This is a genomic window from Janthinobacterium psychrotolerans, from assembly GCF_001677885.1.
In the GTDB taxonomy this organism is placed as follows: Bacteria; Pseudomonadota; Gammaproteobacteria; order Burkholderiales; family Burkholderiaceae_D; genus Janthinobacterium; species Janthinobacterium psychrotolerans.
Genome location: NZ_LOCQ01000049.1, coordinates 57,672 through 168,691, shown reverse-complemented (window position 1 = coordinate 168,691; position 111,020 = coordinate 57,672). Strand labels below are relative to the sequence as shown.

Here is a 111,020-nt window from a genome sequence, read left to right as displayed (position 1 = left end):
CCACGTTGTACATGAAGAACACGCGCGCCGGCATGGAACCGAGCGCGGCCACGAACGGCGCCAGCGTGCGCACGATCGGCACGAAGCGGGCCAGGATGATGGTCTTGCCGCCATGGCGCTCGAAGAACTGTTGCGTCAGCGCGATGTGTTCGGCCTTGAGGAAGGGGATGCGCGAGGTATCGACCGCCTTGCGCCGCACGTAGGTGCCGATGGCAAAGTTGAGGGCGTCGCCGGTGATGGCGGCGGTGAGCAGCAGGAAGAACAGTATCCAGGGATCGAACAAGCCCTTGGCGGCCAGCGCGCCGGCGATGAACAGCAGCGAGTCGCCGGGCAGGAACGGCATGATGACCACGCCGGTTTCGATGAAGATCACGGCGAACAGCAGCAGGTAAATCCAGTAGCCGTATGCGGCCACCAGTTCGGACAGGTGCACGTCGAGGTGCAGGAACCAGGCGCTCAGCAGGGTCAGAAATTCATGCATTGCTTGTTTCTTTCAGGGCAAGATGTAGGTGTAGTCAACACGCCAATATGGCCCGGGTGCGGTGACGGTTTTGTTCACCGATCAATACCCCGCACCCGGGCCTGTCCTGCGTTTATTTTTGCTTGCGCCTGGCAGCGCGTTCTTCCCAGAACGTGGCGTTCCTGATGCCCAGCTTGACCGGATCGAAGGTGATCGGGCCGCCGGCCTTGAGCTGGGCTTCGTAATCGCGCAGGCAGGCGATGGTCGGGCGCGAGATGAAGAAGATGATCAGGATGCCGATGATGTTAATCCACGCCATCATGCCCACGCCGATATCGCCGAGATTCCAGATATAGCCGGCGCTGTTGATGGTGCCGAACACCACCATCGCCATGATCAGGAGCTTGACGACGACCAGCGGCACGCTGCGCTTGAAGTACTGGTTCAGGTAAGCGACGTTGGTTTCGGCGATATAGTAATAGGCGACGATGGTGGTAAAGGCGAAGAAGAACAGCGCCAGCGCCACGAAGAATGGGCCGAAACCGCCGAAGGTGCTTTGCAGCGCCATTTGCGTGAACGCGGCCGAACCGATTTCCGTGGTGGCCGGCAGGTGCTGGACGATGAACTGGCCGCCCGGCAAGGTGCCCTGCACGTTGTACTGGTTGGTGATCAAAATCATCAGCGCGGTGGCCGTGCACACCAGCAAGGTATCGACATAGATCGAGAACGCCTGCACCAGGCCCTGCTGCGACGGGTGCTCGGTTTCGGCCGCGGCCGCCGCGTGGGTGCCGGTGCCTTGCCCCGCTTCGTTCGAGTACACGCCGCGCTTGACGCCCCAGCCGATGGCTGCGCCCATGCCGGCCTGGGCCGAGAACGCATCCGAGAAGATCAGCGAGAACACGCCCGGCAGCTTGTCGATATTCATGGCGATGACGATCAGCGCCAGCACGATATAGCCGAAGGCCATGAATGGCACCACGTACTCGGCAAACTGGGCGATGCGCTTGATGCCGCCGAAAATGATGACGCCCAGTACCAGCAGGATCACCGCCAGGCCGGCCAGCTTGTGGGTGCCGACGCTGCCCATGAAGGTATCGACCATGGCGCCGTCGCCAAAGATCTGGGTGACCGCATTACCGACCGCGTTGGCTTGCACGCCGGGCAGGAAAATGCCGCAGGAAATCACCGCCGAGACGGCAAACAGCGCACCCAGCCAAGGCCAGCCGAGGCAGCGCGTGAAGAAGTAGGCGGAGCCGCCACGGTACTGGCCGTTCTCTTCGACCTTGTAGAGCTGGCCCAGCGTCGATTCGGCATAGGCCGTGCTGGCGCCGAGGAAGGCGACCATCCACATCCAGAACACCGCACCGGGGCCGCCGAAACCGATGGCGGCGGCCACGCCGGCGATATTGCCCACGCCAACCCGGCCGGACAAGGACACGGCCAGGGCCTGGAACGACGAGATGCCCGAATCGGTATCACGCTTCTTGAACAGCAGGCGCAGCATTTCCTTGAACAGGCGCACCTGGACGAAACGGGTCTGGATCGAATAGAACAGGCCGGCGCCAAGGCACAGGTAAATCAGCGCGGAACTCCAGATCACGCCATTCAAACTACTGATAAAAGCTTCCATCGATTTTTTTTCCTTGCATCGGTACGGGGTCTGGATAAGGGTTTGCTTCCTGGATCAGGATGCGGCACAAGCCGGGGCATTGTGCTGGAGCTTGTATCAGATTGCAACGTTGAAAGGACAATAAATCGACCGGAAAGACCGTCAAACAACACCCTTCACCAGCAGGGTGCGGCCCTGCGCGCAGGCGGTGCGCGCCGTGTGCGCTGCACCATTTTTGACATCGCCGGCGGCCTCGGCGCGGCAGGTCCGGGCAGCGCTCGAGAAGCGCGCTGCAAGGGAAGTCGGGGTCAGATACCGTCATTCGTACACGATCTCAGCCTTGACCGTCTCCAGGGCCGGTGTCAGATCCTCCATTTGCCTGTGATACATCAAGGCTTCCTCAGCAGTTCTCCCATCAAACCATCGAGTTCCTCGCGCTCCTTGTTGCCGATCTTGTAGGTAGACAGCAAATCCGACAGCCATAAGCCGTCTGCCGCCAAACGAACCAGCAAGGCATGCGCAGTGGGCGCCTGGTCGAGAGAGCGCTCGATTTCCGCCCGTTCGCTCCAGCGCGCCGCCAGAGCGCGATCAAAGACGGTCGCCACCACCATGGCGCGCCAGCCTTCGGTGTCCTCGTACGACGTGGCATTGAGCGACATGCGCGCATAGCGCAATGCTGGCGGCGCCGATGCATCTTCCAGCGCCAATGCCTGGTTGAATTGATCCATATAAAGGTCGAAAAGTGCCGCAAGCAGCTGTTCTTTCGTGCCGAAATGATGTTGTACAGCACCTTTGCTGACACCGGCCGCACTGGCAATGGCGCCGATGGAAACGGGCTGCCCCGTACTTAACAAGGTGGTGGCAGAGTGAAAAAGCCTCTTTCTGACTTGGTCAGGTTGCTTCGGAGGCCGCGAAGTGGGTGCTTTGGTCGTCATGACACGATTCTACAACGCAAAATGTCGTACAATACGAACGTATTGTAAAAATCAACCTTCAAGGCCACGATGGTGAGCAATGCCATTCACATTGACAAAATCGACGACATCAAACAAGAGAAGAACATGGTCCCAACACACTATATTTGGCTAGGCGCCGCAATCGTATCGGAGGTCGCCGGCAGCGCCTTCCTGGCCAGGTCCGAACAGTTTTCACGTTTGGTACCAACCGCGCTGGTGGTTGTTTTTTACGGATTCGCATTCTATGGACTCGGCCAGGCACTGAAAGGCTTGCCGCTGGCGGTCGCCTACGCCATCTGGGGCGGCCTGGGCATCGTCCTGACAGCGCTGCTTGGCGTGCTAGCTTTCAAGCAAAGGCTGGATTTTCCGGCAATTATCGGCATCGTTCTCATTGTCACCGGCGTGATCGTGATGAACCTGTTTTCAAAGACCGCCTCGCATTAAGCAGGCGACCTTCACCGTACATTCAAGGAGTCATCATGAACCACACACCGCGCACCACGTGCGCCCCATCCAACCGAGGCTATCCATGAAGATCGGCGAGATTGACCTCAAGCGCAGCTGGCCGGCCCTGGCCGGCATCGGCGCGATCGTCGCCGTGCTGGCCACGGCCTTCGCCTGGGCTGCCGGTTTGCTTGGACAGCGCGTGACCAATACGACTTTCCTGGAGGACATCCCGCATGATTTTCCTGCTGGCTACCGGCGCGCGCACGGCAAGGGCGTGTGTTACGAAGGCGTGTTTCGCGCCAGCGGCGCGGCCGCAAAGTACTCCGATGCCAGAGTTTTCGCGCAGCCGGAGACCAGGGCCATCGGACGCTTCTCGATCGGCAACATGAGCCCTTATGCCGCAGATAATTCCACCAGCACCGTCAGCATGGCCATGATGCTCACCGCCGACAATGGCCAGCAGTGGCGCATGAAAATGAACAACGAGCCGTATTTCGCCACCCGCGATGCCCCTGGCTTCCTGGCGATGGTCAAGGCAACCGCACCCGATCCGGCCACCGGCGAACCCGACCCCCAGCACGTGGAGGCTTTCCTCAAGGACTATCCGGAGGCGCGCAAATACCTGGCGGCCGATGCCGTGAAACCCTGGGCCAGCAGCTTTGCCGGCGCCACGTTCCACGCCATCCATGCCTACTTCCTGGTCGCCCAGGATGGGCAACGGCAAGCCATGCGCTGGTCGCTGCGGCCGCACGCGGCGTTCGCCGCCTGGAGTGCGGAGGAACGTGCTAGCGCCAGCCATGACGCCTTGTTCAAGGATGTGGCGCAGCGGCTGGCAAAGGCACCGTTACATTGGGATATGGTGATGCAACTGGCCGCGCCAGGCGATCCGGTCGATGATCCATCGCAGCCCTGGCCGGAAACGCGCCCACAGCTGGTCGCCGGAACGCTGGAAGTGCAGCGGGTCTTCGATCAGACTGACGGCGTGTGTCGCGACATCAATTTCGATCCCACCCTGATACCGGCGGGCATGGCGCTGTCGAACGATCCGGTACTGGCCACGCGGGCAGGCATTTACGCCCACTCGTATAATGCGCGGCTGCACGAAATCGGCTACGGCAAGGCCACCGATGCGGTCGGAAAGAAGGCAGCACCATGACGACCGACACCCTTACCGTGACAGACGCTGTACAAGGCAAGCAAGCTGGCCTGCCAGCACGCTTCAATCCGCTGGCGCAGCTGCTGCACTGGACGATGGCGGCGGCAATTCTGGCGATGCTGTTTATCGGTGTCGCCATGATGACGTCGCTGACCTGGCGGCCCTGGCTGCTCGACCTTCACCAGCCGCTGGGCATTGCCATCTTGCTGCTGGCGATCGTGCGCCTGCTCAACCGGCTGCGCCATGGCGCGCCCGCGTTGCCGGCCGACCTGCCGCGCTGGCAAGTACTGTCAGCCAAGGCGTCGCACTGGGTGCTGTATGCGCTGATGTTCTCGCTGCCGCTGCTCGGCTGGGGTGTGCGCTCGGCCGGTGGATGGCCGGTGACGATGTTGCCGGGGGTCGCGCTGCCGCCGATCGCGCCGGTCGATCCGGTCTGGTACGCGGTGCTGCGTGACGCCCATGGCCTGCTGGCCTGGCTGCTGTTCGCCGTCGTGCTGATGCATCTTTCCGCCGCGCTCATGCATGCCTGGGTGCGCCGTGACGGGGTCTTTTCCAGCATGACGCCGGCAGGATTTTATCGTCGTTACCGGCGCAACAGGACCTAGGTCAGCATCACATTCTGGCGTTTTCATAGCGCCTGAACCACGCGCTTTTCCTCCTGGGGAAGCGCATCATCGCCATTGATGGAGCCCATGAAATGAAACTCTACTACAAGCAGGGTGCCTGCTCGCTTTCTCCCCACATCGTTGCAAACGAACTCGGTCTTGATGTCGAGTTCATCAAGGTTGATCTCAAGGACCATACAACCGCACAGGGGCAGAATTTTTACAAGGTCAACCCGCATGGTTACATTCCGGCGCTGGAGCTCGATAACGGCGACATGCTGACGGAAGGCATTGTCATCGTTCAGTATCTGGCGGACCTGAAGCCCGAAAAGGACCTCGCGCCCGCCAACGGAACGTTTGCACGCTACAAGCTGCAGGAAATGCTCGCCTTCCTCTCGACGGAAATCCACAAGGGCTTCATTCCGCTCTTCTATGCACCTTCGGCAAGTGGCTATATCGAGATCGCACTGCCGAAGCTTGAGCAACGCTACGCCTGGATTAACGCGCATCTCGCCGACAAACCGTATCTGATGGGCGACAAATTCTCGGTCGCCGACACCTATCTGTTTGCGGTGACCGGTTGGGGCAAGGCGCCGTGGCTGAAGTCGTACGAGGATACGGCTATTCATTTTGACCATCTTCAGCACCTCCAGGCCTGGTATGCGCGCGTCAAGAGCCGTGAAGCCGTGCAGAAGTCCATTCTCGAGGAAGGCCTCGACCTGTACTAAGCAAGTGCCAAGAAATTAGTATCCTGAAGCCTCGTTGCCCATGCAACGAGGCTAGGGACGACCGCTGCTGGCCGATTCACGCCCCTGGGCAGGAGTTCCAGCATGGCATCGTTGCTCGGGTGATTTTTCGTGCCGGTCACCGCTGCCCCAAAGCACCGCGTTCAGCCCTGGATGCCGCCCAGGATCTCCCTGCGCACAATCTCCGCCCCCGCACTGAGCGCATGCAATTTGCCCCGCGCCACCTCGCGTGGCAACGGCGCCATGCCGCAGTTGGTGCACGGATACAGCTTGTCCGCATCGACAAACCGCAGCGCCTGGCGCAAGGTGTTGGCCACTTCCTCCGGCGTTTCAACCGCATGGTTTGCCACGTCGATCGCTCCCACCATCACTTTTTTTCCACGTATCAGTTCAATCAGGTCCATCGGCACCTGGGAGTTGTGGCATTCGAGCGAAATGATGTCGATGTTTGACTTCTGCAGTTTCGGGAAAGATTCCTCATATTGGCGCCACTCGGAGCCCAGCGTTTTTTTCCAGTCCGTATTGGCCTTGATGCCGTAGCCATAGCAAATATGGATGGCGGTTTCGCATTTGAGTCCTTCGATGGCCCGTTCCAGGGTGGCGATGCCCCAGTCGTTGACTTCATCAAAGAACACATTGAATGCGGGCTCGTCGAACTGGATGATGTCGACGCCGGCCGCTTCCAGTTCGCGCGCTTCCTGGTTGAGGATCTTGGCAAATTCCCAGGCCAGTTTTTCGCGGCTTTTATAGTGGCTGTCGTAGAGCGTGTCGATCATCGTCATCGGACCTGGCAGCGCCCATTTGATCGGCTGCTTCGTTTGCTGGCGTAAAAATTTGGCGTCATCGACAAACACCGGCTTCTGACGGCTCACGGCGCCGACCACGGTCGGCACGCTGGCGTCATAGCGGTCACGAATCCGGACGGTCTCGCGTTTTTCAAAGTCCACGCCGTTCAGATGCTCGATAAAGGTGGTGACGAAATGCTGGCGCGTCTGTTCGCCATCGCTGACGATATCGATGCCTGCCTGCTGCTGTTCCTGCAGCGACAAACGCAGGGCGTCGTGTTTGCCCTCGATCAGTTCCTCGTCCTGCAGTTTCCAGGGCGACCACAGTTTTTCAGGCTGGGCCAGCCACGAAGGTTTCGGCAAGCTGCCAGCGGTGGAAGTCGGTAATAATTTTTTCATGATCGATATTTTCTGTTCGGGTTAATCAGAGCGCGTAATTGGCGGCCCATTGTTCAAGAATATTTTTGTAGGGCTTGATGAAGTGCTCTTCCGTGTATTTGCCCTGCTTGACGGCCAGCGCGCTGCGTTCCTCGCGGTCATAGACGATTTGCGTCAATGAGTAATCCTGGTTTTTCAGGCTCGGTTGATAAAACCGTCCCGCCGCCGAATTGGCGTTGTAGATCTCGGGCCGGTAGATTTTCTGGAATGTCTCCATCGTGCTGATGGTGCCGATCAGTTCGAGATTGCTGTAGTCGCCAAGCAGGTCGCCGATAAAATAAAAGGCCAGCGGTGCCGAGCTGTCGGGCGGCATGAAGTAGCGCACCTGCATGCCCATTTTCTCGAAATACTGATCGGTCGAGGAAAACTCGTTCTGTTGATATTCAACGCCCAGGATGGGGTGGCGGTTTTCGGTGCGCTGATAGGTCTTGCTGCTCGAGGCGCTGATGCAGATCACCGGCGGCTTGCTGAAGTGCGCCTTGTAGGCGCTTGAATTGACAAAGTGCTTGAACAGCTTGCCATGGAAGTCGCCGAAATCATCGGGCAGGCCAAAGGTGGCTTGATTGTTGTTGTGCGCTGGCAGCAGCACGCTGAAGTCGTAATCGCGCACATAAGACGAGAAATTATTCCCGGCAATGCCGTCGATGCGTTCGCCGGTTTTTTTGTCGATGATATTGGGCTTGAGGATCTCGATCAGTGGCAGTGGATCATTGCCGCCTTCCACATCCATCCGCATTTCAACCGAGATGATTTCAAGCTCCACCGAATAGCGGTCGGCGGTCGGATTGTCCCAGTGCGCCAGGTTGTTGAAGCGGCTGTCGATCATCTGCAAGGTATTGCGCAAGTTTTCCTGGCGACGCTCGCCCCGCGCCAGATTGGCAAAGTTGGTGGTCAGGCGCGTACTGTCCGATGGGTGATAGTTTTCATCGAAAACAATGCTCTTGATGCTGAATGAAAAATCGTTGCTCATGATGATCTGGTGTCCTGGTTTCTGCAAAAAAGATGATGGTGTCGATGCTTGCCTTGATGCGCTTCAGGCCATAAGCGCTTCCTCGGCGGCGGCCAATCCCGCCTGCCGCGTCAATTGGATCAGCGGCAAGGCCCGCTGGACCGCCAGGCTGGCGCGCTCGATCAACGCCGCGTCCTGCAGGCGGTAACCGGTAAAGTCCTTGTCGGTCGCATAGACGCCCAGCGGCAGGGTGCGGGCCTGGAAAAAGCTGAACAGCGGGCGCAACTGGTGGTCGATCATCAGCGCGTGGCGCTCGCTGCCGCCGGTGGCGGCCAGCAAGACCGGTTTGTCGACCAGGGCGTCCTGGCCGATAAAGTCGAAGAAGTGCTTGAACAGTCCCGTGTACGAGCCACGGTAGACCGGGGTTGCCACCACCAGGATGTCGGCTTGCTCGACGGCGGCCAGTTCGCGCTCGACCGTGTCGGGCAATTGCGAGCGCCAGACGGCGCCGGCCAGCTGCGGCGCCAGCTGGCCCAGTTCGACCAGGCGTGGTTCGCACAGCACTTCGTCGGCGATCAGGTCCATCAGGTGCTCGCACAGGGCGGCGGCTTTGGAAGGGCGTTGCAGGCCGCCGGAAACGGCGACCAGGCGCAGTGGTCGTGTCATGTGTGCTTTCATATCGGGTGATGCGCGCCGGCCAAACAATGCCAGCAGCAAGGATATGGATGATAGCGGCGGGGATCGATGAAGTATAATGGTCTTATTTCATACATCCATGAACTTGGCTCATTCAAATGCTTGAACGCATCCATCTCAGCATCGTCCAGCAGGTCGAAAAACAAGGGTCGCTGACGGCCGCGGCAGGCGTGCTGAACCTGACCCAGTCGGCCCTCAGCCACAGCATGAAGAAACTGGAACAGCAGCTGGGCACCGACGTCTGGCTGCGCGAAGGGCGCAACCTGCGCCTGACGCAGGCCGGCCAATACCTGCTGGCGGTGGCGAACCGGGTGCTGCCGCAACTGGACCTGGCCGAAGAGCGGCTGGGCCAGTTCGCGCAGGGCGAGCGCGGCGCGCTGCGCATCGGCATGGAATGCCACCCCTGCTACCAGTGGCTGCTCAAAGTGGTGTCGCCCTACCTGGCCGCCTGGCCCGACGTGGATGTGGACGTCAAGCAGAAGTTCCAGTTCGGCGGCATCGGCGCGCTGTTCGGCTTCGAGATCGATCTGCTGGTCACGCCCGATCCGCTGTTCAAGCCTGGCCTGACGTTCGAACCGGTGTTCGACTACGAGCAGGTGCTGGTGGTGGCCAAGGGCCATGCGCTGGCGTCGGTGCCGTATGTGCAGCCCCAGCAACTGACGCGGGAAGTGCTGATCAGCTACCCGGTCGATATCGAGCGCCTGGACATCTACAACCAGTTCCTGCTGCCGGCCGGCGTGACTCCCAAGCGCCACAAGGCCATCGAAACCACCGACATCATGCTGCAGATGGTGGCCAGCGGCCGTGGCGTGGCGGCGCTGCCGCGCTGGCTGGTCGAGGAATATGCGGCCAAGATGGACGTGGTGCCGGTGCGCCTTGGCGAGCGCGGCGTCGCCAAGCAGATCTTCCTGGGGGCGCGCGAGGCGGACACCGCCATCGACTATGTGCGCGCGTTTATCGAACTGGCGCGCCAGCCCGTGAGCGCCACCGGGCAAGCAAGCGGCCGGTCGAGAGACTGAGGCGCTCTGGTCATCGCCAGGCGCGCGGCCTGGCGTGCTCTGCCGATTGCCCGGGCCTTCTATAATCGGCGCTTGATCACGATGCAGAAACCCCCGTCATGCCTGAAACCACCCTGAAATCCCGCTATCTGGCCACCTTGCTGGGCCTGGCTGCCGGCGACGCTGTCGGCACCACCGTCGAATTCTCCCCGCGCGGCAGCTTTACGCCTGTCACCCAAATGACCGGCGGCGGCCCGTTCGGACTGCAACCCGGGCAATGGACGGACGACACCTCGATGGCGCTGTGCCTGGCTGAAAGCCTGATCGTCAAAGACGGATTCGACCCCGCCGACCAGATGACGCGCTACCTGAACTGGTGGAAGTGGGGCTATCTGAGCTCGACCGGCAGCTGCTTCGATATCGGCATGACGGTGCGCGCCGCGCTCGACAGCTTTGCCGAGACGGGCAATCCTTACAGCGGCGACACCTCGCCGCGCACGGCCGGCAATGGCTCGCTGATGCGGCTGGCGCCGGTGGTGCTGTTCGCCTATCCCGATGTCAATGAAGCGATCAGGCTGGCCGCCGACAGCTCGCGCACCACGCACGGCGCACCGGAAGCGGTGGACAGCTGCCAGCTGTTCGCCGCCCTGTTGTGCGGCGCGCTGTCGGGAGTCAGCAAGGAAGACCTGCTGGCTAGCATGAGCTGGCGGCCAAGCGAGCCCAAACTGAAAGAACTGGCCAGTGGCGGCTTTGTCGCCAAGGCTGAACAGGACCTGCGCGGCAGCGGTTACTGCGTCGACTCGCTGGAAGCGTCGCTGTGGTGCTTTTTCAATACCGGCAGTTTTGAAGCGGCCGTGCTGCGCGCCGCCAACCTCGGTGACGATGCGGACACGACGGCAGCGATTACCGGCCAGATCGCCGGCGCATATTACGGCGTGGAAGCGATTCCGCCAGCCTGGCTGTCGCCGCTGGCCATGCGCGGCGATATCGAAGAGATGGCGATCAAGCTGCTGGCGCGGGCGCGCCAGCGCTAGTGCGGTTTGCGCAGCCAATCAAAACGTGGCCGGCGTCGTTCAGCAGCTGGACGGCGGCCGGCACGTCGCAGGTCTTGAGCAGCAAGTGATCGCCATCATGGGTCGAGACGACGAATACGCCCAGGCCGCCCAGCGACAAGGGCCGCACCACCGACAGCACGATGCCGGTGGCGCCAAAGGCAAATGGCCCGACGAAGCGCCAGCAAGTCCATGCCCTTTCCGATACGGTATGGCCAGGCACGCGCGCGGCCAGGCAGACGATCGACAATTCATGCGCCGAGCGGCTGATGCTGACAAAGCCATCGCCATCGGCCCAGGCGGGGATGGATGCGCTGGCGTCGAGGCGGCTGACGGCGTATTCGCCCTTGGCCTGTTCCAGGGTAATGCTGTGCAGTTCGGTGTTCATTGGTTTTCCTTAGTGGATGAAAAGCGAGGCGGCAATCGCCCACATGGTGAGCGCGATCAGGCCGTCGAGCACGCGCCAGGCGCGCGGATTGGCAAAGACCGGCGCCAGCAGGCGCGCGCCGGCGGCCAGGCCAGCGAACCACAGGGCAGAGGCGGTCATGGCGCCGGCCGAGAACCAGGCGCGGCCTTGTTCCGGCTGTTGCGCGCCTATGGCGCCCAGCAACACCACGGTATCGAGCCAGGCATGCGGGTTGAGCAGGCTGAGCGCAATCGCCGCGCGCAGGGCCGGGCCCGCTTCGCTGACGGCGCCGCTGGCCGCCTGCAGTGCGCCGCCTTGTCCGCGCCAGGCGGACCAGGCCGCACGGCGGCCGTATTCGAACAGGAACAGCGCGCCGGCGATGCGGATCGTCCCCAGCAGCCACGGCGTGGAGGCCACCAGGCGCCCGACGCTGCCGGCGCCCAGGCTGATCAGCAAGATATCGCCGGCGATGCAGGCTGCCGCGCACAGCAGCACATGCTGGCGTTGTATCCCTTGTCGCAATAAAAACGCGTTCTGCGCACCGATGGCCACGATCAGCCCGCCACCCATGGCCATGCCCTTGAAAAAACTGCTGCTCAACATCGCTGCTCCCCTGCAAAAGAGAGCAGCATAAAAGACGGTGCAAAATTAGTATAATGAATGTTATTCGTGATTCATTCGGAAAATTCATGGGGTGGCCAGAATGAGCATGCTCGATTATCGCGGCCTGGCGGCGCTCGATGCGGTGGTGGAACAGGGCAGTTTCGAGAAGGCGGCCAGCGCCTTGTCGATCACGCAGTCGGCCGTGTCGCACCGGCTGCGGGCGCTGGAAGAGGCGAGCGGCGAATTGCTGGTGATCCGCAGCCAGCCGCCGCAGGCGACCGCGCGCGGCCATCGCCTGATCGCGCATTACCGGCAAGTATTGTTGCTCGAAGCGGGCTTGCAGGCCGAGGCGCCCGAGCCGGCGGCGTTGCCGCAACTGGCGATTGCCGCCAATGCCGACAGCGCCGCCACCTGGCTGCTGGAAGCGCTGGCGTCGGTGCTGGCCGAGCCCGTCTGCAGGGTGGAAGTATTGCTCGACGATCAGGACCAGACCCTGCGCCAGCTGCGTGAAGGCAGGGTGGTTGGCTGCATCACCAGTTCGCCCGACGCCGTGGCCGGCACCTCGGTGGTGGCGCTGGGCGTCATGTCGTATCGCTGCGTGGCCACGCCGGCGTTTGCGCGGCGCTGGTTTGCCGACGGCCTGAACGCGCAGTCGGTGGCGGTGGCGCCGGCCGTGATCTACAACCGCAGCGACACCCTGCATGGGCGCTATCTGGCGCAGATGGGCCTGGATCAAGACGTGCCGCACAGTTACTTTCCCAGCGCACAAGGCTTCGTGGCGTTTATCCAGGCCGGCTTCGGCTACGGCATGGCGCCCGTGATCCAGGTGCGCGAGGAACTGGCCGACGGTCGGCTGATCGACCTGGCGCCGGGCACGCAGGTGCCGGTGGCCCTGTACTGGCACCGCTGGAATATCCAGACGGCCTTGACGCGCACGCTCAATGACGCCATCGTGGCGACGGCGGCCCGGTGGCTGGAGCAGGCGCCGGGCCAGATCATTCCGGATGCTTGACCTGACTCAAGGCCAGCCTCGAACGCCGTTTGACCGGCAAGCGGACCAGGCCTACAGTGACTGCTGTTGCCTACCGCCCGGTGCCCATCATGGCCAAGCCCTTTCCCGTCAATCCGAAGAACCCCGAACGCATCTGCTGGGGTTGCGATAAATATTGTTCACCCGACGCCATGGCCTGCGGCAATGGCTCCGAGCGCACCCAGCATCCGATCGAGCTGTTCGGCGAGGGCTGGAATGAATGGGGCCTGAGCGCGCCGCAGCAGCCGGCCAAGGTGAATGAAGCGCCCTGAGCAGGTCAATGCGGCTACTACGGCTTGCTGAAGACAAACTCCAGTACCTCGTCGCCATGCGCGTCGGTGTCGCCGGTCGGGACCCAGCCCAGGTGGCGGTAAAAGCCGTACGAGCGCGACGCGGGATCGCTGGAACAGCCGAGGAACAGCCGCCGGTGGCCATGCCGGTACAAATCGTCCATCACCAGCGCCAGCAAGGTCTTGCCGGCGCCCATGTTTTCCAATTCCGGCAGCAAGGCCAGCACGATGATTTCGCCGCTGGCGATATCGCCGAAACAGTAGCCGGCCAGCAGGCCATTGGCGTGGCAGGCATGGCCGGACAGATTGCCCGACCGCATCAGCCCGGCCCAGGACAGGGCCGTGATGCCAAGCTCCGCCAGGCGTTCGGCCGACACCGCGTTTTGCCGGGTCTGGCCGCGCAGGGTGATAAAGGCGGCGGCGTCTTGCGCCAGCGCCGGCTGGAAGATCAAGGCGGGCAGGGGAGATAAAGGTGTCGTCATGGCGTCTCTGCAGGGTGATGCCTGCCACTTTACCCGGCTTCAACAGAACACTCAACCACGGCCCCGGCGTCTTAGAATGGTTGCCACCTTTTAACGCGACAGAACAGGAGAGTGCATGAGTTTATCCGCCGAATCCCTCAACGAAGCCGGTATCGAAGCCTATAACGACGACAACTACGCTGAAGCGTTCAAGCAGTTTTATGCGTCGGCCAGCACGGGCGACGCGGCCGGCAAGCATTTCCTGGCCAGCCTGTACTACCAGGGCCAGGGCGTGACGCAAGACCTGGCCCGGGCGGTGGCGCTGTTTGGCGAAGCGGGCGAGGCCGGTTATCCGCCGTCGCTGGCCAACCTGGCGCTGATGTATGCCAGCGGCGATGGCGTCGAGCCGGACATGCAGAAGTCGCTCGACTACGGGCGCCAGGCGGCCGAGGCCGGCGATGGGCAGTCGCAGTTCAACCTGGCGCAGGCCTACCGGCGCGGCGTCGATATCGCCCAGGATTTCGACCAGGCCGCCTACTGGTACCGCATTGCCGCCGAGTCCGGTTCCTTGTCGGCGCAAAACGAATATGGCTTGCTGTACGCGCAAGGGCAGGGCGTGGAACTCGATTACGTCGAAGCCTATGCCTGGATCGCCATGCCGGCCGGGGCGGGGGACGAGCAGTCGATCAAGAACCGCGACCAGCTGCTGCAAATTCTCACGCCAGCGCAGCTGGAAGAAGCCAGGGCGCTGGCGGCCGAATATGCGGGCCTGTACGGCACTGATCCGTACTGATAAGCGATCAGTCCGGTTTGCGGGCCTCCACCTTGCGCAGCACGCCGGCGGCGTCGAGCATATAGCTGTCGAAATCGTTGGCCAGGAACAGGGTGCCCGCATAATGCAGGCGCGCTTCCGCTTCCAGCTCGGCCATGCCTTCGCGGTGATGGTAGCGCGCGCTGAAGTGCGTCAGGATCAGGTTCGGCAGGGCGCGGCTGGCGGCGAACTGCGCCACTCTTTGCACCGAACTGTGGGTCGGCCCCGGTCCCGCCTTGATCAGCATCGCTTCCGTATAGGTTGCTTCATGCACCAGCAGTTGCGCACCTTCGCAGGCTTGCTCCAGCAGGGCTGGCGTGTCGTTGTCGCCACCGACCACGATGGCGGCCTGCTCGGTTCTGGTGATGCGAAAGTCGGCGCTGCGCAGCTGGCGGCCGTCTTCCAGCAGCACATCGTGCCCCGCCTGCAACTGGCCCCAGACCGGGCCGGATGGCACGCCATGGGCCAGCAGCGCCGCCTTGTCCAGTTTTGATTTATGCGTTTCCAGCGCAAAGCGAAAGCCCACGCTGGCCGCGCGGTGCGACAGCCGGTGCCGGGTGATTGTCAGGCCCGCTTCCTGGTGGACGCGCTGCGCGCTGTCGACGTCGACATGGATCAGCGGGTAGGTCAGGAACAGTTCCGTATGCAGCAAGGTGGCGTCGAGCCAGGCGCGGATGGCCGCTGGCGCGATGATGGTCAAGGGCCGCTTGCGTCCGGTCATCGAGGCGCTGGCCAGCAGGCCCGGCAAGCCATAGCTGTGGTCGCCATGCACATGGGTGATGCAGATGCCGGCCAGGTCGTGCACGGACAGGGGGATGCGCTGCAGGCGGTGCTGGGTGGCTTCGCCGCAATCGACCATCCACCAGTCGCGCCCCAGGGTGGTTTGCACGGCCAGCGAGGTGACGTTGCGGTAGCGGGTGGGCACGCCGGACGAGGTGCCGAGAAAAGTCAGTGTGAACATGGGGCGATTATGCTTGACGGCGGGGTATTTGTGCGTGATTACAACGAAACGTAACTGTACGTGCAATCCGCAGCACGAAATGTACAATGAATTAAATAGAACAGACGGCGCATGAACGCCGCTTTCGATGTTTAATCATATCGCCCCTAAAGGAGTACACCATGAGCACCCCCACCAAGAAAATCCTGACCGTGCTGGCCCTGACCGCCCTGGTCGTCGCCACCGCAGCGGGCGTCGGCGGCCTGTAACACCCACCCCGGCCGCATCATCCAGGCACGGGCCGTTCCAGGTCCGTGCCTGTTGCCTGTCTGCAGTACCCCACTTCTGTACGCCTACTTTCTCGTAGGAAGCCCCCCGCAGGCGTTAGAATCACGCTTTCCCTTTCAATTCCCATCCGCATGCAGCACAGCCGCCACCTGTTTTTTCGCCTGGTCAGCCAGTTTCGCCGCCATGGCGCGATTGTCGCAGTCACCCTGCTGGCCGTGGGCGTGGCCTCGGCCACCGATGTGCTGCTGATACGCCAGCTGCAAAACGTGGTCGACGCCATGCGCGCCACATCCGTCGAGCAGATGGCGCCGGCCACCACCGGCATCATGGGGCTGCTGCAGGGCTGGGTCGACCGCTTCCTGCCGGCGCAGGCGGGCCATGTGGATCTGTGGGTGATTCCGGCCACCATCCTCGGCCTGTCGGTGATGCGCATGGTATCGAGCTTTGCCGGCGACTATGGTTCGGTCTGGCTGTCGAGCCGGGTGCAGGCCGATCTGCGCGAACAGATGTTCGCCACCATCATGCGCCTGCCGAGCCGCTTTTTTGACACCACCACCACCAGCCTGACACAGTCGCGCGTGGCGTTTGACGCCAGCCAGGTGTCGCAGGCGGGCCTGAACGTGCTCAACGTGGCGGTGCGCGATTCGGTCGCCACCGTCGGCTATCTGGTGTTGCTGTTCAGCATAGACGTCAAGCTGGCGCTGTTCTGCATGGCCACCATGCCCATTATCGCCATCATCGTGACCCTGGCCGGACGCCGCATGCGCCACCTGAGCAAGAGTTCACAGCAGGCGGTGGGCGAGCTGACCTCGGTGCTCGACGAGAGCATCGGCGGCCAGCGCGTGGTGAAAATCTTTGGCGGCCAGGATTACGAGCAGACGCGCTTTGTCGATGTGGTCAAGCGCAACCGCCAGCTGGCCGTCAAGCATGCGGCCACCTCGGCCATGAACTCGGGCATCATCATGATGCTGGTCGGCATTACCCTGTCGTCGGTGATCTATTTCGCCCTGCTGCGCGCGCAAAGCGGCGCCATTACGCCGGGCGCCTTTGTCGCCTTCATGGGGGCGCTGATGGCGATGCAGTCGCCGATCAAGAACCTGACCAAGATCAATGAGCCGCTGCAGCGCGGCCTGGCCGCCGCCGAGTCCGTGTTCGGCCTGATCGATACGCCGCTGGAACCCGATCCGGGCCAGGCCGCGCCGGTCGCGGTGCAGGGCAATCTGTCGCTGCAGAACGTCAACTTCCGCTACAACACGGACGACCCCGATGCGCCGACCGCGCTCAAGCATGTTTCGCTCGACATCAAGGCCGGCGAAACGGTGGCGCTGGTGGGCGGCTCGGGCGGCGGCAAGACTACCTTGCTGGGTCTGCTGCCGCGCTTCTATGATGTCAGCGGCGGCCAGATCCTGCTCGACGGCGTCGACCTGCGCGACTACCACTTGCTGGCCCTGCGGCGCCAGTTCGCGCTGGTCAGCCAGGACGTGATCCTGTTCAACGATACGGTGGCGGCCAATATCGCCTATGGTGATCCGGCGCCGGACCAGGCGCGCATTGAAGCTGCCGCGCGCGCGGCCTATGCGCACGACTTCATCATGCAGATGCCGCAGGGCTACGCCACCGCCGCCGGCCAGAACGGTTCGCGCTTTTCCGGCGGCCAGCGCCAGCGCCTGGCGATCGCGCGCGCGCTGTACAAGGACGCGCCTATTTTGCTGCTCGACGAAGCGACCAGCGCGCTGGACACGGAGTCGGAACGGCAGGTGCAGGCGGCGCTGGAAGTGCTGATGCGCAACCGCACCACCATCGTCATCGCCCACCGCCTGTCGACCATTGAAAGCGCCGACCGCATCGTGGTGATGCAGGGCGGGCAACTGGTCGAGTCTGGCAGCCATGCGGCCTTGCTGGCCAGCGGCGGCGCCTATGCGCGGCTGCATGCGAGCCAGCTGTCGCGCGAGCCTGCGCCACAGGCTTGAAAGGAGCAATCATGTACCTCGATGAAAATTTGATGGCCACCAGCGAGCGCCGCGCCAGCTACGCGCTGCGCACGCTGCCGGTGCGCGATGAGGCCCTGAACGCCTGGCATGTGCGGCTCGAGTTCCCCGCCCGGCCCGGCGTGCTGGCGCTGGAAACCTATGCCACCGACCTCGATCTGGCCCAGGCCCGCTTCGTGCACCTGCGGCGCGTGTTTTTCGACAACGGCCAGCTGGCGCTGGAGCACCGGCTCGACCTGGACGGCAAGCGGCTGCGCGACGGCGCCGTCTACTACCGCAGCGGCCAGCTGCGCGAGAAGATGACGCCAGCGCCGAATGGCCACGACAGCGTGACGGAAGCGTTCCATGAAAACGGCCAGCTGATGAGCCGCACGGCGTACCACGGCGAACAGCCGGCCGATGGCGAATACCTGGCCTATGACGACAGGGGGAATCTGAGCAGCCGCTCGCACCTGAAGGATGGCCAGCTGCATGGCTTGTGGGAGGTGTTTCACGCTTCGGGGGCGCTCTTCCAGCGCGTCAATTACGTGCATGACCGGCCCGTGGGCCGCTTCGAGCAGTGGGACCAGCATGGCAGGCTGGTCAAGGAAGAAGACTGGCCGGCCAGCGCTTTGGCGTCGGGAGGCCACGGTGGATGATGCTGCATTGAAAGCGACCTTGCAGGCGCGCAGCCTGGCGCTGCAAAACCTGCGCGTGGTGATGCGCGCCGCGCAGCGCCATTCGATGCAGATCGAAAAGCAGTGCGGCGTGTCGGGTGCGCAATTGTGGGTGATGCAGGAAGTGTTCGACCAGCCGGGCCTGCGCATCGGCGAGCTGGCGGCCAGGATGTCGATCCACCAGACCACGGCCAGCAACCTGGTCGATGCGCTGGTGAAAAAATCGCATCTGCGCAAGGCGCGCGACCAGCCCGATCAACGGGTGGTGACCTTGCACCTGACCGACACCGGCCAGGCGGTGATTGGCGCGGCGCCGCAGCCGGCGCGCGGATTGCTGCCCAGTGCGCTGGGCCGGCTGGATGCGGCCAGCCTGGAGCAACTCAATAGCGGCCTGGCCGCCTTGCTGGCGGTGGTGGCGCCCGCCGACCGCCAGGCGGGACTGCAGCCGCTGGCGTTTACAATGTAGTTGGCGCAGCCGCAGCCGCTGGCGTCCTGGGCAGGCGCTGCAGCTGCAATTGCGCCAGCGCGCCGTACAGCGGTTCGCTCAGCACGCGCGAGACGGTGCTGGCGACCACCGCGCAGGCCATCAGGCTGAGCACCATGCCGTGGCCGTCGACCATTTCCATCACAATAATAAAGGCCGTCAGCGGCGCCTGGGTGGCGGCCGCCAGGAAGCCGACCATGCCCAGCGCGATCAGGGCCGGCGCATGCGGGTAGTGCAGCAGCAGCGCGATATCGTGGCCGATGCCGGCACCGATCGCCAGCGACGGCGCAAAAATACCGGCCGGCACGCCCGACCATACCGTCAGCCAGGTCGCCACGTATTTGAAAGCCACAAAGGCGGCCGGCACATCGGCCGCGCCGTCGAGCATGGCGCGCGTGGCCACGGTGCCGCTGCCGAACGTGGCGCCATGGCTGGCTATGCCGATGACCGCCACCACCAGCGCGCAGGCGGCCGCGAACAGCACCGGCCGGCCGCTGCGCCAGGCCGACAATTTGCCCAATGGATTGCCGCGCACGGAGGCCAGCAGCAGGCGCGCGAACAGGCCGCCGGCGACACCGGCCACCAGGGTCACCAGCAGGCCGGGCAGGGCCAGCGCCAGGCCGATCGGACCCGGATGGATCACGCCGAAGTGGGTGGCGTTGCCGTGAATGGAAACGGCCATCATGCCGGCCAGCACGATGCCGGCGACGATCAGGCCGCTATTGCGCTGTTCTGGCGAGCGCGACAATTCTTCGATGGCGAACATCACGCCGGCCAGCGGCGTATTGAAGGCGGCGGCGATGCCGGCCGCGCCGCCGGCCACCAGCAGCGAGTGGGGCGAGACCGCCGACTGGCGCGGCAGCCAGCGCCGCGCGGCCAGCATCACGCCGGCCGCGATCTGCACCGATGGACCTTCGCGGCCCAGCGACAAGCCACCGAGCAGGCCGCCCGCCGTCAGGCCGATCTTGGCGGCCGACAGTTTCAAGGACACATACAGCGAGCGCTGTTCGGCGCCCACCGACGGGTCGAGCGCCGCCATCACTTGCGGAATGCCGGAGCCGGCCGCGCCGATCGCATAGCGGCGTGTCAGCCATACCAGCACGGCGGCGCACAGCGGCGTCCACAGCAGGGTGAACCACCAGGCCTTGGCGTTGAAAAAGTGAAACAGATCGAGCGCTTCTTCCGCCAGCCACGTGAAACCGACCACCACCAGGCCGGCAATGGCCGCCATGCCGACTACCACGGCGCGCGACCACCACAGGCGTGGGTCGGCAAATTCATGCTTGAAGGCAGAAGGAATATCGTGCAAGTGCTTCATGTGGCAAATCCGGGGAGGGGTGGCGCGTGGCGTCGGGAGACTTGCCATTATATCGATATATTTGAACGAATGTATTTGCCAGATGTATTTCGTGGCGCTTACGAAACAACCTGCACGAACAGATCGCGCCGCGCGCTCTGGCTGATGGCCAGGGTGGCCGGGTGGCTCAGGCGGCGGTCGGTGGTGATCGCGTACACCTGCTCGACCAGGCTGTCGACCCGGCCCAGCGCCACCACATTGTATTGCTGGCAGACCTGGTGGGCGATCACGGTGGGGGCGAAGAACAGGCCGGCGCCGGACTGGCCGAAGGCGTTCATCATGGCGCTGTCGTCGAATTCGCCGACGATGCGCGGGTGCAGATTGTTTTCGCTGAGCCACTGCAGCAGGCGCGCATAGATGGCGAAGTCTTCGCCCGGCAGCAGCAGCGGCGCGCGGTGCAGGCAGCGCGGAAACTCGCCGCTGAGGGTGGCGGCCAGGCCCTGGGTGCCGAACAGGGTCATGCCGCTTTCGCCGAGCAGGTGGTTAAAGCCGCGCACGCTCAGGTGGGCCGGCATCGGGCGGTCGGCAATGATCAGGTCGAGCCGGTGCACGGCCAGGTCGGCCAGCAGGCTGGCCAGCCGCCCTTCGCGGCAGACGATGCGCAGCGGTTCGGCCAGCCCAAGCGCCGGCTCCACCAGGCGGCAGGCGATCAGTTTCGACACCGAATCGGCGCAGCCGACGCGAAAGGTGGTGGTCGTGGTGCGTGACTGGTCGCGCACGATTTCCAGCAATTCGTCGCCGGTGCTGAAAATCTCTTCGGCATGGGACAGGATGCGCCGGCCCGTGTCGGTCAGCTCCAGCGTGCGGCCCACGCGGCGGAACAGTTCCACGCCCAGGGTATCTGCAAATTCGCTGAGCTGGCCCGAGATCGATTGCGGCGTCAGGTGCAGCTGCTCGGCGGCGCGCGCGATGCTGCCGGTTTTGGCGACCATCCAGAAATACCGCAAGTGTTTGAAGTTCAATGTAGACATGGTTAGCTTGCCGATTTTCGATAGCTCGATTTTTTCGATGTATTGTTCAATTATATTCGATTTGTTCGATGTTGTTATTCGCCCTATGATGGCTGCTCATGCATGGATGTTCATGCGTTTCATGTATTTATCTGAGCAGAAACATCATGTGGCTCAGTATTCATCAATTTGACCAGGGAGGCTACCGATGAACGGTTTGGAAAGCATTGCGTCCGTGCCCATGTGGGCCGGTTTTATCGTCTTCGTACTGGTGATGCTGGCGCTCGATCTGTTTGTCTTCGGCGGCAACAAGGCACACAAGGTGAGCGTCAAGGAAGCGGCAATATGGTCGCTGGTATGGGTCAGCATGGCGATGATCTTTAATGGTGGCCTGTGGTGGTACCTGAACGGTACTGTCGGCGCCGAGGTCGCCAACCAGAAGGCACTGGAGTTCTTCTCCGGCTACCTGATTGAAAAGGCCTTGTCGGTCGATAACGTGTTCGTGTTCCTGCTGATCTTCAGTGCCTTCCAGGTGCCGATCCAGTACCAGCGCCGCGTGCTGATCTACGGCGTGCTGGGCGCGATCGTGATGCGCGCCATCATGATTTTGGCGGGCGCCTGGGTGGTGAGCGAATTTAGCTGGGTGCTGTACCTGTTTGGCGCCTTCCTGTTGATCACCGGTGTGCGCATGCTGGTGGCGGCCGATTCAGAGCCGGATGTGGCGAACAACCCGGTGCTGCGTTTTGCCCGCCGCCACTTGCGGGTGGCTGACGGCGACCATGGCGAGAAGTTCATGGTAGTCAAGGGTGGCTTGCGTTATGTCACGCCGCTGTTCCTGGTGCTGATCCTGATCGAGGTGACGGACCTGATTTTCGCGGTCGACTCGATCCCGGCGATTTTTGCCATCACGACCGACCCGTTCATCGTGTTCACGTCGAACCTGTTTGCGATTCTGGGCCTGCGAGCCTTGTACTTCCTGCTGGTGGATGTGGCTGACCGTTTCCACCTGCTCAAGTTTGGCCTGGCGATGGTGCTGGTGTTTATCGGCGCGAAAATGCTGATCATGCCGTGGTACCACGTGCCGGTCGAAGCGTCGCTGATGGTGGTGGCGGTGCTGATCGCGTCGAGTTGCCTGGCCAGCGTGTTTATCGCCAAGAAAGAAGACAAGTAATCCCTTGTACAGCGCCCGCCACGGCGGGCGCGTTTATCGAATAACTCATGAATGGAATCAAGAATGCGTAGCTACCCAAAAAACAGTCCCCAGGCAGCCGGCCGTATTCTGGCCCTGATGATGATCGTCGACGGCAACCTGGCCAGCTCCGAACTGCAGGCGCTGGACCGCAGCAAGATCCTCGATCATATCGACCTGGAAGCGGCCCAGTTCCAGCGCCTGCTGCAAGACCTGTGCGACGACATGCTGACCTCGACCCTGCACGGCTCGGTACAACTGAGCAACACGGTGATCGACAGCCTGCTCGAAGAAATTGCCGACCCGGACCTGCGCCGCAAGCTGCTGCAAACCATGTGGAAGATCGCCGACGCCGATGACTGGCTGGCCGATGGCGAAGCGGTGTTGCTGGCGCGCGCCGGCACGGCATGGTCGTCGGAAACCAACTTCCGCCCGCATGCCACTGCTTAATTGGTACGGTGCCCCATCGCAATGACGGCGGCGCCGGCCAGCGCCAGGCCCACGCCGGCGATATCGGTCCAGGCCGGGGTGACGCCGTCGACCAGCCACAGCCAGGCCAGCGCGGTGGCGATATAGATGGCGCCATAGGTGGCGTAGACCCGGCCGCTGGCGGCAGGGTGCAAGCTCAGCAGCCACACGAAGACCAGCAGGCTGATGCCCGCTGGCAGCAGCAGCCAGGCGCTGCCCTTGTTGCTCAGCCATAGCATGGGCAGGTAGCAGCCCAGCAGTTCGGCCACGGCCGTAACGGTAAATAGGCCGAAGGTGCGGGCCAGGCTGGCCCATTCGATGCTTGCTTGCATGGGATGTCGATTTTCAAGGGTTAATATGGCTCCTGCATGGACTGCCGGGCTGCCCGATTGTACGATGCCCTGTGCCGCAGGATAAAAATCGAGGAGACCGACATGACACACAAGCAGAGCCCGCGTGATTTGCTGCACGCCATGTTCAACGCCGCCATCGCCGCGGCCCAGCCAGCGCACTGCGTGCCGCCGCATCTGCCGGCCGCGCCCAAAGGCCGCCTGATCGTGATCGGCGCCGGCAAGGCCTCGGCCGCCATGGCGCAAGCCGTGGAGCAACACTGGCCGGGAGAATTGTCGGGCCTGGTGGTGACGCGCTACGGCTATGGCGTGCCGTGCGAACGCATCGAGATCGCCGAAGCATCCCATCCCGTGCCGGACGCGGCCGGCATGCAGGCCGCGCAGCGCATGCTGGCGCTGGTCGGCAAGCTGACTGCCGACGACACCGTGCTGTGCCTGATTTCCGGCGGCGGTTCGGCGCTGCTGGCCTTGCCTCTGGCGGGCATCACGCTGGCAGAAAAACAGCACCTGAACCGGGCCTTGCTGGCGTCCGGCACCACCATCAATGAGATCAATTGCGTGCGGCGCCACTTGTCCAGCATCAAGGGCGGCCGCCTGGCCGCCGCCTGCCATCCGGCGCGCGTCGTGACCCTGGCGATATCCGACGTGCCCGGCGACAAGCCGGGCGATATCGCGTCCGGCCCCACGGTGGCCGACGCCACCACCTGCGAGGACGCGCTCGATATCGTGCGCCGCTACGCCATCACCTTGCCGGCCAGCTTGCGCGAGGTGCTGGAAAGCGGGCGCGGCGAGTCGGTCAAGCCCGGCGATGCGCGCCTGGCCGCTGCCAGCATCGTACTGATCGCCACGCCGCAAATGGCCCTGGAGGCGGCGGCCGCGGTGGCGCGCGCGGCCGGCGTGACGCCGTATATCCTCGGCGACAGCCTGGAAGGCGAAGCGCGCGATGTCGGCAAGGTGATGGCCGGCATTGCCCAGCAGGCGGCGCGGCGCGGCCAGCCGTTCGCCACGCCCTGCGTTTTGCTGTCGGGCGGCGAAACCACCGTCACCGTGCGCGGCGACGGGCGCGGCGGGCGCAATGTGGAATTCCTGCTGTCGCTGGGCATCGCGCTCGATGGCGAAGCGCAGGTGCATGCGCTGGCGGGCGACACCGATGGCGTCGATGGCCAGGAAGAAATCGCCGGCGCCTGCCTGGCGCCCGATACGCTCAAGCGTGCCTGGGCGCAGGGCTTGCGTCCGCGCGACAGCCTGGAGCGCAACGACGGCCACGGCTTTTTCCAGGCGCTGGGCGACAGCGTGGTTACGGGCCCCACTTTGACCAATGTGAATGATTTCCGGGCCATCCTGATCACGGCTGCCGGGGATTGAGGTGGCGATGTTCTATCGTGTGCTTGCAATTTAGCAAGTTGCTATGATGGCATATCGAAAGGACACCCCATGAAAAAATCGCTGTTTTCCACGCTCGCTTTGCTGAGCGTATCGCTTGCCGCCATCGCGGCCGAACCGCTGGCGCCCGGGTTGCCCGGGCATTACTATTTACAGGGCGTGACGGAAGTCGGCTCCGAGCTGCTGCTGAAAAAGGACGGCAAGTTCGAATGGATGCTGGCTTACGGCAATGTCGACCAGCAGGCCAGCGGCGACTGGCGCGTGGCCGGCAATGAAGTGACCCTGCAGGCGGCCAGTCCCGGCAAGGAACCGACGTTTCGCGTGTTTGAAGAAGAGGAAATGCGCATCCAGAAACCGGCCGCGGAGGGGCTGTGGGTGGCCATCGTCGGCTTTCCCCAGCTCGGTCCCATGGCCGGGGTGGAAGTGAAATTCGAAGCGAAAAGCGGCAAAACGGCCACGGCGGTCAGCGTGCGCAATGGCGACGCCATCGTCAAGATGCCGGCCTCGGAACAATGGGTGCGCGCCGGCCTGCGCCTGGAAGGTTCGAAGGCCGACTATCAATGGCTGCCGGTGCCCGCCGAACGGGCGCGTGAACGCATCGCCGCGTTTGCCGTCACCGACCGCCAGTGGCTGATCAAGCCGGCGTTCCAGAAGCTGACCTTGCGCGTGGTCGACGCCGGCCTGCAAGTGAGCGATACGGACAATGGCCTGGCCAGGGGCGTGTACGCGAAACAGCCGGCCCAGTAGGCGGCCGGCCGGTTGATTAAAAGCCTTCGAGCACAATCTTGCCGCGCGCGGTATTGCTCTCCAACATGGCGTGCGCGCGCTTGAGGTTGGCCGCATCGATCTTGCCGAAGCGCTCGGCCACGGTGGTTCTGATGGTGCCGGCGTCGACCAGCCGCGCCAGTTCTTCCAGCAGCTCGTGCTGTTTGACCATGTCGTCGGTCTGGAACAGCGAACGCGTAAACATCAGTTCCCAGTGCAGCGACACGCTCTTGCTCTTGAGCTTGCGCACGTCGATCTGCTCGGGGTCGTCGATCAGGGCGAACTTGCCTTGCGGCGCGATCAGCTCGACGATCTGGTCGAAATGCCTGTCGGTCTGGTTCAGGCTGATCACATAATCGACCGGTGGCAGGCCCAGCCGCGTGATCTCGGCCGCCAGCGGCTGGCTGTGGTCGATCACATGGTGGGCGCCCAGTTCCGTGACCCAGTTCGCCGTTTCGGTGCGCGAAGCCGTGCCGATCACGGTCACGCCCGTCAGCTGGCGCGCCAGTTGCACCAGGATGGAGCCGACGCCGCCGGCCGCGCCGATCACCAGCAGCGTCTTGCCGCTGGCGGCGGTGTCACGGCTGACCTGCAGGCGTTCGAACAGCAGTTCCCAGGCGGTAATGGCGGTCAGCGGCAGCGCGGCGGCTGGCGCGAAGTCGAGGCTGGCCGGCATATGGCCGGCGATGCGCTCGTCGACCAGCTGGTATTCGCTGTTGCTGCCGGGACGGTTGATGGCGCCCGCGTACCAGACCTTGTCGCCGGGCTGGAACAGCGTCACGTCCGGGCCGACGGCGGTGACCACGCCGGCGGCGTCCCAGCCCAGCACTTCCGGCTGGCCGTCTTTCGGCTGGCGGTTCTTGCGGATCTTGGTGTCGACCGGGTTGACGGACACGGCGTGCACGGCGACCAGCAGGTCGCGCCCCCTGGCGACCGGCTGCGGCAGGTCGATATCGAGCAGGGCATGGGCATCGGTGATGGGCAGGCTGTGGTGGTAGGCGACGGCTTTCATGGTAGTCCTTGTTGGGTGAGCGATACCGTATGATGGTGGCTTTTCGGCCCGGGAAAAAGAGGGCGCATACCGAAACACTTTCAAAGGAATATTGAAAATTGCTGCGCCTCGATGATTTGCAGGTATTTGTGCGCACGGCCGACCGCGGCAGCTTGTCGGCGGCGGCGCGCGAGATCGGCATTTCGCCGGCCCTGGCCAGCGCGGCCGTCAAGCGCCTGGAAGGGGAACTGGGCTTGCGTCTGTTTGTGCGCACCACGCGCTCGCTGAGCCTGACGGCCGAAGGCACGCAATACCTGGAGCATGCGCGCGAAGCGCTGCGATGGCTGCGCGCGGGCAGCGACGCGCTGGCGGCCGGCAAGGACAGTTTCGGCGGAACCTTGAAAATTGCCATGCCGTCCGACCTCGGCCGCAATATGCTGCTGGGCTGGCTCGATGCCTTCCAGCGGCGCCATCCCAAGCTGCATTACCAGCTGAGCGTGAGCGACCGCCTGGCCGACATGGTGCGCCAGCAGGTCGACGTGGCGATACGCTATGGCGAGCAGGACGATTCTTCGCTGATCGCCATGCCGGTCGCGCCGGCCAACGACCGCGTGCTGGTGGCGTCGCCCGCCTACTTGCAGCAACACGGTCCCTTGCTGTCACTGGACGACTTGCCGCGGCATAACTGCCTGCGCTTTGCGCTCGAAGACGGCCTGCACGACCGCTGGACGTTTTACCGCCTGCCGCAGCGCGAGCAGGTCAGCGTGCAGGTGAGCGGCAACCGCAGTGCCGACGATGCCGAACTGGTGCGCCGCTGGGCCGTGGCAGGCCTGGGCGTGGCCTATAAATCGCGGCTCGATCTGCATGGCGACCTGGCGGCCGGCCGCTTGCTGGCGCTGCTGCCGGAGGTGGCCGGCGAGGCCGCGCCCTTGCACCTGGTGTGCATGCACCGCGCGCAAGTGACGCCCGTGGTGCTGCAGCTGCGCGACTTTCTCAGAGAACAATGCAGCTTGTTAAGCTGATCATTTCTCATACATCTCGTTGCAATTGGCAATGATGCGGCGCTGGAAGCGGGCGTAAGCTTGCGCTTCTGATCAAACCGCTTGAGGAATGGCCATGCGACAGCAACTCCTGACGATTTTGCTTGCCGGTGCGGTATTGGGCGGATGCGCCAGCACCACCACCGAACCGTTACCGTCCGCGACGCCGGCACAGGCGCTGGCCATGCAGCAGCGCATTACCTGGGGCATCAATGCCGGCAGCGTGCGCCAGCTGCGGCAGCAGGGTTGGGAGCGCTATCTGCAGGCGCAACTGCATCCCGGCAAGGCCGTGCTGCCGCCCGCGATACAGGCGCAGATTGACGCCATGACCATCAGCCAGACGCCGATGGATCAACTGGTGATGGCCACCGAACAGCGCCGCAAGGATTCCAATGCGGTGATGGACGATACGGCCAAGCAGCAGGCGCAGAAAGACTACCAGCAGGAACTCAATCGCTTGGCGCGCGAGGCGGCCACGCGCTCGCTGCTGCTGGACGTGTATTCGCCGAACCAGCTGCAGCAGCAGATGAGCTGGTTCTGGCTCAACCATTTCAGCGTGCACCAGGGCAAGCACAACCTGCGCGCCATGGTCGGCGACTATGAAATGAAGGCCATCGCGCCGCATGCGCTGGGCAAGTTCCGCGATTTGCTGGCCGCCACCGTGCACCATCCGGCCATGCTGCGCTACCTCGACAATGAAGCGAACGCCGCCAACCGCATCAATGAAAACTATGCGCGCGAGCTGATGGAACTGCATACCCTGGGCGTCAATGGCGGCTACAGCCAGAAGGACGTGCAGGAGCTGGCGCGCATCCTGACCGGCGTTGGTGTCAATCTCGGCGCCGAGACGCCGAAGGTCAAGCCGGCGCTGCAGGCCCAGTATGTGCGCCGCGGCCTGTTCGAATTCAACCCGAACCGCCACGATTATGGCGACAAGCAGTTTCTTGGCCAGCCCGTCAAGGGCCGTGGCCTGGCCGAGCTTGACGAGGCGCTGGACCGTTTGAGCCGCAGTCCGGCCACCGCGCGCTTTATCAGCGGCAAGCTGGCGCAGTATTTTGTCGGCGACACGCCGCCGCCGGCGCTGGTGGCCAGCATGGCGCAAACGTTCCAGAAAACCGATGGCGATATCGCCGACGTGCTGCAGACCCTGTTTGCCAGCGAGGCCTTCAGGCAATCGCTGGGCCGCAAGTTCAAGGACCCGATGCACTATGTGGTGTCGGCCGTGCGCCTTTCCTATGACGACAAGCCGATTCTGAACGCCGGTCCGATGCTGGGCTGGCTGTCGCGCATGGGCGAGCCCCTGTATGGCCGCCAGACACCCGACGGCTACCCGCTGTCCGATGCCGCCTGGGCCAGCCCGGGGCAAATGACGACGCGGTTTGACATTGCCCGCACCATCGCCTCGGGCAGCGCCGGCCTGTTCAAGACGGATGGCCCGCAGCCGCTGGAAAAGCCGGCCTTTCCGCAACTGTCCAGCGCCGTGTATTTCCAGAGCATCGAGCCGGCCTTGAGCCCGGCCACAAGACAGGCCCTGCAGCAGGCCGGTACGCCGCAGGAGTGGAACACATTCTTACTGTCATCGCCAGAAATGATGCACCGCTAACCGGAGAACCACCATGAACCGTCGTGACCTGTTGAAAGCGCTGGCCGCCGCTCCCTTGTTCGGCGCCGCCGGCGGCCTGCTGGCCGCGCCTGCCACCGATGCCAAACTGCTGTTTGTATTCCTGCGTGGCGGCTATGACGCCAACAATCTGCTGGTGCCGATCGGCAGCGATTTTTACTATGCTTCGCGGCCCAATATCGCCATCCCGAAGCCGGGCGCGGAAAATGGCGCGCTGCCGCTGAACGGCGACTGGGCGCTGCATCCGGTCCTGCGCGACACCATCTATCCGCTGTACACCAGCGGCGACGCGGCCTTTGTTCCGTTTGCCGGCACCACCGATTTGTCGCGCAGCCATTTCGAGACCCAGGACAGCATCGAGCTGGGCCAGGACCTGGCCGGACGGCGCGATTTCCGTTCGGGCTTTTTGAACCGCCTGGCGCAGACCCTGAACGCCAAGGGCGCCATCGCCTTTACCGACCAGCTGCCATTGATTTTCCAGGGCGGCCTGCAGGTGCCGAACATGGCGCTGCGCTCGGTGGGCAAGTCCGGCATCGACGCGCGCCAGAGCCAGATCATTGCCGCCATGTACAAGGGCACCGCCCTGCAGGGGCCGGTCAGCGAAGGCTTCGTGGTGCGCGACGACGTGGCCAAGGGCCTGATCGGCGAAATGACGGAGGCCAACCGCAACGCCATCAGCGCCAAGGGTTTTGAGCTCGAAGCGCAGCGCATTGCGCTGCTGATGAAGGACAAGTACAACCTCGGCTTTGTCGACGTGGGCGGCTGGGATACCCATGTGGGGCAGGGCGCATCGACCGGCTACCTGGCCGGGCGCTTCGAGGAACTGGGACGCGGCCTGGCCGCCTACGCCCAGGAAATGGGCGATGGCTGGCGCAATACCGTGGTGGTGGTGGTCAGTGAATTTGGCCGTACCTTCCGCGAAAACGGCAACCGCGGCACCGACCATGGCCACGGCAGCGTGTTCTGGGTGCTCGGCGGCTCCATCCACGGCAAGCAGGTGGTGGGCCAGCAAGTGGCGATCACGCAGGCCAATCTGTTCCAGAATCGCGACATGCCGGTGCTCAACGAATACCGCGCAGTGCTGGGCGGTTTGCTGCAGCGCACTTTCGGCTTGAATACGGCCCAGCTGGAGCGCGTGTTTGCCGGTGTCAAACCGGTCGACCTGGGGCTGGTGTAGAGCGTGTTGGAAAGGCAAGCGCCGTGTTACGCTACGGCTGCGCAATCGGCGCGTAGATAATCCCGGCCGCTCGCGCAAGGCGGCGCGGGGCGGAATGGAGCAGTATGACTGATACCCGGCGCGACCTGGTCGGCGCAGGCTTTTCCCTGGCCTTGATTGCGCTGGCGGCGTTCGTGATGCAGCGGTTTTTTTTGCCACTGGCTTGGGCCGGCATTTTATGCGTCGCGACCTGGCCGCTGTACGCGCGCCTGCGCGCCGCGCTGGGGCAGCGGCATATCCTGGCGGCGGCGCTGCTGACCCTCGCTTCGGCCTGCATCTTCATTATCCCGGTCATGCTGGGCGTGGCGCAGGCGGCGCGCGAAGTGCCGGTGCTGGCCGATTTTCTCATGCGCGCCAATGCCGACGGCTTGCCCGTGCCTGGCTGGGTGGCCAGCATTCCGCTGGCCGGCAACGCCATCAACGACTGGTGGCAGGTGACCCTGAACCAGCCCCACGGCCTGGCCCATGTGCTGTCCGGCAGCGCCGTGGGCGGCTTTCATTCGGCGCGCGACCTGGTGAAAATCCTCGGCGCCGACATGCTGCACCGCCTGGTCGATTTCGGCCTGGCCTTTTTGTGCCTGTTTTTCTTCTACAAGGATGGCGAAGCGCTGACGCGCCAGATCACCCGCATCGGCAGCCATTATTTGCAGCCGGAACGCTGGCTGCGCTATTCGCAGAAAGTGCCGACCGCCATCCGCGCCACTGTCAACGGCCTGGTGCTGGTGGGCCTGGCCGAAGGCGTGCTGATCGGCATCGCCTATGCACTGGCCGGCCTGCCGTCGCCGGCCCTGTGGGCGTTTGCCACCGGCGTGCTGGCCATCATTCCCTTCGGCGCACCGCTGGCCTATGCCAGCGCGGCGGCCTTGCTGGCCATGCAGGGCAGCATACCGGGCGCCATCGGCGTGGCTGTTTGGGGCACCATGGTGCTGTTCGTGGCCGATCACTTTGTGCGTCCCGGCATGATCGGCAACGCCACCCGCTTGCCGTTTCTTGCCGTGCTGTTCGGTATCTTGGGCGGCGTGGAAACGCTGGGCCTGGTGGGCCTGTTTATCGGCCCGGTGGTGATGGTGCTGTTTGTGACCTTGTGGCATGAGGCCTATGTATCGGGCGATACTGTCATGCCCTTAAGTTAAGCTGTGGCATGCATGTAAAAGCGCAAAGCGTAAAAACGGCGGGCAGAGACCCGGAAAGCCTGTGCGGGCGACTGGGCAGAAAACACCTGCCAGCCCGGCCACGCCGCCCGGCGCACGGTAATGAGGGGGTGGTCAGCATGCTGCTGACCAGTACCGTATGCTGTGGGCGCGGCCGGGAGAGACTGTCGCCAGTCTCTTAATGCGCCTTGGACAGGATGAGGAGCCAGCGGCGCATCAGCAGCACTTCAACATAGCCCGGTTCGATGCCCGTGCCGCACTCGATCAAAGGATTGACGGTGTAAAAACGCTTGCGAAAGTCGCGGCAGACGAGGATTTCGCGCTTGCCCATGCGGACCAGGAAGGAGCTTGGGGCGTATTCCAGGCCGAACCGTGAGCCAAAACCGCTATTCAATGTTGCCATGACAATTCCTTTGAGGGAGATGTGTTGAACGAGTCATCAGAATAGCACAACTACTGTATGAAAACACAGCTACTGTATGGATAAACAGTGTATTTTTTTTGGCTGTGGTTTTTTTGATCATGCCGCACAACACCAGGAGAATCTAGTTTGCCGCACAACAATGACACGAGCATGACCACCGGCTGGGGCACCCGGCTGCGCCGTTTTGTCGAGGCGCGGCTGTCGCCCGAAGGCGAACTGGGCCTGCATATGACGGTGGGCGTGGTGCTGATGCTGATCGCCATCGTGGTGTTCCACGAGATCGCCGAAGCCGTGATGGGCATGGAACAGATCACCGTGATCGACCAGCAGGTGGCGCACTGGTTCAACCAGAACGCCATTGCGTGGGTCACCTGGTGCTTGCTGGTGATCACGCACATGCATAGCGTGATCGGCGCCATTACCCTCGCCTGCCTGTTTGCCTGGTATCTGCACCGCAAGGGCGCCCATTACTGGCTGTTCACCCTGGTCATTACCATGCCGGGCGTCATGTTTCTGAACGTTTTGTTAAAGTATATTTTCGGCCGCGCGCGGCCCAGTTTCGAGGAACCATTGCTCGCTGCGCTCAGTACCTACAGCTTTCCCAGCGGCCATACCGCCACCGCCACGGCGCTGTACGGGCTGCTGGGCGCCTACCTGGTGTGCCAGCTCGATCCCCGGCAATGGCGCCGGCGCATCGTCATCGTGCTGGCCGCCTTTGCGATGGCCGCGCTGGTGGGCTTCAGCCGCATCTACCTGGGCGCGCACTACCTGAGCGATGTGCTGGCGGCGATGGCGGAAAGCTATGGCTGGCTGGCGATCTGCATCGCGGGGGTATCGACCCTGCGCCGCCGCCGGCATGTACGTCAAACACAATAAGAAGGGGAATATCCTGGCAACCAAGGTCGCAGTCATTATCAACGCCGGTGCCGGATGCGGTTACGCACCGGACTGGGCGCAGCAACTGGAAGCGACTTTCGCCGGCGTCGGCCTCGACGCCGCCATCACCCTGGCCCAGAGCGGCGAGGAAATGATCGCCACCGCCGAACAGGCGCTCAGGGACGGCGCGCCGATCGTGGTGGCCGGCGGCGGCGACGGCACCATCAATGCGGTGGCCTCGGTGGTAGTCGGCAGCGGCACGCCGTTTGGCGTGCTGCCGCTGGGCACGCTCAATCATTTCGCCAAGGACCTGAACATTCCGCTCGCACTCGACGACGCGATCGCCAACGTCGCGCGCGGCGTGAAGCACCAGGTCGACGTGGGGGAGGTCAATGGCCGCATCTTTTTGAACAATTCCAGCCTGGGGCTGTATCCGGACATCGTGCGCGACCGTGAAAAGCAGCAGCGCCGTCTGGGGCGCGGCAAATGGCTGGCCTTCAGCTGGGCGCTGGTGGCGGCGCTGCGCCGCTATCCCTTCCTCAGCGTGCAGCTGAGCCTGAACGACAAGGTGCATGCGCGGCGCACGCCGTTTGTGTTTATCGGCAATAACGAATACCTGATGGAAGGCCTGAACATCGGCGAGCGCGAGCGTCTCGACGGCGGCAAGCTCAGCTTGTATGTGGCGCAGCGTCCGGGCCGCATGGGCTTGCTCAGGCTGGCCCTGCATGCGCTGTTCGGCAAGCTCAGCCAGGCCAAGGATTTCGATGTGCTGACCACCACCGCGGTGGAAATCGCCACCCGCCACCGCCGCCTGCGCGTGGCCACCGATGGTGAAGTGACGGTCATGAACACGCCGCTGCAATACCGCATCCGCCCGGCCGCGCTCGACGTCATCGTGCCGGCGCCAGTACCCGTAGAGGAGCATTGACATGCGCACCATCGTCCATTTATCCGACCTGCATTTCGGCAAGGTCGACCAGGCCCTGCTGGCCCCGTTGCGCAAACTCATCGACCAGCTTGAACCGCACGTGGTGGTGGTTTCTGGCGACCTGAGCCAGCGCGCCCGCAGCGCCGAATTCCAGGCCGCGCGCGGCTACCTGGACAGCCTGCCGGGGCCGCAGATCGTGGTGCCAGGCAACCACGACGTGCCGCTGTATAACATTTTCAGCCGCTTCCTGACGCCGCTGGTAAAGTACCAGCGCTATGTGACAAACGATCTGTCGCCCGAATATGTCGACGATGAAGTCGCCGTGCTGGGCATCAATACGGCGCGCTCGCTGACCTTCAAGGATGGGCGGGTCAGCCATGAGCAGATCGCCGCCCTGCGCGACAGGATGGCCGCCTTGCCGCAAGGCCTGACGCGGGTGATCGTCACGCACCACCCGTTCGACCTGCCCGACAACTTCGACAAGGACGATCTGGTCGACCGCGCGCCCCAAGCGCTGCAGATGTTTTCGGAATGCGGCGTCGACCTGCTGCTGGCCGGCCACCTGCATGCCAGCGCGGCCGGCAATACCTCGAACCGCTACAAGATCGATGGCTACGCGGCGCTGATGGTGCAGGCAGGCACCGCCACGTCAACGCGCGGGCGGGGCGAGTCGAACTCGTTCAATGTGATCCGTATCGAAGAGGACAGCATCCGCGTCGAGCGCTACAGCTGGAGTGAAGACAGGGCCAACTTCGAGAAAGTCAGCACCGAGGCGTTCCAGCGCACGGGCGGGGTGTGGGCCAGCATGCGGCCGCTGTGAAACCGGCTGTCCTTGCTTACAGATAGCGCGGCGCGTCCATGCGCTGGTGCAGTATGCGAACGATGGCAATGCCGTAGGGTGTGATGCGGAAATAAATCATGTGTTGCTCGACACTGCGGCGGCGATAGCCTGGCCGAATATGGTCGCATGCCGGTGCGGTCCTCGGTGAGCGCGCCAGGCTGGCAAAGGCGGCCGTCATGATATCGGTAAGCGGCCGGCCTGTTCCACGCTCCAGCGCTGGGCTGTATGGATCCAGATCGCTTCCAGATCCTGCGCGGCGGCCGGCGTGAGCCGATACTCAGCCATGCGCGGCCAGCATCCTTTGCTTGAACGCGCTTGCATCGAAAGGTCGCGGCTCGCCGCTCGTCTCACCTTCCATCAATGCTGCACGGATGACATCGAGTTCGGCACTACGTTCCTGTTCACGCCGGATCAGGTCGCGGATGTATTCGCTGTCGTTGGTGTAACGGCCGGCCTCGATCTGCGCCTTGATCCAGTCGTCCTGTTTGGCCGTCAAAGTAATGGTCTTGCGCACTGTGCTCATGTTGAAACTCCCGATAATAGCCATGATGCGATGATTGTCATACTATTGGTGCAATATAGCGCAAATAAGCTGAGATGTCCAGTAAGCAGTGACAGGGCCACGGTTCAGAGCCAATAATGCATGAACTGCGCCGCCCATTCCTTCATGCGGTCGGCCCAGGGGCGTGATTCCCACTTGGCCCTGGTGATTTCTTCCGAATCGCGCAAGTCTTCCTGGAAGGCGTTTTCCATTTCGCGCCCGAAGCTGTCGCCGAGCACTACCACGTTCAGCTCGCTGTTATGCAGGAAGCTGCGCATGTCGATATTGGTCGATCCCACGGTGGACCAGGCGCCGTCGATGACGGCCGTCTTGGCGTGCAATACCGCCAGTTTCAGGTGATAGATGCGCACGCCGCCGGCCAGCAGCTGGTCGTACAGGGCGTGTCCTGCGTGGAACACCAGGCCGCTGTCCGACACGCCAGGCAACACCACCTTGACGTCCACGCCGCGTCTGGCGGCGGCCACCAGCGCGTCCACGGTCTGCTTGTCCGGCACGAAATAGGCCGAGGTGATATGGATCGATTTCTTCGCTTCCTGGATCGCCAGGATATAGGCCTTGTAGATTTCGAAGCCGCCGCCCGGTTCGCTGGCCACCACGCGCACCAGCTTGTCGCCCATTTCGGCAATGGCGGGGAAGTAGGGCGCGTCGGGCAGGTCGGCCTGGTCCTGCTGGGCCCAGGTACGGATGAACAGCCACTGGAAGGCGGCCGCGGCCGGGCCTTCGATTTTCACGTGGGTGTCGCGCCAGCCGACGTCGCTCTTGTCGGACGGCTTGGCCTTGGAGCGGAACAGCGAGCTTTTCGAATAGGTGTTGCTGATATTGATGCCGCCCGTAAACGCCATCTTGCCGTCGACGATCAGCACCTTGCGGTGGTCGCGGTTATTGATTTTCCAGTCTTCGCCCTTGAGCTTGGCGGGATTGACGGGGTTGAAGGCCACCAGGTGGATGCCGGCCGCGCGCATGCGGTCGAAAAACGCCTGCGGCACGCCCAGGGTGCCCACGCTGTCGTAGATGATGTTGACCGTCACGCCCGACTGCTGCTTTTCGATCAGCGCATCGGCAAATTTCAGGCCCATCGGGTCCTGGTCGAAGATATAGGTTTCCAGGTTGATGGTGGACTTGGCTTCGGTGATGGCCTTGAGCATTTCCTTCATGGTCTGCGGACCGTCGAACAGCAAGGTCACCTTGTTGCCCTTGATCAGCGGCACGCCGGTGGCCGCCTCTTCCAGCGCGGCCTGGGTTTTCAGGTCCATGCCGGACTTGGCCCAGCGCTTGTTGAGCAGGGCGGCGCGGCTGTTGACGTTCAGCAAGGCGCCCTTGCCGTTGACCACCTTGGGCGTGGCCACCGGTTCCAGTTCATTGTTGAGGTTCTTGACGTCGGGCAGCGAGGCGCATGCAACCAGGGTCCAGCACAGCAGGAGGGCGGTAAGACAGGGTTGCATGCGCTTGGCGCTCATTTTTGGCCTTTTAACGGTAAGGGATCCAGCACTTCATCGGCCAGCGCCAGGGGCGGCGGGTTTTTGGAACCAAAGAAAAACACGATCGGCGACTTCAGGAAACGCTTGCCGAGGATTTTCAGCAACTGCAAGCCATGCTTGAAGCGCACCTGGCGCGAACGCAGCGCCACCCACAGCGCCAGGCCAAAGCTGACCAGCAAATTGGCCGTGCCGATGGCGAAGATGCCGGACAGCGACTTGACGGCCAGTTGCCAGCTCATATTGTGGTCGAGTCCGACAAGCGCTGTCGCAAAGTTGGCGGCGGAAAAGGTAATGTGGCGGATATCGATCGGCAAGCCCAGCAGGAAGCCGAGGGTGCCGATGGTGCCCAGCAGGATACCGAAATAGAAGTTACCCATCAGCCCGCCCAGATTATTTTCCAGGTACAAGCCCAAGCGCTGCAGCCGTTCCTGGCCGATCACCCGGCCCAGGCCGCGCAGCTGCGCGATGCGCTGGGCCCAGCGCGTGTACAGCGCCTGGTTGTCATAGTAGCCTGAAATCAATCCCGCCACGAACAGGCAGACGCCGGCAATCATGGCGTAGAAAATCGCCGGGCTGCCGATCGGATCGATATCGTGCAGCAAATGCATGGCTTTCTCGGGCGACACCAGGTGGTGGCCGGTGATGGCGTGGTAGCCCAGGGCGATCAGCCAGGCGGTGGGAATCGCCGTGGCCATATTGCCCAGCACGGCCATGTTTTGCGTGCGGAATACTTTGGTGATCAGCTCGGCCATGCTGTCGAGGTCGATATTGCGGCCATCCTTGCTGTGCAGGCCGGCCGCAATGCGCGAGGCCGTCATGGCCGGCTGCTTGGTGGCCACCGTAAAGTGCAGCAAGTGGATGAACATGAAGCCGATCGAATAGTTCATGCTGAACATGAAGGCTTCGACCAGTGGCGCCGAGCGCAGATATGACATCAATATCTTGAACAGCGCCATGAAACCGATGATGACGCCGGCGCCGGCCGACGACAGGAACATGGCGCCCATCTCGCGGCGGTTTTCAGAAATGTAGTGCTCACCGGTACGGCTGGCGTTTTCCGTCACATTGCGCGCCAGCAAGTTGATATTGTCGGTAAACAGGTCGCTGACCTTGTACTTGTGGTTGTGTGCGCGTATCAGTTCCAGCGCCAGCGCCACGGCGCCCGCGCGGCGGCGGCTGACGGGGCGCGCATCGATCAGGTCCGGCGTGGCATCAAAAGTGATGGCGGCGATATCGACGTTGACCGAGCCGGGCAGCTCGCCGCTGGTGTCGACCAGGAACAGCAGCTTGCGCAGGCGGTCGATGCTTTGCGCCAGCGCCACCAGTAAGTAGGTCAGCGGAATGCTGGTGCCCTGGTACAAGGCCTTCTTGCGGATCTTGGCGATCACGGCGTCGCACTGGTCCAGCATCACCAGCAGGTGGCGCGCGTCCTCGATGTGCTCCAGGCTGCCTTGCAGCAGCTGGGTGTAGGCGTCGAGGTAGGCGTTCACTTCGGTGTTCTGCACCATGAACGGCGACTGGAACACTTCGATTTCGTTGTGAAAGCGTGTCAGTTCCGGTTCCAGGCCCATGGCGCAGACGCGGTAGGACAGGGTGCGGATGGCGTCGAGTATGCCGGGCAGCATGATGTTGCCGTCGCCGACAGCCAGTTCGATTTCTTCGGCCGTCAGCACGTCGAGCAGTTCGAGCCAGTCGATGGCCGGCACATTGCTGATCCACAGATGATCGGTTTCCAGGTACAGCACCTGGTCGAGCGCGTCGCTCAGGTATTCGTCGCCGAGGGCCGGCGGCAGCATGCGGTAGGCGATGCGGCGTTTCAATTCGGTAAAAAAGCCGCTGTTCGACAGTACGCCGATATCGGTGTAGAGGCTGGCGTGGCGGCGCGCGGCCAGCACGCGCAGCACGTATTCGTGCAGGGCGCGGGCCTGGGCCGGATTGCCCTTGAGCAACTGGCGCAAGGTGCGCACATTGGCAATGGCGGTGGCGTTGTCGTGGGGGCGCTTGGGACGCAATGAATTAAATAATTCGACCAGCAAATCGATATTGCTGGTGTAGGGATCAATGCGTTCGAGGATAGCTAGCATGCAGAAAAACGGGCGGGCCGCTGTCGGTAAAACCCGTAGTGTACCTTCTGCGCAAGATCATGCAACGTGCGGCAGCGAACGCAAAGACTGGCGAACCGGACAGAAACAGACGTTTGTTGTTTTGCAATCAGCGTTGATATAAAGCAATTGCGAGGTTTGTTGCCAGTTGGCGACGCCGAGCATTTGCTTTCTGTTGTACATCGCACAGATCGCTTGCGCAAAGACGGGGATAAGGTAATAGTGGGTCAGGCACAACTGCGCGTGTCCTGATCGGTACCGGCAACTTTACCTGACATTACCGAGATAGTTATCATGAAGACCTCGTACCTTGCGCTAGTGGTGATGGGAATAGGGATAGGCCCGTTTGCGCTGTGCGCGCAGGCCGAAACCAGCAGTGCGCCTGGCAATGCCACCGGCAGCGGCGCCACCGTGTATGGCGTGCTCGACGCTGGCGTGGTGGCCGAGCGCGGTTGCGCGCTCAATTGCGGCGCTAACAAGGTCTCCGGCGGCGTCGCCTCCGGCTCGCGTCTGGGGGTACAGGGCCGCGAAGCGCTGGGCAATGACGTGGCCGCCGTCTACACGCTGGAAGCCGGTGTGCAGAACGATACGGGCCAGTCCGAGGACGGCCGCCTGTTCGGCCGCCAGGCCTATGTGGGTCTCGACAGCCGGCTCGGCGCGCTGACCCTGGGCCGCCAGTACAACCTGCAATACGCCGCGCTCGCCGATGTGGCCGACCCGTTCAAGGGCGGCATGGCCGGCAGCGCCGGCAACCTGGCCGGTTATGGCGCGAAGCGTTACGACAACACCGTCAAATACGCCTCGCCCGCCTTGCGCGGCGTCAGCGCCGCCGCCATCTACAGCTTTGGCGAATCGCCTTACAGCCGCGCGCAGAACCGTGCCTATGGCGCCACGCTCGGCTATTCGGCCGGCGCCGTCAATGTCAGTGTGTCGCACCAGCGCAAGAACAACTTCATCCAGGCGGCGGGCACGGTGCCGGCGATTGACATGTCGGCGCGCAACACCCTGGTGGCGGCCAACCTCGACCTGGGCCTGGCCACGGCGTTTGCCGCGGTCGGCATGAACAAGGGCTATGGCAGCTCGCCCTGGGACCCGAGCAACGCCTACAGCTCGCTGGCGCTGTCGATGTCGTCGTCGGACAGCCGCGACACCCTGCTCGGCGTGTCGGTGCCGGTGCATGGCTTCAATGTGCTCGCCTCGTATGTGCGCAAGGATGACCGCGATCTGTCCAACCGCGACGCCAGCCAGATCGCGCTGGGCGTCACCTATGCGCTGTCAAAACGCAGCGACTTCTATGCGTCCTACGCGAAAATCCACAACAAGAACGGCGCGCGCTATACGGTGGGCAACGCCAGCGACGGCGGCCGTGGCGACGCCGCCTTCAACCTCGGTTTCCGTCACGGTTTCTGAGCCGCCGGCGAGGTTGCGGAAGCCGGGCAAGTCGCGCCCAGCCACTTGCCGCTGCTGGAAACATTGACCTGTTCTTGGGTGCCGCGCGCGCTGGTGGTCGCATTCAACTGCATGGTAAATGCCTGGTCGCCCTGGAAGCTCACCTTGCCGGTGCCGCTGGACTTCGGAGACTCGCAAGTAAACGACACGTTCATGCCGCCGGGAACGGCCACATTGTTTGACCTGCAGTCGCCCGGCTGGCCGGTGGGAATCTGCTGGCGCGCCGCCATCTCGGGTGTCACGCAGGCCGTCACGCGCACCGCGCCATCGGCGCCGACGGTGGGCATGGCCATGCCGCGGCTGGCGGCCATCGCTTCGAGCTGCTTGCGCTGGTCGGGCGGCAAATTGCCCAGCTGCTGCAGCACCATGTTCATGGCGCTGTCGGTGGCGACGTCGGGCGAGGCCATCTTGCTGTCGATTTGCCACAGGCCGGGCTTGATCGGGGGCGGGGCGTCCTTGGCGTGTGCTGGAACCTGGCAAACCAGGGCCGCGCAGGCGAGAACGGTGAGGCGGGAAAGAGTGCGATGCATGGCGGGGTCTCCGGAAAAGGCAGACCCCAGCATACGCGAAGGCAGGCGGCGCACGCTTGCCCGGTTGTTACAAACTGTGATTACAGACTGTGATCGGGCTCGATGCGGCGCACGTCGATGCAGGCGATGCGGCGCTCGTCCGCTTCGACGATTTCGTAGCGCAAATCGTTCAGTTCCAGCACTTCGCCGACGGCCGGCATGTTCTCGAAATGCGCCAGCAAAAAGCCGGCCAGCGAATTGTATTCGCCGTCTTCGCTGACCAGGGTTTCGGTATCGAACACTTGCTCCAGATAATGCAGGTCGGTGGCGCCATCGATGCGCCAGTGGCCCGGACCCAGCACTTCCACATCGGGCTGTTCGTCCTCGTCGGGAAACTCGCCGGCGATCGCTTCGAGAATGTCGATCGGCGTGAGCACGCCCTGCACGGTGCCGAACTCGTCGACCACCAGCACCAGCTGGCCGCGCGAGCGTTTCAGGGTTTCCATCGCCTTGAGCACGCCGGCCGCTTCCGGCACCACGATCGCTTCGCGCATATTGGCCGGATCGATCTTGCCGTGCGAAACCAGGTCTTCGATCAGGTCCTTGCTGCGCGCCAGGCCCACCACATTGTCGAGATCGTCGTTACAGACCGGGATCATGCTGTGCGGCGTGTCGCGCAGCAATTTCAACATCTTCTCGCTGCTGTCGTTCAGATTGACCCACGACACGTCGCCGCGTGGCGTCATCACCGAGCGGATCGAGCGTTCGCCCAGGGTCAGCACGCCGCTGACCATATTGCGCTCTTCGACGCCAAACGCCGAGATGTCAGGGGTTTCCTGGACTTCATCTTCTTGAACCGCCTCGCGGCCCTTGCGGCCACCCAACAGGCTCAGCACGGCTTGCGCGGTGCGGTCGCGCAGCGGCGTGGTCGATTGCAATTTCAGGAAATTGCGGCGTGCCAGCTGGTTGAAGAACTCGATCACCACCGAGAAACCGATGGCCGCGTACAGATAGCCTTTCGGGATATGGAAGCCCAGGCCTTCGGCGATCAGCGACAGGCCGATCATCAGCAAAAAGCTCAGGCACAGCACCACCACGGTCGGATGCGCATTGACAAAACGCGTCAGCGATTTCGAGGCCAGCATCATCACGCCGATGGAAATGATGACAGCGGCCATCATCACGCCCAGTTCGTCGACCATGCCGACCGCCGTGATCACCGCGTCGAGCGAGAACACGGCGTCGAGCACGACGATCTGCGCCACCACCAGGCCGAAGCCCGCGTAGACCTTGGAGCCGGTGGCCGCGTGCGTCACGCCTTCGAGGCGCTCATGCAGCTCGGTGGTGGCCTTGAACAGCAGGAACAGGCCGCCGACCAGCAAGATCAGGTCGCGTCCCGAAAAAGTAAATTGCCAGACCGAAAACAGCGGCGCGGTCAGCGTCACCAGCCAGGAGATCAGCGACAGCAGGCCCAGGCGCATGACCAGGGCCAGGGTCAGGCCCAGCACGCGCGCCTTGTCGCGCTGGTGCGGTGGCAGCTTTTCGGCCAGGATGGCGATAAAAATCAGGTTGTCGATACCCAGCACGATTTCCAGTACGACCAGCGTCAGCAGGCCGACCCAGATTGTCGGGTCAAATAACCATTCCATTGTGGTTTACCTTGTAAAGTCAAAAAGTTTCAAGCTTGCCCGGCGGCACAACCCCGGGCATCACGGTGATCGATGCTTCAGCTGCGAACGCGTGGCGGGCGCATGGCCTGCCACACGTCCGCTTCGGCAAGTGCGCCGGGTCCCGCCTGCCAGATGATGGCGCAAAAAGGAACCGCCTGGCGAAATGCGGGATACAGGGTGATGGGGTCGTTGTCGCATTCTTCGGCGTCGCAGCTGTCGCTGGCGGCGCCGGAGACGGAATCGGCATGTGCGTGCGCGTCAGGGCAACCGGCGCTGGCCGCGTGCTGGAATGGGGAAGGGCTGGCGTACGCCATGCTGGCAAACGCCTGGGGCAAAGCGATGAAAACAAAAAGGCAGAGCAGGACGAGAGCTCGTCTCATATACAGGCAGATAGTTCTGGAGCGATCAAGTATAGCACGCGATGATGACCGGTCCGTGACCAGTGGCTTGCGGAATTGATAAGTTTGTCGTAAATTGCGTTTTAGTAACAATTTCTTATAACGCAGTGTTACCAGGACCACGCTTTGAAACCAATAACCGCTCTCTTGCTTGCCGCCGGCATTTTGTCGCCATCCTTCGTGCTGGCCGCCACGCCCGTGCCCGCCGCGAAAACCCAGAAAGCCGGTGCGTCGGCGGCCACCGTCAAGGTCACGTCGGTCGAAGGCATTACCGAATACAAGCTGGCCAACGGCTTGCGCGTGCTGCTGTTTCCTGATGCCAGCAAACCCACCCTGACCACCAATATCGTCTACCTGGTCGGCTCGCGCCATGAGAACTATGGCGAGACCGGCATGGCCCACTTGCTGGAACACCTGCTGTTCAAGCCCAGCGCCCACTTCGGCATCAAGAAAGGCAGCAAGACCCCGGTTGAGATCCTCAACTCGACCGGCGCCCAGTTCAACGGCACCACCTGGTTCGACCGCACCAATTACTACGCGACCTTCCCGGCCAACGACGACAACCTGCGCCAGATGCTGGCGCTGGAAGCGGACCGCATGGTCAACGCCGCCATCGACCAGAACGACCTGTGGAATCCGACGACCGGCAAGGGTGAAATGACGGTGGTGCGCAACGAGTTCGAGATGGGCGAGAGCAATCCGCTGCGCGTGACCAGCGAGCGCATCCAGGCGGTCGCCTTTGACTGGCACAACTACGGCAAATCGACCATCGGTGCGCGTTCCGATATCGAGCAGGTCAATATTGCGCGCCTGCGTGCTTTTTATCACAAGTACTACCAGCCCGATAACGCCGTGCTGATGGTGGCCGGCCGCTTCGATGAAGCCAGGGTCCTGAAACAGATCAACGAGCTGTTCGGCAAGATTCCGAAACCGGCGCGCGTGATCGAACCGACCTACACGGCCGAGCCGGTGCAGGATGGCGAGCGCTCGGTGACGGTGCGCCGCAGCGGTGGCACGCAACTGGTGGGCGTGGGCTACCACGTGGCGCCGGCCGGCAATCCGGAGTCGGTCGCCACCGACGTGCTGGGCGAGGTACTGGGCAGCGCGCCGGCGGGCCGCCTGCACAAGGCCCTGGTGGAAACCAGGCTGGCCAGCAAGATCATCAACAATTCCTTCAGCACCCTGGAGCCCGGCTACAACCTGTTCGGTGCCGTAGTACCGAAGGACGGCGACCTGGATGCGGCGCAGGCGGCCATGCTCAATGTGCTCGAAGGCCTCAAATCGCAGCCACTGACGGACGCCGAAGTGGCGCGCGCCAAGCAGAACCTGGCCAAGCAGATCGAACTGGCCTCGTCGGACACGGCCCGGCTGACCATCGCGCTGACCGAATCGCTGGCCGCGGGCGACTGGCGCCTGTTCTTCCTGCAGCGCGACCAGCTCGACAAGGTCACCACGGCGCAAGTGCAGGCGGCCGCTGAAAAATACCTGAAGAGCTCGAACCGCACCGTAGGCCGCTTCATTCCCACCGACACGCCCGACCGCACCACAGTGCCGGCGTATGCCGACGTGGCGCCGCAGCTGGCCGGCTATACCGGCCGCGCGGTGGTGGCGCAAGGCGAGGTGTTCGATCCGAGCCCCGACAATATCGAAGCGCGCACGCAGCGCTTTACTTTGCCCAATGGCATGAAGGGCGCCTTGCTGCCGAAAAAAACCAAGGGTGGCACGGTCAGTGTGGCGCTGAAATTGAAGCTGGGCAGTGCCGACAGCCTGGCCGGCAAGTCGGCCGTGGGCGGCTACACGGCCAATCTGCTGTTGCGCGGCACCGACAAGCTGACGCGCCAGGAAGTGAAGGACAAGTTCGACCAGCTGGGCATGCAGTTCAATGTCAGTGGCAACGCCGAAGGCGTGACGGCATTCCTGATGGGCAAGCGCGAAAACCTGCCGGCCGCGATGGACCTGCTGGCGCAAGTGCTGCAAAAACCGGCCCTCTCGGAAACCGAATTCATGGAACTGCAGCGCGAGCGCGTCGGCCGTGCCGAGCAGGAGATGCCCGAGCCGCAGCCGCTGGCCGTGAATGCCTTGCGCCGCCTGATCGACGCCACGCCAGCCGGCCACGTCCGCCATGTCGATCCGCTGCCGCTTGAACTGGCCGCCTTGAAAAGCGTCAGCGTGGCCGATGTGAGGGCCTTCCATGCCGGCTACTATGGCGCCTCCAGCGCCACCGTGGCCGCCGTCGGCGACTTCGACGCGCCGGCCTTGCAAGCGCAGTTGGCCAAGCTGTACGGCAACTGGAAAGCGGCGCAGCCGTATGTGCGCATTGCCGATGCCGTCAAGCCCGTCAGTGGCGAAAAGATCAGCCTGGAAACGCCGGACAAGGCCAACAGCGTGCTGTTCGCCGTCGCGCCGGTGCCGTTGAAAGATGACGCCGCCGCTTATCCTGCGCTGGTGATCGCCAATCACATGTTCGGTGGTGGCGCGCTGCGCAGCCGCCTGGCCGACCGCATCCGCCAGAAGGAGGGCCTGTCGTACGGTGTCGGTTCGCAGCTGAGCGTGCCGGTGCATGAGCCAGCCGGCTACTGGATGGCCTACGCCATCAGCGCACCGCAAAACGCCGTCAAGGTGGCAGCGGCGCTGCGCGAGGAAATCACCAAGGTGCTGGCCGACGGTTTTACGGAAGCGGAGCTGGCGGAAGCGAAAAAAGGCTGGCTGCAATCGCAGGAAGTCGGCCGCACCCAGGACGGTCCGCTGGCGCGCGAACTGGCCAGCTATCTGTCGGACGGGCGTACCATGGCCTACGACAAGAACCTGGAAGCGAAAGTGGCGTCGCTCACCGTGGCGCAGGTGAACCAGGCGCTGCGCGACTACCTGAAGCCGGAAGCGGTGTCGGTGGTGACGGCGGGCGATTTTGCCAAGGTGGCGAAAGAGTCCGGCGCGAAGGCGGCGACCGCGAAATAAACCGTTGCACGTAAAAAAACAGCCGGGCCATGTGGATGGTCCGGCTGTTTTTATTGGTGCTGCGGGAAATTAACGTGGCGCCAGTTCAGCCACATAAATTTCCACGCGACGATTGCGGGCGCGGCCGCTGTTGTCGGCGTTCGATGCGATCGGCTCACGTGCGCCGCGGCCTTCGACCACGATGCGGGTCGGCGAGACGCCGCGCATGGCCAGGTAGTCACGCGTGTGGGCGGCGCGTTCGACCGACAGCGGCTCGTTGATCGAGGCGCTGCCGGTGCTGTCCGTGTGGCCGATGATGCTCACGGTAGTGCTCGGGTTCTCGTTCAGGGTGGCGGCAAAGCGGTCGAGGATGGGGCGGAAGTTGCCCTTGATATCGGCGCGGTTGGTGTCGAACGAGATGTCGCTTGGAATTTCCATTTTCAGGCGGTTGTCCGCCGTCTGCGTCACTTGCACGCCGGTGCCCTGGGTGGCTTGTTCCATCGTGCGTTTCTGGTTTTCCATGCGGTTCGACCAGATATTGCCGACTACGGCGCCTGCAGCCGCGCCCAGCAGGGCGCCGCCAGCCGTACGGCCGCTGCTGCCGCCACCGGTGGTGCCGCCGATCAGAGCGCCCAGGCCGGCGCCGATGCCGGCGCCAGTGGCGGTGCCGCGTTGCGTGGATGACATGTCGGCACAGCCGGAAACGGCGACCGTCAGGGCCAGCATGGCGATCACGGACTTGGCGCCAGGGCCGGTTTTGAATGGATTCATGGAGTTTCTCCTTGTGTTGCTTGATGTTGTTATGGACATACCCGGGGGATTACCCGCACACGTTACTGTAAAAAAGCCGGTCTTGCCAGTGCCTGCGCAGATGCAAAGACGGCGCCCGTTTGCACGTGCGCCGCCGCCAGCATCAAGACCAGCCGGCCGCAGCCTCTATAGGCCGCGCCCGCTAATCAGACGCAACAGGATCATGATCACTGCCACGACCAGCAGAATGTGGATGAAGCCGCCAATGGTGTAGGAAGTAACCAGGCCCAGCAGCCAGAGAATGATGAGTACTACTGCGATTGTATAGAGCATGATGTGTCCTCCGTGAGTAATGTGTGGATGACAGCGAGGTGGTGTACCTGTACCGCCATCGGTTTATTTGCCATTTGCGTTGCTGCCGGAGTGACACTCCCTGCAAAACGCTGATGCCATGACGCATTGTCTACTTTGCTGCCAAAACTATCTGTACGGTGTCGTACACAACGCCTACTTATTTGCACTTCCTTGCACATTGGCATGTTCCGCTTCCGCCATGCCTGGCAGCCAGGCCAGCATGCCTGCCATGCCGACGGCGCCGGCCAGGCAGCTGAGCATGCCGCCGGTCAGCAGCAGCATCACGCCGAATACGGGGGCGGCCGCGCCGCCGGGAGCGAGGTCCAGCGCGCAGAAGCCCAGTAGCGTCGCCAGCATGCCGCCGCCGATAAAGCTCAGCCATATCTTGTTGCCAGCCTTGTTATTGTCCACGTCCGCCTCCTTGTATGAGTCACTTTTTAAATTTCCTGAGTGCATCATCTCCTGTTGCAACAGTCTCATCTGTGCGCGAACGAACATGATCAAAAAGAAAACGCCCGGACTGGCCGGGCGTGTGTTCAATCAGCAACGAGAGCTGATGGTCTTAGCCTGCGCGCAGGCCGCCGTTGACTACGCGTACGCGGTCGCCCTGGCGCCAGTTCGGCGCGGCGCTTTGATGCACGGTGCGCGTCTTGCCGTTGTCCAGGCGCACGACGATGTTATAGCTGCGCGTGGCGCGCACGCTGCCTTCGATCTGGTTGCCGGCCACGGCGCCGCCGACGGCGCCCAGCACGGTGGCCAGCTGCTTGCCATGGCCGCCGCCCACCTGGTTGCCCAGCAAGCCGCCGACCACCGCGCCACCAGCGGCACCGACGCCGCTGCCCGAAGCGCGCGTGTTGACTTCATTGATCGATTCGATCACGCCGCAGTTGTTGCAGACCTTCGGTGCGGGCGCAGGCGCGGCCGCGTATTGCTCAGGTTCGGGCTGCGGCTGCGGACGCTGTACCGGCGCTGGCTGCACGGCCAATGGCTGTTGCTGGGGCAGGGCGGCCAGCGGCTGTGTGCCGGCCGGCGGCGCGATCGCTTGCAGGCTGGCCAGCTGTTCGCTGGAGGCGGCGCTGCTCAGGGGCTGGGCTTCGCGGCTGTCCGAAGTGGGCAGCCAGCCCATCAGGGCCGCCGTGCCGACGCCGCAAAACAGCACGACCGCGACGGCGGCCGCCAGGATAAGTGGATGCAAGGATTTGGTGGTAGTGGTCATGAAGTGCTCCTGTTTTAATTGAGTGTATCTGGATGGCTGGCTCCGGGAAGGCCTGGCCTGAATCTTGTTGTTGGTTTGAAAGCCGAGTGTGCGTCGCCACGTGATTCGCTTCCGTGCGTCACCGTACATACAGGGCCAAGGCGGCACCGTAGGCTAAGTAAAAATTATGTCGAGTTGTAACGACACCAAGGAAAAGGCAATGCCATCAATGACCGCTACCATCAACCTGCCCCGCGATGCAGGCCGCTCCGCATTGGCTGCTGCCGCTGCAGGCAACCGCCTGCTGGCCAGCCTGCCGGAGTCCGACCTCAAGCATCTGTCGGCGCTGTTCGATACCGTCACGGTCGACGTCGGCGACGTGCTGTACGAACCGGGCCAGCCGATCAATCATATTTATTTCCCGGGCGACTGCCTGATCTCGCTGCTGGCCGTGGCCGAAGGCCGCATGACGCTCGAAGTGGGTTCGGTCGGCCGCGAAGGCGTGCTGGGCGCGTCCGTGGCGCTGGGCCATGAACTGGCGCAGGTGCGCGCCGTGGTCCAGCGGTCCGGCAGCGCCAGCCGTATTGCCCGCGCCGACTTCTGCGCCGAATTTGCCCAGCTCGAATCCTTGCAGCGCCTGCTGTACCGCTACACCGACACCTTGCTGGCGCAGGCGATCCAGATTGCCGTGTGCAGCCGATTCCATGTGCTCGAAGCGCGGCTGGCCCGCTCGCTGTTGATCACGCGCGACCGCCTGCAGTCCGAAAAATTTCACCTGACGCATGAATTCCTTGCCCACACGCTGGGCGTGCGGCGCGTCGGCGTTACCAAGGCGGCCAGCGCGCTGCAGCAGCAAAAGCTCATTACCTACAGCCGCGGCAATATCGAGATCCTCGATTCGGCAGGGCTGGAAGCGGTCTCGTGCCGTTGCTACGAGCTGGTCAAGGATGCAGGCACGGCCGGCATGGCCAACGTCTTCGTGTAAGGCATGGCATCTGCAGGACACTCCTGTGGCGACGCGGGACGTAAAAAAGCGGGGCGGCTATCACGATAGCCGCCCCGCTTTTTATGGCCAACAATTACTTCGGCTTGACCTGGTTGCCGATCACGCCGCCGACGGCTGCGCCGCCAACTGCGCCAACAGCGCTGCCGCCGGTCAGCACGGAGCCGGCAACGGCGCCGATACCTGCGCCAACGGCGGTGTTTTTATCCTGGCCCGACATATTGGCGCAAGCGGTCAGGCTCAGCACCAGGGCGGCGATGGAAGTGGTAGCGGCGAGTTTTTTAATCGTTTGCATGGTAGTTCTCCTTTAGATTCGGTCCCGTGGCGCCGGCAGGTTGGAGGCCGGTAGTAAGGTACGCCAGTTCAAGCACAGTGACAGAATAGAATTTCATGCCGATAAGATCTGTTCGCCAACGCACATAGGCGTGTAACAAATGTAAAGGCGGCATCCAGGCACGCTCAGCGCGGGATAGCCCGTTCGCCGGTCTTCGGCCTGGCGCCCTGGCGTGCGCGCTGCTGGCCCGGCGGCGGCGCCACCGGTTTGCTGCCGGCCTGGCTCAGCAAGGCGGCGCATTCGCTCTGTTCGCCAGGTCCCGCATTGACCAGCGGCAGCAGGGCGGCAAACGGCGCCACCGCCGCCAGCGCCAGCGCGCCACCGGCGCGCAAGGCCAGCACGCCCTTGTCGACGCTGACGTCGGGGTCGCTGAAGGTGCCTTTGACATACAGGGGCGAGCGCAGCGAAAAGATGCGCACGCCCTTGCTGTCCGGTTTCAGGGTCAGGTCCAGCTGCTCGTTTTCCAGGTTGACGGTGCCGTTGACATGCAAGGTGGCGTCTTGCGTGTCGACAATAAACTGGCGCGTCTGCATCAGGCCATGGGTGACGCCGAAATCGGCCGCCATGCAGTTCAGTCTGACCTGCTTGTCGCCGGCCAGTTTCGCCAGCACCACGCTGCCGATATTGAGCCCCATTTCCTCGAGCAGCAGTTTGCTGACGCTGCCGCCATTGATCAGGGCCTTGACCTCGCCATTCGAGTTGCCCAGCAAGCTGGCCACCGAGTTGCCGGTCGCCGTCAGGGCGGCGTCGCCATTGATCTGGCCGACGCTGGCCTGCAGCGGCGCCAGCTTCGGAAACAGCTGCTTGATCTGCATGCGGCGCGCGCTCGCCTTCAGTTCGGCCGCGATGCCGCCGGTCACCGTTTTGCCGCTGCCGTCCATCCTGATCTGCGAGACCAGGGTGCCGCCGGCGATATTGAAGTTGAGCGGATTGAGCGACAGCACGCTGTCTTTCAGCACGATGTGGGTGTCGACCTGGCTGATCGGCAAGTCGGCGTCGCGCGTGATCTTGTCGGCCGTGTAGCGCACGTCGGCGTCCAGGCTGGTCCAGCGTTCGGTCCTGAATGTTTCTACCGGCAATACGCGGCCGGCTGGCTGCAGGTGGCGCGCGCCGCGCTGCGCCTTGCTGGCGCGGTTGTCCGCGCCCACCAGCGGACCCAGATCGCTGAACTGCAGCAGGCGCGAATGGACGTTGCCGGTCAGGAAATTGCGCGGTTTGCGTTCCGAGTACGTCATCTTGCCTTCGACATCGCTCGATCCCACCTTGCCGCTGAACTTGTCATACACCCAGTCGCCGCCGCCACGCTTGATCACGCCGGTCAGCCGTCCTTGCGCGCTGAAGGGCGGCGTTTCCGGCAGCAGCACGCCCGTCAGCGGATACAGCTGCGCCATGCTGGGCCCGGCTATTTTCAGCAGCACGTCGAGCGCGGCCAGCCGGGTCGGGCGCGTCAAGGTGCCGACGATGGCCAGGCTGGTGCCACCCGAGTGCATTTCGGCCTGCAGCGGAAACGGCGTGCCCTGCTGCCGCAGCGACAGCACGCCACCGGCCTTGCCGCTGCCTTTCACGGGCGCGCCGCGATAGGTGCCGGCCACGGTCCAGGCGATGCCGTAGCGTGGGTCGACGATGGTGTCGACCTCGGCCTTCATGCTTGAATTGGTCACGCCGTCGGTCAGGTACACCGTGCCCTTGCTGAAGACCACGCTTTGCAGCTCGAACTGCCATGCCGAGTCCGGATTCTGTTTTTCAAACGTCCAGTTGTTGTTGCCGTCCTTGCCGCGCAGCAGGCGCACCGCCGGGCTGTCGAAGCGCAGTTCCGGGATCACGATTTTCTTGTTGAGCAAGGCCAGCGGATTGAGCGAGAAGGCCAGCTGGCTGACACGGGCCGAATCGGGATGGCCCGGCTCGGCCGTGATGCCGGCGGGATTGCCCATGCGCACACTTTGCGCCTGCAGATGCGGCCAGGGCAGGTAGTCGCGCCAGCCGCGCTGGCCCGTTACCGCCGGCTGCCGCCAGGTCAGCGACAGGTCGCCATCGATCACGAGGGGCCGGCCCAGCGCTTCGCTGGTGCGGGCGCTGAGCCAGGGCTTGGCGCGGTTCCAGTCGGCATTCATCAGCACGACGAGGGCGACGGCGGGCACGACAACGAGCAGGCCGGCGCTGGACAGCGCGATCTTGGCGCGGCGCGACTTGGGGAGCGGCAGGTGAGGCATGGATCAATTCTTTCTGATGGAACGCGGCGGTGGCGCGGGGCGCGGCAGTATGCCCGATGCTACAGGAAACAGGGCGCGCGCACGCCCCTTTGTACGCTGGCGCACGTTGCCGCCGTGACTATTGTCGCTTTCTTACGCTATGTGCGGCACCGAACTGATAGTGCCCGTACCAGGGGCTATAACGTCATACATCAGGCGCCGCTTCATGCATCCAGTGCGGCGCGGTAAGACCAGTTTTGATGCAAACCCCCGTTATCCACTATGTTCTCCAGGAGAAAAAAAATGACAAACCGAGATCTTTTCAAATTCCCCCTGACCGCACTGGCCGCCTGCGCCACCGCCGCCGTGCTGATGACCGGCTGCGCCAGCCAGAAAACCCCGGCCACGGCCGATGTGGCCGTGTCGCGCGCCGCACTGGACAATGCGGCCAGCGCCGGCGCCGCCGAACTGGCGCCCGATGAAATGCGTTCGGCCCGCGAAAAAATGATGCGCGCCAACCAGGCCCTGAAAGACCGCGACTACAAGCTGGCGCGCGAACTTGCCGACCAGGCGCAGGCGGACGCCAAACTGGCGCAAAGCAAGGCCAACTCGACCAAGGCCACCACCGCCGCCGACGAAATCAACGAGAACATCCGCGTCATGCGCGAAGAACTCAACCGCGCCAACATGCAAGCTCCCCAACAATAACAACAGGAACCACACATCATGAAAAAAGCTCACTACACCACCATTCCCGGCCTGCTGGCCATGGCTGCCCTGGTTGCCGCTTGCAGCTCCGCACCGACCACCACCAGCCTGCTCGACCAGACGCGCGGCGACTACATGGCCGCCCAGTCGAACCCGATGGTATCGACCTATGCCGCACGCGAATGGCGTGACGCCAGCGCCGCGCTGGAAGCGGCAAACGCCGCCGCCACGCGCCAGGAAGACAAGGAACAGGTCGACAAGCTGGCCTATCTGGCCAAGCAAAAAATCGCCACCGCACAAGAAGTAGCCAAACAGAAAGCTGCTGAAGCCGATGTGGCCAATGCCGGCAAGCAGCGCGACGAACTGCGCCTGGAAGCGCGCACCCAGCAGGCTGACCAGGCCACCGCCCGCGCCCAGGCTGCGCAAGCGGCTGCCGAAGCGGCCAAGGCGCAAGCCCAAAGCGCTGAAATGGCGACCCGCGACGCCCAGGCGCGCGCCGCCGCGCTGGAAGTGCAGCTGGCCGACCTGGCCGCCAAGAAAACCGAACGCGGCATGATCATCACCTTGGGCGACGTGCTGTTCGGCACCGACAAGGCCAACCTGACGGCCGATGGCATGAACACGGCGCGCAAGCTGGCCGACGTGCTGAAAAACAATCCGCAGCGCACCGTGCTGATCGAGGGTTTCACGGACAGCACCGGCAGCTCGGCGCATAACCTGGAATTGTCGCAGCGCCGCGCCGAATCGGTGCGTAATGCTTTGCTGGAACAGGGCATCGCCCGTGACCGCATCGCCACGCGCGGCTATGGCGAAGCTTACCCTGCGGCGGGCAACGATAACGCCGGCAACCGCCAGCTCAATCGCCGCGTGGAAATCGTGCTGTCGGAAGACAACACGGCTATTCCCGCCCGTCGTTAATTTGAACTGATTGGTGTCAAGCGCAGCGGGGGCAAGCGCCTTTGCTGCGGCAGTACCAAGGCAGCGCCGGCCCTGTTTGGCTGGCGGATACCCACGCTAGAATTGAGAGGAAAATTATGTCCGATACTTCAGTTGCCACTCCTTCGGGAATCGATACGGCCGCCATCCGCGCCGCCGCCAGGAATCTTGACGACGGCGCCGTCACCGAAGGCTACCAGGCCAATCGCCAGGAAGTAATCACCATGTTGAATGGCGCCCTGGCTACCGAGCTGGTGTGCATTGCGCGCTACAAGCGCCATTACTACACGGTGAGCGGACGTGATAACGGCACCATCAAGGCCGAGTTCCTCGAACATGCCGAGCAGGAACAGGAACACGCCGACTGGCTGGCCGAACGCATCGTTCAATTGAACGGCAAGCCAGATTTTAATCCGGCAACATTGCTTGAGCGCAGCCATGCCGAGTATGATGACTCCGACGACGTGCAAAGCATGGTCAAGGCCAATCTGATCGCCGAGCGCGTGGCGATCGAATCGTACCGCCAGATGATCGTCAAGATCGGCGAAACGGATCCGACCACGCGTCACTTGTTGATCAAGATCATGGCCGTCGAAGAAGAGCACGCCGATGACATGCGCGATCTGATGGAATAAGCGTTCATCGTCACGTTGTCACAAGAAATTACATTCATCCACAGCTGAGGAGTTTAACCATGTTGGAAAACAATATCACCACCGTCAATAACGATGTCAAAACCCTGGTGAAAGATGCCCAGGCCCTGTTCAGCGCCGCTGCCGCCCTGACCGGCGAAAAAGCCGACGAAGTGCGCGTCAAGGGCATGAAAACCCTGGACGCCGCCCTGGTCAAGGCGCATGAGGCGCAAGCGGCCGCCATCGTGTCGGCCAAGGAAATCGCCTCCCAGGCCGATGGCTATGTCAAAGAAAACCCATGGCGCACGGTGGCCCTCGCCGCTGGCGTCGGCGTACTGGCTGGCTTTATCCTGGGCCGCAAGTAATCACTCGGGAGCGATATGGACAAGTCTGCTTCGTCTCACCAGGGGCCGGGATTGATCGCCTCGATCGCCGGCCTGGCCAGAAACGCGGTCGGACTGCTGTTGTCGCGGCTGGAACTGGCAAGCATCGAATTGTCGGAAGTGCGCACGCATCTGCTGCAACTTGTCGTCATTTTCGCCCTGGCGATGGTGGCAGGCCTGTTTGCCATCGCGTATGGCAGCGTGCTGGTGGTCTTCCTGGCCTGGGATAGCCTGGGCTGGAAGATACTGCTGATCATGACGGCGGTGTTCGCGCTGCTGGCGGTCGGTCTCGTCCTGTATGCGCGATCAATGCTGCGTCAAGGTAAGCTTTCACTGCCAGCCACCATGGCTGAATTGAAAGCCGACCGCGACATGCTGATCTAGTACCAGCTGGCAAGGCCCGCACGGAATCGCTTCCCTGCGGGCCTTGCCTCTGCCATGCTGCCCAAGGAGGAATACCCATGTCGGAACACGACAAAATCGCGCTGCAAGCGGCGCGCAAGCGGCAACTGATCGCCGAAGGCGAACTGTACCGCGTAAGCATCGTGCATGCCCGCGCCAATCTGAGCCATGCGCTGCGCCCGGAAACCGTACTGCAGGGCGTGATGCACACGGTGACCGGCTTTGCCGGCCATCGCGTCGAATCCCTGCTGGCGCCAGGCGGCTTTCGCCTGCAAAGCCTGATGCCGTATGCGATGACGGCGCTGTCGTTCATCGGCCGCAAGAAGCTGGTCAAGCCGGCGCTGGGGCTGGTGGCCATTGCCGCCGTCGCCGCAGCCTGGCTGCGCCGCAAGCACTGAGCCATCAATACTGTCCGCAACGCCGTCATTGACGGCGTTTTTTTTGGCCGCGTGCTTCGCTGCGCCCCTGCGCGCGATCCCTTACAATGAATGACGGTGCAACCTTGCACGCCAGAGCCCGGAGCTATCTTGACGACCATGATCAATCCCTTGAATCCCGCGCGCATGCGCATCGTGCTGGTGCTGCAGGGCGGCGGCGCGCTGGGCGCCTACCAGGCCGGTGTCTACCAGGCGCTGCACGAACATGCGCTGGCGCCGGACTGGGTGGTGGGCACCTCGATCGGCGCCATCAACGCGGCCATCCTGGCCGGCAACAAGCATGAAGACCGGCTGGTGCGCCTGAAGGAGTTCTGGCAGCGCATCTCGCACCGCGACAGCATCGACATGACGCGCGTCGGTGACGCCCAGCGCCGCTCGAATATCTGGCTGGCCACGCTCGACACGGTACTGCGCGGCGTGCCCGGTTTTTTCAAACCACGCCTGTTCAGCCTGTTTCCGGCCGGCCTGGCCGTGCCGCCCGAAGAGGCGAGCTACTATGACACCAGCGAGCTGGCCACCACCCTGGAAGAACTGGTCGATTTCGATTACCTGAACCAGCCCGGCGGCATGCGGCTGTCGGTCAATGCGCTGCGCGTCAAATGCGGCAGCCTGCACAGTTTCGACAGCCAGCACCAGCGCCTGAACGCCGACCATATCCGTGCCAGCGGCGCCTTGCCGCCCGGCTTTCCCGGCGTGCGCGTCGATGGCGATCTGTACTGGGACGGCGGCCTGTATTCGAACACGCCGCTCGAAACCGTGCTTGACGACACGCCGCATGTCGACACGCTGGTCTTCATGGTCGACTTGTGGAGTTCGGAAGGGCCGGAGCCGACCACGCTGGACGAAGTGCAGACCCGGCAAAAAGACGTGACGTTCGCCTCGCGCTCGAAGCGCCATATCGAAGACTACGTCAACACGCACACCTTGCAGCACAAGCTGCGCGAGCTGTACGCGAGGCTACCCGACACGGCCCAGAACCGCCAGCAGACCGAAGAGCTGATCGCGCTGGGCTGCGACAGCACCATGCATATCGTGCGCCTGCCGTATGCGGGGCGCGACTGGCACATGGCGGCCAAGGACATCAATTTTTCAAAAGGGTCGATCGAGTGGCGCTGGGAGCAGGGCTACCAGGATGGCCTGCGGGCCGTCAAGGCGGCCGGCTGGCTGGCGTTTGTCACGGAAGACACGCCGCTGGTGGTGCATGAGCTGCCCCCGTATGAGCGCAGCACGGTCTGAAACTTACTTCGGATGGGCCGCATCGCGCAGGGCCTGGGCATTGGCCATGTCCTGGCGGTAGGTTTCCTGCGCCGTTTTCAGGCAGGCGCTGCGATCAGCGGGCGGTTCCTGGCGGCAGGCTTTTTTCGCTTCACCGAGCGCGGCCGCGATTTCCTTGTGCAAGGTGCGCAACTGCGCTTGCGGCGTAGTGTCGGCCTGGTACCAGCGGGCCGGGTCGCCTGCTTGCGGCGTGGTGCTCTGCGCATGAGCCATGGCTGCCAGGCAGGACAGCAGCACGGAGGATGCGGTGACTGCAAATCGCTTCTTCATGTTATTTCCTTTCATATGCAAAAGGCGCCGCAGCGCCTTTTGTTATAGCCGGCCTGTCAGTAGCAGCAGGATCAGGATCACGACGATCAGGCCAGCCACGCCGCTGGGACCGTAGCCCCAGCTGCGGCTGTGCGGCCAGGTCGGCAGCACGCCGATCAGTGCCAGAATCAAAATGACCAGAATAATGGTACCCATGGTAGCTCCCTGTATTTTTAGTTGTAGTTGCGGGCGGCCCGCCAGGGCCGTCCCGCGATGATCAGCAGTGATTAATAACGGTAGACGCGGCCATCGATGACACGTACGCGGTTGCCCGGGTTCAGGTCATAGATGCTGTCCTGCACCACATTGCGGTACTGGCCATTGTCCAGGCGCACATTGATCTGGTAGCTCTGCGCCTGTTGCTGGCGGCCTTCGACCTGGTTGCCGACCACGCCACCGGCAACGGCGCCGGCGACAGTGGCGGCGGTGCGGCCGCTGCCCGAACCGATATTGCTGCCCAGCAGGGCGCCGGCGATGCCGCCGACCACGGCGCCCGCGCCGCTGGTCTGGCCGCGGCCCTGGACCGCCTGGATCGAATCGATGGTGCCGTAGGTGGCCGACTCAGGCTGGGAACCATTGTAGTTTTGCGATGGGGAAGTATTGGCGCAACCGCTGAGGACGGCGGTCGCGGCAAGCATCAGTGCAGCCAAGGTGGCGTTGGTTTTCATTTTATTCTCCTGACGTTGTGAAAGTGCATGGCGCCATCTTAGGCAGCGCAATCATGTCGGTCTGTACGCTGCCGCACGTACTTATTTGTTGCCTGATTTCCATATTCAAATGTGGCGCACAGGTTTTTTTGTTGTTATCCGGCCCATCTTTGCATCGTGTGGCGAAATTCGCCAGCTTGTGTACGGCAGCGTACAGAAGACTGTGGCCGATCCCCGTAAAACGGTAGTCATGCCACACAGATCGGCAAAAGATCATCTACCAGGGAGCAACACATGAATAACAAAAATATCCGCAAGACTTTCGCCGCAGTCCTCGTCGGCATTGCCTGCGCCACTTTGGGCAGCGCCGCCATGGCCGCCACGCCGGAAGCGAAGGCCGCTTACAAAACGGCCAACGACCAGGCCGGTGTCAATTACAAGGCGGCCCATGCCGAGTGCGAAAAAATCACCGGCAACCCGAAAGATGTCTGCATCGCCGAAGCGAAGGCCGTGCGTGCCTACGATGAAGCGGTGGCACAGGCCCAGTACACCAATACCTTGCGTGCCTACACCAAGGCGCGCATCAAGATCGCCGATGCCAACTATGACGTCGACCTCAAGCGCTGCGACGCGCTGACCGGCAACGACAAGGATGTCTGCGTCAAGCTGGCCAAGTCGACCAAGGTGGCGGCCCTGGCCGATGCCAAGGCGGACAAGAAGGTTATCGAAGCGCGCAGCGATGCACGTGAAGACAAAAGAAAAGCCGAGTACAAGGTCGCCACTGAAAAGTGCGACGCCTTGGCCGGCGCAGCCAAAGATGAATGTGTAAAGGCTGCAAAGACCCAGTTCGGTTACTGAATCCGGACTGTGATAAAAAGCTCATTTCGAGCACCCTGATTGACCACTCCTAAAAAGGAAAATACCATGAAATTCACCAAATCTATCGCTACTGGCCTGTTCGTCGCTTCCCTGTTCGCCGTTGCTGGCTGCGCTTCGACCCCGACCAAAGAAGGCACGGGCGAATACGTGGACGACGCACTGGTCACCACCAAGGTCAAGGCCAGCATCATCAACGAGCCTACCCTGAAAGCCACCGAAATCAACGTGGAAACCTTCAAGGGCGTGGTCCAGCTGAGCGGCTTCGTTGCCCAGCCAGGTGATGCCGCCAAAGCCGGCGAAATCGCCCGCGGCGTCAAAGGCGTGAAATCGGTCAAAAACGATATCCGCATCAAGTAATTGCCAGCCCCGCCAGAGCGCCTGCCATGACGGCAGGCACCCTGGCCCTCCACAGAACGCAGCGGGAGTCTCATGAACCACCCAGCCGATATCCATTCCAAGTCGGTTGAAGCCGGTCCGACAGAGCCTGCCGCCCTCCCTTCCGTGGAGCATCCCGACCCGGCCTTGCGCCTGCCGCTGCATGTCAATGCGCGCGGCCTGGCGCTCGGCATCATCGCCACTGTGAGTTTTGTCTACGCGCTGCAGTGGGCGCAGAAGTTCCTGATTCCCGTTATCTTCGGCATCTTCATTGCCTATACCCTCAATCCGCTGGTCGCCTGGCTGGAAAAGATCCGCTTGCCGCGCGCCATCGGCGCCACCGTCGTCACGGCCCTGATCCTGTTTGGCTCGATCGTCGTCATCGAGCGCGTGCAGGGCGAATTCGAATCCATCGTCGAAGAACTGCCGGCCGCCACGCACAAGCTGGCGCGGCTGATCGCCGCCAATACGGGCGGCAAGGAAAGCACGTTTCAAAAGATGCAGGCCGTGGCCAATGAAATCGAGCAGGTGGCCGCCGGCGCCGAAGCGCGCCGCAACGTGCGCCGCGCCGCCGCCGCCGAAGGCCCGAATTTCAAGATCATGGACTGGGTCTGGGCCGGCTCGCTGGGCCTGATGGGCTTTGTCAGCCAGGCTACCATGGTGATCTTCCTGGTGTTCTTCCTGTTGCTGTCGGGCGACACGTTCAAGCGCAAGCTGGTCAAGCTGACCGGGCCGTCGCTGAGCCGGAAAAAAGTCACTGTGCATATCCTGGAAGACATCAATACCTCGATCCAGAACTATATGTTCATGCTGCTCGTCACCAATGTATTGCTGGCGCTGCTGATGTGGGTCGTGCTGCACCTGATCGGCCTGGAAAACGCGGGCGCCTGGGCCATCATGGCCGGCTTGCTGCACATTATTCCGTATTTCGGCCCCTTGCTGATCACGATTGCCACCGGCCTGGTGGCGTTTCTGCAGTTCGAATCGCTGGAAATGGTGCTGCTGGTGATGGCCACCTCGCTGGGCATCGCCACCCTGGTCGGCACCTTTGTCACCACCTGGATGACCGGGCGCATCGCGCGCATGAACCCGACGGCGGTGTTTGTCAGTCTGCTGTTCTGGGGCTGGCTGTGGGGTGTATGGGGCTTGCTGCTCGGCGTGCCCATTATCGTCATCGTCAAGGTGGTGGCCGAGCGCGTGCAGGGGATGGAAGTGGTGGCGGAGCTGCTGGGAGAGTAGGTAGGTCGGTAGGTCGGGTAGGTCGGGTTAGCCGGCAGGGCGTAACCCGACACCGCCAGTGATGCCATAACGGCGGGCCGCAGACGCGGGCCTGAGAAAATGCCGATGGCGGCGTTGCAGCTCCTCGCCGTACTGGCGTACTGTCTTCGTCGCTGCGCCTTGCCCTCGACATTTTTCAGGCCCGCTTGGCCCGGTGGGCCTTTGCGTGCGACAGTGGCGTCATCCGACAACAATCTTGGCCCGCAACGGAAAACGGCACCCGCAGGTGCCGTTTTGCATTGTGTAATAATTAAATCACGACTGGTGCCGCTTCAATACCTTGGTCACCAGGTCGCCATCCTCCGTCTTCGGCGCGTCTTTCATGCTGCCCAGCTGCAAGGTGAACTGGCGCGTGAATTCGGCGCCGAGGAAAAAGATCTGCGCCGAATAATAAATCCAGATCAGCAGGGCCACCAGCGAGCCCGCCGCGCCATAGCTGCTGGCCACGCCGCTGTTGCCGATGTAGACACCGATCGCGTACTTGCCCAGAGAAAACATGAAGGCCGTACCGAGCGCACCGATCACCACGTCGCGCCAGGACAGGCGCACACGCGGCAGCATCTTGTAGATGACGGCGAACAGGCAGGCGATCACGCCAAAGCCGAGCAGGTTGGAAATGACGGAAAACAGCACGGCGGCGTCTTTCCAGTGGCCTTCCCAGTAGTTCTCCAGAATAGCCATGGCCGCGCTGATCACCAGCGACACCATCAGCAGAAAGGCCAGCACCAGCACCAGGCCGAACGACAGCAGGCGCGTGCGCACCATATCCCAGGCGCCCGCTTCCTTCAGGGCCGGTACTTGCCAGATCTCGTCGAGACTGGCCTTCAGTTCGGCAAACACGCTGGTGGCGCCGAACAGCAGCAGGGCGCCGGCAATCAGTGTCGCGATGCGGCCCTGCTCGTGATTCTGGGCACCGGCCAGTACCAGCTGGATCGCTTCGGCGCCTTGCGTGCCCAGCAAGCCTTGCAGCTGGGACATCAGCTCGCCGCGCGCGGCGGCCGGGCCATAGAAGAAGCCGGCGATGGCGATCACCAGCACCAGGATGGGGGCAACGGAAAACAGGGTGTAATAGGCGAGGGCGGCGCCCTTGCTGGACGCGCGGTGTTCCAGCCATTCGGTGACGGAGCAGACAACGACGCTGCGCATCGTCTTGCCCAGCGGCGCCAGCCTGGCCAGGCGGGGATTGCGACTAGAAATATTCATGCGTGGCTTTCAATGAAAAAAAGGGGCCGCAGCCCCTTTTTTTGAACAGTGGCGTACCACTCAGACGAGATTATTGCACGCGGCGTTCGATCGTGATTTGCTCGACTTCCACGCGGCGGTTAGGCTCCAGGCACTTGATCAGGTCAGCACGTTTCTTGTTATCGCAGGTAACGACCGGATTGGTCGAGCCCTTGCCTTCGGCGCTCAGGCGATTCGACGCGATACCTTTGTTCACCAGGTAGACCTTGACTGCATCAGCACGTTGCTGCGACAGCTTCTGGTTGTACTTGGCCGAGCCGATACGGTCGGCATAGCCGCTGATGACGACGTTGTTCACATCCGGTGCAGCGGTCAGCACGCGAGCGATCTCGTCGAGCTTGGTCTGGGTCGGTGCCAGCTTGGCGCTGTCGAATGCGAACAGTTCGGTCGCCGACATCGTCACTTTTTCAAAGCGTGGCGCTGGTGGCGGCGGTGGTGGTGGTGGCACGACCACGACGACTTCTTCACGCACTGGCGGCGGTGGCGCTGGTTGCGCTGCGACTGGCGGCTTGTCGAAAGCGTAGTTCAGGCCGACGTTGACATACCAGTTGCTCGATTTGCTTTCTGGGAAGGTATTGCCGCGCAGGAAGCCGTGTACATTACGCACGTCCATCTGGGTCGACCACTGGTCGGTCAGTTTGCTCTGGAAACCCAGGCCCAGGTTGGCGTAAGGCGAGCTCTTGGTGCGTTCGCCCAGGGGGCCGTTGTCCTTGTCGCGCTGCATGCCGGCGCCGACGACGACGAACGGTGCGAAGCCAGGGTTACGGTTGAAGAAATACAGGCCATCGACGCCCAGCGTGTTCTGCTGGTAGCGGTTGCCATTGTCTTTCGAACGGGTGTAGGTGGTGCCGAACTGCACGTCCCACTGTGGCGAAACAGGCTTACCAAAACGCAGACCGGCGCCGTAGCCAGTTTTGTCGGAGGAGAAACTCGAATCTGGTTTCGAAGCATTAATGCTTGGTTGAATATACCAGGACGGATTGATTTCCTGAGCCTGTGCGCCGATGGACGAGCACAACACGGCGGCGGCAACGGCGATTTTTTTTAAATTATTCACAAGTAACTCCCAACGTTAATAGAGATTTTTTCTTAACACATCAAACGGCCAGATGGTCTGCGTTCTACTGCAACAACAATTCCAGATGCGCATGTTTGGTTTGAATGCACTGCTGTTGGATTGGAGAATACGTTTCCAGGTTCAACCGGTCGGTGCGTTAGCGCACAAAGCATTGTTGTATATCAATCGTGTTGCAGAACCGCGACAGAAACAACGGTAATACAGAATAAATCGTTTGCTTCCTTGCAGCTTGCCGCAGCGCAGGCGCCTGAGGGTACGGCGTCAACCGTACAACTGCCGCCATGTCGACCCCTGTATATTAGCAATGATGGTGAGCTTGCCAACTTATACATCAGTGTTAGTACGGCCCCACCTGTTCAGTCTGCTTTCCGCTGTCCAACCAGGAGCGCGCCGTGCCCAACCTCCCTGCCACATCCATATTGCTGTGCCTGGCGACTGCCCTGAGCTTCGGCTTGCCCACGGCAGCAGCCGGCGCCGACGCCGGCGTGACCAGCTTTTCGCCCAGCGGCAGCGTCAAGGCCGTGCGCCAGGTGCGGGTGCGGTTCGCCTCGCCCATGGTGCCGTTCGGCGACATGGCGCTCGCGGCGCCGTTTGCCGTCGATTGCGGCAAGGCCGATCCGGCGGTGGTGGCGGGCACGGGGCGCTGGGCCGATGAGCGCAACTGGACGTATGACTTCGAGCGCGACTTGCCCGGCGGCGTGGCCTGCAGCTTTGCCTTGAGGGCGAACCTGCAGGACCAGGCAGGGCAGGCCGTGCAAGGGCAGGCCAGCTACCGCTTTGCCACCGGCGGGCCGGCCATCGTCGAAGCGGCGCCCTATGACGGCCAGCCGCAGATCGATGAAAACCAGATTTTCGTGCTGGGGCTGGACGCCGTACCCGATCAGGCCAGCGTAATCGCCAACGCCTATTGCCGCGCCGACGGCATCAATGAAAAGATCGCCGTGCGCGTACTGCAGGGCCAGGAACTCGAGCAGATCCTGACCCTGCGCAAGGGTTTTCTGGAGCGCTACCTGACGCTGTACTTCAAGGCGCGCGGCAGCGTGTGGAAGGCCGGCATGCCGGTGCGCAGCAAGGGCGCGCCGCCGCTGCCGGTCACCGTACTGCAATGCAGGCGCAGCTTTCCGGCCAACGCCAAGGTGTCGCTGGTATGGGGCGTGGGCATTGCCAGCGCGAATGGTGCCGGCATCGCCACCGACCAGGCGCAGACCCTGAACTTCAGGACGCGGCCCGACTTCACGGCCCGCTTCAGCTGCCAGCGCAGCAGTGCGAAAGCGCAGTGCGTTCCCTTCCTGCCGATGCGGGTGCAGTTTTCGGCGCCCGTGAAAGCGGCGCTGGTGCGCGCAATGACCTTGACAGGCGCTGGCCAGAGCTGGCAGCCGAGCGTGGCCGATGGCGAAGACAGGGCCGAATTCCTTACCACAGCGACCTTCAACGGGCCGTTTCCCGAACAGGCCAGCCTGGTGCTGGCGCTGCCGCCCGGGATGCAGGATGACGCTGGCCGCAAGCTGCTCAACCGCACGCGCTTCCCGATGACGGTGCGCACCGGCGAGCAGCCGCCGCTGCTGAAGTTCCCGGCGCCATTCGGCATTGTCGAAGCGAAGGGCGATGGCTTGCTGCCGGTCACGGTGCGCAATGTCGAACCTGTCCTGTCGGGCAAGGAAGTTGCCACTGCCGACGGCGCCAGCGGCGCCACCCTGCGCGTGCCCGACAACGACGACAAGTTCATCATCGACTGGATGCAGCGCCTGGCCGGCGAGGGCAAGGCCAGCGAGTACTGGCAGCCGTCCGCGCAATCTGCGAGTACCATGCAAAAATCCCTGCTCGAAGGCAGCCCCGGCGCGCGCGCCATCAGGCTGCCGCGTCCGTCCGGCAAGAAGACCTTCGAAGTGATCGGCATACCGCTGGCCCGGCCCGGCTTTTACGTGGTGGAACTGGCCAGTCCCATGCTGGGCAAGGCCTTGCAGGGCAAGCCAAGCGCGGCCTATATACGCACCGCCGCGCTGGTAACGAATATGGCGGCCCACTTCAAGCATGGCGCGCAATCGTCCCTGGTATGGGTCACTTCGCTCGACAAGGGCGCCCCGGTGGCGAAGGCGCAGGTGGCCGTGCGCGACTGCGCCGGCAAGCTGCTGTGGCAGGGCGTGACCGACAACCACGGCGTGGCGCACATCCGCGAAGAGCTGGCCAAGCCCGGCTGCAAGTACAACAGCCATTATTTTGTCAGCGCGCGCAGCGGCGGCGACATGACCTTTACCTTGTCGGACTGGGTCGGCGGCATCGAAGCGTGGCGCTTCAACCTGCCGACCGACGACACGCGCGCCGACAACACCGTGCTCGCTACCGTGTTTGACCGCAGCTTGCTGCGCGCCGGCGAAACCGTGCACATGAAGCATTTCATCCGCAAGCATACGGAGCAGGGCTTCGAACTGGCCGGCAAGGGCAATGGCCCGGGCAGCGCCACGTCGGTGGTGATTGCGCATATGGGCAGCGAGCAGAAGTACGAGCTGCCGCTGCGCTGGTCAGCCAGCGGCGCGGCCGAGAACGACTGGCTGATCCCGCTGGACGCCAAGCAGGGCCAGTACCAGGTCAGCATGGCCGGCAAGCCGTCCGGCAGTTTCCGTGTCGAAGCGTTCCGCGTGCCGACCATGAAGGCCGTGTTGCAAGGACCAAAAACAGCGGCGGTGCAGGCGTCCAGCGTCAGCCTTGACGCGCAGATCAATTACCTGGCCGGCGGCGCCGCCACCCATGCGCCCGTCACGCTGCGCACGCTGCTGCAGGACAAGCAAGTGACATTCGCCGACTATGCCGGCTACAGCTTCAGCAATGGCGATGTGAAGGAAGGCCTGGTCAGGCAGGGTACGGAACAGGAAGACGACGATGGCGAAGGCGGCGGGCCATGGCAGGATGAAGGCCAGGGCCAGAGCGGCGGCGCACAGGCGGCGCGCACGCAAAGCCTGAACCTCGACCAGGCCGGTGGCGCGCGCATCATGGTCGATCAGTTGCCCAAGCTGTCCACGCCGCGCGACCTGGTGGCCGAGCTGGCGTTCCAGGACGCCAATGGCGAAACGGCCACGGTCGCCACGCGCGTGCCGCTGTGGCCGTCCAGCGTGGTAATCGGCATCAAGCCCGACGCCTGGGCCTTGAGCCGCGATCAGTTCAAGTTCACGGTGGCCGTGCTGTCGACCGGCGGCAAGCCGGTCGCCAATGCGCCGGTGGCGGTCGACTTTTTCCAGCGCAACAGTTATTCGCATCGCCGGCGCCTGCTGGGCGGTTTTTATGCGTATGACAACAGCAGCGAGATCGTCAAGCTGAGCCAGGCTTGCACCGGCAACACCGACGCCAAAGGCTTGCTGCTGTGCGAGGTGAAAGCGCCGGCCAGTGGCAACCTGATCTTGCGCGCCAGCACGCGCGATGGCGCCGGCCGCGCGGCGGTGGCCAACCGCGACACCTGGGTCGCCGGCAGCGGCGACTGGTGGTTCGACGCCAGCGACAATGACCGCATCGACGTGCTGCCGGAAAAGAAACGCTACGAACCGGGCCAGGACGCCAGCTTGCAGGTGCGCATGCCGTTTCGCGCCGGCACGGCCCTCATCACGGTCGAGCGCGAAGGCATCCTCGACACCTATGTGCGCCAGTTGAACGGGCGCGAACCGGTGGTGGCTATCCCCGTCAAGCCGAACTACGCGCCCAATGTCTACGTATCGGTGCTGGTGGTGCGCGGGCGGGTCGATGGCGTGCAGCCCACCAGCCTGGTCGACCTGGGCAAGCCGGCCTACAAGATGGGTATTGCGCCCCTGAACGTGGGCTGGCAGGCGCATGAATTGCGGGTGATGGTGGTGTCCGACAAGGAAGTGTATAAAACGCGCGACCAGGCCGAGGTGTCGGTGCGCGTGCGCCGCGCCGATGGCCAGGCGCTGCCGGCCGGCGCCGAAGTGGCGCTGGCCGCCGTCGACACGGGGCTGCTGGAACTGATGCCCAACGATAGCTGGCAGTTGCTCGACACCATGATGGCGCGCCGCAGCCTTCAGGTGGAAACGGCGACCGCGCAGATGCAGGTGATCGGCAAGCGCCATTTCGGCCGCAAGGCTTTTCCGGCCGGCGGTGGCGGCGGCAAGGGCGCCAGCCGCGAGCTGTTCGACACCCTGCTGTTCTGGAAAGCCACGGTCAAGCTCGATGCCAAAGGCGAGGCAACCGTGCAAGTGCCGCTGAACGACTCGCTGACCGGTTTTCGCATCGTCGCGATCGCCAGCGCCGGCCAGCAGTTGTTCGGTACCGGCAGCACGGATATTCGCAGCTCGCAAGACCTGATCATCATGTCGGGCCTGCCGGCGCTGGTGCGCGAAGGCGACCAGCTGCGCGCCGGCTTTACGGTACGCAATACCTCGGCCGCAGGACTGAACGTGGAGCTGAACGCCACGGCCGCCGGCAAGGCGCTGCCACGCCAGAGCCTGACCTTGGCCGCCGGCGAAGCGCGCGAGACCGGCTGGGATTACCAGGTGCCGCTGGGCGCGGCCAGCGTGGTGTGGCAAGTGAGCGCGAAAGCCGGCGGGCGCACCGATCAGTTGAAAATCACGCAAAAGGTGGCGCAGGCCACGCCCGTGCGCACTTACCAGGCCACCTTGGTGCAGCTCGACAGGCCGCTCAATATCGCCGTGCAGCAGCCGGCCGGCGCCTTGCCGGGCCGCGGCGGCATCCGTACCAGCTTTGCCGCCAGGCTCGGTGGCGATTTGCCCGGCGTGCGCGACTACATGCAGGCCTATCCCTATACCTGTTTCGAGCAGAGCAGCTCGAAAGCGATTGCGCTGGGCGACCAGGCGCTGTGGCAGGCCACCGTTGCCAGGCTGCCGGCCTATCTCGATGCGGACGGCTTGCTGAAGTATTTCCCCTCGATGGAGCAGGGCAGCGACAGCCTGACCGCGTATATCCTGTCGGCCAGTGCGGAAGCGGGCTATGCGATACCGCAGCAGGCGAAGAACCGCATGGAGGAAGCCCTCACCGCCTTTGTGCAGGGGCGCATCGTGCGCCATTCGGCGCTGGCCACCAATGACCTCGCGGTGCGCAAGCTGGCCGCGCTGGAAGCGCTGTCGCGCTCGGGCAAGGTGCCGCCCGACGCCCTGGCGTCGATCAGCATCGCGCCGAATCTGTGGCCGACCTCGGCCGTGATCGACTGGTCTTTGTTATTGCAGCGTACGCCGAAACTGGCGCGCCGCGACGCCCTGCTGGCCGAAGCGCAGCAGATCCTGCGTAGCCGCCTGAATTTCCAGGGCACGACCATGGGCTTTTCGACCGAGCGCAAGGACAACTGGTGGTGGCTGATGGTGTCCGGCGACGTCAACGCCAACCGCCTGCTGCTGGCCGTGATGGACGACCCGGCGTGGAAAGACGATATCGGCCGCCTGGTGCGTGGCAGCCTGGGCCGCCAGAAGCAGGGCCGCTGGAATACCACGGTGGCCAATGCCTGGGGCACGCTGGCGATGGCGAAGTTCTCGGCGAAGTTCGAGTCGATCCCGGTGACGGGCGCCGTCGCCGCCAAGCTGGGCAGCGACACGCAAACCCTGGTCTGGAACCCGGCCGGCAAGCTCGGTCCCTTGCTGCAGGCCTGGCCGGCAGGCAAGGCCAACCTGGGCCTGGCCAACAGCGGCACCGGCAAGCCCTGGGCCATCGTGCAAAGCCTGGCGGCCATTCCGCTCAAGGCGCCCCTGGCCAGCGGCTACACGATCAGGAAAACCGTGACCCCGGTCGAACAGAAGACGGCCGGCACATGGTCGCGTGGCGACATCTACCGCGTGCGCCTCGACTTGTCGGCCCAGGCCGACATGAGCTGGGTGGTGGTCGACGATCCGATTCCGGCCAGCGCCAGCGTGCTGGGCAATGGATTGGGACGCGATTCGGCGCTGGCCACCGCAGGCGAGAAAGTCTCGGGCTGGGTCTGGCCGACATACGAGGAGCGCGCCTTTGACGCCTTCCGCGCCTATTACGCCTTTGTGCCGAAGGGCACGTGGAGCGTGGAATATACGGTGCGCCTGAACAATGCCGGCGACTTCAGCTTGCCGGCCACCCGCATCGAGGCGATGTACGCACCTGAAATGTTTGGCGAAATCCCCAACGCCAGCCTCAAGGTGGCGCAGTGAAACGAGTGCTGATGGCCGTGCTGTGCGCCAGCCTGGCGCTACCTGGCTGGGCTGCGCCGATACCGACGCCGGCCCAGGTGCAAGCCGCCTATTGCAGCTCCGAAGCGCAGTTGCTCGACCGTGGCGGCGAGGGCTTGCAATCGCTGCGGGTGGATATGGCAGCGCGCCGCCTGCCGTGGGTGGCGCTGGCCGATATCTCGCCGGCCCTGCAGCAGGCGGTGCTGCTGGCCGAAGACCAGCGCTTTATGCGCCATGGCGGTGTCGATATTGGGGCGGTGGCGACGGCGGCCTGGGACAACCTGTTTTCCAGCAAGGCCAGGGGCGCTTCGACCATCACCATGCAGCTGGCGGGCCAGCTCGAGCCGGCATTGCAAGCGTCAAGGACCGGCCGCAGCCTGGGCCAGAAATGGGACCAGATGCGCGCCGCGCGCGCGATCGAAGCGCGCTGGAGCAAGGCGCAGATTTTTGAGGCGTATCTGAACCTGGTGTCGTTTCGCGGCGACCTGCAAGGTGTCGGTGCCGCCTCAAACTATCTGTTCGGCAAGGCGCCATCGGGCCTGAACCAGACCGACGGCATTATCCTCGCCAGCCTGGTGCGCGCACCGAACGCGCCGCTGGCGGCGGTGACGCGGCGTGCCTGCGCGCTGGCGCAGGAGTGGCGCATGGACAGCAGCTGCCAGCTGATCGGCCAGCGCGTGCAGACGGCTTTACAGCGCAGCAAGCAATTCGCGCAAGCCGCGCCGGCGCCGCAAGTGGCGCGCCAGTTGCTCAAACAAGCCGGTGCGCAAGTGGCCAGCACCCTGGACGGCGCGCTGCAGCGCTTTGCGCAGGACTATCTGCGCCAGCAGCTGGCCTCGCTGCGCGAGCGCAATGTCAACGACGGCGCCATTATCGTGCTCGACAACCGCAGCGGCGAAATCCTGGCCTATGTCGGCAATGCGGGCGGCAGCGAAGTCGATGGCGTCGTCGCGCCGCGCCAGGCCGGCTCGACCCTGAAACCATTTTTATACGGCCTGGCCATCGAGCGCCGGCTGCTGACGGCGGCGTCCGTGATGGACGACACGCCCATCGATATCGCCACCGGCGCCGGCATGTACGTGCCGCAAAACTACGACCGCCATTTCAAGGGCCATGTCAGCGCCCGCACCAGCCTGGCCAGCTCGCTCAATATCCCGGCCGTGCGCACGGTGCTGCTGACGGGCCAGGACAGTTTTTACAATCGCCTGAAGGATCTGGGGCTGTCCAGCCTGAGCGAGCCGGCCGAATACTATGGCCCGTCACTGGCGCTGGGCTCGTCCGAAGTGACCCTGCTGGAACTGGCCAACGCCTACCGCGTGCTGGCCAATGGCGGCCTGTACAGCACCGCCAGCGTGCGGCCGGGCCAGGCCGGCGCAGGCAAGCTGCGCGTGATGGACGCGGGCGCGGCCTTTATCGTCGGCGACATCTTGTCCGACCGCGCCGCGCGCAGCATGACCTTTGGCCTCGCCAATGAGCTGGGCACGAATTTCTGGAGCGCGGTGAAAACCGGCACCAGCAAGGACATGCGCGACAACTGGTGCGTCGGCTATTCCGAGCGCTATACGGTGGGCGTGTGGGTCGGCAATTTCGACGGCCAGCCCATGTGGGACGTATCGGGCGTGACGGGCGCCGCCCCGGTCTGGCATGACATGATGGCCTATCTGCACCGGCAGCTGGCCAGCCAGGCGCCCAGGCCGCCCGCAGGCGTGCTGCAGCAGGCCGTGCGTTACCTGCCGGCGTTCGAGGCGCCGCGCCGCGAATGGTTTATCGCCGGCACCGAAAGCGCCGTGATTGCCGCGCTGGACGACACCGTGCGCCCGCCCGCCATCGTCTACCCGGCCGACGACAGCATCCTCGCCATCGATCCCGATATTCCACAGCATTTGCAACGTGTGTTCTTCCGCGCGCAGGCCGGGCAGGGCTTGCGCTGGCGGCTCGATGGCAAGGATATGGGGCCGGCCGGTGACAGCCTCGGCTGGAAGCCTGCGCCGGGCAAGCATGCTCTGGTGCTGGTCAACGCCAGCGGCAAGACGGTGGCGCGGTCAGCGTTCGAGGTGCGGGGCAACGCGCTGGCGCGGCGCTAGCCGCCAACGCCTATTGCGCTCGCTTCGGTGGCGGCGCCACGCCCATATTGCTGCTTGAACCTTTTTTGTCGTCTGGATTTTGCATGCTGGGCGGTGGCGGCGGCATCGGCGTACCCTGTTTGTTGGGGTTGTTGTGCGCCTCGGACTGCACTTTTTTGGTCGGCTTCATGGCGTTTTTCTGTTCCCGCTTGTCCAGTTTGCCCGCAGGATCCTGGATTTTTTCCGCTTCGCCATTTTGTGGCGTGCTGGTGTTGTCACGCATCGGTGCATCGACTGGCGGCTTGGTGTTCGACTGCGCTTGTGCCAGGGACGCCGCGCCGGCCAGCAGGGCTGCGAACATCAGTGAGGATGATTTCATGGGAAACCCCTTTTGACATGGATTAAAGAAGTCCCATTCTGTCATCCGTAGCGGGCGCGGCAAGTAGGAGCACACCCCTGTGCCGTGTGGGTGCATGCCTTGCCCGCGTGCCTGGCCAGCCCCGTACAGGCGAGGCAGTGCTTCACGGCGCGCTGATAATCTTCTGCAGCGCGATGCGCTGCGCGGGCAGCACCTTGCCGTCCACGTCCAGCTTGTCGGTCATGATCAGGCCAAAGCCCTGGGCATACCAGACATGGTCTCCGCTGCGGCCTTTGCTCTTGCCGCCGACATCGTGCAGTTCGAACTTGCAGGCGTCGGGAAAGCGGCGTCCGCCCAGTTCCAGGCGTTCCCAGCCGAGGAAGGTCATCGAGAATTCGCGCTCGTCGCTGCGTATCGTGGCGGTGTTCTTGCCGGACTGGCCGGGCGAGGCCTGGTCGCTGCCGGTCTCGGTGTCCGTGAATCGCACGCGCACTTGCTGGCCGGGGCGCATCTTGACGGGAATCGATGTGTGTGGCGTGTAGACATTGTTGCTGCGCACCGTGCCGTCCTGGTTGTAGTAAGTCATGCCGGCCAGTTGCACCTGGCCATCGCGGATATCCTGGTAGTAGGTGGCCAGCAGTACGTCGTCGTCGATCAGCAGCTGCGTGCCATGGAGCCGCCTGCCCGCGAAGGTCGCCTCTACGTTGGCTTGCACGTCGCCATTATTCTTGCTGAACTTGATACCTGGCGTCAGCGCCATGCACTCGCCCACCGTGGGCGGCGCTGCTTGTACACCCGGCGCTGCCAATATTCCTGCCGCCACGATTGCGCACCATGCTGTTTTCATTGTTATCCCGGCTAGCTTGTAAAATCGCAATGATAGCCTGTCGCGCAACAAGCTGGCGCTGGGTTAGGCCTGGGCTGTCAGTGCCTTAAAAATCGATAATGAGATATCATTATCGTTAGTGGCGCAAGTCTCGCCGTTTGTTCATGTATCCTGAAAGGCCGGTTTTGGCACCCTTTATTTCCTCACTTCTGTTATTCATGAGTACCAGTATTGCGGCCGCGGCCGCCATCGACGTGTTGCCCCCCGCGCCAGCCTGGCATGGCGCCAGCGAGCGGCTGGCGGTCGCTGCCACTGACCGCCTGGCGACGCCGCTGGAACGCTCGAATTTCCTTGTGTCGCCCGACTACGCGCAGACGATGGCCTATGTATACTCGCTCAGTGCGGCCTCAAGCCTGATCACTGTCCACCCTTTCGGCAGGAGCTACCAGGGCCGCGAGCTGTTCTATGTGCTGGCGAAAAAGCCGGCGAACAGCACTGGCGATAAAAAGCCGGTGGTACTGGTGCAGGCTGGCATACATTCCGGCGAGATCGACGGCAAGGATGCCGGGCTGATGTTGCTGCGCGATATCGCCCTGCGCGGCCGCGATGACCTGCTCGACCGGGTCGACCTGGTGTTTATTCCCATCCTGAATGTCGATGGTCATGAAAATGCGAGCGCAGACGGGCGCCCGCACCAGCGTGGACCGCAGATAAAAGGCGCGCGCACCAATGCGCAGGGGCTGGACCTGAACCGCGATTACGCGCGCCTGCAGTCGCCGGAAATCGCCGCCGTCGTCCGGCTGCTCAAGCAATTCGACCCGGCCTTGTATATCGACGTGCATGTCAGCGACGGGGTCGACTATCAATATGACGTCACCTACACCTTTGCCGGCTGGGGCACTTATGCGCGCTCCAGGGCCACGGCCGACTGGCTGATGCGGGACTACCACGCCGATATCGATGCGGCGCTGGCAAGACAGGGCCATGTGCCGGCGATCTACCCGAGCTGGGTCAATGAAGAAATGCCGCACCTGGGCTTGCGCATCAGCGCCGAAGGGCCGCGCTATTCCACCGGCTATGGCGACTTCACGGGGGTGCCGACGGTGCTGGTCGAGAACCATGCGATGAAGCCGTACCAGCGGCGGGTGCTGGGCACCTATGTGCTGCTGGAACAGTCCTTGAAAACCGTCGGCCGCGACCAGGCGAAGATCGCCGCGGCCAAGGCGCGCGACCGCGCGGCGCGGCCGGCGCAGCTGATGGTGCGCTGGGAGCGCGAAGCGGCGCCGTTCACGCGGCAGGCGTTCAAGGGCTATCGCTACGAATCGTATGTCTCGCCGGCCTCGGGCGCCACCGAGCTGCGCTGGACCGGCGAGCCGGTCACCCTCGACATGCCGGTCTTCGGCGTGCGGTCGATGCACGAAGTGGCACTGCCGCGCGCCTGGTGGATAGGACCCGAGCAGCAGGAAATCATCGCCTCCCTGCGCGCCCACGGCGTTGCCATGGAAGTGATGGATGCGCCGCGCACCGTCGCGGTCGAGGCCGTACAAATGATGTCGGGCAAGGAGAGGAAAGACTTGCGAAGGGTGCAAAAGAGCGTCAGCTTGCCGGCGGGAGCCGTACGCGTGCCCGCCAGCCAGCCTGTCCATCTGCTGGCGGCGGCCCTGCTGGAGCCGGGCAGCGATGACTCTTACCTGGCCATGGGCTGGTTCGACCAGGCGCTGCCGCCCGAGTCGCCGATCGCGCGCCATTTGCTGGCGCCCTGGGCCGACCGCATGATGGAAACGAGTCCGGAATTGCGCGCCGCGTTCCAGGCTGCGCTGGCCGGCGATGCCGCACTGGCCACCGACCCGCAGGCGCGGCTGCGCTGGTGGCGCGACCGCTCGCCTTATCGCGACCGCGCCCGCTGGACGTATCCGGTGTTGATGGAACGCAACTGACCGCTTATTGCATGGTTGCCGGGGTGGTCGGCGGCACGGTCGGCATCGGTGCGACCGGCGCGCCGGGAATTGCCGGCGGGCTCAAGGTGCCGGGTACGGGCTGGGTATTGGGAGTGTCCGCAGGCATAGGCGCCGGACGCTGCTGCTTGTCGCGTTTCATCGTACGCTGGACTTTGGCTGGGCGTTCATGCTGGCGCATCTTGCTGCCTGGCATGGGTTTGCCCTTGTTGTCCAGCTTGTCGGACTCATCGGACTGCTGGCCCGGTTCGCGCTGGTTGTTGACGTGGTTGCCGGTCTGGTTCAGGTTGGTGGTCGACTGGGCTTGCACCCAGGCGCCGCCCACGGTCATCAGGGTGGCGGAAAGCAGAAGCGCGGCGGTTTTCATGGTGGTGTTCCTGTAAAAAGTTACTTGATGATGGGATTGTCACATGCGTATCCCGGCACGCAAGTAGGAGGCCGCCTCATGAATGTGTGGGCCGATGCCTTTCTTGACGGACACGTATGGGCGGCCTGCGGCGATCGCTGCCTGGGTGCTTCAGCGCCCTGGCGAGCCTGGCGGCGTGGTGCTGGTATTGCCGGTCCCGGTCCCGGTTCCGGTCCCGGTTCCGGTTCCGCCGGTGCCTGATGTACCCGAGGTGCCCGACGTTCCTGATGACCCCGAGCTGCCTGTCGAGCCGCTACCGGTATTGCCCGTGCTGTCCTGGGTGCCGGTGCGTCCTGCGCTGCCGCCCGACTGGCCGGCGCTGCCCGAGGTGCCGCCGCCCGAATTGCTGCCACGGTTGACGTCGCTGCCCGCAGCCTGGCTGCGCCTGGATTTCTTTTTCTGCTGCATGGCCTTGTCGCCCGTCTGCTTGTCCGTCTGGTTGCCCGAGGTCGGCTGCGCATCCTGCTGCGTGCTGCCGGTGCCGCCCGTGGTGGTGGTGGTGTTCGACTGCGCCTGGACGAAGGCGCCTGCGCTGGCCAGCAGCATGCCGGCAAGAATCATTGAGGATTTCATGGGAGCTCCTTGAGATGAGAAAGAAGGAGCCGCCATTTTTGCATGGCGCCGGCGCCGCGCAAGTAGGAATACGGCGCTGCGCGCTGTGAGCGCATGGCTGGCCGCGGCGCAGGCGTCAGCGGAACTGCTCGGTTGAAATGTCGAAACGCTTGAGCTTGTCGTACAGGGTTTTTTTCGGGATATTCAGCGACGTGGCCGCCTCGATCACATTGCCGTTATGGCGCCGCAGGGCCTCTTCGATAATCGAGATTTCAAACGCGTCGACCTGCTCGGCCAGCGACGCTTCGCGGCAGCCGGCCGGGCTCAGGGTGTCGTCCAGCAAACCGAGCACGAAGCGGTCGGCCACATTGTGCAGTTCGCGCACATTGCCGGCCCAGCGCTGCGCCATCAACGAGCCCAGCAGTTCGCCGCTGACCAGCGCGGCCGGCTGGCCGTAGCGCAGCGCCGCCTGCAGCACGAAAAATTCGAACAGCAGTGGAATGTCTTCGCGCCGGTTGCGCAGCGCTGGCAGGGTGAGGCTGGCGACATTGAGGCGGTAATACAGGTCGGCGCGGAACTTGCCCTGTTCGGCCAGCACGTTCAGGTCTTCCTTGGCGGCGGCGATCACGCGAAAGTTCACGGAAATCAGCTTGTTCGAACCGAGCCGTTCGACCTGGCGTTCCTGCAGCACGCGCAGCAATTTTACTTGCAGCGCCAGCGGCATGCTTTCGATTTCATCGAGAAACAAGGTGCCGCCATTGGCGTATTCGATCTTGCCGATGCGCTGGCGCTGGGCGCCCGTAAACGCGCCTTCCTCGTGGCCGAACAGTTCCGATTCAAAGATCGACTCGGGCAGGGCGCCGCAGTTGATGGCCACAAAAGGGTGGTCGCGCCGCTCGCTGAAGTCGTGCAGGCAGCGCGCGATCAATTCCTTGCCGGTGCCGGTCTCGCCCAGGATAATGATGTCGGCGGACTTGGGCGCCAGGTTCAGCACCAGCTGGCGCACCTTGGCCATGGCCGGGCTGCGCCCCACGATGCGCGCCTCGATGCCGACGCGCTGCTCGAGCTGGCGCCGCAAATTCATGTTTTCCAGCACCAGGTGGCGCTTGTCGAGCGCACGCCGGCACACTTCGACCAGCAGGTCGGCCGAAAACGGTTTTTCGATAAAGTCGTAGGCGCCGCGGCGCATGGCGCCCACCGCCATCGACACGTCGCCATGGCCGGTCACCAGGATCACCGGCAGGCTGGCGTCCTGCGCCACGGCGATATCGAGCAATTTCAAGCCATCGATGCCGGGCAGCTTGATGTCGCTGAGTAAAATGCCGGCAAATTCCGGCACCAGGTGGGGCAGTGCTTCCTCGGCCGTGGCAACCGCCGTCACTTGCAGGCCGGCCAGTTCCAGCGACTGGCGCGCACCCTTGCGCACCACGGCGTCGTCTTCCACCAGCAGCACTTGCATGCCGTCGAAATTGTTCTCATGCATCCGTCTCGTCCTTGCTCTTGTTTTGCTCGCGCGTCAGCGTGATTGTAAACTGCGCGCCGCCGCCTTCGGCCGTCGATCGGTTGCGCACGGCCAGCGTGCCGCCGGCGGCGCGCACGATGCCGGCGCTGATCGACAAACCGAGGCCCAGGCCATGCTCCTTGGTGGTATGGAAGGGATCGAAAATGCGCTCCAGCGAGGCCAGCGGTATGCCGGGGCCATTGTCGGTGATGTGGATCACGGCCAGCGCGCCTTCGCTGCGCACCTGCAGCCAGATCTCCACCGGTTCGCTCTCTGGCACGGCATCCATGGCATTGGTGATCAGGTTGCTCAACACTTGCTCCAGACCGATGGCGTTGCACAGCACGACAAGCTCGTCCTCGGGCCAGCTTTCATGCAGGCGCAAGCGCTGCGCATTCTTGCGTGTGCGCACCTGCAGCATGGTTTGCGCAAACGCCTGGCGCACCGGCACGGGTTTCCTCGCATCGTCGCTGCGCCGCGCAAAGCCCTTCAATTGCGAGGTGACATAACCGAGCCGCTTGACCAAGTCGGAAATCGTCGACAGGTTGTCGAGCGCGTCATCGATGCGCCCGCGTGCCAAAAACACCCTGGCGTTGTCGGAAAAGGTTTGCAGCGCCGCCAGCGGCTGGTTCAGCTCGTGCGTGACGCCGGCCGCCATCTGGCCGATGGCCGCCAGCTTGCCGCTTTGCACCAGCTCGGCCTGGGCGTAGCGCAGGGTCTGCTCGGCCCGCTCGCGTTCGGCCACCTCGGCCTGCAGCCGACCGTTCGCATGCACCAGGTCGGCCGTGCGCTGGGCCACCTTGATTTCCAGCTGTTCATACGCCAGCGCCAGGGTCTGCTGCGCCTTGAGCTTGTCGGCGATACGGCGCCGGCGCTGGCGCGCGTACATCAGCGCCAGCATCAGCAGGGCCCAGCCCAGGGCCGCGCCGATGGCGGCATTGCGCGCCGCCTCGGCAACCTGGTCGAGCTCGGCCAGCACCGTGATCTGCCATTTAAGCGGACCGAGCGGACGATTGACGGCCAGATAGTCGGCGTCCAGCGTCAGCACGCTGGCGCCATCGGCAAACTGGCGCCGTACGCGGTGCGGCAGGATCGGCAAGTTTTCTTGCAGGAACTGGCGCTGGCTGCTGATGTCGCGCTTGGCCGCCGCCGACAGCGCCGCCAGGGTATTGAATTTGAAGGACGGCGTGCTGGCCAGGATGATCACGCCATTGGCGTCCTTGACCCAGATCTGCTCGCCGGCGCCCGGCGAGCGCCACGACTGCTCGATCCAGTCCAGGTTGACCTTGGCGGCGACGATGCCGATGATGCGCCCGTGGCGCACTACCGGCTGGGAAATGAAATAGCCGGCCTCGAAGGTGGAGGCGCCGATGCCGTAAAACCGGCCGATGCCGCCGGCAATGGCGTTCTTGAAATACGGCCGGAAGCCATAATTGACGCCGACATAGGAGCTGGCGTCCTGCCAGTTGCTCGACGCCAGCGTGGTGCCGCCGGCGTCGAGCACATATACGGCAAAGGCGCCGGCGCGGCGGTTGATATCGACCAGGTAGGCGTTCAGCTCGGTCACCCTGGCCGGCGTGGGCTGCTCGATCAGCTGCGCCACCGCCTCGCTCTGGGCCACGGCCAGCGGCAGGAACTCATATTTGTTGAGGGCGCCGCCGATCGAGGCCGCATACAGTTCGGCGCGCGAATCGAGGGTGCGGTGCAACTCGTCGAGCTGGCGCTGCTGGACCCAGGCGTGAGTGAACCAGGTCAGCGCCACCAGCGATATCAGCGAGGCGCCGGCCAGCACGGCGCTTGCCGGCGGCTTCAACCATTGCAGGCGCTGGAACAGGTTCAATCCGCGGTGCTGGCCATGGTTTCCGCATGGTGATGGCGTTGCTGCTCTTCCATCACCATCTCGCCCAGCATGCGTTTCAAACGGTTGAACTCGGGGTCGCTCGGGTCGCGCGGGCGCGGCAGGTCGATCGCCACGTCGCGCTTGATGGTGCCCGGGCGGTAGGTCATGACGATGGTGCGGTCGGCCAGGTAGATCGATTCCTCGATCGAGTGCGTCACAAAAACGATGGTGGTGCCGAAGACTTTCCAGATTTTCAGCAATTCATCCTGCAAATTTCGCCTGGTCAAGGCGTCGAGCGCGCCGAACGGCTCGTCCATCAGCATGATCGGGGAGTCGAGCGCCAGCACGCGGGCAATCGCCACGCGCTGGCGCATGCCGCCCGACAAGTCTTTCGGAAAGCGCAAACGAAATTCCGTCAGCCCCAGCATGTTCAGCAGCATGTCGACGCGTTCGCGGATCTCGGCCGGCGGCTTGCCGGCGATCTCCAGACCGAACGCGATATTGCTCTCGATCGACATCCATGGAAACAGCGCATATTCCTGGAACACCATGCCGCGATCCGGACCCGGGTCGGTGATCAGCTTGCCGCCAGCCAGGATCTGGCCGGAAGTGGGCTGCGAAAAGCCGGCAATCGCGTTGAGCAGGGTCGACTTGCCGCAGCCGGACGGCCCCAGCAGGCAGATGAACTCGCCGCTGGCGATATCGAGGTTGATGTCCTTGAGCGCAATGACATCGCTGCCGCCGGTGGTAAATACCTTGTTGACTGCGTTGATATTGATGGTGGTCATGGCCGTTCCTCTCAGTGTTCCAGGCCGCGGTGCCACTGCAGCAGATGATTATTCAGGGCATTCATGGCGATATCGATGGCCAGGCCAAACAGGCCGATGGTAAACATGCCGGCAATAATTTTATCGGACCAGAAATACTCGCGCGCTTCGAGGATGCGGAAGCCCAGGCCACTATTGACGGCAATCATTTCCGCCACGATCACGACGATAAACGCCGTGCCCATGCCGATGCGCGCACCGGCCAGGATGTACGGCGTGGCCGCCGGCAAGATCACGCGGCGAAACATCGTCATCTGGCTGGCGCCCAGGTTGCGGGCGGCGCGGATATAGATGCCGTCGACCTGGCGCACGCCGGCGATCGTGTTCATCAGCACCGGGAAGAAGGAGCCGATGCTGATCAGGAAGAAGGCGGGCGGATTGCCCAGGCCAAACCACAGGATCGCCAGCGGAATATAGGCGATCGGCGGAATCGGGCGCAGCACCTGCACCAGCGGGTCGAACAGTTTATAAATGGTCTTGTTGGTGCCCATCAACAGGCCCAGCGGCAAGGCCAGGCCGGCGCCGATGGCAAAGCCGCCCAGCACGCGCGACAGGCTGGCCCAGGCGTCGTGCGGCAGTTCGCCCGAGAACATCCACACCAGGTAGTTGCCGGCTTCGGGGGTGTAGGCTTCCATCGGGATCAGGTATTCAACCCATTTCACCACCACCGCCACCGGCGAGGGCAGGATCTGCGGATTGATCCAGCCAAAGGTGGACATGGCCTGCCACAGCAGCAGCATGGCCACCGGCACGACGGCGCCGTGCGCGAAACGTTTCATCATTTGTACATTCATCGTCAGCTTTCCAGTGTTAGCGTGGTGCGTAGGATTTCTTGGCTTTTTCCAGCAGGTCCAGCTTGACCCAGTCCCTGGCGGCAGGCGGCCTGGTCATGCGGCCGACGCCGAACTTCACCATATAGTCGGTGGTCAGCTGCACGTGGCTCTGGGTAATGTCTTCCGTAAAGATGGCATTGTCGATGGCGTCGCGATAGTCCTCGCTGGTGATCTGGTTCTTGAACATCGATTCACGCACGTATTTTTCCGCCAGTTTCGGGTCGGCCAGGAAGGCGCGGGTGGCGGCGACAAAGCAGTCCATGAAGCGCTGCGCCACGGCCGGTTTTTCCTTGTACATTTTTTCCGTCATCACCAGGGCGCGCACCGGCTCGCCCAGCGGCGTGTCGTAGGGTTTCAGGATGGCGGCGCCATATTGCTTGTGGATCGCCTGCGTCGAATACGGCTCGGACTGGCTCATGACATCGATGTCCTTCGTCAGCAGCGCCTGGTTCAGGTCAGGGTAGCCCATGTACAGGATCTGCACGTCCTTGCCCGGTTTGTCCGACCAGGTCAGCTTGGCCTTGGTCAGTTCGGCAAACAGCAGGATCTCCTGCGGCCCGCCGCGCGTGACGCCGACTTTCTTGCCTTTCAGGTCGGCGATGCCCTTGATATTGAGGTCCGGGCGGCCGACGATCTGCACGCCGCCCTTGGCAAAGCCGCCCACCAGGTAGACCGGCAGGCCGGTGGCGCGGCCGGTGATGGCCGCTTCGAGCGCGCTGGCCGACACGTCGATCTCGCCGGCGATCATGGCCGGCACGATGTCGAGACCCTTGGCGAAGATGCGCTCCTCGATCTTCAGGTCAAATTTGGGGGCGATTTCCTTCATGTAGGCCACCGCGCCGTAGTGGGCGAATTTCAGGTTTCCCAGGCGCACCAGGTCGGCGGCGTGGACGGACAGCGGCCATTGCGCGGCCAGCGCAACGGCGACGGCCAGCGCTCTGGTATTGAACAGGGACGAAAAAACGGACGAAACGCGGGCAGGGTGGGTCATGCTGTCTCCAAATGGATGATGTGTGCGGGCTGCTCTGACGGCGGCCATGTCAACACAAGAGCATCTTTCGTGCCAGTGAAACGCATTTTGCGGCGAATGGCAAGTGATTGTTTCTAAACGTTAATTAGTGGCGCGCACAAAACGTTTTCCGGTCGCTGTCGGTTTTCCCGCACGCAGGGCGGGAAAAATGTGCGGGTAGCCGCACTGACGCAAGCTAAATTGAGACAGATCAATACGATCGCGGTGAACCTGCTGGCTTGCATCGACTCCAAGCATAAAAAAACGCGTTGGATCGCTGATCGCAACGCGCAACTCCCCCGAGGAGTGGGGGCGCGCCGCGCGATGGCTGTGATGTTCTTGCTGCGCGGCGCCAGATAAAACGAACTACATCATGGGGATTACTTGGCCGGCGGCGTGGCTGGTGGCACGGCCGGCGTGGTGGCTGGATCGGTCAGCGGTGCCGGGGTCACGCCAGGCGCCGTTTCAGGCGTGGTGGCGGGCGCGGCCGGATCGACCGGGGCTGGTGTCACGGCCGGTGCGGTGGCCGGTGGCGCCGCTTCCGGCATCGGTGCGTCGGCGGGTTTCTTGCACGCGGAGAGACTGATCAGGGCCGTGGCGGCCAGCAGATAAGGCATTTTCATCATGATGATTCCTTTGCAAAGTCGGGTTGGAAGATGCTGGCTGGTTCATCTACAGGCAGGGGCCGTGCCAGTCATCGAGCTTGGGCGCCAGGCAGTGCAACAGATGTGTGCCTGACGATCAGCTTGATTTTATGTCAAGGCAGTTGATGTATCTGTTCGCCATCGCACGTTCAGCAGGGAATGAAAACGCCATACTGGTTTCAGACGGAAGACAAGAAAATCATCGCATTTAGTTCCGCACAGAAATATTTTTAACTTTCTTGATCTTACTGCTCACTAATGTTCGTTAACGCACAGACCGAGATCGCCCAGACGGGCATTCTTTGGTCAGACGTCTGGAATTAGTGATTTCCTGGCACACACCAGGTACTCAGCAATTCAGGCTACCGGCAATCGTTTACAAGGAGTATTCAAATGCATGCAATGACCCAGTCTCACGTGAAGAGCGAAATGAAGGCAGCGCACCAGGAACTTCGTGGATCCCAAATGGGATCCCAAAAGGGCTCCTCAATGGCAATGGTAGAGCGTGCGGCCCCGATCCCCCCGGAGCGCATGAACCCGATTTCCATGGCTCCCATCGAGCGCGTACGTTCCACCTCGGCCACGCTGCGCCGTATTGAAAACATGCAAAAGCTGATCGGCGAACTGTCGATGCACGAAATGCTGGCTGACGAAATCGCCTGGTTCCTGAAATTCTCGCCGTCCGGCGCCCGCAAATACATCCGCGACCTGCGCGAAGCGGGCGTGATCGAACTGGCGCGCTATATCGAAGGCACGGCCACCTACCTGGGCAAGGCCGTGTACCAGCTGACCCCCGACCCTGAGCGCGTGCGTGCTTTCCTGGCCGCCATCGTCCAGCCAAAACGCGAAGGCGCGCCACCGCGCAAGGATCGTCCGGGCCTGCGCGAGCAGAGCATGGCAGGCAGCGGCCGTCACTTCCACATCCTGGCCGATGACACGCATTACGCGATCCGCGTCAACCGTGGTCCGGTCACGCGCGATCCGCTGGTTGCCGCCCTGTTCGGCGCGCCACAGCAAAAAAGCGAGGCATAAGGGCTGCACGCCGGACGGGCCTTGTGGCCTGCCGGCGGCGTAATGAGAGTAACTACCACTATCATTGCGATGCGTAGTAACAAAGCCGGGTTGATGCCCGGCTTTTTGCATGGTGGCGGCGTGTTGTGCGGCGATTGAAAAGATGGCAATCAGCCCCATCTTGGCTGGACTGCCTCAACCAGGAGTTCCTGCCGTGCCTGATTTCGCCCACCTGTGTTCCACTTGCCCGAGCCGGATGCCAGCATGAACCCTTTGCTGTGGCTAGCCCTCGTCACCATCGCCATCGTGCTGTCGCTGTGGCTGCCCGGCTGGCGTTTGAAGCGCGCCTTGTCGCGCCCGCTGTCAGCGGCCGCGCTGGCCATTATTGAAGGCAATATCCCCGTCTATCGCCATATGCCGGCGCCGCTGCAGCAGCAATTGCAGCGGCTGGTGGTGCAGTTTTTGTATCAGAAAAAGTTTGTCGGCTGCGGCGGCCTGGAGATCACCGACGAGATGCGCCATACCATCGCTGGCCAGGCGTGCTTGCTGCTGCTCAACCGCGACACCCTGGTTTATCCCGAGCTCGACACGATCCTGGTCTACCCCAACGAATTTGTCGTCACGCGCGATGAAGTGGGGCCGGGCGGCGTGGTCACGCCGTCGGCCAATGGCCTGCTCGGTGAATCGTGGGGCGATGGCCGGGTGGTGCTGGCCTGGGACCATGTGCAGCGCGGCGCCGCCGACTGGACCGACGGCCAGAACGTGGTGCTGCATGAGTTCGCCCACCAGCTCGACAGCGAATCGGGCGCCGCCAATGGCGCGCCGTACTTGCCCAATGTGACCAGCTACCGCAGCTGGGCCACGGTGCTGTCGCGCGACTTCGACAATCTGCGCCACGACGCCATCTACCACCAGCACAGCGTGATGGACCATTACGGCGCCACCAATCCGGCCGAGTTCTTTGCCGTCGCCACCGAAACGTTTTTTGAAAAACCGTACCAGATGGCCGAGCATCATGGCGAGCTGTATGGCGAGTTTCTCAAGTTTTACAAGGTCGATCCGCGCGACTGGGCCGAGCCGCCCACCGAACCGCAGCAGATGCATTCGCCATTTTCAAACTACGCCGCGCAATGACAAGACGATATTGCGGGCCTTGACGCCTGCGTTGATTGTTCCGGCAGTGTGCGCAAGCGTACAGTCGCGATCGGGCCGCAGGCGCACGCTATGCATGGTGGCGCCTGCGCGCCTATCATCGACCAGCGACCAGGAGAACCATCATGGCACGTATTCTTGCAGGGCATTTCCAGTTACAGGACGAAGTCGACGCGGCGCGCGCGGCGCTGGTCCGGGCCGGCTTTCCCGACAGCCGCATCAGCGCCTTCTTTGTCAACCAGCCAGGCCAGCATGACCTGCACGAACTCGGTGGCGACCGCGACATGTCGCCGGGCGCCAGGGAAACGCCGGAAGGCGTGGCCGAAGGCGCCGCCGTCGGTGCGGCGGTCGGCGCCGGCGTCGGCGCGGCCACCGTGCTGGCGACCGGCCCGCTCGGCCCGGTGGTGGGGGCGCTGGTCGGCGCCCACGTCGGCTCCTTGTACAGTTTTAACAAAATGAAGGGCGCCGGCGAGTCCGAAGAGGTGGCGCCGGGCGAAGGCGGCCCGCATGAAAACCTGCGCCGTCCGCGCCAGCCCGGCATGATGATCGCCGTGGCTGTCGGCGGCGACGAGGACGGCGAGCGGGCGCTGGCCACCTTGCGCCAGCTGGGCGCGCAGAACATCGAGCAGGCCGAAGGCCATATCGTCAATGGCGACTGGGAAGACTTCGACCCGCTCAGCATCCCCGTGCGCGTGGCTTGACGCGGCGATAAATAAAAGCGCGCCGCGCTTGCGCACCGTGAACCCTGTTACTATTAATCGAAATAGTGCCGACAGGGATGGTTCCCATGCGCCAGAGTTGCCTGGATCGCCGTTGCTGTCCGCCATCTTGCCAGTTGTACGCTAACAAGTATGGATAGGGGCGCGTCATGACACAAGCATGGTTCATTCTTACCCGGCCCGACGGGCGCAACATCAGCGCCCCCACGCCGACCCAGCTGGCCGAAGCGCTGGACCAGGTTTACCGCGACGCCGGCAGTGGCCATGGCGCCGACGGCGGCACGGCCAGCGCCATGCTGCGTTTCGGCTACGACGACGGCCTGATGTATCAGGTCGAGGTGGCTAGCGGTGGCGAAGTCACTTTCGAGGAATGGTCGGACCGCGATTGCGAAATCGCCCTGGCCAGTCCGCGCCGCATGACGGCGTTGCGCCAGGACGACGCGCTGCAGCTGTGGCAATGGCTGGCGCAGCGCCAGGTGGCCAAGATCCGCGCGCAGACCTGGCAGTCCGGCGAATGAAGCGCATCAGTGCGCCATCAGCACGGGGATCGTCATGCTGTGCAGCACCGTGCGCGTGACGCCGCCGAGGATGGTTTCGCGCAGGCGCGAGTGGCCGTAGGCGCCCATCACCAGCAGATCAGCCGATAGTTCGGACACCTGCGTCAGCAAGGCCTCGCCGATATCGCCGCGCCGCGTGGCGCCACCGTCCAGTAACAGCAATTTCGCCTGCACGCCGTGGCGCGCCAGGTATTGCAGCAGGTCCGCGCCCGGCTGGTCGCCATGCTCGGCCGCGTGCAGCTGGGCGTCGAACACGGCCACATGCACCTGGCCCGCGCGTTGCAGCAGCGGCAGGGCGGCGCTCACGGCGCGGCTCGCTTCCTTGCTGCCATTCCACGATACCAGCACATTGCGCGCCGCCGCCGGGTGGTGCGGCCCGGTCAGCTGCGCCTGCGACAGCGCGTGCGGCACGATCAGCACTGGCTTGCCCGAATGCAGCAAGACATAGGCGGGGAAGTCGCGCATCACCGATGGCGATTTGTCGGCCGCGTTGTACTGGCTGATCACCACCAGGTCGGCATAGCGCGCCAGCAGGCTGATGCCGCCGGCCGCTTCGTCGTCGACCACGCGCTGTTCGAACGACGCCACGCCCGCACTGCTGGCCTGCTGTTCGAAACCATCGAGCGCGCGCGCTGCGCGTTCGCGCAAGAAATTGAGGTGCAGCGACAGGTTGGGATCGGCGTCCAGGTCGGGCTGGTGCTGGTACAGCAGGCGCGAGACACCGGTCAGGGCCACGCCCGTCAGGTGGCCGCCGCAGGCTTGCGCCACGCTGGCCGCCAGCGCAATGCGCGTATCGCGCCCGGCGCCGTCATCGATATGGAGCAACACGGTTTTATAAGTCATGAGCTGGCCTTTCAATCAGAACTGGCCTCCATTCTGGCACAGACCACCAAGGTGACTGCGCACGGCTGTACCAGGCTGAGCCTTTGATCTTGCGCAAAGTCTTGGACAAAAACTGCTCCTACACTTGGATCCCACTCAGAAAAATAATGCAGGAGGGAGACGAGATGACGGAACAATCGGCGGAACCAAGGGTGGCGCTGGTGACCGGTGGCATGGGTGGCCTGGGCACGGCCCTGTGCCGCCGCCTGCATGGCGCCGGCTTTGCCGTGGTGGCCATGCATACGCCAGGCAACCCGCGCGTGGCGCAGTGGCTGGAAGAGCAGCGCGCCGAGGATTTCAAGTTCCATGCGCTGGCCGCCGATGTCACCGATTTCGACGCTTGCGCATCGGCCGTGGGCCATGTGCTGCAGCAGTTCGGCCGCGTCGACGTGCTGGTCAACAATGCCGGCATCACGCGCGACCAGAGCATGCGCAAGATGGAGCGCGCGCACTGGAGCGAGGTGATGCGCACCAACCTCGACAGCATGTTCAACATGAGCAAGCAGGTGATCGAGCCGATGCTGCTTCACCGCTGGGGCCGCATTATCAATATCTCGTCCGTCAACGGCCAGAAAGGCGCTTTTGGCCAGTGCAATTATGCGGCCGCCAAGGCCGGCGTGCACGGCTTTTCCAAGTCGCTGGCGCTGGAAGTGGCGCGCCATGGCGTGACCGTCAATACGGTGTCGCCCGGCTACCTGCGCACGCGGATGGTCACCGCCGTGCCAGCGGACATCATGGACAAAAAAATCCTGCCGCAAATTCCGCTGGGGCGCCTGGGCGAACCGGACGAAGTGGCGGCGCTGGTGGCCTACCTGGCGTCCGATGAAGCGGCGTTCGTGACGGGCGCCAATATCGCCATCAATGGCGGGCAGCACATGAGTTAGTTTTACAGTGGTGGAGGAGACCCGGCATCCAGTGCGCACGCAGAGGCGGACGGGTGCCGGCGCAGTAGCGCAGCAGTGGCGTGGTGGCAAGGCAAGGGGCAGGGCAGCGATGCCTTGCCCTTTGCCTTTGCGGCGTCACCGGCGCCTGATGGCACTCAATCGCCGGCAACTTCGCGCAGCCGTTCACGCACCGTCGCCAGGGTCGACAAGACCCGTTCGGCACTGCGCGCCAGCACGGCGCGGCCCAGGTTCAGCAAGCTCGTTGCCAGGCTGATCCAGTGACTGACGTTGTCGTGGCGGGCGATGCGCTGGCGCACCGTATCGAGCAGGCCGCTCAGCTGGCGCTGGGCCGTGCCCAGTCCCGTGATGATATGGCCGGCGGCATCGGCATACAGGGCGTTGGCCTGCTGGCGCAGCGCCACTTCCAGCGCAAATACGGCTTGCGCCTGGGCCTGGGTAATGCCGGCCGGGCCCAGGCTGGCGCGCCTGCGAATGGCGCGCATCACGGCCTCGTGCAGGGCGGCAGCCGCCTGCGACAGGCTGTCGCCCAGCTGTTCGACGCGCATGGCGCTGCTGAGGGCGGCTTCGCGGCGTTCGTTCATGGCAATTCTCCCAGGCTGGCCAGGCGCGCATGTTCCAGCGCCAGCGCCGCCAGTTGCCGCTGCGCCAGGGTATGGCGCAAGCCGTACAAGCGGTATTCGTCGATTTTGCTTTGCTGTACCGTTTTCGCCAGCACCGCCAGCAGGCGCTGCGCTGGCGTGTCGGCAAAGGCGATGTCGGTTTCCAGCAGGCCCAGCACGATATCGCGCTCATTGTCGCCCGCCTTGTCGTACAGGCGCAGCAAACCGGTCAAGGTCGACACCAGCGTCTGCAGCGCCGGATCGCCATCGCGCATCAGCTGGCCCAGCAGCTGGCGCTGGCCCGCTTCGCCCTGCATGCGCGCCAGCAGGCGCAGCAAGATGGTGTAGGCCGTGACCGCACGGTCATCGATGCCGGTGGCTGGCCAGGCGCGGATCGCCACGCCGGCCGCATTGATCTCGCTGGTGAACGCAAAACGGTCCTGGCGCGCCAGCTGGCCCAGGCCCTGCAAATACTGCGCCACGCCCAGTTCGATCAGCGCCACGTCGGCATGCATGGCGCGGCGCTGCCGGTCGAGCAGTTTTTCGCTGGCGTCCTGCTGTTCGTCCAGGTAGGGCCGCAGGCGCTCGTAGCTGTCGCGGTGGCGCAGCGCCAGTTCGCCAAAGGCTTGCAGGACTTGGGCGTCGTCGGCCAGCGCCAGCACTTGCTGCGTGGCGGGCAGGCGATCGGCGCGTGTGGCGCAGCCACCGAGCAACAGGCATAGCGCAAACAAGCAGGACAGGCGGGACATGGTGGTGGCCAGGAAGGGAAAAGATGTTCATTGTCCCCGCGTGCGCCAGCACTGGTATTGTGATTGAGCAATCGTACAGACGTAAAAAATGCGCTCGCAACCAGGTTGCAGAGCGCATTTCATTACATGAGACCCTGCCTCAAAGCGTGGCGAGCGGGCGTGATGGCGCCCCGCGCAGCAGCTTTCAGGCGGGTCTTAGCGGCCGCGGCCGCCCGAACGATGCGAAGCCGCCGAACGCGGCGCATTGCCGGAGCGGTTGCCGCCGCCACCGCCACCGCCCGATGGGCCGGCGCTGCGTGGCTTGGCGCCGCCGCCGCCGGTTTTCACGCGCACCACGGCGCCGGCTGGCGCGCGGCTGTTGTTGCGGTGGCCGCCGGTGCCGCTGCGCAATTGCACAGGCTGGGCGCGGGCGTTCAGGTCAGGCTCGAAGCCTTCGATGACTTCGCGCGGCAGGGTTTGCTTGATCAACTTTTCGATGTCTTTCAACATTTCGTGCTCATCCACGCAGACCAGCGACACGGCTTCGCCCTTGGCGCCGGCACGGCCGGTACGGCCGATACGGTGCACATAATCTTCCGGAATATTCGGCAGATCGTAGTTGACGACGTGTGGCAACTGATCGATATCGATGCCGCGCGCGGCGATGTCGGTGGCCACCAGCACTTGCAGCGTGCCGTCCTTGAACTCGGACAGCGCGCGCGTGCGCGCCGACTGGCTCTTGTTGCCGTGGATCGCCAGCGCGCCGATGCCGTCCGCGCCCAGTTGCTCGACCAGCTTGTTGGCGCCGTGCTTGGTGCGGGTAAATACCAGTACCTGGGTCCAGTTGTTCGACTTGATCAGGTAGGACAGCATCGGGTGCTTCTTGTCGCGGTCGACCGGATGGATCTTCTGCTTGATCACTTCGACGGTCGAATTGCGGCGCGCCACTTCGATCATGGCCGGCTTGTTCAGCAGGCCATCGGCCAGGGCCTTGATCTCTTCCGAGAAGGTGGCCGAAAACAGCAGGTTCTGGCGTTTCGGCGGCAATACCGCCAGCACTTTCTTGATGTCGCGGATAAAGCCCATGTCCAGCATGCGGTCGGCTTCGTCGAGGATCAGGATTTCCACTTTCGACAGGTCGACCGTGCCCTGGCCCATATGGTCGAGCAAACGGCCCGGCGTGGCCACCAGGATGTCGACGCCATGTTTGAGTTGCTTGATTTGCGGGTTGATGCCGACGCCGCCGAAGATCACGGTCGAGTTCAGCTTGGTGTACTTGCTGTAGGCGCGCACGCTTTCTTCGACCTGGGCCGCCAGTTCGCGCGTCGGCGCCAGGATCAGCGCGCGGATCGGGCGCGTCGAGCTGTTGCTGGTGATCGCCGCGCCATTGGCGTCGGTCGACAGGCGGTGCAGCACGGGCAGGGTAAAGCCGGCCGTCTTGCCGGTACCGGTCTGTGCGCCGGCCAGCAGGTCGCCGCCAGCCAATACGGCGGGAATCGCCTGGGTCTGGATCGGGGTCGGTACGGTGTAGCCGTGTTCGGTAACGGCACGAACGATAGCGTCGGACAATCCGAGGGAGGAAAAGGACATGGTAACTTTATTGTGAGATCGGCCTGTCGCCATCGGGAGGCGCCAGTCGCAGGCAATCAGATTAGGGTCGAAAGACAGCGGCAAGGGGACTGGTCATATGTGCCGCATGCGCGAAGTATAACAGCATAGTCAAAAAGTGCTGTAACTGATTCAGATCAAGACGCTGGCATGTTATGAACGGGATATGTGACATCTGTCGCAGAAACTGCTTGCAGGTCGTGTGACAGTTGTCGCATAATTGCTGCACATCATTGCAAAGGAATTCCATGGCCACCCCATCCGTTACCGAACTGACCTTGTTGAAAGCCCTGTGGAAAGGCCAGCCGCTGTCGGCGCGCGCGCTGCACGCCAGCGTCGAGGAAGAACTGGGCTGGTCGTTTTCATCGACCCGCAAGACGGTCGAGCGCATGCTGGAAAAAGGCCTGCTGGTGCAGCGCAGCGAACAGGGCGTACAGGTCTATGAAACGACGGCGGACAAGGTGGCCACCCTGGCCGCGTTTGCCCATGATTTCGGCCGCCGCGTGATGGAGCTGGAGACGCCCTTGCCGGTGACGATGTTTACCGGCAGCAAACTGGTCGACCAGCAGGAACTGGCGCAGCTGGAACAATTGCTGCAGGACTGGCCGCTCGACGCGAAGGAGTAGGGCGATGCCGCTGATATTGCTGACGCTGTTGCAGGCCAGCGCCGCCTGCCTGGTCACCGGCCTGCTGCTGTGGTGTTTGCTGAGCCTGGCGCAACGGCGCTGGCCGGCATTGGCCGCCCAGCGCGGCGTCTGGCTAGTCGCGCAGCTGGTGCAGGCCGCCGCGTTCGTGCTGCCGCTGCTGCCCGATACGCAACAGCTGAGCGTGGTACCCGAACTGAGCGTGCCGGTGGCGCTGGCCGGCGCGGCGCCCGAGGCGCCGCTGGCCATGGCAGCGCCAGCCGCCGGTCTGCCTGCCGCTGCCTCCTGGCTGGCGCTGGTGCCGGCCGCCTGGGGCCTGGTCTATCTGCTTGGCGTCGCTGTCACGGCATGGCGCTGGCAACGTGCCCGCGCCATGTTGCGCACCTTGCTGGCACTGGCGCAGCGGCGCCGGCTGCATGGCGTCGAGGTGCTGGAAGTGGACGCGCCGATCTCGCCGATGCTGGTCGGCGTCTGGCGGCCGCGCTTGCTGCTGCCGGCGCATCTGGCGCAATTTACGCCGGAACAGCAGCAACTGGTGATCGCCCATGAGCTGACCCATGCCCGCCGCCGCGACCCCTTGCTTTTGCTGTTGGCCACCTTGCTGCAGGCGCTGCTGTGGTTCAATCCGGCCGCGCGCTGGCTGGCCGGCAAGCTGGCCTGGGCGCAGGAACTGGGCTGCGACCGCCAGGTGCTGGCTGGCCGGCCACAGCGCGAGCGCCAGCAGTATGCGGCGGCGCTGGTCAAACAACTGGGCCTGCAGGCGCAATCGCTGCCGGGGCTGGCCTTTGGCGGCGGCCGCATGGCCGAACGCTTGAGCCATCTGCGTGACGGCCAGGTGCGATTGCATCCGCTGCTGCGCGCCCTGGCGGTGCTGCTGTTGTGCGCCATCGGCGCGGCCAGCCTGGCGCTGCAGCCTGCACTGGCCTGGTCGGTAGCGGCCACGCCTGCCGCCATCTTCACGGCGACTGCGCCAGCCACGGCGCCGTCTGCCTGGCGCAATCCGCTCGACACCATGCGTGTCACGGGCTTCTTTGGCGTGGTGCGCCAGATGACGCCACAAGGCCATCGCGGCATCGATCTGGGCGCCAGGCGCGGCACGCCGGTGCATGCGGCGGCCGACGGCATCGCCAGCGTCAGCGAAGATGCGCGCCTGGGCAAGGCGGTGCGCATCGACCATGGCGGCGGCATCGAGTCGCTGTACGCCCATCTCGACCAGGTCACGCTGAGCACCGGCATGGCCGTCACCGCCGGCCAGACCATCGGCACGGTCGGCGATACCGGCCTGGCGACGGGGCCGCACCTGCATTTCCAGGTCAGCCGCAACGGGCGCCTGCAGGACCCGCAACAGTGGCTGGCCGGTCTCGACGCCAATGCCACCGCCCGCGCCCTGCGCATGCGCAAGGAGCAGTTCGGCTACTAAATTCGCCCCTTCATCATGCCGGCCCGGGATCACGGGCCGGTACCACCACCTCCAGGAATCCCCATGCGAACCACCCTGTTGCTATGCAGCCTCGCGCTGCCATGGCCGGCCGCCGTGCGCGCCGACGATACCCTACCCTCGGTCACCATCAGCGTCGACCGCACCGCCCAGCGCCGCAATGACACGGTCTCGACCATCACTGTCGGCCACGATGAGCTGATACGCCAGGGCGACCGCGCCCTGATCGATGTGCTCAAGCGCCTGCCCGGCGTGTCGGTGGGCGGCGCGCCCGGTGCCGGCCAGGGCCAGCAAATCGCGCTGCACGGCCTGGGCCAGGGCTACACCCTGGTGATGCTCGACGGCGTTGCCGTGCCCAACGATTTTGCGCTCGACAGCCTGGACCCGGAGCTGGTCGAGCGCGTCGAGATCCGGCGCGCCGCCACTGCCGAATTTTCCGCCCAGGCGATTGCCGGCGCGATCAATATCGTGCTGAAAAAAGCCGCTGCAAAACCACAGCGCGAGTTCAAGCTGGGCGCCTCCACCAGCGCCGGCCTGCACGCCGGCAGCGCCACCCTGCAATGGTCGGGCAAGCGGCAAAGCCTGACGTATGCGCTGGCCGGCACGCTCAGCCGCACGGCGCGCGCCAGCGATATCGATGAGTGGGACCGCAATCTCGATATCGACGGCAACACCACCGCGCTGCGCCATGTGCCGCAGCGCGAGACGGTGCGGGTCTATGGGCTGGAGCTGGCGCCGCGCCTGAGCTGGGCAATGGCGGACGAGGCCAGCCTGGCCTGGCAAAGCCTGGTCAGCGTCAAGCGCCTGGCGACGCGCCACCTGGGCATGGAAACGGCGTATGTGGGCGGCAGCAGCAGCTACCCCGATAATCACAGCGACTTCGACCAGGAAAGCAGTACCGTGCGCAGCGACCTGCAATGGCTGCGCAAGCTCGGCGCCGGCGCCAGCCTGGACGTCAAGCTGGGCGTGAACTACAACCACCGCAGCAACGATTTTGTATTCGAGGGCCGTGGCCCCGGGCCTGAACGTGTGCTGCGCGCCACGCACCTGGTCGACTCCGGCGTCGACGACGCAGGCGTGACCTTCAGTGGCAGCTACCGGCTGCAGCTGGGCGAACACCATCTGCTGGCGGCGGGCTGGGATGCGGGCCGGCGCCGGCGCGCCGACTTTCGCCGCGAGCGCCAGTTGCTGGCTGGCGCGGAGCCGGCACTGTCGGACGAAGCCTATGCGGCCACCGCCGCGCGCCTGGCGCTATATGCGCAGGACGAATGGGAAGTGTCGGCGCGCTGGTCGCTTTACCTGGGCTTGCGCTGGGAAGGCTTGCGTACGGCCAGCGGCCAGGTGAACGTGCGCTCGCAGGTATGGAGCCCGCTGCTGCAAAGCCTGTGGAAATTGCGCGGCGAAGACCAGCTGCGCCTGGCGCTGACGCGCACGTACAAGGCGCCCGAAATCTTCGAGCTGCTTCCTCGCCGCTACACGGTCGACAACGGCAACAGCGCCACCAATCCCGACACCCGGGGCAATCCTGCGCTGCGCCCGGAACTGGCCTGGGGCATCGATGCGGCATATGAATACTATCCGGCCAAGGGCGTGCTGCTGGGCTTGAGTGGTTCGCTGCGGCAGGTCAAGGGCGTGATGCGCGACCAGTTATACCTCGCTGGCGAGCGCTGGGTCGCCACGCCCGTCAACGGCGGCGATGCGCTGGTGCGCGGGCTGGAACTGGAAGCAAAGTTACCGCTCGGTGCGGTCGATCTGCGCGCCAACCTGGCGCGCAACTGGTCGCGCGTGACCGGCGTGCCCGGCCCGGACAACCGGCTCGACAGCCAGCTGCCGTGGAGCGCCAGCGCTGGCGGCGACTACCGGCTGGCGCGCCTGCCGCTGTCGCTTGGCGCCAGCTTCACTTACCAGGCCGGCGTGCGTGCGCGTATTTCCAACAGCATGCTGGCGTATGCCGGCGTCAAGCGCGAACTGGACGCCTATGCCTTATGGAAATGGAGCGACAAGCTGCGTCTGCGCATGTCGGGCGCCAACCTGCTGGGACAGCGCCATGTCACCCGCGGCGTGTTTGACGATGGCGATGGCCGCATGCTGCGCAGCGTCAGTGCCGCCAGCGACCCGACCTGGAGGTTGATGCTGGAAGGCAGCTTGTAACGGATAAAATCAATAATCGAAAAAATCGAACATAACTTCGAAAACTTTGCGTTTCAAGTTTCGCCACCCTGGCTTCATACGGCATGGCACTGGCCCAGCACACAGTGTCATGGCAGGGAAGTCCGGCATTGCCGATCACGCTTTGCATGATACAGGCGGGCGCCCAGCCAATGACCTCGGTGCAATACTTGCTGGAGCTGCAGCGCGACTGGGCGCATGGCGAAACCTGCAATCAAACCGTGGCCACCGCCGTGGCGCATGGCGGCGGCTATGGCTTGGGCCTGATCCACGCCAAGACCATGTTCAACGCCAGCGAAGGGCATGGCTTACCTGCTGAGCAGGCATGAAAAAACCGGCCGAGGCCGGTTTTTTTGCATTGCGCTGCTTGTTACGCGAACGGCGCCAGCAGGCTGACCATCTGGCCAAACACCTTCGGGCTGGCGGCGATCACGTCGCCCTTGTACAGGTAGTCCGATTCGCCGGAAAATTCACCGACGATGCCGCCCGATTCCGTGATCATCAGCGCGCCGGCGGCGATGTCCCAAGGCTTCAGGCCTTTCTGGTAGAAGCCGTCGAGGCGGCCGCAGGCGACGTAGGCCAGGTCCAGCGCGGCCGAACCGGCGCTGCGCACGCCCTGGCTGCGTTCGCCCATGATGGCGTACATTTTCAGGTATTCGTCGAGCGCGCGCGGGCCGGCGCCGTGGCCGGTGCCCAGCATGGCGTTGGCCACACGGTCCAGCTTGGTCACGCGGATGCGTTTTTCATTCAGGAAGGCGCCGGCGCCCTTGCTGGCGGTAAACAGGTCATTGCGGACGGGATCGTAGATCACGGCTTGCGTGACGATGCCGCGCTGGGCCAATGCCAGCGAGATGCAGTATTGCGGAAAGCCGTGGATAAAGTTGGTGGTGCCATCGATCGGGTCGATGATCCACTGGAATTCATTCTCGTCGTGCGAGTTGGCGGAAGCGCCCGATTCCTCACCCAGGAACGCGTGGTCCGGGTAGGCCTTGGACAGCACCTCGATAATGGCTTGTTCGGCCGCCTGGTCGACATCGGTGACGAAATCGTTATGTTGTTTTTCCGTGACGACGACGCGGTCGAGGTCGAAAGACGCGCGGTTGATGACGGTGGCGGCGCGGCGGGCGGCCTTGATGGCCGTGTTGAGCATTGGGTGCATGTGAGCTTCCGTTAAAAGCACGCGAGCGCCCGGCAGTACCGGTGTGTACTGGAGCGCAGGAGTGCAAGAATGAATTAAAGAGCAAAGCGGTGGCGAAGTGGTTAAAATCCGGGCCTGGCGTCAGCGTTGTGTGACGTCCATCTTCCGACATTTCCTGTATCGATACCGCGCAATGGCGCTATTTTAAATGAATCTGCCCGAAATCAATACGTCTCTTTTCAAACGCCTGCGATTTATCCTCGTCGAGACCAGCCGTGCCGGCAATATCGGCGCCGTCGCGCGGGCCATGAAAACCATGGGCTTTTCCGACCTGGTGCTGGTCAACCCGCGCTTTGCCGACGCCCTCCGCGACCCGGAAGCGGTGGCCTTTGCCAGCGGTGCGCAGGATATCCTGGCCGGCGCGCGCATCGTCGGCTCGATCGCCGAGGCGCTGGAAGGCTGCAACTACGCGGCCGCCGTGTCGGCCCGGCTGCGCGAATTTTCGCCGCCGGTGACCGCGCCGCGCGACATTGCCGCCCAGCTGGCCGCCGGCACCGAGCTGCATGCGGCGGTGATTTTCGGCAACGAGCGCTTCGGCCTGCCCAACGAGATCGTCGAACAGTGCAATGTCCTGATCAATATCCCGGCCAACCCCGAGTATTCTTCGCTGAACCTGTCACAGGCGGCGCAGGTGGTCGCCTATGAATGCCGGGTCGCCGCCCTGGCGGCCTCGGGCGATGCGCAAGCGGCCAGCCCCATCGGTTTTCATGGCGACGCGGCCAGCCTGGCCCAGGTCGACGGCATGTATGCGCATTTGCAGGAAGCGCTGGTGGCCATCGATTTTCTCGACGCCGACAATCCGAAAAAACTGATGCCGCGTTTGAAACGTTTGTTTTCGCGCACCGGGCTGGAAACGGAAGAAGTCAATATCCTGCGCGGCATCGCGCGCCATATCCTGGTGATGGCGAAAAAGCCACGATGATCGAAACGCGGCTGTTGCGCCAGTTTATTGCGCTGGCCGAAGAGCCGGACTTCCGGCGCGCCGCCGAGCGGCTGCACATGGCCCAGCCGCCGTTGTCGCAGGCGATTCTGCGGCTCGAAGAGCAGCTCGGCTATCCGGTATTCGCACGCACCAACCGCAAGGTCGACCTGACGGCCGCCGGCACGGCGTTTCTCGCCACCGCCAGACAGGTGCTGGCGGCCCTGGAACAGGGCGTGGCCGAAACGCGGCGCGTGGCGCAGGGCCGTGCCGGCCATCTGCGCCCGGGCTTTATCCAGGTCACCCCGTATGCCCATGTGCTGGACGCCTTGCCTTTCCCGCTGTGCACCTGACCCTGCGCGTAGCGCCGACCCAGGAGCTGGTGGAGCTGCTGGAAGCGGGTGAGCTCGATATCGCGCTGCTGCGCGCGCCGGGGCGCTGATCGCCGGCTGGGGGCTATCGTCCATCAGCCTGGGCGGCATGGCGGCGGCGCTGCTGGCCATGTTGTTACTGCTGCGCGGCAGTTAGACCCTGCGCTCCAGTTTTTTGCGCACGGCGCATCGCGCTCCTGGCGTACACTGGACGGAAAAACCGCTCACCAGGGGGAGGCAACACACCATGCGACGCAGATCGTTTTTCAAGCTGGGGCTGCTGGGCGCCTGCACCCTGGCGGCCGGTGGCGCCGCCTACCGGCTGGCGCGCGGACCGGCGCCCTTGCGCCGTTTCGAGCTCGACGGCGAAGCGCGCGCGGCGCTGGCCGCCATCGTGCCGGCCATGCTGGGCAGCGCCTTGCCGCCGGGCGCGGTGGCGCTGGCGCGCTCGATCGACGGCGTGCGCACCGCGATCCATGGCTTGCCGCTGGCCCAGCAGGGCGAGGTACAGGACCTGTTTGGCCTGCTGGCGCTGGCGCCGGCGCGATGGCTGGTCACCGGCATCGATGGTGGCTGGATCGGGGCCGATCCGCGCCAGGTGGCGGCCTTTCTGCAGGGCTGGCGCTTGCACCGTTTTGCCATCTTGCAGACGGCCTATCTGGCCTTGCACGACCTGATCCTGGGCGCCTGGTATGCCGACAGCGCCAGCTGGGCCGCCATCGGCTATCCCGGGCCGATGGCCGAACTGTCATGAAGGCGCAAGCATGAGTTCACCGATACCTGATCCGATCGCCGCCGGCCTGGCCGCCGGCTGGCAGGTGATCGACGCCGCCAGCTTGCAATCGGACCGTACCCTGGAGGCTGATGTGGTCATCATCGGCAGCGGCGCCGGCGGCGGCATCACGGCCGAACTGCTGGCGCGCGCCGGTTTGACGGTGCTGATCGTCGAGGAGGGCGGCCTGAAGTCGTCAAAAGACTTCAAGATGCGCGAGGCCGACGCCTATCCCGCGCTGTACCAGGAGTCCGCCGCCCGCAAGACGCGCGACAAGGCCATCAATATCCTGCAGGGGCGTACCGTTGGCGGTTCGACCACCGTCAACTGGACCTCGAGCTTTCGTGCCCCGCCCGCCACTCTGGCGCACTGGCAGTCGCACCACGGCCTGGCGGGCTACACGGTGGCGGCCATGGCGCCATGGTTCGAGATGGTCGAACGGCGCCTGCATGTTGGCGACTGGCCCGCGCCGCCGAATGAAAACAACGATCTGCTGCGGCGCGGCGCGCGGCAGCTGGGCATACCGACGGCCGCCATACGGCGCAACGTCAACGGCTGCTGGAACCTCGGCTACTGCGGCATGGGCTGCCCCACCAATGCCAAGCAGTCGATGCTGGTCACCACCATACCGGCTGCGCTGCAGCTGGGCGCCAGGCTGCTGACGCACGCCAGGGCCGAACGCTTTGTGCTGCAGGGCGAGCGCATCGCCAGCCTGCAGGTGACGGCGCTCGATGTGGCCGGCCAAGCACCGACCGGGACCAGGCTGACCTTGTTGGCCAAACATTTCGTGCTGGCCGGCGGCGCCATCAATTCGCCGGCGCTGCTGCTGCGTTCGAACGCGCCCGATCCGCACAAGCTGCTGGGCCGGCGCACCTTCCTTCACCCCACCGTCATTTCCGCCGCCCTGTTCACGCAACGGGTCGACGCCCATGCCGGCGCGCCGCAAACGATTTATTCCGACCATTTTCTCGGTGTCGAGCCCATCGATGGGGCCATCGGCTACAAGCTCGAAGCGCCGCCCCTGCATCCGCTGCTGATGGCCACCACCATGGGCGGCTTTGGCGACGAACACGCGCAGACCATGCGCCAGTTTCCCCATGTGCACGGCCTGCTGGCGCTGCTGCGCGACGGTTTTCACGAGGAGGCCAGCGGCGGCGCGGTCGGCCTCGACGGCCATGGCAATGCCGTGCTCGATTATCCGTTGACGCCGTTTGTCTGGGATGGCGTGCGCCGCGCGCTGCTGTCCATGGCCGAGATCCAGTTCGCCGCCGGCGCGCGCAGCGTCTACCCGGTGCATGAAATGGCGCGCCACTACACCAGCTGGGCCCAGGCGCGGCAGGCGATCGATGGCTTGCCGTACCGCGCCTTGCTGGCGCGCGTGGTGTCGGCCCATGTGATGGGCGGCTGCGCCATGTCCGACGATGCGCGCCTGGGCGTGTGCGACGCACAAGGACGTTATCGCGGCCTGGCCAATCTGTCGGTGCATGACGGCTCGCTGTTTCCCACTTCGATCGGCGCCAATCCGCAGCTGTCGATCTATGCGCTGGCCGCGCGCCTGGCCAGCAGCCTGGCGCAAGCGTTGACGGGCAAGGCGGCCCCCGGCTTCGGTACGGAAAAGGAGGCTGAGGCGTGATTGCCCGCGCCCTGCGCTGGCTGATGCTGCTGCAAGTGCTGGCAGCCCTGGGCCTGGCATGGCTGCTGTGGCAGGGCGGCCTGAGGCACATGGCGCTGGCGCTGCTGCTGGGTGCGATGGGCGTGCTGCTGGTGCGCGCGCTGATTGTGGCGCGCAATTTCTGGCACAGCCGGCGTGACGGCGGCCAGGCCGTGCCGCAGCCGCTCGGCATGGCCGCCGCGGCGCGTTTGTTCATGGGCGAACTGAGCGCCAATCTGCGTACCTCGTCCTGGGGCATGCTGCGCCCGCGCCTGAGCAAGCCTGGCACGCCAGGAAAGGCGCTGCTGCCGGTGTTATTGATTCACGGTTATGTCTGCAACCGCGGTTTCTGGGCGCCCTTGAGCGGCCAGCTGGCGCGGGCCGGCGTGGTCCATGGCGCAGTCGACCTCGAACCCGTCAATGCCGGCATCGAGGACTTCGTGCCGGTGGTCGAACAGGCCATCGACGCCTTGCTGGCCGACGCCGGCGCGCGGCAGGTCATCATCGTTGCGCACAGCATGGGCGGCCTGGTGGCGCGCGCGTACTTGCGCCGCCATGGTTGCGCGCGCGTGGCGCGCGTGATCACCATCGGCACGCCGCACCACGGCACGGCGCTGGCCAACCTGGCGGTGGGCAGCAATGCGCGCCAGATGAGCCGTCCCGGCGGCCGGCCCGGCGCCTGGCTGGCGCAGCTGGACCATGACGAGACGCCGCAGGCGCGCGCGCTGATCACATCGATCTATTCGCATCACGACAATATCGTCGCGCCGCAGGACTCGGCGCGGCTGCCGGGCGCGCGCAATCATGCTTATGCCGGCCTGGGCCATGTGGCGCTGGCGTCCGATGCGCGCGTGCTGCGCCAGGTGCTGGCGGAAATCACTATCGTTTCGCAAGTCGGTGCAGCGGTTTTGGCGTCTGGTTAGCGCCGGGTTGCCCCGCCTGGCATCAAGCTGGACTAGTTGTCGTTTTTGACGCCATGGTTGTCCACTTTTCATCGCTTGCCGCTCATAAAAACCTGTCGTCCCGTGCCGTCCTGGTTTAAGCTGGCAGCTGCCGTGGACGCGCGTCGCGCGGCGCTCAGGCGGCCACATGTGTGGTGAAATCGGCGATCGCCGATTTATACCGAGAATGTACACCCGCTATTGTAGGATTGTCATGCCACTCAGATCAGCGTTGTGCGCTGGACCGCACAGACGGCAAGCGGGTGAACGGGTATTAATAGTGAAATGTTACTTAGGTGGGAGTGCTAATTGTCCGCACGTATCCTGATTATTGAAGATAACGCCACCAATATGGAATTGATGGTGTATTTGTTGCGCGCCTTCGGCTACACGCCGCTGGCCGCCTATGATGGCGAAGAGGGTGTGCGCATGGCGCGCAGCGAAGTGCCCGACCTGATCATCTGCGATGTCCATCTGCCCAAGCTCGACGGCTATGGCGTGGTGGCCGAACTGAAGAAGGACCCCTTGCTGAGCAAGATTCCCGCGCTGGCCGTCACCGCGCTGGCCATGGTGGGCGACCGCGAGCGCCTGCTCGAAGCCGGTTTCAACGGCTATATCGGCAAGCCGATCGAACCGGACCTGTTCGTGGCGGAGCTGGAATCTTTTTTACCCGGGGCGCCGTCGACGCCAGTTAAAAACGACATCTCCACTATCCTGATCGTCGATGATCATGTGCTCAACCGCGAGTTCCTGACAGCGCTGCTCGGCTACAGCGGCCATCGCCTGCTGGAAGCGGCCAATGGCGCCGAGGGCCTCGACATCATGCGTACCGAGCGGCCCGACCTGATCATTTCCGACATCCTGATGCCCAATATGGATGGCTATGAATTCGTCACGCGCGTGCATGAAGACGCCGCGCTGGCCGACGTGCCCATCATCTTTTATACGGCCACCTACCGCGAGCAGGAGGCGATCTTGCTGGCGCAGGCCTGCGGCGTGCGCTGGGTGCTGCCGAAACCATCCGACCCGGAAGTGATCGTGCGCACCGTCAACGAAGCGCTGGGCCTGGTGGCGCCAGCGCCGCCGGCGGGCGCCAGGCTGCGCGCGGCCGACACGCCGGACATGGGAAAATTGTCCGGCATCGAACAACATGTCAGCGGCTATCTCGATGAACTGGAAACGAGCCGCCAGCAGATTTCCCAGTTGGCCGGCCAGGGCGAGAGCGGCGCGCCGGTGCCGGAAGACCTGGCGATCATGACGGAGCGGCTGTCGCGCTCGCTTTCCAGCCTGCAGGCGGTCAGCCTGCGCCTGACGGCCCTGATCGAGCTGGGCATGGACCTGGGCGCGGAACGCGATCCGCGCGCGCTGATCGCCGCCGGCTGCAAGGTGGCGCAAAACATCTGCGTGGCGCGTTACGCCTGCATCGGCGTGCTCGAAGAAGGCGCCGACAAGCTCAGCTATTTTTCCGCGTGCGGCACCGAAAAGAACATCGAGCAGATCGCCACCGCGCCGCGCACCGGCGTGCTGGCGCGCCTGCTGGAGCGGCAGCAACCGCACCGCGTCAATGGCCTGAAAGGCGACCCCGCCGCGCTGGGCCTGCCCGGCACGCATCCGCCCGTGCACTCCTTTCTTGGCGTGGCGATCGCCTCGCGCGAGCGCGTGCACGGCTGGCTGTACCTGGTCGACAAACTCGGTACGCACGAGTTTTCCGAAGTCGACGAGCGTGTCGCCGCCACAGTGGCTGCGCAGATCGCGGTGGCCTACGACAACCTGCTGCTGTACGACGAAATCAAGCGCCACCATGAACAGCTGACGCTCGACATGGCGGCCCGCATCCGCCTCGACGAAGACCTGCGGCGCTTTCGCCTGGCGATGGACGCCACCGCCGACGCCATCTTCCTGGTCGACCGCGCCGGCATGTGCTTTGTCGACGTCAACCAGACGGCCTGCCGCATGCTCGGCTTCGAGCGCGAAGACTTCCTGCAGGTGGGGCCGGGCGGCAGTCACGACGGCCAGCCGCAGCTCGACGAACTGTATGAAAAGCTGCTGGCCGGCGACCAGGGCGCGCAGATGGCCGAACTGCAGCTGCACCGCAAGGACGGTTCGCCCCTGGCGGTCGAAGTGCAGCGGCGCACCCTGCGCTCGGGCCTGAGCTCGATCCTGGTGGCGGTGGCGCGCGATATCACCGAGCGCAAGGAGGCCGAGCAGCGCCTGCTGAAGCTGGCCCATTTCGACACCCTCACGGGCCTGCCCAACCGCAGCCAGTTCTACGATTCGCTCACCCATGCGCTGGCGCAGGCGCAGGAACATCAATGGTCGGTGGCGGTGCTGTTTCTCGATGTCGACCGCTTCAAGAATGTCAACGACACCCTGGGCCATACCATCGGCGACGAATTGCTGCGTCAGTTCTCCAGCCGCCTGGTCGATTGCCTGCGCGTGCGCGACACCATCGGCCGCTTCGGCGGCGACGAATTTGCCGCCATCCTGATCCTGCCCGACGGCGCCCAGCATTCGGTGGCCGTGGTCGACAAGATCCGCGAAGCGATGCGCAAGCCGTTCGACCTGCAGGGCCATGAGGTGACGGTCACGGCCAGCATCGGTATCGCCGTCTGTCCCGACGACGCGCCAGATGCCGACACGCTGATCCAGTACGCCGACACGGCCATGTACCGCGCCAAGGAAGCCGGGCGCGACGCCTTCCGTTTTTTTACGGCCGAAATGAACGCCCAGTCGATGGCCCGCCTCGATATGGAAAATGCGCTGCGGCGCGCCATCGACAACCAGGAATTCGTGCTGTTCTTCCAGCCCAAGGTACACATCGTCTCGGGCCGGGTCAGCGGCGCCGAAGTGCTGATACGCTGGCGCCGGCCCGGCCACGGCATGGTGTCGCCGGCCGTGTTCATTCCACTGCTGGAGGAAACCGGCCTGATCGTGCGGGTCGGCAACTGGGTGATCGACCAGGCCTGCCGCACTATCGCCGACTGGAGTTCGAGCAGCATCGGCCCGGTGCACCTGTCGGTCAACGTGTCGGGCATCCAGTTTTTTGTCGGCGGCCTGGAAGAAGAAGTGTTGCGCGCCATCCGCAAGCACGGGATCGCGCCGGACCTGCTGGAACTGGAACTGACGGAAAGTTCATTGATGTCGAACGCCGAGGAAACCATCGCCGTGCTGCGCAACCTCAAGGCGCTGGGCGTGCAGATCTCCATCGACGATTTTGGCACCGGCTACTCCAGCCTGGCCTATCTGAAACGCTTTCCCATCGACAAGCTCAAGATCGATATCGCCTTTGTGCGCGAGGTCACCAGCAACCCCGACGACGCGGCCATCGTGCTGGCCATTATCAGCATGGCGCACAGCATGAAGCTGCAGGTGATCGCCGAGGGTGTGGAAAACGATGCGCAACTGGCGTATTTGCGCCGTCATGGCTGCGATGAAATGCAGGGCTATTATTTCAGCCGCCCGGTGGCGCAGGAAGAGTTCGAACAGATGTTGATGAAAGGAAAGCTGCTGCAGGCGCCGCGAGACGCCGGCAACGAACAGCAGCAGACGCTGCTGATCGTCGACGACGACGTCTTCATGCTCGACGTGCTGAGCGATTTTTTGGCCCAGGACGGCTACCGCATCCTGACGGCCCAGACGGCCGCCGAAGGATTCGACATCCTGGCGCGCCACCAGGTGCAGGTGATTTTGTGCGACCAGTGCATGCCGGCCATGAGCGGCACCGAATTCATGGAGCGGGTCAAGCACCTGTGCCCGGACACTTTCCGCATCATGCTGTCGGCCCATGCCGACCTGACACCGATCATGGCGGCGATCAACCGCGGCGCCGTCGACCGCTTCTATACCAAGCCGTGGAAGGGCGCTGTGCTGCGCGAAAATATCCGCGAAGGTTTTCGCCTGCATGGCCTGCTGCACGGCCCGGTGCAAGCGGCCGCCTGATCTCTCCGTTTGCTCGGTGTGCTGGCGCACCGAGCGGCGCATTCAGTTACCCGCATTTGTTTCTGGCCTCTAGAATCAACAGCAGGGCATTCCATGATACAGGAGCGGGCAATGACAAAGAAACTGAAGCACGATACCTCCGGCGCCATGCAGGCTTCGGCGCGGCAGATCTGGCAAGCCAGCCTGGGCGCGTTTGCGCTCGCGCAGGAAGAGGGCGGCCGCCTGCTGGCCAGCCTGGCCCACGATGGCGCGGCCTTGCCGCCGGCGGCGCAAGCCGCCATGCCGGGCGGCGCGGCGCACGACCGCCTGGAACAGGTCTTCGAAGAGAGGGTGGCGCGCGCGCTGGCCACCATCGGCGTGCCGACCCAGGCCGAACTGGCGGCGCTGCGCGAACAGGTGGAGCAATTGCAGCGCCAACTGGCAATGTTGTCGGCTGGCGCCGCCAGGGCCGTCAAAAAAGTGCCTGTCAAGAAAAAGGCGGCGCCGGCCGGCAAGCAGGCCAGGAAGGCGGCGTAGCCCGGCGCGCGGTGTTTCACCGGGGCTATCTTCGGTGGTATGCTTGGGGCAGAACAAAGAGAGATTGCCCGCCATGCTACAAAAAGCACCACGCCGTACCCGCGAACGCATCCTGGAATTGTCGCTGCGCCTGTTTAACGAGTTTGGTGAACCGAATATCACCACCACCGTGATTGCGGAAGAGATGAATATCTCGCCCGGCAACCTGTACTACCACTTTCGCAACAAGGACGATATTGTCAATTCGATCTTCGTCCAGTTCGAGGCGGAAATCGAACGCATACTGACCGTGCCCAGCGGCCGCCGTTCGAATATCGAGGACGTCTGGCTGTATCTGCATCTGATGTTCGAGCTGATCTGGCGCTACCGCTTCTTTTACCGCGATCTCAATGACTTGCTGTCGCGCAACCGCAAGCTGGAGCTGCACTTCAAGCTGATCCTCGCGCACAAGATCAAGGTCGCCACGCAGCTGTGCGAAGACTTGCGCAGCGAGCAGTCGCTGGTCGCGTCGGACATGGAAATCGGCGCCATGGCGACCAATATGGTGGTGGTCGCCACCTACTGGCTGTCGTATGAATACGTGCGCAATCCGCGCAAGTACAGCGAGCAGCAATCGATGTCCGATGCGCTGGCGCGCGGCTGCTACCAGGTGCTGTCGCTGATCGGCCCTTATCTGCGCGATGAGACCCATCTGCTGTTCCGTAAGCTGTCGGAACAATACCTGACTACACTGCAGGAGGATGGGCGGCTGACCGACGGCGCGATTTGAACAAGGAGACCGTGATGGCTTGGAAACAATTTCCGTACCCCGACAATGCTTATGTGTATACCCCCTTGTCGCTGGAAACATCGTGGCAGCGCCTGCATGCGGGCGATGTCGAGCCGTTCCCGGCACAGGCGGCGCTGGTGCAGGCCTGGATCGCCTACCATGCGGGCGACTTTGCGCGCGCGGCCAAGCTGGGCCTGGCCGTGGGCGTACCCGGCTATAGCGTGGCGCACAAGGCCAGCTGCATGTATGCCACCCACCTGGAGCTTGACGAGGGCGCCAGGCTGGCGCTGTTCGAGGAGGTGGCCGAACGCTGCGAGCGCCAGCAGGCCGAGCAGCCGGACAATCCGGCCGGCTTTTACTGGCATGCCTTCAGCCTGGGACGCTATGCGCTCGGTATTTCCGTGGTCAAGGCGCTGGCGCAGGGCATGGGCGCCAAGGTGCGTAACAGCCTGAACCGTACCGTGACCCTGGCGCCGCTGCATGCCGATGCCCATATCGCCTTCGGCATCTACCACACGGAAATTATCGACAAGGTGGGCGCCCTGATCGGTGGCCTCAGCTATGGCGCCAACAAGGACGACGGCTTCCAGCACTTCAGGACGGCGCTGGCCCTGAATCCGGCTTCGGCGTCGGCGCGCAGCGAATATGCGCGCGCCTTGATCATGCTCGAAGGAAATAAAAAACTGGCCGAAGCGATGGCCTTGTACGAACAGGCCGCCGAATGCGTGGCGGTCGATGCGAAGGAGCGCCTCGAAGTCGAGGCTGCTATTGATGAACTGAAGAAATAGAGGGTCCTGTGATCAAGGCTTTATGTGTGTACTGTGGCGCCAATGCTGGCGTCACACCCCAATATGCGGTGGCCGCGCGCGAACTGGCGCGCGTGCTGGTGTCGGAAAATATCGCGCTCGTGTATGGCGGTGGCAATGTGGGCCTGATGGGCGTGATCGCCGATGAAGTGCTGCGCCTGGGCGGCGAGGTGACGGGCGTGATCCCGACCGCGCTGGTCGAACGTGAAGTGGGCCACACCGGCCTGACGCGCCAGTTCGTGGTCAAGGACATGCATGAACGCAAGGCCATGATGGCCAGCCTGTCCGATGCCTTTATCGCCATGCCGGGTGGCTACGGCACCCTGGAAGAACTGTTTGAAATGCTGACCTGGGCCCAGCTGGGCATCCATGCCAAGCCGATCGGCCTGCTCAATGTCGACCATTTTTATGACGGTTTGATCAGCTTTGTGCAAAACGGCCGCGAGCAAGGGTTTGTGCGTCCGCAGCATGCGGCTTTCCTCAATGCCGGCGCCGATCCGGCGGCGCTGGTGCAGCGCCTGAAAGACTGCGCGCCCTGACCCTGTCATCTTGTTGCTCGACGAGCCATGCGCCATGGGGTGTATGGCTTTTTTATTTCCAGACGAGAAAACCAATCGATAGTGGCGATATGATTAATATATTTATGGTTACAAAATAGTCACAAAGGCATGTCTTTTTAAAATCAAAGATGATTTTTCGACATGGATATGTTCTACTGATGATGTCAACGCAGGCCATGCCGGGAAAATTGCGGAAGGTCTTGCAGGCACCCAAAAAATGGCCCGACTTTCCCTGAAGTCGGCCACCACCCTGCCGCTTCAACCTGGAGGACCCATCTTGAAAACCATGACTATCTTGCGTACCGCGGCCATTGCCGCCATGTTCGCCGCCAGCGCCGCCCAGGCGCAGCAAACTGTAATCAACTTCAACGCACTGGAGCAACCTGGCATCCTGGGTACCGTGATTGACTCCTACAGCGAAGCGGGCTACAACTTCGACAATAGCCTGTGGTATGGCCTGCATTCGGCCCACCAGGACAGTTTTGCCTATGCCGGTTCGGCCGGCCTGGGCGCCACCGCCCTGACCACCACCACCCTGACGCGCGCCGACGGCGCCGCCTTTTCGCTCGACAAGATCAGCCTGGCCGACTATGTCAGCGTGCTGCCGGGTTCGTATGACGTGACCTTTGTCGGCACCAAGGCTGGCGGCGGCACCGTCAGCCAGACTTTCACGGTGGGCGACAGCCACAGCTTCAGCGACTACACGTTTACCGGCTTCAGCAACCTGGTATCGGCCTCGTGGAAGGAAGGCTTGCTGCACACCTACCAGGTCGACAATATCGGCGCCAACGTCAGCGCCGTGCCCGAACCTGGCACCTACGCCATGCTGCTGGCCGGCCTGGGCCTGCTGGGTTTTATGCGCCGGCGCAGGAACGCGGCCTGAGTCGCCGCAACGCCATGAAAAAGCCGCTGAGTGCGGCTTTTTTCATGACCACAAGCGCTGGCCGGAAAGATCGAGCTGGGTCAGGTACAGGCGTACGTCGAATTCATACTGGTGGTATTGCGGCTCCATGTACGTACACAGCTTGTAGAAGGCCTTGTCGTGCTGTTTTTCCTTCACGTGCGCCAGTTCGTGCACGGCGATCATGCGCAAGAATTCCAGCGGCACTTCCTTGAACATGGTGGCCACGCGGATTTCATGCTTGGCTTTCAGCTTGCCGCCTTGTACCCTGGAAATCGAGGTATGCAGGCCCAGCGCATGCTGGATCACGTGGATCTTGCTGTCGAAGGCCACCTTGTTGATCGGTTCGGCGTTGCGCAGGAATTCGTTCTTCAGCTCTTGCACATACTGGTACAGCGCCTTGTCGTTGCGCACGTCGTGCGCCTGCGGATAGCGTTTTTTCAGCACCTCGCCCAGCTTGTCCTGGGCGATCAGTTGCTGTACTTGCGATTGGGTTTGCTCGGAATAAGCGCTCAGGTATTTCAGGACAGGCATCAAGGGCAGGCAATGGGTCGGTCGAGGCGAGAATGTACCACACTGCGCCTGCTGCCACAGCGATGGCCATGCCCGCCTCAGGCGGTGCCGCGACGTTGCCAGGCCCCGGCAGCGGCTCAGGCGTCGTCTTCGTCCTTGCCTTGCCGGTTGGCTTTCTGCGCGCTCTTGCTGCGACCGTCGCCATCTCGGTTGGCCGATTGACGGCTTTCGCCGCCTTTACGGCCGATCTCGGCCATGTGCTCGCGGTTGCGGCTGACGGCCTCGCCCCCTTTTTGTCCGGCCCGGCGTGCTTCTTCCGAATCGAATTCGTGGGCCGTGCCTTTCTGGTGCGCGGCCTGGCCGCCCTTGCTGGCGATTTCGCGCTGCTGGGCTTCGCTCATGGCGGCGAAGCCCCGCTTGCCACTGCCTTTCTGGCTGGCCTGGCCTTCGCTTTTCTGGCTGCTGCCAGCGCTCTTGCCTTGCTCGTTGCCTTGGTCACTGCCTTGGTTGGTAGCCATGCTGTTCTCCTTGCTGTCGGTGTTTGCGGTAGTGGGGAATGGGGGCGACTCAGTGAGCCTGGGCATGTTCTTGCCGGCTGGCGCCGTCGCTGTGGGCGCCTGCATGCATCTTGTCCATCATGTCGCGCTGGCGCTGCGTGGCTTTTTCAGTTTCTTCGGCCGTCTTGCGCACCAGCTCGTCGGCAAAGGCGATGGCCGTGCGGCTCGCTTCGGGCAGATGGGCTTCGGCCGTCCGGTTCATTTCGACATTGGCGTCGGCCATCAGGTGGCTCAGTTGCTGCTGGTAGTGGCGCAGCTTGTCGGCGCGTGGCTGCACCTGGCCGGCCGCGGCCGACATCGCTTCGCTGCCGCCGCGTGCCGCCAGGATGCGGTGGTTGGTGCTGGCCATTTCCTCGAGCATGTCTTGCGCCAGGCGCATGTTCAGTTCGTTGACGCGCATGGCCGTGTCGAACATCTTGCGCGAAAGTTCGGTGACAAAGGTGAGCTGTACGTCCAGGTGGGCTTGCAGGGCGGGGCTGATACTGTTTGTGAACATGTTCTACCTCAATAAAGACTGGTTCGGGAAACATCCGGCGGATCCGGATGCGCGTTCGGATCAAGCAAAGAGATAGACGCCGCGAATGGCGGCAGGTTCCATGCGGGCGTCATGTTTTCGGCGCAGCAGGCCACCGGATACCTGAAAAAATCGTGGGATTTGCGGCAGATCAACGGACATGCCGATCATGGCCCGGCTGGAAAATGCTGAGAAAGTAGCGCGGCCGTGCGACAATACCGGCCTCGCGGCAGTGCGGCCCAATGCCGTTTGCCACGGCTTTCGCGAATTGTCGCGAAGGTTCATCGACTACTTACAGACCTGCTTCTTCGCGACCATGACGCATCCCGAATACATCCTGACCCTGTCCTGCCTGGACCAGCGCGGCATCGTGCATCGCGTGTCCGGCTTCCTGGCCGACCATGGCTGCAACATCATCGATTCGGCCCAGTTCGGCGACCAGGAGTCGCAACTGTTCTTCATGCGCGTGCATTTCGCGCTGGAAGACCCGGCCATCAGCGACAGCGTGCTGCGCGCCGATTTCGCGGCCCTGTCGCAAGCCATGCAGCTCAATGGGCAATTGCATGACGCACACGCCAAGCCGCGCGTGATGCTGATGGTGTCGAAGATCGGCCATTGCCTCAACGACCTGCTGTTCCGCTACAAGAGCGGGCTGCTGAACGTGGAAATTCCCGCCATCGTGTCGAATCACAGGGAGTTCTACCAGCTGGCGGCCAGCTACAATATTCCGTTCCACCACCTGCCCCTGGCCACCGGCGCGCCGGAGTCGGCCAAGCTGGCGCAGGAAGCGAAAATCATCGAGCTGCTCGACACCCACCAGATCGACCTGGTGGTGCTGGCGCGCTACATGCAGATATTGTCGCCCGGCCTGTGCCAGGCGCTCGATGGCCGCGCCATCAATATCCACCATTCCTTCCTGCCCAGCTTCAAGGGCGCCAAGCCGTACGCCCAGGCGCATCACCGCGGCGTCAAGCTGATCGGTGCGACAGCCCATTTCGTCACCGGCGACCTGGACGAAGGACCGATCATCGAGCAGGACGTCGAGCGGGTCGACCATGCGATGGATGCGGAAACGCTGACGGCCATCGGCCGCGACGTCGAATGCGTGGTGCTGGCGCGCGCCGTGAAATGGTTCGTGGAACACCGCATTTTGAAAAATGGCAACAAGACCGTCGTCTTCCGCTGATCTCCAACTTTCCTGACCCAGACACAATGGCACTCAAAGCAACAATCTTCAAAGCCGATCTGCAGATCGCCGACATGGACCGCAATTATTACCAGGGCCATGCGCTGACCCTGGCCCGCCACCCGTCGGAGACCGACGAGCGCATGATGGTACGCCTGCTGGCGTTCGCCATCCACGCCGACGAGGCGCTCACTTTCACCAAGGGCCTGTTCGATACCGAAGAGCCTGACTTGTGGCAGAAGGACCTGACGGGCGCGATCCAGCTGTGGATCGAAGTGGGCCAGCCCGACGAAAAGCGCATCCTGAAGGCCTGCGGGCGTTCGGAGCAGGTGATCGTCTACAGCTATGGCGCAACCAGCCATATCTGGTGGAAACAGATCGCCAACAAGCTGGAACGGGCGAAAAACCTGACCGTGATCAACCTGCCGTCGGAGGCGGCGCAGGACATGAGCAAGCTGGCCCAGCGCAACATGCAGCTGCAGTGCACGATCCAGGATGGCCAGATCTGGCTGACCGACAGCGTCAATACGGTGCTGATCGACCGTGAGCCGGTCAAGCCTGTACGCTGATGCTGCTGGCCCGCCACAAGACAAAAGCCCGCAGCGATGCGGGCTTTTGTCTTAATTGGGGGCCACCCCCAGGCGCTTGACGCTGCTCGAGCGCTGCATGCTGCGGCTGATCTGCGGGTCGCCGTAGTAGCTGACCTCGCCCGAGCCGCCGATGCTGATGGTCAGGTGTTCTTTTGCCCACACTTCGGCCTCGCCCGAGCCGCCGATGCTCACTTGCACCGCTTTGGCTGCCAGCCGGCCGGCGTCGATATTGCCCGAGCCGCCGATCGAGGCCGTCAGTTGTTGCGTCTTGCCGCCGGCGCTGAAGTTGCCGCTGCCGCCAATGGCCACCGAGACCAGGCGTGCGTCGAGCTGGCCTGCATGGATCGAGCCGGAGCCGCCGACGTCGAAGCGCAGTGCTTCACCGGACAGGCCGCTGGCGTTGATGGTGCCCGAGCCACCGACGCTGACGCGCTCGACCTGGCGCGCCTGGACCACGATGGTCAGGGCTGTCTGGCGCAAATTGCTGTTACGTCTGGACTGGCGGATGCGCAAGGTGCCGTTTTCCACCACCGTCTCGATCAGCGGCAGCAGATTGTCATCGGTTTCGATGGTGACGCTGTCGGTGTTGCCGATACGCAGTTCCACCGTGCCCGGCACATTCAGGGCCACGCCGTTGAAACGGCCCACCTCGCGCTGCTGCTTTTGCAGCTTGCCGCTGCCCTTGATGCTGCCGCCGGCAATCCAGTCCATTGGCGAAGCCAGGGCGGGGGCGGCAGGTGCGGCCAGGGCAAGGACGCTGGCGGCCAGCAGCAGGGCGGTACGGGGGCGGCGCAATGGGAAGAAACTCGATGGCATGGCGATTCCTGGTTCAATGGAGATGGCTGCATGGTAAGCCGGCTGGCGCATCTGGCCCAGCCGCATGCGACAGGCTGCGCCGTGGCGGGCACAGAATGCAGGCTGTGGCGACAAGATAGCATGAGGTATCATGCCGGTATTACATATGGAACGAGCACTGGAACGACATGTTGATTATCACCATCAAACAAGGCAAGGAAAAGAGCTTGCTGGG

The 111,020-nt window shown here is 63.5% G+C and carries 114 protein-coding genes and 1 pseudogene (2 of these 115 cut by a window edge); 62 read left to right on the top strand and 53 right to left on the bottom strand.

Annotated features, from left to right (window positions below; genetic code table 11):
• The 3 genes from ASR47_RS08270 to ASR47_RS08260 form a co-directional block, all read right to left on the bottom strand.
• Positions 1–481: the 5' portion of a VTT domain-containing protein gene (locus tag ASR47_RS08270; RefSeq protein ID WP_065307277.1), read on the bottom strand. Its footprint begins 173 nt before the window's first position; only the first 481 of its 654 coding nucleotides appear in the window; it begins with the start codon at positions 479–481; the stop codon falls past the left edge of the window.
• A 112-nt stretch (positions 482–593) separates the two neighbouring features.
• Entirely contained in the window at positions 594–2,090 is a 1,497-nt protein-coding gene (locus ASR47_RS08265) for an alanine/glycine:cation symporter family protein (protein ID WP_065307276.1), read from the bottom strand.
• Positions 2,091–2,458: 368 nt separating this feature from the next.
• Entirely contained in the window at positions 2,459–3,004 is a 546-nt protein-coding gene (locus ASR47_RS08260) for a TetR/AcrR family transcriptional regulator (protein WP_065307275.1), read from the bottom strand.
• Between the two features lie 69 nt (positions 3,005–3,073).
• Between ASR47_RS08260 and ASR47_RS08255 the strand changes: the two genes are divergently transcribed.
• The 4 genes from ASR47_RS08255 (at position 3,074) to gstA (ending at position 5,961) form a co-directional block, all read left to right on the top strand.
• The gene (locus ASR47_RS08255; RefSeq protein ID WP_425402725.1) at positions 3,074–3,469 is read left to right on the top strand and encodes a DMT family transporter; all 396 of its coding nucleotides are present in this window, start codon (positions 3,074–3,076) and stop codon (positions 3,467–3,469) included.
• 85 nt (positions 3,470–3,554) lie between these two features.
• A complete protein-coding gene (locus tag ASR47_RS08250) occupies positions 3,555–4,628 on the top strand; it encodes a catalase family peroxidase (protein WP_065307274.1) in 1,074 nt (357 codons plus the stop codon).
• Positions 4,625–5,233: a cytochrome b gene (locus ASR47_RS08245; RefSeq protein ID WP_065307273.1), complete on the top strand. Its 609-nt coding sequence runs from the start codon at positions 4,625–4,627 to the stop codon at positions 5,231–5,233. Before ASR47_RS08250 ends, ASR47_RS08245 begins: the two co-directional genes overlap by 4 nt.
• Before the next feature lie 92 nt (positions 5,234–5,325).
• Complete coding sequence (gene gstA / locus ASR47_RS08240) at positions 5,326–5,961, top strand: glutathione transferase GstA (RefSeq protein WP_065307272.1); 636 nt, start codon at positions 5,326–5,328, stop codon at positions 5,959–5,961.
• A gap of 161 nt (positions 5,962–6,122) precedes the next feature.
• On the opposite strand, the gene ASR47_RS08235 is transcribed toward gstA, so the two are convergent.
• From ASR47_RS08235 to msuE, 3 genes are all read right to left on the bottom strand, one after another.
• The gene (locus ASR47_RS08235; RefSeq protein ID WP_065307271.1) at positions 6,123–7,163 is read right to left on the bottom strand and encodes a methionine synthase; all 1,041 of its coding nucleotides are present in this window, start codon (positions 7,161–7,163) and stop codon (positions 6,123–6,125) included.
• Positions 7,164–7,188: 25 nt separating this feature from the next.
• Entirely contained in the window at positions 7,189–8,172 is a 984-nt protein-coding gene (locus ASR47_RS08230; protein ID WP_065307301.1) for a DUF1852 domain-containing protein, read from the bottom strand.
• Positions 8,173–8,235: 63 nt separating this feature from the next.
• Positions 8,236–8,817, bottom strand: a complete 582-nt coding sequence (gene msuE, locus ASR47_RS08225; RefSeq protein WP_065307270.1) for an FMN reductase — start codon at positions 8,815–8,817, stop codon at positions 8,236–8,238.
• 128 nt (positions 8,818–8,945) lie between these two features.
• Between msuE and ASR47_RS08220 the strand changes: the two genes are divergently transcribed.
• Both ASR47_RS08220 and ASR47_RS08215 read left to right on the top strand, forming a co-directional pair.
• Complete coding sequence (locus ASR47_RS08220; RefSeq protein WP_065307269.1) at positions 8,946–9,866, top strand: LysR family transcriptional regulator; 921 nt, start codon at positions 8,946–8,948, stop codon at positions 9,864–9,866.
• A 98-nt stretch (positions 9,867–9,964) separates the two neighbouring features.
• Positions 9,965–10,879, top strand: a complete 915-nt coding sequence (locus ASR47_RS08215; RefSeq protein ID WP_065307268.1) for an ADP-ribosylglycohydrolase family protein — start codon at positions 9,965–9,967, stop codon at positions 10,877–10,879.
• Here ASR47_RS08215 and ASR47_RS08210 read toward each other — a convergent pair.
• Positions 10,848–11,285, bottom strand: coding sequence for an ACT domain-containing protein (locus tag ASR47_RS08210; RefSeq protein WP_065307267.1), 438 nt, complete (start codon positions 11,283–11,285; stop codon positions 10,848–10,850). The genes ASR47_RS08215 and ASR47_RS08210 overlap by 32 nt on opposite strands.
• 9 nt (positions 11,286–11,294) lie before the next feature.
• Complete coding sequence (locus ASR47_RS08205; protein ID WP_150127719.1) at positions 11,295–11,906, bottom strand: LysE/ArgO family amino acid transporter; 612 nt, start codon at positions 11,904–11,906, stop codon at positions 11,295–11,297.
• Between the two features lie 106 nt (positions 11,907–12,012).
• Between ASR47_RS08205 and ASR47_RS08200 the strand changes: the two genes are divergently transcribed.
• Together ASR47_RS08200 and ASR47_RS08195 are read left to right on the top strand one after the other, a co-directional pair.
• The gene (locus ASR47_RS08200) at positions 12,013–12,918 is read left to right on the top strand and encodes a LysR family transcriptional regulator ArgP (protein WP_245714294.1); all 906 of its coding nucleotides are present in this window, start codon (positions 12,013–12,015) and stop codon (positions 12,916–12,918) included.
• Between the two features lie 89 nt (positions 12,919–13,007).
• Complete coding sequence (locus tag ASR47_RS08195; protein WP_065307299.1) at positions 13,008–13,208, top strand: DUF3079 domain-containing protein; 201 nt, start codon at positions 13,008–13,010, stop codon at positions 13,206–13,208.
• A 17-nt stretch (positions 13,209–13,225) separates the two neighbouring features.
• Here ASR47_RS08195 and ASR47_RS08190 read toward each other — a convergent pair whose 3' ends face one another.
• A complete protein-coding gene (locus ASR47_RS08190) occupies positions 13,226–13,708 on the bottom strand; it encodes a GNAT family N-acetyltransferase (protein ID WP_065307265.1) in 483 nt (160 codons plus the stop codon).
• A gap of 115 nt (positions 13,709–13,823) precedes the next feature.
• Between ASR47_RS08190 and ASR47_RS08185 the strand changes: the two genes are divergently transcribed.
• Positions 13,824–14,480 (top strand): tetratricopeptide repeat protein, encoded by a 657-nt coding sequence (locus ASR47_RS08185; protein WP_065307264.1) that lies wholly within the window; start codon positions 13,824–13,826, stop codon positions 14,478–14,480.
• A 7-nt stretch (positions 14,481–14,487) separates the two neighbouring features.
• Here the strand turns inward: ASR47_RS08185 and ASR47_RS08180 are convergent, their stop codons facing one another.
• Complete coding sequence (locus ASR47_RS08180; RefSeq protein ID WP_065307263.1) at positions 14,488–15,459, bottom strand: ribonuclease Z; 972 nt, start codon at positions 15,457–15,459, stop codon at positions 14,488–14,490.
• Positions 15,460–15,857: 398 nt separating this feature from the next.
• Here ASR47_RS08180 and msbA point away from each other — a divergent pair, with 398 nt between their 5' ends.
• Genes msbA through ASR47_RS08165 form a run of 3 tightly spaced genes read left to right on the top strand, consistent with a single transcriptional unit; the run spans position 15,858 to position 18,836 of the window.
• Positions 15,858–17,696 carry a lipid A export permease/ATP-binding protein MsbA gene (msbA, locus tag ASR47_RS08175; RefSeq protein WP_065307262.1) on the top strand — a complete coding sequence of 613 codons (1,839 nt, stop codon included), beginning with the start codon at positions 15,858–15,860 and terminating at the stop codon, positions 17,694–17,696.
• Between the two features lie 11 nt (positions 17,697–17,707).
• Positions 17,708–18,352 carry a toxin-antitoxin system YwqK family antitoxin gene (locus ASR47_RS08170; RefSeq protein WP_065307261.1) on the top strand — a complete coding sequence of 215 codons (645 nt, stop codon included), beginning with the start codon at positions 17,708–17,710 and terminating at the stop codon, positions 18,350–18,352.
• Positions 18,345–18,836: a MarR family winged helix-turn-helix transcriptional regulator gene (locus tag ASR47_RS08165; RefSeq protein WP_065307260.1), complete on the top strand. Its 492-nt coding sequence runs from the start codon at positions 18,345–18,347 to the stop codon at positions 18,834–18,836. Before ASR47_RS08170 ends, ASR47_RS08165 begins: the two co-directional genes overlap by 8 nt.
• Here ASR47_RS08165 and ASR47_RS08160 read toward each other — a convergent pair.
• Both ASR47_RS08160 and nhaR read right to left on the bottom strand, forming a co-directional pair.
• Positions 18,826–20,172, bottom strand: a complete 1,347-nt coding sequence (locus ASR47_RS08160; protein ID WP_065307259.1) for a chloride channel protein — start codon at positions 20,170–20,172, stop codon at positions 18,826–18,828. The genes ASR47_RS08165 and ASR47_RS08160 overlap by 11 nt on opposite strands.
• Before the next feature lie 98 nt (positions 20,173–20,270).
• Positions 20,271–21,182: a transcriptional activator NhaR gene (gene nhaR / locus ASR47_RS08155; RefSeq protein WP_065307258.1), complete on the bottom strand. Its 912-nt coding sequence runs from the start codon at positions 21,180–21,182 to the stop codon at positions 20,271–20,273.
• A 187-nt stretch (positions 21,183–21,369) separates the two neighbouring features.
• Here nhaR and ASR47_RS08150 point away from each other — a divergent pair, with 187 nt between their 5' ends.
• Positions 21,370–22,332, top strand: coding sequence for a TerC family protein (locus ASR47_RS08150; protein WP_065307257.1), 963 nt, complete (start codon positions 21,370–21,372; stop codon positions 22,330–22,332).
• Between the two features lie 63 nt (positions 22,333–22,395).
• The gene (locus tag ASR47_RS08145) at positions 22,396–22,800 is read left to right on the top strand and encodes a tellurite resistance TerB family protein (RefSeq protein WP_065307256.1); all 405 of its coding nucleotides are present in this window, start codon (positions 22,396–22,398) and stop codon (positions 22,798–22,800) included.
• On the opposite strand, the gene ASR47_RS08140 is transcribed toward ASR47_RS08145, so the two are convergent.
• Entirely contained in the window at positions 22,797–23,150 is a 354-nt protein-coding gene (locus ASR47_RS08140) for a YnfA family protein (RefSeq protein WP_065307255.1), read from the bottom strand. The two genes, ASR47_RS08145 and ASR47_RS08140, sit on opposite strands and share 4 nt — an antisense overlap.
• Before the next feature lie 102 nt (positions 23,151–23,252).
• Between ASR47_RS08140 and ASR47_RS08135 the strand changes: the two genes are divergently transcribed.
• Positions 23,253–24,533: a glycerate kinase type-2 family protein gene (locus ASR47_RS08135; RefSeq protein WP_065307254.1), complete on the top strand. Its 1,281-nt coding sequence runs from the start codon at positions 23,253–23,255 to the stop codon at positions 24,531–24,533.
• Positions 24,534–24,602: 69 nt separating this feature from the next.
• Complete coding sequence (locus ASR47_RS08130) at positions 24,603–25,298, top strand: hypothetical protein (protein ID WP_065307253.1); 696 nt, start codon at positions 24,603–24,605, stop codon at positions 25,296–25,298.
• A 16-nt stretch (positions 25,299–25,314) separates the two neighbouring features.
• Here ASR47_RS08130 and ASR47_RS08125 read toward each other — a convergent pair whose 3' ends face one another.
• On the bottom strand, positions 25,315–26,328 hold the full coding sequence (locus tag ASR47_RS08125) for a zinc-binding alcohol dehydrogenase family protein (RefSeq protein WP_065307252.1): 1,014 nt from the start codon (positions 26,326–26,328) through the stop codon (positions 25,315–25,317).
• A 98-nt stretch (positions 26,329–26,426) separates the two neighbouring features.
• Here ASR47_RS08125 and ASR47_RS08120 point away from each other — a divergent pair, with 98 nt between their 5' ends.
• From ASR47_RS08120 to ASR47_RS08105, 4 genes are all read left to right on the top strand, one after another.
• Entirely contained in the window at positions 26,427–27,329 is a 903-nt protein-coding gene (locus tag ASR47_RS08120) for a LysR family transcriptional regulator (protein WP_065307251.1), read from the top strand.
• Positions 27,330–27,423: 94 nt separating this feature from the next.
• Positions 27,424–28,950: a DUF1800 domain-containing protein gene (locus tag ASR47_RS08115; RefSeq protein WP_425402724.1), complete on the top strand. Its 1,527-nt coding sequence runs from the start codon at positions 27,424–27,426 to the stop codon at positions 28,948–28,950.
• A 13-nt stretch (positions 28,951–28,963) separates the two neighbouring features.
• Positions 28,964–30,145 carry a DUF1501 domain-containing protein gene (locus ASR47_RS08110; RefSeq protein WP_065307249.1) on the top strand — a complete coding sequence of 394 codons (1,182 nt, stop codon included), beginning with the start codon at positions 28,964–28,966 and terminating at the stop codon, positions 30,143–30,145.
• A 104-nt stretch (positions 30,146–30,249) separates the two neighbouring features.
• Entirely contained in the window at positions 30,250–31,317 is a 1,068-nt protein-coding gene (locus ASR47_RS08105; protein WP_065307248.1) for an AI-2E family transporter, read from the top strand.
• A gap of 196 nt (positions 31,318–31,513) precedes the next feature.
• Here the strand turns inward: ASR47_RS08105 and ASR47_RS08100 are convergent, their stop codons facing one another.
• Complete coding sequence (locus ASR47_RS08100; RefSeq protein ID WP_065307247.1) at positions 31,514–31,738, bottom strand: hypothetical protein; 225 nt, start codon at positions 31,736–31,738, stop codon at positions 31,514–31,516.
• Between the two features lie 171 nt (positions 31,739–31,909).
• Here ASR47_RS08100 and ASR47_RS08095 point away from each other — a divergent pair, with 171 nt between their 5' ends.
• From ASR47_RS08095 to ASR47_RS08085, 3 genes are read left to right on the top strand one after another with little or no spacing between them, the layout of a single operon-like run.
• Entirely contained in the window at positions 31,910–32,635 is a 726-nt protein-coding gene (locus ASR47_RS08095) for a phosphatase PAP2 family protein (RefSeq protein ID WP_065307298.1), read from the top strand.
• Positions 32,616–33,563, top strand: coding sequence for a diacylglycerol/lipid kinase family protein (locus ASR47_RS08090; RefSeq protein WP_065307246.1), 948 nt, complete (start codon positions 32,616–32,618; stop codon positions 33,561–33,563). Before ASR47_RS08095 ends, ASR47_RS08090 begins: the two co-directional genes overlap by 20 nt.
• Position 33,564: 1 nt before the next feature.
• Entirely contained in the window at positions 33,565–34,383 is an 819-nt protein-coding gene (locus ASR47_RS08085) for a metallophosphoesterase family protein (protein ID WP_065307245.1), read from the top strand.
• Positions 34,384–34,399: 16 nt separating this feature from the next.
• Here the strand turns inward: ASR47_RS08085 and ASR47_RS28330 are convergent, their stop codons facing one another.
• The 4 genes from ASR47_RS28330 to ASR47_RS08065 all read right to left on the bottom strand — a co-directional run bounded on the left by ASR47_RS28330 (position 34,400) and on the right by ASR47_RS08065 (position 38,528).
• Positions 34,400–34,582, bottom strand: coding sequence for a type II toxin-antitoxin system RelE/ParE family toxin (locus ASR47_RS28330; protein ID WP_217270543.1), 183 nt, complete (start codon positions 34,580–34,582; stop codon positions 34,400–34,402).
• Between the two features lie 99 nt (positions 34,583–34,681).
• Positions 34,682–34,927: a type II toxin-antitoxin system ParD family antitoxin gene (locus tag ASR47_RS08075; protein ID WP_065307244.1), complete on the bottom strand. Its 246-nt coding sequence runs from the start codon at positions 34,925–34,927 to the stop codon at positions 34,682–34,684.
• A 104-nt stretch (positions 34,928–35,031) separates the two neighbouring features.
• Positions 35,032–36,408 (bottom strand): cardiolipin synthase, encoded by a 1,377-nt coding sequence (cls, locus tag ASR47_RS08070; protein WP_425402723.1) that lies wholly within the window; start codon positions 36,406–36,408, stop codon positions 35,032–35,034.
• A gap of 11 nt (positions 36,409–36,419) precedes the next feature.
• Positions 36,420–38,528 (bottom strand): site-specific recombinase, encoded by a 2,109-nt coding sequence (locus ASR47_RS08065; RefSeq protein WP_065307242.1) that lies wholly within the window; start codon positions 38,526–38,528, stop codon positions 36,420–36,422.
• Between the two features lie 312 nt (positions 38,529–38,840).
• Between ASR47_RS08065 and ASR47_RS08060 the strand changes: the two genes are divergently transcribed.
• Positions 38,841–39,956: a porin gene (locus ASR47_RS08060; protein ID WP_065307241.1), complete on the top strand. Its 1,116-nt coding sequence runs from the start codon at positions 38,841–38,843 to the stop codon at positions 39,954–39,956.
• Here ASR47_RS08060 and ASR47_RS08055 read toward each other — a convergent pair.
• From ASR47_RS08055 to ASR47_RS08045, 3 genes are all read right to left on the bottom strand, one after another.
• Positions 39,944–40,525, bottom strand: a complete 582-nt coding sequence (locus ASR47_RS08055) for a DUF3617 domain-containing protein (RefSeq protein ID WP_065307240.1) — start codon at positions 40,523–40,525, stop codon at positions 39,944–39,946. The genes ASR47_RS08060 and ASR47_RS08055 overlap by 13 nt on opposite strands.
• 80 nt (positions 40,526–40,605) lie before the next feature.
• The gene (locus ASR47_RS08050; protein ID WP_065307239.1) at positions 40,606–42,153 is read right to left on the bottom strand and encodes a TerC family protein; all 1,548 of its coding nucleotides are present in this window, start codon (positions 42,151–42,153) and stop codon (positions 40,606–40,608) included.
• 77 nt (positions 42,154–42,230) lie between these two features.
• Entirely contained in the window at positions 42,231–42,488 is a 258-nt protein-coding gene (locus tag ASR47_RS08045) for a hypothetical protein (RefSeq protein ID WP_065307238.1), read from the bottom strand.
• Between the two features lie 210 nt (positions 42,489–42,698).
• Between ASR47_RS08045 and ASR47_RS08040 the strand changes: the two genes are divergently transcribed.
• On the top strand, positions 42,699–45,527 hold the full coding sequence (locus ASR47_RS08040) for a M16 family metallopeptidase (protein WP_065307237.1): 2,829 nt from the start codon (positions 42,699–42,701) through the stop codon (positions 45,525–45,527).
• 69 nt (positions 45,528–45,596) lie between these two features.
• Here ASR47_RS08040 and ASR47_RS08035 read toward each other — a convergent pair whose 3' ends face one another.
• From ASR47_RS08035 to ASR47_RS08025, 4 genes are all read right to left on the bottom strand, one after another.
• Positions 45,597–46,232 carry a YiaD family glycine zipper/OmpA-like lipoprotein gene (locus ASR47_RS08035; RefSeq protein WP_065307297.1) on the bottom strand — a complete coding sequence of 212 codons (636 nt, stop codon included), beginning with the start codon at positions 46,230–46,232 and terminating at the stop codon, positions 45,597–45,599.
• Between the two features lie 210 nt (positions 46,233–46,442).
• Positions 46,443–46,589, bottom strand: coding sequence for a lmo0937 family membrane protein (locus ASR47_RS26955; RefSeq protein ID WP_121670992.1), 147 nt, complete (start codon positions 46,587–46,589; stop codon positions 46,443–46,445).
• Positions 46,590–46,763: 174 nt separating this feature from the next.
• Positions 46,764–47,021: a hypothetical protein gene (locus ASR47_RS08030; protein WP_065307236.1), complete on the bottom strand. Its 258-nt coding sequence runs from the start codon at positions 47,019–47,021 to the stop codon at positions 46,764–46,766.
• 151 nt (positions 47,022–47,172) lie between these two features.
• The gene (locus tag ASR47_RS08025; protein WP_065307235.1) at positions 47,173–47,826 is read right to left on the bottom strand and encodes an outer membrane lipoprotein; all 654 of its coding nucleotides are present in this window, start codon (positions 47,824–47,826) and stop codon (positions 47,173–47,175) included.
• A gap of 208 nt (positions 47,827–48,034) precedes the next feature.
• Between ASR47_RS08025 and ASR47_RS08020 the strand changes: the two genes are divergently transcribed.
• The gene (locus ASR47_RS08020) at positions 48,035–48,790 is read left to right on the top strand and encodes a Crp/Fnr family transcriptional regulator (RefSeq protein ID WP_065307234.1); all 756 of its coding nucleotides are present in this window, start codon (positions 48,035–48,037) and stop codon (positions 48,788–48,790) included.
• 94 nt (positions 48,791–48,884) lie between these two features.
• Here ASR47_RS08020 and ASR47_RS08015 read toward each other — a convergent pair whose 3' ends face one another.
• Positions 48,885–49,103 (bottom strand): glycine zipper 2TM domain-containing protein, encoded by a 219-nt coding sequence (locus ASR47_RS08015; protein ID WP_065307233.1) that lies wholly within the window; start codon positions 49,101–49,103, stop codon positions 48,885–48,887.
• Positions 49,104–49,267: 164 nt separating this feature from the next.
• The gene (locus ASR47_RS08010) at positions 49,268–51,352 is read right to left on the bottom strand and encodes an AsmA family protein (protein WP_065307232.1); all 2,085 of its coding nucleotides are present in this window, start codon (positions 51,350–51,352) and stop codon (positions 49,268–49,270) included.
• Between the two features lie 282 nt (positions 51,353–51,634).
• On the opposite strand from ASR47_RS08010, the gene ASR47_RS08005 reads away from it, so the two are divergent.
• The 7 genes from ASR47_RS08005 (at position 51,635) to ASR47_RS07975 (ending at position 56,065) form a co-directional block, all read left to right on the top strand.
• A complete protein-coding gene (locus tag ASR47_RS08005) occupies positions 51,635–52,039 on the top strand; it encodes a DUF4398 domain-containing protein (protein WP_065307231.1) in 405 nt (134 codons plus the stop codon).
• A gap of 18 nt (positions 52,040–52,057) precedes the next feature.
• A complete protein-coding gene (locus ASR47_RS08000) occupies positions 52,058–52,957 on the top strand; it encodes an OmpA family protein (RefSeq protein WP_065307230.1) in 900 nt (299 codons plus the stop codon).
• 116 nt (positions 52,958–53,073) lie between these two features.
• Complete coding sequence (locus ASR47_RS07995; protein ID WP_065307229.1) at positions 53,074–53,610, top strand: ferritin-like domain-containing protein; 537 nt, start codon at positions 53,074–53,076, stop codon at positions 53,608–53,610.
• Between the two features lie 59 nt (positions 53,611–53,669).
• Positions 53,670–53,972: an ElaB/YgaM/YqjD family protein gene (locus tag ASR47_RS07990; RefSeq protein ID WP_065307228.1), complete on the top strand. Its 303-nt coding sequence runs from the start codon at positions 53,670–53,672 to the stop codon at positions 53,970–53,972.
• A gap of 15 nt (positions 53,973–53,987) precedes the next feature.
• A complete protein-coding gene (locus ASR47_RS07985; RefSeq protein WP_065307227.1) occupies positions 53,988–54,374 on the top strand; it encodes a phage holin family protein in 387 nt (128 codons plus the stop codon).
• Positions 54,375–54,451: 77 nt separating this feature from the next.
• Positions 54,452–54,790 carry a hypothetical protein gene (locus tag ASR47_RS07980; protein WP_065307226.1) on the top strand — a complete coding sequence of 113 codons (339 nt, stop codon included), beginning with the start codon at positions 54,452–54,454 and terminating at the stop codon, positions 54,788–54,790.
• Between the two features lie 138 nt (positions 54,791–54,928).
• On the top strand, positions 54,929–56,065 hold the full coding sequence (locus ASR47_RS07975; RefSeq protein ID WP_065307225.1) for a patatin-like phospholipase family protein: 1,137 nt from the start codon (positions 54,929–54,931) through the stop codon (positions 56,063–56,065).
• Between the two features lie 3 nt (positions 56,066–56,068).
• On the opposite strand, the gene ASR47_RS07970 is transcribed toward ASR47_RS07975, so the two are convergent.
• The 3 genes from ASR47_RS07970 to ASR47_RS07960 form a co-directional block, all read right to left on the bottom strand.
• Positions 56,069–56,374 carry a hypothetical protein gene (locus ASR47_RS07970; protein ID WP_065307224.1) on the bottom strand — a complete coding sequence of 102 codons (306 nt, stop codon included), beginning with the start codon at positions 56,372–56,374 and terminating at the stop codon, positions 56,069–56,071.
• 42 nt (positions 56,375–56,416) lie between these two features.
• The gene (locus ASR47_RS07965; protein ID WP_065307223.1) at positions 56,417–56,569 is read right to left on the bottom strand and encodes a DUF3309 family protein; all 153 of its coding nucleotides are present in this window, start codon (positions 56,567–56,569) and stop codon (positions 56,417–56,419) included.
• A gap of 71 nt (positions 56,570–56,640) precedes the next feature.
• Positions 56,641–57,081, bottom strand: coding sequence for an outer membrane lipoprotein (locus ASR47_RS07960; protein ID WP_065307222.1), 441 nt, complete (start codon positions 57,079–57,081; stop codon positions 56,641–56,643).
• A 273-nt stretch (positions 57,082–57,354) separates the two neighbouring features.
• Between ASR47_RS07960 and ASR47_RS07955 the strand changes: the two genes are divergently transcribed.
• From ASR47_RS07955 to ASR47_RS07945, 3 genes are all read left to right on the top strand, one after another.
• Positions 57,355–57,918, top strand: a complete 564-nt coding sequence (locus tag ASR47_RS07955) for a hypothetical protein (RefSeq protein WP_065307221.1) — start codon at positions 57,355–57,357, stop codon at positions 57,916–57,918.
• 66 nt (positions 57,919–57,984) lie between these two features.
• Complete coding sequence (locus ASR47_RS07950) at positions 57,985–58,296, top strand: BON domain-containing protein (protein ID WP_065307220.1); 312 nt, start codon at positions 57,985–57,987, stop codon at positions 58,294–58,296.
• Positions 58,297–58,461: 165 nt separating this feature from the next.
• Positions 58,462–59,553 carry an AI-2E family transporter gene (locus tag ASR47_RS07945; RefSeq protein ID WP_065307296.1) on the top strand — a complete coding sequence of 364 codons (1,092 nt, stop codon included), beginning with the start codon at positions 58,462–58,464 and terminating at the stop codon, positions 59,551–59,553.
• Positions 59,554–59,847: 294 nt separating this feature from the next.
• On the opposite strand, the gene ASR47_RS07940 is transcribed toward ASR47_RS07945, so the two are convergent.
• Together ASR47_RS07940 and ASR47_RS07935 are read right to left on the bottom strand one after the other, a co-directional pair.
• Positions 59,848–60,795, bottom strand: coding sequence for a YihY/virulence factor BrkB family protein (locus ASR47_RS07940; protein ID WP_082988809.1), 948 nt, complete (start codon positions 60,793–60,795; stop codon positions 59,848–59,850).
• A 70-nt stretch (positions 60,796–60,865) separates the two neighbouring features.
• Complete coding sequence (locus ASR47_RS07935) at positions 60,866–61,891, bottom strand: OmpA family protein (protein WP_065307219.1); 1,026 nt, start codon at positions 61,889–61,891, stop codon at positions 60,866–60,868.
• Positions 61,892–62,304: 413 nt separating this feature from the next.
• Here ASR47_RS07935 and ASR47_RS07930 point away from each other — a divergent pair, with 413 nt between their 5' ends.
• Together ASR47_RS07930 and pbpC are read left to right on the top strand one after the other, a co-directional pair.
• The gene (locus ASR47_RS07930) at positions 62,305–68,043 is read left to right on the top strand and encodes an alpha-2-macroglobulin family protein (RefSeq protein ID WP_245714293.1); all 5,739 of its coding nucleotides are present in this window, start codon (positions 62,305–62,307) and stop codon (positions 68,041–68,043) included.
• 11 nt (positions 68,044–68,054) lie between these two features.
• On the top strand, positions 68,055–70,145 hold the full coding sequence (pbpC, locus tag ASR47_RS07925) for a penicillin-binding protein 1C (protein WP_065307218.1): 2,091 nt from the start codon (positions 68,055–68,057) through the stop codon (positions 70,143–70,145).
• A 10-nt stretch (positions 70,146–70,155) separates the two neighbouring features.
• Here pbpC and ASR47_RS07920 read toward each other — a convergent pair whose 3' ends face one another.
• The gene (locus ASR47_RS07920) at positions 70,156–70,503 is read right to left on the bottom strand and encodes a hypothetical protein (RefSeq protein ID WP_150127718.1); all 348 of its coding nucleotides are present in this window, start codon (positions 70,501–70,503) and stop codon (positions 70,156–70,158) included.
• A 142-nt stretch (positions 70,504–70,645) separates the two neighbouring features.
• On the bottom strand, positions 70,646–71,329 hold the full coding sequence (locus ASR47_RS07915; RefSeq protein WP_150127717.1) for a hypothetical protein: 684 nt from the start codon (positions 71,327–71,329) through the stop codon (positions 70,646–70,648).
• Between the two features lie 197 nt (positions 71,330–71,526).
• On the opposite strand from ASR47_RS07915, the gene ASR47_RS07910 reads away from it, so the two are divergent.
• Positions 71,527–73,245, top strand: coding sequence for a M14 family metallopeptidase (locus tag ASR47_RS07910; RefSeq protein WP_065307215.1), 1,719 nt, complete (start codon positions 71,527–71,529; stop codon positions 73,243–73,245).
• A gap of 4 nt (positions 73,246–73,249) precedes the next feature.
• Here ASR47_RS07910 and ASR47_RS07905 read toward each other — a convergent pair whose 3' ends face one another.
• The 8 genes from ASR47_RS07905 to ASR47_RS07870 all read right to left on the bottom strand — a co-directional run bounded on the left by ASR47_RS07905 (position 73,250) and on the right by ASR47_RS07870 (position 80,857).
• Complete coding sequence (locus ASR47_RS07905) at positions 73,250–73,630, bottom strand: hypothetical protein (protein ID WP_065307214.1); 381 nt, start codon at positions 73,628–73,630, stop codon at positions 73,250–73,252.
• 150 nt (positions 73,631–73,780) lie between these two features.
• A complete protein-coding gene (locus tag ASR47_RS07900; RefSeq protein WP_150127715.1) occupies positions 73,781–74,242 on the bottom strand; it encodes a hypothetical protein in 462 nt (153 codons plus the stop codon).
• Between the two features lie 115 nt (positions 74,243–74,357).
• Positions 74,358–75,704, bottom strand: coding sequence for a sigma-54-dependent transcriptional regulator (locus ASR47_RS07895; protein ID WP_065307212.1), 1,347 nt, complete (start codon positions 75,702–75,704; stop codon positions 74,358–74,360).
• A complete protein-coding gene (locus tag ASR47_RS07890) occupies positions 75,697–77,562 on the bottom strand; it encodes a sensor histidine kinase (protein ID WP_245714292.1) in 1,866 nt (621 codons plus the stop codon). The genes ASR47_RS07895 and ASR47_RS07890 overlap by 8 nt, the downstream gene beginning before the upstream one ends.
• A complete protein-coding gene (locus ASR47_RS07885) occupies positions 77,559–78,350 on the bottom strand; it encodes an ABC transporter ATP-binding protein (RefSeq protein ID WP_065307211.1) in 792 nt (263 codons plus the stop codon). The genes ASR47_RS07890 and ASR47_RS07885 overlap by 4 nt, the downstream gene beginning before the upstream one ends.
• An 11-nt stretch (positions 78,351–78,361) precedes the next feature.
• Positions 78,362–79,183: an ABC transporter permease gene (locus tag ASR47_RS07880; protein WP_065307210.1), complete on the bottom strand. Its 822-nt coding sequence runs from the start codon at positions 79,181–79,183 to the stop codon at positions 78,362–78,364.
• Between the two features lie 16 nt (positions 79,184–79,199).
• On the bottom strand, positions 79,200–80,213 hold the full coding sequence (locus ASR47_RS07875) for an ABC transporter substrate-binding protein (RefSeq protein WP_065307209.1): 1,014 nt from the start codon (positions 80,211–80,213) through the stop codon (positions 79,200–79,202).
• 398 nt (positions 80,214–80,611) lie between these two features.
• Complete coding sequence (locus ASR47_RS07870; protein ID WP_065307208.1) at positions 80,612–80,857, bottom strand: hypothetical protein; 246 nt, start codon at positions 80,855–80,857, stop codon at positions 80,612–80,614.
• Positions 80,858–81,406: 549 nt separating this feature from the next.
• Between ASR47_RS07870 and ASR47_RS07865 the strand changes: the two genes are divergently transcribed.
• The 4 genes from ASR47_RS07865 to ASR47_RS07850 all read left to right on the top strand — a co-directional run bounded on the left by ASR47_RS07865 (position 81,407) and on the right by ASR47_RS07850 (position 84,275).
• Positions 81,407–81,907 (top strand): winged helix-turn-helix domain-containing protein, encoded by a 501-nt coding sequence (locus ASR47_RS07865; RefSeq protein WP_245714291.1) that lies wholly within the window; start codon positions 81,407–81,409, stop codon positions 81,905–81,907.
• 243 nt (positions 81,908–82,150) lie between these two features.
• A complete protein-coding gene (locus tag ASR47_RS07860) occupies positions 82,151–83,020 on the top strand; it encodes a M90 family metallopeptidase (RefSeq protein ID WP_065307292.1) in 870 nt (289 codons plus the stop codon).
• A 143-nt stretch (positions 83,021–83,163) separates the two neighbouring features.
• Positions 83,164–83,739: a hypothetical protein gene (locus ASR47_RS07855; protein ID WP_065307206.1), complete on the top strand. Its 576-nt coding sequence runs from the start codon at positions 83,164–83,166 to the stop codon at positions 83,737–83,739.
• Between the two features lie 167 nt (positions 83,740–83,906).
• Positions 83,907–84,275 carry a hypothetical protein gene (locus ASR47_RS07850; protein WP_065307205.1) on the top strand — a complete coding sequence of 123 codons (369 nt, stop codon included), beginning with the start codon at positions 83,907–83,909 and terminating at the stop codon, positions 84,273–84,275.
• Positions 84,276–84,281: 6 nt separating this feature from the next.
• On the opposite strand, the gene ASR47_RS07845 is transcribed toward ASR47_RS07850, so the two are convergent.
• Entirely contained in the window at positions 84,282–85,157 is an 876-nt protein-coding gene (locus tag ASR47_RS07845; RefSeq protein ID WP_065307204.1) for a universal stress protein, read from the bottom strand.
• A 164-nt stretch (positions 85,158–85,321) separates the two neighbouring features.
• Here ASR47_RS07845 and phbB point away from each other — a divergent pair, with 164 nt between their 5' ends.
• Positions 85,322–86,080, top strand: coding sequence for an acetoacetyl-CoA reductase (gene phbB, locus ASR47_RS07840; RefSeq protein WP_065307203.1), 759 nt, complete (start codon positions 85,322–85,324; stop codon positions 86,078–86,080).
• Between the two features lie 155 nt (positions 86,081–86,235).
• Here phbB and ASR47_RS07835 read toward each other — a convergent pair whose 3' ends face one another.
• The 3 genes from ASR47_RS07835 to ASR47_RS07825 all read right to left on the bottom strand — a co-directional run bounded on the left by ASR47_RS07835 (position 86,236) and on the right by ASR47_RS07825 (position 89,018).
• Positions 86,236–86,682 carry a histidine kinase gene (locus ASR47_RS07835; protein ID WP_082988807.1) on the bottom strand — a complete coding sequence of 149 codons (447 nt, stop codon included), beginning with the start codon at positions 86,680–86,682 and terminating at the stop codon, positions 86,236–86,238.
• Positions 86,679–87,449: a hypothetical protein gene (locus ASR47_RS07830; RefSeq protein WP_065307202.1), complete on the bottom strand. Its 771-nt coding sequence runs from the start codon at positions 87,447–87,449 to the stop codon at positions 86,679–86,681. The genes ASR47_RS07835 and ASR47_RS07830 overlap by 4 nt, the downstream gene beginning before the upstream one ends.
• Before the next feature lie 195 nt (positions 87,450–87,644).
• The gene (locus ASR47_RS07825; RefSeq protein ID WP_065307201.1) at positions 87,645–89,018 is read right to left on the bottom strand and encodes a DEAD/DEAH box helicase; all 1,374 of its coding nucleotides are present in this window, start codon (positions 89,016–89,018) and stop codon (positions 87,645–87,647) included.
• Positions 89,019–89,284: 266 nt separating this feature from the next.
• Here ASR47_RS07825 and ASR47_RS07820 point away from each other — a divergent pair, with 266 nt between their 5' ends.
• The 4 genes and pseudogenes from ASR47_RS07820 to ASR47_RS07805 form a co-directional block, all read left to right on the top strand.
• Positions 89,285–89,662, top strand: coding sequence for a BlaI/MecI/CopY family transcriptional regulator (locus tag ASR47_RS07820; RefSeq protein WP_065307200.1), 378 nt, complete (start codon positions 89,285–89,287; stop codon positions 89,660–89,662).
• A gap of 4 nt (positions 89,663–89,666) precedes the next feature.
• Positions 89,667–91,100, top strand: a complete 1,434-nt coding sequence (locus tag ASR47_RS07815; protein WP_065307199.1) for a M23/M56 family metallopeptidase — start codon at positions 89,667–89,669, stop codon at positions 91,098–91,100.
• A gap of 63 nt (positions 91,101–91,163) precedes the next feature.
• Positions 91,164–93,269, top strand: coding sequence for a TonB-dependent receptor plug domain-containing protein (locus ASR47_RS07810; RefSeq protein ID WP_065307198.1), 2,106 nt, complete (start codon positions 91,164–91,166; stop codon positions 93,267–93,269).
• Positions 93,270–93,415: 146 nt separating this feature from the next.
• A pseudogene (locus tag ASR47_RS07805) lies at positions 93,416–93,616 on the top strand (hypothetical protein); the annotation flags it as partial.
• A 41-nt stretch (positions 93,617–93,657) separates the two neighbouring features.
• On the opposite strand, the gene ASR47_RS07800 reads toward ASR47_RS07805, so the two are convergent.
• A complete protein-coding gene (locus tag ASR47_RS07800) occupies positions 93,658–94,437 on the bottom strand; it encodes an inositol monophosphatase family protein (protein ID WP_065307196.1) in 780 nt (259 codons plus the stop codon).
• Positions 94,438–94,633: 196 nt separating this feature from the next.
• On the opposite strand from ASR47_RS07800, the gene ASR47_RS07795 reads away from it, so the two are divergent.
• The 11 genes from ASR47_RS07795 (at position 94,634) to ASR47_RS27850 (ending at position 106,612) form a co-directional block, all read left to right on the top strand.
• The gene (locus ASR47_RS07795; RefSeq protein ID WP_065307195.1) at positions 94,634–95,407 is read left to right on the top strand and encodes an RNA methyltransferase; all 774 of its coding nucleotides are present in this window, start codon (positions 94,634–94,636) and stop codon (positions 95,405–95,407) included.
• Positions 95,404–95,757: a LysR family transcriptional regulator gene (locus ASR47_RS28145; RefSeq protein ID WP_065307194.1), complete on the top strand. Its 354-nt coding sequence runs from the start codon at positions 95,404–95,406 to the stop codon at positions 95,755–95,757. The genes ASR47_RS07795 and ASR47_RS28145 overlap by 4 nt, the downstream gene beginning before the upstream one ends.
• A gap of 265 nt (positions 95,758–96,022) precedes the next feature.
• On the top strand, positions 96,023–96,529 hold the full coding sequence (locus tag ASR47_RS07785) for a hypothetical protein (RefSeq protein ID WP_065307193.1): 507 nt from the start codon (positions 96,023–96,025) through the stop codon (positions 96,527–96,529).
• A 10-nt stretch (positions 96,530–96,539) separates the two neighbouring features.
• Positions 96,540–98,180, top strand: coding sequence for a GMC family oxidoreductase (locus tag ASR47_RS07780; RefSeq protein ID WP_065307192.1), 1,641 nt, complete (start codon positions 96,540–96,542; stop codon positions 98,178–98,180).
• Positions 98,177–99,121, top strand: a complete 945-nt coding sequence (locus ASR47_RS07775; protein ID WP_065307191.1) for an alpha/beta fold hydrolase — start codon at positions 98,177–98,179, stop codon at positions 99,119–99,121. The genes ASR47_RS07780 and ASR47_RS07775 overlap by 4 nt, the downstream gene beginning before the upstream one ends.
• Positions 99,122–99,448: 327 nt before the next feature.
• Complete coding sequence (locus tag ASR47_RS07770; RefSeq protein ID WP_065307190.1) at positions 99,449–103,078, top strand: EAL domain-containing protein; 3,630 nt, start codon at positions 99,449–99,451, stop codon at positions 103,076–103,078.
• A gap of 111 nt (positions 103,079–103,189) precedes the next feature.
• Positions 103,190–103,594 carry a phasin family protein gene (locus ASR47_RS07765; RefSeq protein WP_171898911.1) on the top strand — a complete coding sequence of 135 codons (405 nt, stop codon included), beginning with the start codon at positions 103,190–103,192 and terminating at the stop codon, positions 103,592–103,594.
• Between the two features lie 73 nt (positions 103,595–103,667).
• The gene (locus tag ASR47_RS07760; protein WP_065307188.1) at positions 103,668–104,363 is read left to right on the top strand and encodes a TetR/AcrR family transcriptional regulator; all 696 of its coding nucleotides are present in this window, start codon (positions 103,668–103,670) and stop codon (positions 104,361–104,363) included.
• A gap of 14 nt (positions 104,364–104,377) precedes the next feature.
• Entirely contained in the window at positions 104,378–105,151 is a 774-nt protein-coding gene (locus ASR47_RS07755) for a tetratricopeptide repeat protein (protein WP_065307290.1), read from the top strand.
• A gap of 11 nt (positions 105,152–105,162) precedes the next feature.
• On the top strand, positions 105,163–105,708 hold the full coding sequence (locus ASR47_RS07750; protein WP_065307289.1) for an LOG family protein: 546 nt from the start codon (positions 105,163–105,165) through the stop codon (positions 105,706–105,708).
• 298 nt (positions 105,709–106,006) lie between these two features.
• Positions 106,007–106,612: a PEP-CTERM sorting domain-containing protein gene (locus ASR47_RS27850; RefSeq protein WP_425402722.1), complete on the top strand. Its 606-nt coding sequence runs from the start codon at positions 106,007–106,009 to the stop codon at positions 106,610–106,612.
• 42 nt (positions 106,613–106,654) lie between these two features.
• On the opposite strand, the gene ASR47_RS07740 is transcribed toward ASR47_RS27850, so the two are convergent.
• From ASR47_RS07740 to ASR47_RS26945, 4 genes are all read right to left on the bottom strand, one after another.
• Positions 106,655–107,164 carry a YgjP-like metallopeptidase domain-containing protein gene (locus tag ASR47_RS07740; RefSeq protein ID WP_065307288.1) on the bottom strand — a complete coding sequence of 170 codons (510 nt, stop codon included), beginning with the start codon at positions 107,162–107,164 and terminating at the stop codon, positions 106,655–106,657.
• 116 nt (positions 107,165–107,280) lie between these two features.
• A complete protein-coding gene (locus tag ASR47_RS07735) occupies positions 107,281–107,661 on the bottom strand; it encodes a KGG domain-containing protein (RefSeq protein ID WP_065307186.1) in 381 nt (126 codons plus the stop codon).
• A gap of 49 nt (positions 107,662–107,710) precedes the next feature.
• Positions 107,711–108,196, bottom strand: a complete 486-nt coding sequence (locus tag ASR47_RS07730; RefSeq protein ID WP_065307185.1) for a phasin family protein — start codon at positions 108,194–108,196, stop codon at positions 107,711–107,713.
• A gap of 60 nt (positions 108,197–108,256) precedes the next feature.
• Positions 108,257–108,499, bottom strand: a complete 243-nt coding sequence (locus tag ASR47_RS26945) for a hypothetical protein (protein ID WP_150127714.1) — start codon at positions 108,497–108,499, stop codon at positions 108,257–108,259.
• Between the two features lie 31 nt (positions 108,500–108,530).
• Here ASR47_RS26945 and purU point away from each other — a divergent pair, with 31 nt between their 5' ends.
• Both purU and ASR47_RS07720 read left to right on the top strand, forming a co-directional pair.
• Entirely contained in the window at positions 108,531–109,400 is an 870-nt protein-coding gene (gene purU / locus ASR47_RS07725; RefSeq protein WP_065307287.1) for a formyltetrahydrofolate deformylase, read from the top strand.
• A 26-nt stretch (positions 109,401–109,426) separates the two neighbouring features.
• Complete coding sequence (locus ASR47_RS07720; RefSeq protein WP_065307184.1) at positions 109,427–109,969, top strand: YaeQ family protein; 543 nt, start codon at positions 109,427–109,429, stop codon at positions 109,967–109,969.
• A 51-nt stretch (positions 109,970–110,020) separates the two neighbouring features.
• On the opposite strand, the gene ASR47_RS07715 is transcribed toward ASR47_RS07720, so the two are convergent.
• On the bottom strand, positions 110,021–110,806 hold the full coding sequence (locus tag ASR47_RS07715) for a head GIN domain-containing protein (RefSeq protein ID WP_065307286.1): 786 nt from the start codon (positions 110,804–110,806) through the stop codon (positions 110,021–110,023).
• Positions 110,807–110,973: 167 nt separating this feature from the next.
• Here ASR47_RS07715 and ASR47_RS07710 point away from each other — a divergent pair, with 167 nt between their 5' ends.
• On the top strand, positions 110,974–111,020 hold the 5' end (the start) of the coding sequence (locus ASR47_RS07710) for a class I SAM-dependent rRNA methyltransferase (protein WP_065307183.1). 589 nt of this gene lie beyond the right edge of the window; only the first 47 of its 636 coding nucleotides appear in the window; it begins with the start codon at positions 110,974–110,976; the stop codon falls past the right edge of the window.

Bases quoted from the DNA above. Each gene is read 5' to 3' on its own strand.
- ASR47_RS07885 (WP_065307211.1), bottom strand. From the start codon at position 78,350: ATGACCACCATCAATATCAACGCAGTCAACAAGGTATTTACCACCGGC.
- ASR47_RS08170 (WP_065307261.1), top strand. From the start codon at position 17,708: ATGTACCTCGATGAAAATTTGATGGCCACCAGCGAGCGCCGCGCCAGC.
- pbpC (WP_065307218.1), top strand. From the start codon at position 68,055: ATGGCCGTGCTGTGCGCCAGCCTGGCGCTACCTGGCTGGGCTGCGCCG.
- ASR47_RS08260 (WP_065307275.1), bottom strand. From the start codon at position 3,004: ATGACGACCAAAGCACCCACTTCGCGGCCTCCGAAGCAACCTGACCAA.
- ASR47_RS07865 (WP_245714291.1), top strand. From the start codon at position 81,407: ATGAACCCGATTTCCATGGCTCCCATCGAGCGCGTACGTTCCACCTCG.
- ASR47_RS08215 (WP_065307268.1), top strand. From the start codon at position 9,965: ATGCCTGAAACCACCCTGAAATCCCGCTATCTGGCCACCTTGCTGGGC.
- msbA (WP_065307262.1), top strand. From the start codon at position 15,858: ATGCAGCACAGCCGCCACCTGTTTTTTCGCCTGGTCAGCCAGTTTCGC.
- ASR47_RS07755 (WP_065307290.1), top strand. From the start codon at position 104,378: ATGGCTTGGAAACAATTTCCGTACCCCGACAATGCTTATGTGTATACC.
- ASR47_RS07975 (WP_065307225.1), top strand. From the start codon at position 54,929: ATGATCAATCCCTTGAATCCCGCGCGCATGCGCATCGTGCTGGTGCTG.
- ASR47_RS07735 (WP_065307186.1), bottom strand. From the start codon at position 107,661: ATGGCTACCAACCAAGGCAGTGACCAAGGCAACGAGCAAGGCAAGAGC.
- ASR47_RS08265 (WP_065307276.1), bottom strand. From the start codon at position 2,090: ATGGAAGCTTTTATCAGTAGTTTGAATGGCGTGATCTGGAGTTCCGCG.
- ASR47_RS08020 (WP_065307234.1), top strand. From the start codon at position 48,035: ATGACCGCTACCATCAACCTGCCCCGCGATGCAGGCCGCTCCGCATTG.
- ASR47_RS07835 (WP_082988807.1), bottom strand. From the start codon at position 86,682: ATGAACGAACGCCGCGAAGCCGCCCTCAGCAGCGCCATGCGCGTCGAA.
- ASR47_RS08245 (WP_065307273.1), top strand. From the start codon at position 4,625: ATGACGACCGACACCCTTACCGTGACAGACGCTGTACAAGGCAAGCAA.
- ASR47_RS07780 (WP_065307192.1), top strand. From the start codon at position 96,540: ATGAGTTCACCGATACCTGATCCGATCGCCGCCGGCCTGGCCGCCGGC.
- ASR47_RS07845 (WP_065307204.1), bottom strand. From the start codon at position 85,157: ATGACTTATAAAACCGTGTTGCTCCATATCGATGACGGCGCCGGGCGC.
- ASR47_RS08115 (WP_425402724.1), top strand. From the start codon at position 27,424: ATGCGACAGCAACTCCTGACGATTTTGCTTGCCGGTGCGGTATTGGGC.
- ASR47_RS08010 (WP_065307232.1), bottom strand. From the start codon at position 51,352: ATGCCTCACCTGCCGCTCCCCAAGTCGCGCCGCGCCAAGATCGCGCTG.
- ASR47_RS08180 (WP_065307263.1), bottom strand. From the start codon at position 15,459: ATGTTCACACTGACTTTTCTCGGCACCTCGTCCGGCGTGCCCACCCGC.
- ASR47_RS08195 (WP_065307299.1), top strand. From the start codon at position 13,008: ATGGCCAAGCCCTTTCCCGTCAATCCGAAGAACCCCGAACGCATCTGC.
- ASR47_RS07800 (WP_065307196.1), bottom strand. From the start codon at position 94,437: ATGCTCAACACGGCCATCAAGGCCGCCCGCCGCGCCGCCACCGTCATC.
- ASR47_RS07785 (WP_065307193.1), top strand. From the start codon at position 96,023: ATGCGACGCAGATCGTTTTTCAAGCTGGGGCTGCTGGGCGCCTGCACC.
- ASR47_RS26955 (WP_121670992.1), bottom strand. From the start codon at position 46,589: ATGCTCTATACAATCGCAGTAGTACTCATCATTCTCTGGCTGCTGGGC.
- ASR47_RS08095 (WP_065307298.1), top strand. From the start codon at position 31,910: ATGACCACCGGCTGGGGCACCCGGCTGCGCCGTTTTGTCGAGGCGCGG.
- ASR47_RS08135 (WP_065307254.1), top strand. From the start codon at position 23,253: ATGACACACAAGCAGAGCCCGCGTGATTTGCTGCACGCCATGTTCAAC.
- ASR47_RS07955 (WP_065307221.1), top strand. From the start codon at position 57,355: ATGAATAACAAAAATATCCGCAAGACTTTCGCCGCAGTCCTCGTCGGC.
- ASR47_RS07760 (WP_065307188.1), top strand. From the start codon at position 103,668: ATGCTACAAAAAGCACCACGCCGTACCCGCGAACGCATCCTGGAATTG.
- ASR47_RS08150 (WP_065307257.1), top strand. From the start codon at position 21,370: ATGAACGGTTTGGAAAGCATTGCGTCCGTGCCCATGTGGGCCGGTTTT.
- cls (WP_425402723.1), bottom strand. From the start codon at position 36,408: ATGCAACCCTGTCTTACCGCCCTCCTGCTGTGCTGGACCCTGGTTGCA.
- ASR47_RS08075 (WP_065307244.1), bottom strand. From the start codon at position 34,927: ATGAGCACAGTGCGCAAGACCATTACTTTGACGGCCAAACAGGACGAC.
- ASR47_RS07825 (WP_065307201.1), bottom strand. From the start codon at position 89,018: ATGTCCTTTTCCTCCCTCGGATTGTCCGACGCTATCGTTCGTGCCGTT.
- ASR47_RS08160 (WP_065307259.1), bottom strand. From the start codon at position 20,172: ATGAAGCACTTGCACGATATTCCTTCTGCCTTCAAGCATGAATTTGCC.
- ASR47_RS07795 (WP_065307195.1), top strand. From the start codon at position 94,634: ATGAATCTGCCCGAAATCAATACGTCTCTTTTCAAACGCCTGCGATTT.
- ASR47_RS08140 (WP_065307255.1), bottom strand. From the start codon at position 23,150: ATGCAAGCAAGCATCGAATGGGCCAGCCTGGCCCGCACCTTCGGCCTA.
- ASR47_RS07985 (WP_065307227.1), top strand. From the start codon at position 53,988: ATGGACAAGTCTGCTTCGTCTCACCAGGGGCCGGGATTGATCGCCTCG.
- nhaR (WP_065307258.1), bottom strand. From the start codon at position 21,182: ATGTCTACATTGAACTTCAAACACTTGCGGTATTTCTGGATGGTCGCC.
- ASR47_RS07950 (WP_065307220.1), top strand. From the start codon at position 57,985: ATGAAATTCACCAAATCTATCGCTACTGGCCTGTTCGTCGCTTCCCTG.
- ASR47_RS08005 (WP_065307231.1), top strand. From the start codon at position 51,635: ATGACAAACCGAGATCTTTTCAAATTCCCCCTGACCGCACTGGCCGCC.
- ASR47_RS08255 (WP_425402725.1), top strand. From the start codon at position 3,074: ATGGTGAGCAATGCCATTCACATTGACAAAATCGACGACATCAAACAA.
- ASR47_RS08235 (WP_065307271.1), bottom strand. From the start codon at position 7,163: ATGAAAAAATTATTACCGACTTCCACCGCTGGCAGCTTGCCGAAACCT.
- ASR47_RS08035 (WP_065307297.1), bottom strand. From the start codon at position 46,232: ATGCTGGCCCTGACGGTCGCCGTTTCCGGCTGTGCCGACATGTCATCC.
- ASR47_RS07830 (WP_065307202.1), bottom strand. From the start codon at position 87,449: ATGTCCCGCCTGTCCTGCTTGTTTGCGCTATGCCTGTTGCTCGGTGGC.
- ASR47_RS07900 (WP_150127715.1), bottom strand. From the start codon at position 74,242: ATGAAATCCTCAATGATTCTTGCCGGCATGCTGCTGGCCAGCGCAGGC.
- ASR47_RS08210 (WP_065307267.1), bottom strand. From the start codon at position 11,285: ATGAACACCGAACTGCACAGCATTACCCTGGAACAGGCCAAGGGCGAA.
- ASR47_RS07940 (WP_082988809.1), bottom strand. From the start codon at position 60,795: ATGAATATTTCTAGTCGCAATCCCCGCCTGGCCAGGCTGGCGCCGCTG.
- ASR47_RS08090 (WP_065307246.1), top strand. From the start codon at position 32,616: ATGTACGTCAAACACAATAAGAAGGGGAATATCCTGGCAACCAAGGTC.
- ASR47_RS08100 (WP_065307247.1), bottom strand. From the start codon at position 31,738: ATGGCAACATTGAATAGCGGTTTTGGCTCACGGTTCGGCCTGGAATAC.
- ASR47_RS08045 (WP_065307238.1), bottom strand. From the start codon at position 42,488: ATGGCGTACGCCAGCCCTTCCCCATTCCAGCACGCGGCCAGCGCCGGT.
- ASR47_RS08220 (WP_065307269.1), top strand. From the start codon at position 8,946: ATGCTTGAACGCATCCATCTCAGCATCGTCCAGCAGGTCGAAAAACAA.
- ASR47_RS07965 (WP_065307223.1), bottom strand. From the start codon at position 56,569: ATGGGTACCATTATTCTGGTCATTTTGATTCTGGCACTGATCGGCGTG.
- ASR47_RS08105 (WP_065307248.1), top strand. From the start codon at position 30,250: ATGACTGATACCCGGCGCGACCTGGTCGGCGCAGGCTTTTCCCTGGCC.
- ASR47_RS08085 (WP_065307245.1), top strand. From the start codon at position 33,565: ATGCGCACCATCGTCCATTTATCCGACCTGCATTTCGGCAAGGTCGAC.
- ASR47_RS28330 (WP_217270543.1), bottom strand. From the start codon at position 34,582: ATGACGGCCGCCTTTGCCAGCCTGGCGCGCTCACCGAGGACCGCACCG.
- ASR47_RS08145 (WP_065307256.1), top strand. From the start codon at position 22,396: ATGCGTAGCTACCCAAAAAACAGTCCCCAGGCAGCCGGCCGTATTCTG.
- ASR47_RS08065 (WP_065307242.1), bottom strand. From the start codon at position 38,528: ATGCTAGCTATCCTCGAACGCATTGATCCCTACACCAGCAATATCGAT.
- ASR47_RS07730 (WP_065307185.1), bottom strand. From the start codon at position 108,196: ATGTTCACAAACAGTATCAGCCCCGCCCTGCAAGCCCACCTGGACGTA.
- ASR47_RS08205 (WP_150127719.1), bottom strand. From the start codon at position 11,906: ATGTTGAGCAGCAGTTTTTTCAAGGGCATGGCCATGGGTGGCGGGCTG.
- ASR47_RS07860 (WP_065307292.1), top strand. From the start codon at position 82,151: ATGAACCCTTTGCTGTGGCTAGCCCTCGTCACCATCGCCATCGTGCTG.
- ASR47_RS08025 (WP_065307235.1), bottom strand. From the start codon at position 47,826: ATGACCACTACCACCAAATCCTTGCATCCACTTATCCTGGCGGCCGCC.
- ASR47_RS07880 (WP_065307210.1), bottom strand. From the start codon at position 79,183: ATGAATGTACAAATGATGAAACGTTTCGCGCACGGCGCCGTCGTGCCG.
- ASR47_RS07870 (WP_065307208.1), bottom strand. From the start codon at position 80,857: ATGATGAAAATGCCTTATCTGCTGGCCGCCACGGCCCTGATCAGTCTC.
- ASR47_RS08110 (WP_065307249.1), top strand. From the start codon at position 28,964: ATGAACCGTCGTGACCTGTTGAAAGCGCTGGCCGCCGCTCCCTTGTTC.
- ASR47_RS07820 (WP_065307200.1), top strand. From the start codon at position 89,285: ATGGCCACCCCATCCGTTACCGAACTGACCTTGTTGAAAGCCCTGTGG.
- ASR47_RS07920 (WP_150127718.1), bottom strand. From the start codon at position 70,503: ATGAAATCATCCTCACTGATGTTCGCAGCCCTGCTGGCCGGCGCGGCG.
- ASR47_RS07990 (WP_065307228.1), top strand. From the start codon at position 53,670: ATGTTGGAAAACAATATCACCACCGTCAATAACGATGTCAAAACCCTG.
- ASR47_RS07815 (WP_065307199.1), top strand. From the start codon at position 89,667: ATGCCGCTGATATTGCTGACGCTGTTGCAGGCCAGCGCCGCCTGCCTG.
- ASR47_RS07810 (WP_065307198.1), top strand. From the start codon at position 91,164: ATGCGAACCACCCTGTTGCTATGCAGCCTCGCGCTGCCATGGCCGGCC.
- gstA (WP_065307272.1), top strand. From the start codon at position 5,326: ATGAAACTCTACTACAAGCAGGGTGCCTGCTCGCTTTCTCCCCACATC.
- msuE (WP_065307270.1), bottom strand. From the start codon at position 8,817: ATGACACGACCACTGCGCCTGGTCGCCGTTTCCGGCGGCCTGCAACGC.
- ASR47_RS07855 (WP_065307206.1), top strand. From the start codon at position 83,164: ATGGCACGTATTCTTGCAGGGCATTTCCAGTTACAGGACGAAGTCGAC.
- ASR47_RS07915 (WP_150127717.1), bottom strand. From the start codon at position 71,329: ATGAAAACAGCATGGTGCGCAATCGTGGCGGCAGGAATATTGGCAGCG.
- ASR47_RS08130 (WP_065307253.1), top strand. From the start codon at position 24,603: ATGAAAAAATCGCTGTTTTCCACGCTCGCTTTGCTGAGCGTATCGCTT.
- ASR47_RS07995 (WP_065307229.1), top strand. From the start codon at position 53,074: ATGTCCGATACTTCAGTTGCCACTCCTTCGGGAATCGATACGGCCGCC.
- ASR47_RS07905 (WP_065307214.1), bottom strand. From the start codon at position 73,630: ATGAAAACCGCCGCGCTTCTGCTTTCCGCCACCCTGATGACCGTGGGC.
- ASR47_RS07875 (WP_065307209.1), bottom strand. From the start codon at position 80,213: ATGACCCACCCTGCCCGCGTTTCGTCCGTTTTTTCGTCCCTGTTCAAT.
- ASR47_RS07715 (WP_065307286.1), bottom strand. From the start codon at position 110,806: ATGCCATCGAGTTTCTTCCCATTGCGCCGCCCCCGTACCGCCCTGCTG.
- ASR47_RS07980 (WP_065307226.1), top strand. From the start codon at position 54,452: ATGTCGGAACACGACAAAATCGCGCTGCAAGCGGCGCGCAAGCGGCAA.
- phbB (WP_065307203.1), top strand. From the start codon at position 85,322: ATGACGGAACAATCGGCGGAACCAAGGGTGGCGCTGGTGACCGGTGGC.
- ASR47_RS08060 (WP_065307241.1), top strand. From the start codon at position 38,841: ATGAAGACCTCGTACCTTGCGCTAGTGGTGATGGGAATAGGGATAGGC.
- ASR47_RS07740 (WP_065307288.1), bottom strand. From the start codon at position 107,164: ATGCCTGTCCTGAAATACCTGAGCGCTTATTCCGAGCAAACCCAATCG.
- ASR47_RS08250 (WP_065307274.1), top strand. From the start codon at position 3,555: ATGAAGATCGGCGAGATTGACCTCAAGCGCAGCTGGCCGGCCCTGGCC.
- ASR47_RS08230 (WP_065307301.1), bottom strand. From the start codon at position 8,172: ATGAGCAACGATTTTTCATTCAGCATCAAGAGCATTGTTTTCGATGAA.
- ASR47_RS26945 (WP_150127714.1), bottom strand. From the start codon at position 108,499: ATGAACCTTCGCGACAATTCGCGAAAGCCGTGGCAAACGGCATTGGGC.
- ASR47_RS08055 (WP_065307240.1), bottom strand. From the start codon at position 40,525: ATGCATCGCACTCTTTCCCGCCTCACCGTTCTCGCCTGCGCGGCCCTG.
- ASR47_RS08050 (WP_065307239.1), bottom strand. From the start codon at position 42,153: ATGGAATGGTTATTTGACCCGACAATCTGGGTCGGCCTGCTGACGCTG.
- ASR47_RS07960 (WP_065307222.1), bottom strand. From the start codon at position 57,081: ATGAAAACCAACGCCACCTTGGCTGCACTGATGCTTGCCGCGACCGCC.
- ASR47_RS08200 (WP_245714294.1), top strand. From the start codon at position 12,013: ATGCTCGATTATCGCGGCCTGGCGGCGCTCGATGCGGTGGTGGAACAG.
- ASR47_RS08185 (WP_065307264.1), top strand. From the start codon at position 13,824: ATGAGTTTATCCGCCGAATCCCTCAACGAAGCCGGTATCGAAGCCTAT.
- ASR47_RS07970 (WP_065307224.1), bottom strand. From the start codon at position 56,374: ATGAAGAAGCGATTTGCAGTCACCGCATCCTCCGTGCTGCTGTCCTGC.
- ASR47_RS28145 (WP_065307194.1), top strand. From the start codon at position 95,404: ATGATCGAAACGCGGCTGTTGCGCCAGTTTATTGCGCTGGCCGAAGAG.
- purU (WP_065307287.1), top strand. From the start codon at position 108,531: ATGACGCATCCCGAATACATCCTGACCCTGTCCTGCCTGGACCAGCGC.
- ASR47_RS08000 (WP_065307230.1), top strand. From the start codon at position 52,058: ATGAAAAAAGCTCACTACACCACCATTCCCGGCCTGCTGGCCATGGCT.
- ASR47_RS07765 (WP_171898911.1), top strand. From the start codon at position 103,190: ATGACAAAGAAACTGAAGCACGATACCTCCGGCGCCATGCAGGCTTCG.
- ASR47_RS07850 (WP_065307205.1), top strand. From the start codon at position 83,907: ATGACACAAGCATGGTTCATTCTTACCCGGCCCGACGGGCGCAACATC.
- ASR47_RS07910 (WP_065307215.1), top strand. From the start codon at position 71,527: ATGAGTACCAGTATTGCGGCCGCGGCCGCCATCGACGTGTTGCCCCCC.
- ASR47_RS08190 (WP_065307265.1), bottom strand. From the start codon at position 13,708: ATGACGACACCTTTATCTCCCCTGCCCGCCTTGATCTTCCAGCCGGCG.
- ASR47_RS07895 (WP_065307212.1), bottom strand. From the start codon at position 75,704: ATGCATGAGAACAATTTCGACGGCATGCAAGTGCTGCTGGTGGAAGAC.
- ASR47_RS08015 (WP_065307233.1), bottom strand. From the start codon at position 49,103: ATGCAAACGATTAAAAAACTCGCCGCTACCACTTCCATCGCCGCCCTG.
- ASR47_RS07720 (WP_065307184.1), top strand. From the start codon at position 109,427: ATGGCACTCAAAGCAACAATCTTCAAAGCCGATCTGCAGATCGCCGAC.
- ASR47_RS08125 (WP_065307252.1), bottom strand. From the start codon at position 26,328: ATGAAAGCCGTCGCCTACCACCACAGCCTGCCCATCACCGATGCCCAT.